This window comes from Christiangramia fulva, from assembly GCF_003024155.1.
Taxonomy (GTDB): domain Bacteria; phylum Bacteroidota; class Bacteroidia; order Flavobacteriales; family Flavobacteriaceae; genus Christiangramia; species Christiangramia fulva.
Genome location: NZ_CP028136.1, coordinates 3,860,955 through 3,976,297, shown reverse-complemented (window position 1 = coordinate 3,976,297; position 115,343 = coordinate 3,860,955). Strand labels below are relative to the sequence as shown.

93 protein-coding genes (2 of these 93 cut by a window edge) are annotated in these 115,343 nt (G+C 38.3%); 71 read left to right on the top strand and 22 right to left on the bottom strand.

Features of this window, described 5'->3' with window-relative positions; all coding sequences use genetic code 11:
- Positions 1-101, bottom strand: the beginning of a protein-coding gene (locus C7S20_RS17740) for an Nramp family divalent metal transporter (protein WP_107013719.1). The gene continues 1,159 nt to the left of window position 1, outside the view; the window shows 101 of its 1,260 coding nt (coding positions 1-101); the start codon lies at positions 99-101; the stop codon falls past the left edge of the window.
- Positions 102-216: 115 nt separating this feature from the next.
- Positions 217-852 (bottom strand): alpha/beta hydrolase, encoded by a 636-nt coding sequence (locus C7S20_RS17735; RefSeq protein ID WP_107013718.1) that lies wholly within the window; start codon positions 850-852, stop codon positions 217-219.
- A 129-nt stretch (positions 853-981) separates the two neighbouring features.
- Here C7S20_RS17735 and C7S20_RS17730 point away from each other — a divergent pair, with 129 nt between their 5' ends.
- From C7S20_RS17730 to C7S20_RS17710, 5 genes are all read left to right on the top strand, one after another.
- Complete coding sequence (locus tag C7S20_RS17730) at positions 982-1,404, top strand: PaaI family thioesterase (protein WP_107013717.1); 423 nt, start codon at positions 982-984, stop codon at positions 1,402-1,404.
- The gene (locus tag C7S20_RS17725) at positions 1,404-2,558 is read left to right on the top strand and encodes a chorismate-binding protein (protein WP_227009046.1); all 1,155 of its coding nucleotides are present in this window, start codon (positions 1,404-1,406) and stop codon (positions 2,556-2,558) included. The genes C7S20_RS17730 and C7S20_RS17725 overlap by 1 nt, the downstream gene beginning before the upstream one ends.
- Positions 2,559-2,665: 107 nt before the next feature.
- Positions 2,666-4,399, top strand: a complete 1,734-nt coding sequence (menD, locus tag C7S20_RS17720; RefSeq protein ID WP_107013715.1) for a 2-succinyl-5-enolpyruvyl-6-hydroxy-3-cyclohexene-1-carboxylic-acid synthase — start codon at positions 2,666-2,668, stop codon at positions 4,397-4,399.
- Between the two features lie 63 nt (positions 4,400-4,462).
- On the top strand, positions 4,463-4,807 hold the full coding sequence (locus tag C7S20_RS17715) for a DUF2853 family protein (protein WP_107013714.1): 345 nt from the start codon (positions 4,463-4,465) through the stop codon (positions 4,805-4,807).
- Between the two features lie 93 nt (positions 4,808-4,900).
- Positions 4,901-5,734 carry a CvfB family protein gene (locus C7S20_RS17710; RefSeq protein ID WP_107014303.1) on the top strand — a complete coding sequence of 278 codons (834 nt, stop codon included), beginning with the start codon at positions 4,901-4,903 and terminating at the stop codon, positions 5,732-5,734.
- On the opposite strand, the gene C7S20_RS17705 is transcribed toward C7S20_RS17710, so the two are convergent.
- On the bottom strand, positions 5,728-6,180 hold the full coding sequence (locus C7S20_RS17705) for a hypothetical protein (protein ID WP_107013713.1): 453 nt from the start codon (positions 6,178-6,180) through the stop codon (positions 5,728-5,730). The genes C7S20_RS17710 and C7S20_RS17705 overlap by 7 nt on opposite strands.
- Before the next feature lie 249 nt (positions 6,181-6,429).
- On the opposite strand from C7S20_RS17705, the gene C7S20_RS17700 reads away from it, so the two are divergent.
- From C7S20_RS17700 to C7S20_RS17690, 3 genes are all read left to right on the top strand, one after another.
- Positions 6,430-9,564: a SusC/RagA family TonB-linked outer membrane protein gene (locus tag C7S20_RS17700; protein WP_107014302.1), complete on the top strand. Its 3,135-nt coding sequence runs from the start codon at positions 6,430-6,432 to the stop codon at positions 9,562-9,564.
- Between the two features lie 11 nt (positions 9,565-9,575).
- On the top strand, positions 9,576-11,057 hold the full coding sequence (locus C7S20_RS17695; protein WP_107013712.1) for a SusD/RagB family nutrient-binding outer membrane lipoprotein: 1,482 nt from the start codon (positions 9,576-9,578) through the stop codon (positions 11,055-11,057).
- 119 nt (positions 11,058-11,176) lie between these two features.
- Positions 11,177-12,016: a 1,4-dihydroxy-2-naphthoyl-CoA synthase gene (locus tag C7S20_RS17690; protein WP_107013711.1), complete on the top strand. Its 840-nt coding sequence runs from the start codon at positions 11,177-11,179 to the stop codon at positions 12,014-12,016.
- A gap of 26 nt (positions 12,017-12,042) precedes the next feature.
- Here C7S20_RS17690 and C7S20_RS17685 read toward each other — a convergent pair whose 3' ends face one another.
- The 5 genes from C7S20_RS17685 to uvrA form a co-directional block, all read right to left on the bottom strand.
- Complete coding sequence (locus tag C7S20_RS17685; RefSeq protein WP_236994921.1) at positions 12,043-12,795, bottom strand: alpha/beta hydrolase; 753 nt, start codon at positions 12,793-12,795, stop codon at positions 12,043-12,045.
- A gap of 190 nt (positions 12,796-12,985) precedes the next feature.
- Complete coding sequence (locus tag C7S20_RS17680; RefSeq protein ID WP_107013710.1) at positions 12,986-15,385, bottom strand: alpha-ketoacid dehydrogenase subunit alpha/beta; 2,400 nt, start codon at positions 15,383-15,385, stop codon at positions 12,986-12,988.
- Positions 15,386-15,568: 183 nt separating this feature from the next.
- Positions 15,569-18,379, bottom strand: a complete 2,811-nt coding sequence (locus C7S20_RS17675; RefSeq protein WP_227009044.1) for a gluzincin family metallopeptidase — start codon at positions 18,377-18,379, stop codon at positions 15,569-15,571.
- A 75-nt stretch (positions 18,380-18,454) separates the two neighbouring features.
- Positions 18,455-19,144: an LOG family protein gene (locus C7S20_RS17670; RefSeq protein ID WP_107013709.1), complete on the bottom strand. Its 690-nt coding sequence runs from the start codon at positions 19,142-19,144 to the stop codon at positions 18,455-18,457.
- 19 nt (positions 19,145-19,163) lie between these two features.
- A complete protein-coding gene (gene uvrA / locus C7S20_RS17665; protein WP_107014300.1) occupies positions 19,164-21,992 on the bottom strand; it encodes an excinuclease ABC subunit UvrA in 2,829 nt (942 codons plus the stop codon).
- A 397-nt stretch (positions 21,993-22,389) separates the two neighbouring features.
- Between uvrA and C7S20_RS17660 the strand changes: the two genes are divergently transcribed.
- The 5 genes from C7S20_RS17660 (at position 22,390) to C7S20_RS17640 (ending at position 30,278) form a co-directional block, all read left to right on the top strand.
- Positions 22,390-23,403, top strand: a complete 1,014-nt coding sequence (locus C7S20_RS17660) for a helix-turn-helix transcriptional regulator (protein ID WP_107013708.1) — start codon at positions 22,390-22,392, stop codon at positions 23,401-23,403.
- A gap of 614 nt (positions 23,404-24,017) precedes the next feature.
- On the top strand, positions 24,018-25,724 hold the full coding sequence (locus tag C7S20_RS17655) for a hypothetical protein (RefSeq protein WP_107013707.1): 1,707 nt from the start codon (positions 24,018-24,020) through the stop codon (positions 25,722-25,724).
- A gap of 76 nt (positions 25,725-25,800) precedes the next feature.
- Positions 25,801-27,432, top strand: coding sequence for a hypothetical protein (locus C7S20_RS17650; protein ID WP_107013706.1), 1,632 nt, complete (start codon positions 25,801-25,803; stop codon positions 27,430-27,432).
- 451 nt (positions 27,433-27,883) lie between these two features.
- The gene (locus C7S20_RS17645) at positions 27,884-28,915 is read left to right on the top strand and encodes a M12 family metallopeptidase (RefSeq protein WP_107014299.1); all 1,032 of its coding nucleotides are present in this window, start codon (positions 27,884-27,886) and stop codon (positions 28,913-28,915) included.
- Between the two features lie 238 nt (positions 28,916-29,153).
- Complete coding sequence (locus C7S20_RS17640; protein WP_107013705.1) at positions 29,154-30,278, top strand: M12 family metallopeptidase; 1,125 nt, start codon at positions 29,154-29,156, stop codon at positions 30,276-30,278.
- A gap of 36 nt (positions 30,279-30,314) precedes the next feature.
- On the opposite strand, the gene C7S20_RS17635 is transcribed toward C7S20_RS17640, so the two are convergent.
- Positions 30,315-30,917 carry an acyl carrier protein phosphodiesterase gene (locus tag C7S20_RS17635; RefSeq protein ID WP_107013704.1) on the bottom strand — a complete coding sequence of 201 codons (603 nt, stop codon included), beginning with the start codon at positions 30,915-30,917 and terminating at the stop codon, positions 30,315-30,317.
- A gap of 96 nt (positions 30,918-31,013) precedes the next feature.
- On the opposite strand from C7S20_RS17635, the gene glmM reads away from it, so the two are divergent.
- Complete coding sequence (gene glmM / locus C7S20_RS17630) at positions 31,014-32,399, top strand: phosphoglucosamine mutase (protein WP_107014298.1); 1,386 nt, start codon at positions 31,014-31,016, stop codon at positions 32,397-32,399.
- Here the strand turns inward: glmM and C7S20_RS17625 are convergent.
- On the bottom strand, positions 32,396-33,301 hold the full coding sequence (locus tag C7S20_RS17625; RefSeq protein ID WP_107013703.1) for a lysophospholipid acyltransferase family protein: 906 nt from the start codon (positions 33,299-33,301) through the stop codon (positions 32,396-32,398). The genes glmM and C7S20_RS17625 overlap by 4 nt on opposite strands.
- 52 nt (positions 33,302-33,353) lie before the next feature.
- On the opposite strand from C7S20_RS17625, the gene C7S20_RS17620 reads away from it, so the two are divergent.
- Together C7S20_RS17620 and C7S20_RS17615 are read left to right on the top strand one after the other, a co-directional pair.
- Positions 33,354-34,001: a rhomboid family intramembrane serine protease gene (locus C7S20_RS17620; RefSeq protein WP_107013702.1), complete on the top strand. Its 648-nt coding sequence runs from the start codon at positions 33,354-33,356 to the stop codon at positions 33,999-34,001.
- A gap of 47 nt (positions 34,002-34,048) precedes the next feature.
- Entirely contained in the window at positions 34,049-34,738 is a 690-nt protein-coding gene (locus C7S20_RS17615; protein ID WP_107013701.1) for an SIMPL domain-containing protein, read from the top strand.
- A gap of 91 nt (positions 34,739-34,829) precedes the next feature.
- On the opposite strand, the gene C7S20_RS17610 is transcribed toward C7S20_RS17615, so the two are convergent.
- Complete coding sequence (locus C7S20_RS17610; protein WP_107013700.1) at positions 34,830-35,957, bottom strand: TlpA disulfide reductase family protein; 1,128 nt, start codon at positions 35,955-35,957, stop codon at positions 34,830-34,832.
- Positions 35,958-36,093: 136 nt separating this feature from the next.
- Between C7S20_RS17610 and C7S20_RS17605 the strand changes: the two genes are divergently transcribed.
- Entirely contained in the window at positions 36,094-38,460 is a 2,367-nt protein-coding gene (locus C7S20_RS17605; protein ID WP_107013699.1) for a GAF domain-containing protein, read from the top strand.
- On the opposite strand, the gene C7S20_RS17600 is transcribed toward C7S20_RS17605, so the two are convergent.
- On the bottom strand, positions 38,452-39,636 hold the full coding sequence (locus tag C7S20_RS17600; RefSeq protein ID WP_107013698.1) for a Pycsar system effector family protein: 1,185 nt from the start codon (positions 39,634-39,636) through the stop codon (positions 38,452-38,454). The two genes, C7S20_RS17605 and C7S20_RS17600, sit on opposite strands and share 9 nt — an antisense overlap.
- Before the next feature lie 56 nt (positions 39,637-39,692).
- Between C7S20_RS17600 and C7S20_RS17595 the strand changes: the two genes are divergently transcribed.
- Complete coding sequence (locus tag C7S20_RS17595) at positions 39,693-43,418, top strand: metallophosphoesterase (protein ID WP_107013697.1); 3,726 nt, start codon at positions 39,693-39,695, stop codon at positions 43,416-43,418.
- A 122-nt stretch (positions 43,419-43,540) separates the two neighbouring features.
- On the opposite strand, the gene C7S20_RS17590 is transcribed toward C7S20_RS17595, so the two are convergent.
- The 5 genes from C7S20_RS17590 to C7S20_RS17575 all read right to left on the bottom strand — a co-directional run bounded on the left by C7S20_RS17590 (position 43,541) and on the right by C7S20_RS17575 (position 46,051).
- Positions 43,541-44,419 carry a mechanosensitive ion channel family protein gene (locus C7S20_RS17590; RefSeq protein ID WP_107013696.1) on the bottom strand — a complete coding sequence of 293 codons (879 nt, stop codon included), beginning with the start codon at positions 44,417-44,419 and terminating at the stop codon, positions 43,541-43,543.
- A gap of 28 nt (positions 44,420-44,447) precedes the next feature.
- Positions 44,448-44,939 carry a Dps family protein gene (locus C7S20_RS17585; RefSeq protein WP_107013695.1) on the bottom strand — a complete coding sequence of 164 codons (492 nt, stop codon included), beginning with the start codon at positions 44,937-44,939 and terminating at the stop codon, positions 44,448-44,450.
- A gap of 78 nt (positions 44,940-45,017) precedes the next feature.
- A complete protein-coding gene (locus C7S20_RS17580) occupies positions 45,018-45,338 on the bottom strand; it encodes a phosphoribosylpyrophosphate synthetase (protein WP_107013694.1) in 321 nt (106 codons plus the stop codon).
- A gap of 105 nt (positions 45,339-45,443) precedes the next feature.
- The gene (locus C7S20_RS19685; protein WP_193510777.1) at positions 45,444-45,590 is read right to left on the bottom strand and encodes a hypothetical protein; all 147 of its coding nucleotides are present in this window, start codon (positions 45,588-45,590) and stop codon (positions 45,444-45,446) included.
- The gene (locus tag C7S20_RS17575) at positions 45,587-46,051 is read right to left on the bottom strand and encodes a thiol-disulfide oxidoreductase DCC family protein (protein WP_107013693.1); all 465 of its coding nucleotides are present in this window, start codon (positions 46,049-46,051) and stop codon (positions 45,587-45,589) included. The genes C7S20_RS19685 and C7S20_RS17575 overlap by 4 nt, the downstream gene beginning before the upstream one ends.
- A gap of 122 nt (positions 46,052-46,173) precedes the next feature.
- Here C7S20_RS17575 and C7S20_RS17570 point away from each other — a divergent pair, with 122 nt between their 5' ends.
- The 45 genes from C7S20_RS17570 (at position 46,174) to C7S20_RS17350 (ending at position 97,237) form a co-directional block, all read left to right on the top strand.
- Entirely contained in the window at positions 46,174-47,181 is a 1,008-nt protein-coding gene (locus C7S20_RS17570; RefSeq protein WP_107013692.1) for a LacI family DNA-binding transcriptional regulator, read from the top strand.
- Positions 47,182-47,196: 15 nt separating this feature from the next.
- Entirely contained in the window at positions 47,197-48,252 is a 1,056-nt protein-coding gene (gene rfbB, locus C7S20_RS17565; RefSeq protein WP_107013691.1) for a dTDP-glucose 4,6-dehydratase, read from the top strand.
- Positions 48,249-49,118, top strand: a complete 870-nt coding sequence (rfbA, locus tag C7S20_RS17560; protein WP_107013690.1) for a glucose-1-phosphate thymidylyltransferase RfbA — start codon at positions 48,249-48,251, stop codon at positions 49,116-49,118. The genes rfbB and rfbA overlap by 4 nt, the downstream gene beginning before the upstream one ends.
- Before the next feature lie 106 nt (positions 49,119-49,224).
- On the top strand, positions 49,225-50,223 hold the full coding sequence (locus C7S20_RS17555; RefSeq protein WP_423738322.1) for an SDR family oxidoreductase: 999 nt from the start codon (positions 49,225-49,227) through the stop codon (positions 50,221-50,223).
- A 239-nt stretch (positions 50,224-50,462) separates the two neighbouring features.
- Complete coding sequence (locus C7S20_RS17550) at positions 50,463-50,837, top strand: four helix bundle protein (RefSeq protein WP_257791341.1); 375 nt, start codon at positions 50,463-50,465, stop codon at positions 50,835-50,837.
- Between the two features lie 342 nt (positions 50,838-51,179).
- The gene (locus C7S20_RS17545; protein ID WP_107013689.1) at positions 51,180-52,511 is read left to right on the top strand and encodes a nucleotide sugar dehydrogenase; all 1,332 of its coding nucleotides are present in this window, start codon (positions 51,180-51,182) and stop codon (positions 52,509-52,511) included.
- Positions 52,512-52,744: 233 nt separating this feature from the next.
- Complete coding sequence (locus tag C7S20_RS17540) at positions 52,745-53,122, top strand: four helix bundle protein (protein ID WP_107013688.1); 378 nt, start codon at positions 52,745-52,747, stop codon at positions 53,120-53,122.
- A 67-nt stretch (positions 53,123-53,189) separates the two neighbouring features.
- Positions 53,190-54,584, top strand: coding sequence for a nucleotide sugar dehydrogenase (locus tag C7S20_RS17535; RefSeq protein ID WP_107013687.1), 1,395 nt, complete (start codon positions 53,190-53,192; stop codon positions 54,582-54,584).
- Between the two features lie 212 nt (positions 54,585-54,796).
- The gene (locus C7S20_RS17530; RefSeq protein WP_227009043.1) at positions 54,797-55,096 is read left to right on the top strand and encodes a four helix bundle protein; all 300 of its coding nucleotides are present in this window, start codon (positions 54,797-54,799) and stop codon (positions 55,094-55,096) included.
- Positions 55,097-55,265: 169 nt separating this feature from the next.
- Positions 55,266-56,057: a 3'(2'),5'-bisphosphate nucleotidase CysQ gene (cysQ, locus tag C7S20_RS17525; protein ID WP_107013686.1), complete on the top strand. Its 792-nt coding sequence runs from the start codon at positions 55,266-55,268 to the stop codon at positions 56,055-56,057.
- The gene (locus C7S20_RS17520) at positions 56,050-56,505 is read left to right on the top strand and encodes a DUF2061 domain-containing protein (RefSeq protein ID WP_107013685.1); all 456 of its coding nucleotides are present in this window, start codon (positions 56,050-56,052) and stop codon (positions 56,503-56,505) included. The genes cysQ and C7S20_RS17520 overlap by 8 nt, the downstream gene beginning before the upstream one ends.
- Positions 56,486-57,076, top strand: a complete 591-nt coding sequence (gene cysC, locus C7S20_RS17515; RefSeq protein WP_107013684.1) for an adenylyl-sulfate kinase — start codon at positions 56,486-56,488, stop codon at positions 57,074-57,076. Before C7S20_RS17520 ends, cysC begins: the two co-directional genes overlap by 20 nt.
- 1 nt (position 57,077) lies before the next feature.
- Complete coding sequence (gene cysD / locus C7S20_RS17510) at positions 57,078-57,983, top strand: sulfate adenylyltransferase subunit CysD (RefSeq protein ID WP_107013683.1); 906 nt, start codon at positions 57,078-57,080, stop codon at positions 57,981-57,983.
- 32 nt (positions 57,984-58,015) lie between these two features.
- Positions 58,016-58,408, top strand: a complete 393-nt coding sequence (locus tag C7S20_RS17505) for a GxxExxY protein (protein ID WP_107013682.1) — start codon at positions 58,016-58,018, stop codon at positions 58,406-58,408.
- 64 nt (positions 58,409-58,472) lie between these two features.
- Positions 58,473-59,729, top strand: coding sequence for a sulfate adenylyltransferase subunit 1 (locus C7S20_RS17500; protein ID WP_107013681.1), 1,257 nt, complete (start codon positions 58,473-58,475; stop codon positions 59,727-59,729).
- A 51-nt stretch (positions 59,730-59,780) separates the two neighbouring features.
- Complete coding sequence (locus C7S20_RS17495; protein ID WP_107013680.1) at positions 59,781-61,217, top strand: MBOAT family O-acyltransferase; 1,437 nt, start codon at positions 59,781-59,783, stop codon at positions 61,215-61,217.
- A 95-nt stretch (positions 61,218-61,312) separates the two neighbouring features.
- Entirely contained in the window at positions 61,313-62,227 is a 915-nt protein-coding gene (locus C7S20_RS17490) for a hypothetical protein (RefSeq protein WP_107013679.1), read from the top strand.
- A gap of 6 nt (positions 62,228-62,233) precedes the next feature.
- On the top strand, positions 62,234-63,100 hold the full coding sequence (locus C7S20_RS17485; protein ID WP_159039975.1) for a hypothetical protein: 867 nt from the start codon (positions 62,234-62,236) through the stop codon (positions 63,098-63,100).
- Between the two features lie 492 nt (positions 63,101-63,592).
- Entirely contained in the window at positions 63,593-64,585 is a 993-nt protein-coding gene (locus tag C7S20_RS17480) for a sulfotransferase family protein (protein ID WP_107013677.1), read from the top strand.
- A gap of 21 nt (positions 64,586-64,606) precedes the next feature.
- The gene (locus C7S20_RS17475; protein ID WP_107013676.1) at positions 64,607-65,890 is read left to right on the top strand and encodes a glycosyltransferase; all 1,284 of its coding nucleotides are present in this window, start codon (positions 64,607-64,609) and stop codon (positions 65,888-65,890) included.
- Positions 65,890-67,353: a lipopolysaccharide biosynthesis protein gene (locus C7S20_RS17470; RefSeq protein ID WP_107013675.1), complete on the top strand. Its 1,464-nt coding sequence runs from the start codon at positions 65,890-65,892 to the stop codon at positions 67,351-67,353. Before C7S20_RS17475 ends, C7S20_RS17470 begins: the two co-directional genes overlap by 1 nt.
- 9 nt (positions 67,354-67,362) lie before the next feature.
- Positions 67,363-68,220 (top strand): glycosyltransferase family 2 protein, encoded by an 858-nt coding sequence (locus C7S20_RS17465; protein WP_107013674.1) that lies wholly within the window; start codon positions 67,363-67,365, stop codon positions 68,218-68,220.
- Positions 68,221-68,237: 17 nt separating this feature from the next.
- Complete coding sequence (wecB, locus tag C7S20_RS17460; RefSeq protein ID WP_107013673.1) at positions 68,238-69,368, top strand: non-hydrolyzing UDP-N-acetylglucosamine 2-epimerase; 1,131 nt, start codon at positions 68,238-68,240, stop codon at positions 69,366-69,368.
- Positions 69,365-70,453, top strand: a complete 1,089-nt coding sequence (locus C7S20_RS17455) for a glycosyltransferase (RefSeq protein WP_107013672.1) — start codon at positions 69,365-69,367, stop codon at positions 70,451-70,453. The genes wecB and C7S20_RS17455 overlap by 4 nt, the downstream gene beginning before the upstream one ends.
- A gap of 48 nt (positions 70,454-70,501) precedes the next feature.
- A complete protein-coding gene (locus C7S20_RS17450) occupies positions 70,502-71,617 on the top strand; it encodes a glycosyltransferase (RefSeq protein WP_107013671.1) in 1,116 nt (371 codons plus the stop codon).
- A 3-nt stretch (positions 71,618-71,620) separates the two neighbouring features.
- Positions 71,621-73,846 (top strand): glycosyltransferase, encoded by a 2,226-nt coding sequence (locus C7S20_RS17445; RefSeq protein WP_107013670.1) that lies wholly within the window; start codon positions 71,621-71,623, stop codon positions 73,844-73,846.
- An 11-nt stretch (positions 73,847-73,857) separates the two neighbouring features.
- Positions 73,858-74,970 carry a glycosyltransferase gene (locus tag C7S20_RS17440; RefSeq protein WP_107013669.1) on the top strand — a complete coding sequence of 371 codons (1,113 nt, stop codon included), beginning with the start codon at positions 73,858-73,860 and terminating at the stop codon, positions 74,968-74,970.
- A 320-nt stretch (positions 74,971-75,290) separates the two neighbouring features.
- Positions 75,291-76,241, top strand: coding sequence for a GNAT family N-acetyltransferase (locus C7S20_RS17435; protein ID WP_107013668.1), 951 nt, complete (start codon positions 75,291-75,293; stop codon positions 76,239-76,241).
- Positions 76,242-76,243: 2 nt separating this feature from the next.
- Positions 76,244-77,446, top strand: coding sequence for a hypothetical protein (locus C7S20_RS17430; protein ID WP_107013667.1), 1,203 nt, complete (start codon positions 76,244-76,246; stop codon positions 77,444-77,446).
- A 628-nt stretch (positions 77,447-78,074) separates the two neighbouring features.
- The gene (locus C7S20_RS17425; RefSeq protein ID WP_107013666.1) at positions 78,075-79,049 is read left to right on the top strand and encodes a polysaccharide deacetylase family protein; all 975 of its coding nucleotides are present in this window, start codon (positions 78,075-78,077) and stop codon (positions 79,047-79,049) included.
- A 3-nt stretch (positions 79,050-79,052) separates the two neighbouring features.
- Positions 79,053-80,948: an asparagine synthase (glutamine-hydrolyzing) gene (asnB, locus tag C7S20_RS17420; RefSeq protein WP_107013665.1), complete on the top strand. Its 1,896-nt coding sequence runs from the start codon at positions 79,053-79,055 to the stop codon at positions 80,946-80,948.
- An 83-nt stretch (positions 80,949-81,031) separates the two neighbouring features.
- Positions 81,032-82,816, top strand: coding sequence for an ABC transporter ATP-binding protein (locus C7S20_RS17415; protein ID WP_107013664.1), 1,785 nt, complete (start codon positions 81,032-81,034; stop codon positions 82,814-82,816).
- Between the two features lies 1 nt (position 82,817).
- A complete protein-coding gene (locus tag C7S20_RS17410; protein WP_107013663.1) occupies positions 82,818-83,735 on the top strand; it encodes a glycosyltransferase in 918 nt (305 codons plus the stop codon).
- Positions 83,736-83,779: 44 nt separating this feature from the next.
- The gene (locus C7S20_RS17405; RefSeq protein WP_107013662.1) at positions 83,780-85,306 is read left to right on the top strand and encodes a beta/alpha barrel domain-containing protein; all 1,527 of its coding nucleotides are present in this window, start codon (positions 83,780-83,782) and stop codon (positions 85,304-85,306) included.
- Positions 85,306-85,986, top strand: coding sequence for an acylneuraminate cytidylyltransferase family protein (locus tag C7S20_RS17400; protein WP_107013661.1), 681 nt, complete (start codon positions 85,306-85,308; stop codon positions 85,984-85,986). Before C7S20_RS17405 ends, C7S20_RS17400 begins: the two co-directional genes overlap by 1 nt.
- A complete protein-coding gene (locus C7S20_RS17395; RefSeq protein ID WP_107013660.1) occupies positions 85,967-86,590 on the top strand; it encodes an HAD family hydrolase in 624 nt (207 codons plus the stop codon). Before C7S20_RS17400 ends, C7S20_RS17395 begins: the two co-directional genes overlap by 20 nt.
- Positions 86,583-87,317, top strand: a complete 735-nt coding sequence (locus C7S20_RS17390; protein WP_159039974.1) for a glycosyltransferase family 29 protein — start codon at positions 86,583-86,585, stop codon at positions 87,315-87,317. Before C7S20_RS17395 ends, C7S20_RS17390 begins: the two co-directional genes overlap by 8 nt.
- Before the next feature lies 1 nt (position 87,318).
- Positions 87,319-88,494 carry a glycosyltransferase family 4 protein gene (locus tag C7S20_RS17385; protein WP_107013658.1) on the top strand — a complete coding sequence of 392 codons (1,176 nt, stop codon included), beginning with the start codon at positions 87,319-87,321 and terminating at the stop codon, positions 88,492-88,494.
- Positions 88,494-89,657: a glycosyltransferase family 4 protein gene (locus tag C7S20_RS17380; RefSeq protein ID WP_107013657.1), complete on the top strand. Its 1,164-nt coding sequence runs from the start codon at positions 88,494-88,496 to the stop codon at positions 89,655-89,657. Before C7S20_RS17385 ends, C7S20_RS17380 begins: the two co-directional genes overlap by 1 nt.
- A 41-nt stretch (positions 89,658-89,698) precedes the next feature.
- Positions 89,699-90,304: a sugar transferase gene (locus C7S20_RS17375; protein ID WP_107013656.1), complete on the top strand. Its 606-nt coding sequence runs from the start codon at positions 89,699-89,701 to the stop codon at positions 90,302-90,304.
- On the top strand, positions 90,304-90,918 hold the full coding sequence (locus tag C7S20_RS17370; RefSeq protein WP_107013655.1) for an acetyltransferase: 615 nt from the start codon (positions 90,304-90,306) through the stop codon (positions 90,916-90,918). Before C7S20_RS17375 ends, C7S20_RS17370 begins: the two co-directional genes overlap by 1 nt.
- Positions 90,911-92,062 carry a DegT/DnrJ/EryC1/StrS family aminotransferase gene (locus C7S20_RS17365; RefSeq protein ID WP_107013654.1) on the top strand — a complete coding sequence of 384 codons (1,152 nt, stop codon included), beginning with the start codon at positions 90,911-90,913 and terminating at the stop codon, positions 92,060-92,062. The genes C7S20_RS17370 and C7S20_RS17365 overlap by 8 nt, the downstream gene beginning before the upstream one ends.
- Before the next feature lie 7 nt (positions 92,063-92,069).
- On the top strand, positions 92,070-94,037 hold the full coding sequence (locus tag C7S20_RS17360) for a polysaccharide biosynthesis protein (protein WP_107013653.1): 1,968 nt from the start codon (positions 92,070-92,072) through the stop codon (positions 94,035-94,037).
- Positions 94,038-94,049: 12 nt separating this feature from the next.
- Positions 94,050-94,820 (top strand): polysaccharide biosynthesis/export family protein, encoded by a 771-nt coding sequence (locus C7S20_RS17355; protein ID WP_107013652.1) that lies wholly within the window; start codon positions 94,050-94,052, stop codon positions 94,818-94,820.
- 8 nt (positions 94,821-94,828) lie between these two features.
- Positions 94,829-97,237, top strand: coding sequence for a GumC family protein (locus tag C7S20_RS17350; protein WP_107013651.1), 2,409 nt, complete (start codon positions 94,829-94,831; stop codon positions 97,235-97,237).
- Between the two features lies 1 nt (position 97,238).
- On the opposite strand, the gene C7S20_RS17345 is transcribed toward C7S20_RS17350, so the two are convergent.
- On the bottom strand, positions 97,239-97,964 hold the full coding sequence (locus C7S20_RS17345) for a tyrosine-protein phosphatase (RefSeq protein WP_107013650.1): 726 nt from the start codon (positions 97,962-97,964) through the stop codon (positions 97,239-97,241).
- A 76-nt stretch (positions 97,965-98,040) separates the two neighbouring features.
- Here C7S20_RS17345 and C7S20_RS17340 point away from each other — a divergent pair, with 76 nt between their 5' ends.
- The 3 genes from C7S20_RS17340 to C7S20_RS17330 are packed head-to-tail and all read left to right on the top strand — an operon-like array spanning position 98,041 to position 101,976.
- A complete protein-coding gene (locus C7S20_RS17340) occupies positions 98,041-99,399 on the top strand; it encodes a capsule assembly Wzi family protein (protein WP_107013649.1) in 1,359 nt (452 codons plus the stop codon).
- Between the two features lie 56 nt (positions 99,400-99,455).
- Positions 99,456-101,558: a PAS domain S-box protein gene (locus C7S20_RS17335; RefSeq protein WP_107013648.1), complete on the top strand. Its 2,103-nt coding sequence runs from the start codon at positions 99,456-99,458 to the stop codon at positions 101,556-101,558.
- 22 nt (positions 101,559-101,580) lie between these two features.
- Positions 101,581-101,976: a response regulator gene (locus C7S20_RS17330; protein WP_107013647.1), complete on the top strand. Its 396-nt coding sequence runs from the start codon at positions 101,581-101,583 to the stop codon at positions 101,974-101,976.
- On the opposite strand, the gene C7S20_RS17325 is transcribed toward C7S20_RS17330, so the two are convergent.
- Positions 101,973-103,064: an endonuclease/exonuclease/phosphatase family protein gene (locus C7S20_RS17325; protein ID WP_107013646.1), complete on the bottom strand. Its 1,092-nt coding sequence runs from the start codon at positions 103,062-103,064 to the stop codon at positions 101,973-101,975. The genes C7S20_RS17330 and C7S20_RS17325 overlap by 4 nt on opposite strands.
- A gap of 11 nt (positions 103,065-103,075) precedes the next feature.
- On the bottom strand, positions 103,076-103,897 hold the full coding sequence (locus C7S20_RS17320; RefSeq protein WP_107014295.1) for a phosphatase PAP2 family protein: 822 nt from the start codon (positions 103,895-103,897) through the stop codon (positions 103,076-103,078).
- 166 nt (positions 103,898-104,063) lie between these two features.
- On the opposite strand from C7S20_RS17320, the gene C7S20_RS17315 reads away from it, so the two are divergent.
- From C7S20_RS17315 to thrC, 5 genes are all read left to right on the top strand, one after another.
- On the top strand, positions 104,064-105,194 hold the full coding sequence (locus tag C7S20_RS17315) for a vWA domain-containing protein (protein WP_107013645.1): 1,131 nt from the start codon (positions 104,064-104,066) through the stop codon (positions 105,192-105,194).
- Positions 105,195-105,196: 2 nt separating this feature from the next.
- Entirely contained in the window at positions 105,197-106,660 is a 1,464-nt protein-coding gene (locus C7S20_RS17310) for a magnesium chelatase (RefSeq protein ID WP_107013644.1), read from the top strand.
- A 335-nt stretch (positions 106,661-106,995) separates the two neighbouring features.
- Entirely contained in the window at positions 106,996-109,443 is a 2,448-nt protein-coding gene (thrA, locus tag C7S20_RS17305) for a bifunctional aspartate kinase/homoserine dehydrogenase I (protein ID WP_107013643.1), read from the top strand.
- Between the two features lie 94 nt (positions 109,444-109,537).
- Complete coding sequence (locus C7S20_RS17300; protein ID WP_107014294.1) at positions 109,538-110,458, top strand: homoserine kinase; 921 nt, start codon at positions 109,538-109,540, stop codon at positions 110,456-110,458.
- Positions 110,459-110,467: 9 nt separating this feature from the next.
- The gene (thrC, locus tag C7S20_RS17295) at positions 110,468-111,763 is read left to right on the top strand and encodes a threonine synthase (protein ID WP_107013642.1); all 1,296 of its coding nucleotides are present in this window, start codon (positions 110,468-110,470) and stop codon (positions 111,761-111,763) included.
- A gap of 127 nt (positions 111,764-111,890) precedes the next feature.
- Here thrC and C7S20_RS17290 read toward each other — a convergent pair whose 3' ends face one another.
- Positions 111,891-113,576, bottom strand: a complete 1,686-nt coding sequence (locus C7S20_RS17290) for an ABC1 kinase family protein (RefSeq protein ID WP_107013641.1) — start codon at positions 113,574-113,576, stop codon at positions 111,891-111,893.
- A gap of 47 nt (positions 113,577-113,623) precedes the next feature.
- Positions 113,624-115,343: the 3' portion of a monovalent cation:proton antiporter family protein gene (locus C7S20_RS17285; RefSeq protein ID WP_107013640.1), read on the bottom strand. The gene runs 287 nt beyond the window's last position; the window shows 1,720 of its 2,007 coding nt (coding positions 288-2,007); its start codon lies off the right edge, out of view; its stop codon occupies positions 113,624-113,626.

Below are 115,343 nucleotides of genomic sequence, written 5' to 3'. Positions count from 1 at the left end.
GCCTGCACGAGATGGGAAACGCCAATGGCAGCGCCGGCAAGTAATAATCCGGGTCCGAGGCCTTTGAAAATAGATGTTTTTTGGGAGGTGTTTTGTTTCATCTAACCTTGTTATCGGGCATTACGAGCGCCTGCCCGTAGGCAGCGAAGTAATCTCTAACTTCAGATTGTTTCTAAGTCTCCGACGGCTCGCAATAACATTAAATTTTACATGAAATTAAGCAAATTTTGAGATCATTTCAGTATTTACTTCATGACCACCTTGGAAAGTCAGAATTTCCAGGTCTTTTGGAAATAATTTTTGCAGCCGTTCTTCTTCTACTTTTACAATACCTGATTTCAAATACTCATCTTTTAGACCATAGATAAATCTGAACCTGGTATTTTTCAGGAAAGCAAAATCTTCGGTTTTCAGCTCTTCCGGGACTTTTCCGGAGTGCATGATCAAATTTTTACATTGAATTTTTCGTCTTGCGACAAATCTTGTAGCTACCGAAACTCCCTGGGAATAGCCGAAAATATTCAGATTTTCAACTTCAGATAAATTCTCGGCTTCATAAACGGCATCGAGATAATTCAGCATATTTTCAATGCCTTCTTCCAGATTTTCCCGGGTAAGCCAGGAGGCGCCTACATGTTTATATTCGCCATTCAAATAATATTTAGACTGGGCCTGGGGAGCGATGATATAATTTTCAATTTTATCGAGGTGCTTGAAGTATTTCAGGAAATACCGACTTAAATAGCCAATTCCGTGGAAAACCAGCCAGACCTGTTTAGTTTTTGGAGTAAATTCATTTAAGGTGGAATAAGTATTCTTAATCTGGTAAGAAACGCTTTTTTCGCTGCTCATCTGTTTGCTGTTTTGTATTTTTACTTTCCAATTGGAATTTCTCTTTCGGTTAAATTTTGAAGAAATGATCTTTAATTTAATGACCGTAAGAATTCAAAAAGTTGTTGAAAAATAACCAATCTCTGAAAGATGACGAAACAGGAAATTATATCACTTGCCAAAAAAGCCTGTAAAAATACACTTATGGAAACCCTCGAAATTGAGTTTGTAGATGCCGGGGAAGATTATATGATCGCCAAAATGCCGGTGACGCCCAGAGTCCATCAGCCGGATGGAGTTCTTCATGGCGGCGCCAGTGTGGCTTTGGCTGAAAGCGTGGGAAGCATGGCAAGCTATGTTTTTTTGAATACGGAGGATTTTTTTATTCGGGGGATAGAAATTTCAGCAAATCATCTTAAATCTGTTAAAGAAGGTTACGTTTTTGCCAGGGCCTCTTTTATTCATAAAGGCCGCACGACACAGCTATGGGAAATCAGGATCACCGATGAAGCTGAAAACCTAATTTCTCTGGTAAAATTAACGACCATTTCCCTTCCAAAAGAAAGAAAATAATGGAGGAAGCAAAGTTTTTTTCTAAGCTCAGAGATCATATTAAAAGTAAAAATGCTTTTGTGGTTTACCGGTTTCCAAATGAGGAAAATCAAAGGGTCCATGCTCTACTTCAAAATAATTTCCAAAGTTTTACCTGTTCAGATTTCTCGGAAAGCGGATTTGTTTTTGCTCCTTTTTCAGATAAAGAAAAAATATATTTGATCCCTTCGACGGAAGCTGAAAAAATTGAATTTCAACATTATCCAGAAAGTAAAGTAGACGAAGATCAGGCCGAAGTAATCTTCCAGGAAGGGAATTTTCCGCAAAGGGAAAAAGATCAGAAAGATCATGAAAACCTCGTGCAGAAAGCTGTTGATACTATCAAAAATGGCCATTTAAAGAAGGTGGTTTTGTCACGAAAGGAAACGGTGCAGGTTCATGATCCAGATCCAGTTAGGATCTATAAGAATCTTCTCGACAAGTATTCATCTGCTTTTGCCTATTTGTGGTTCCATCCAGAAACGGGTTTCTGGCTGGGAGCAACTCCTGAAACACTACTGAAAACCGAGCGTAACCGATTTAAAACTATGGCTCTTGCTGGAACGCAGCTATTCAGGAATCAGTCGGTGGTTAAATGGGAGCAGAAAGAAATTGAAGAGCAAAAACTTGTGACTGATTATATTCTGGAAACCCTGGCAGATAATGGCATTGAACGTATCGAAAAATCTGATCCCTATACTTTGAAAGCCGGAAACCTGCTTCATATTTGTACCGATATCACCGGCACTTTTCAGAAAAATGAAAACGGAATTGCTCCGCTAATCAATTCTCTTCATCCAACCCCAGCGGTATGTGGTCTTCCAAAAGAGAAAGCCAAAGAATTCATCCTTGAAAATGAAGGATACAACCGCAAATTTTATACTGGTTTTCTGGGTGAACTCAACCTGAAAACACAGGTACAGCGCAGCAGCCGAAGTAGAAACCAGGAAAATCAGCAATTTTCAGCAATTTTTGAATCAACACGTTTGTTTGTAAATCTTAGATGTCTGGAGTTAAAAGGAGGTGATGCCAGCCTCTTTGTTGGCGGCGGAATCACAAAAGATTCCATCGCGACCAGCGAATGGATGGAGACGGTAAACAAGGCCCAGACCATGAAGGCCATACTTGTTAAATAAGCTCCAAATCTTAAGAGCAAGTTAGTTGTAAATTGTAATTTTGAATGATCGGCAGATCAAAAGTGCAAAAAAGAAGCACTTCAAATTAAAAATAGAAAAAAGATTCTGTGAAGTACTCCAAAATACCAGTGGCACGTTCTATCGTAGCCTTATGTGTTGCAAAAGATATCAAACATGTTGTTATTTCTCCAGGCTCGCGAAATGCGCCACTTACCATAGGTTTTACACATCATTCCAATATAAAAGCTTACAGTATCGTAGATGAACGCTGTGCGGCTTTTTTTGCCCTTGGAATGGCGCAGCAACTTAAAAAACCGGTCGCCGTTGTTTGCACCTCGGGATCAGCGTTGCTGAATTATTACCCGGCGATTTCTGAAGCATTTTACAGCGATATTCCGCTGGTGGTGATTTCGGCAGACAGGCCTGTGGAAAGGATAGATATCGGCGACGGACAAACAATTCGTCAGAAAAACGTTTTTGAGAACCATATTCTCTATTCGGCTAATTTATATTCTGAACTTGTGCTGGAAGCCGAAACTAAAGACGAAAAACTTAAGCAGAAGCAATTCGAAGCTCAAAAGCATAACGAAAGGGAAATTAATCTGGCCCTGAACAAAGCGATAGAAGAGAAGGGGCCGGTGCATATAAATGTGCCTTTTTATGAGCCTTTATATGATACCGTTGAAGATGTAAATGCACAGCCTTTGCAGATTTTCCCTGAAATCAAAGAGAGGTTTTACACGGCGAAACAGCTGGATCCTTACGTGAAAGTATGGAATAGCGCGCGACGAAAAATGGTGATTGTAGGTGTCGAACAGCCTAATGCCGTAGAACAGGAATTTCTGGATAAGCTGGCCAAAGACCCGAGCGTGATCGTTTTTACTGAAACAACGTCTAATCTGCACCAGGATGAATTTTTTACAAGAATTGATACGCTGATCGGTCCTATTGAGAAGGACATGAACCGGGATGATCTCTTTTTAAAACTTCAGCCAGATATCCTGCTCACCTTTGGAGGAATGATTGTTTCTAAAAAGATCAAGGCTTTTCTCCGCAATTTCAATCCTAAAAATCACTGGCATATCGATCCGAAGAAAGCTTATAATACCTTCTTCTGCCTGAATAAACATTTTGAGACTGAAGTGAATTCCTTTTTCAGTGAATTCTTTCCGTTAACTGAAGATATTGAAAGCGATTACGCCGCATTCTGGAAAGATGTGCGCAAAAAACGGCAAAAGCGGCATGAAGAATATATGGCTGAAATTGAATATTCAGATCTAAAGGCGATGCAGCTCATAGTTCCTGAAGTTCCTGAGGGGAATATTATTCATTTCGGCAACAGTTCCACCATCAGGTACGCGCAACTTTTCCAGTGGGATAAAAGTTTGAAAATATATTGTAACCGCGGAACCAGCGGTATTGATGGCAGTGTTTCAACAGCTGTGGGTGCAGCGGTGAGTCTGGGGGAACCTGTACTTTTGGTCACCGGTGATCTTAGCTTTTTTTATGACAGTAATGCCCTGTGGAATAATTACATTCCTCCAAACTTAAGGATCATCGTGTTGAATAACCGCGGAGGCGGGATATTCAGGATTTTGCCCGGAAATAAGAATTCTGAAAATTTTGATACTTTCTTTGAAACGGTACATAATCTGAAAGCCAGGCCACTTTGTGAGATGTATGATTTTGAATATAGAAGCGCCGATTCTGAAGATACTTTGAAAAATGCTCTAAATGGATTTTTTGAAAAATCTGAAAAACCGCGTTTGCTTGAAATCTTTACTCCGCGTAAAACCAATGATGAGGTCTTGCTTGAATATTTCAATTTTATGAAATCTTAAGAATCGTCTAAGCCCTACTTTCCTTGTAATTGCTTATATTCTATTGAATAGAAAAAATTAAATATGAGCAAATTAGATGAAAAAGTAGGAAAATATCTGGATGATTTGAAATCGAAAGTAGGAGAGAGCGATCCTGATATTGATCTCCTCCGAAAAATCACAGAAGCAGCCGGGCCGGTCATCTATAAAGCCGATGCTGAGACGGTTTCGGCTTCAAGTAAAGAGGAGCTTGAAACTGTAAAAAATAACTTTCTGAAGAAAAAACTGGGTGTAACTGATGATGCTAAAGCGAATGAAGCTTTAAACCAGGTTCTGGAAAAATATGGCAAATCAAACCGAAGTAAATATAGGGTAGTAGTGTATTACCTGCTTACCAGGCATTTTAAAAAGGAAGATATTTTCAAATAAAAAAATAAAGAAGCAGCAGAAAATCCGTCTGAATTTTTCAGGCGGATTTTTTATATTAATTTAAACCTATCTTTGTCGGTTAAAAAAAAGGAAATGCAAATAGGCGAATATCATGAATTGAAAATGGAAAGGGCCACCGATCATGGTGTTTACCTTGAAAATGAAGAAGGAGAGGAAGTGTTGCTTCCTAATAAATATGTACCAGCGAAATGGAAGCAGGGAGATATTTTAAAGGTATTCGTATATCTCGATCATGAAGAAAGGCCCGTGGCAACTACTCTTGAACCAAAGATCAAACTCGATAAGTTCGAGGTTTTGGAATGCGCTGAAGTGAGCAAATTTGGAGCTTTTTTAGATTGGGGGCTTGAAAAACATCTTTTCGTCCCCTTTAAAGAGCAGGTAGTGCCAATGCAAAAAGGTGAATCTTATCTTGTTTTTTGTTATCTGGACCTCGAAACCGGTCGTTTGGCAGCTTCCTCGAAAGTTCATGCCTTTCTGGACAATTCGGAACTTACTGTAGAGCCATTTGAGCAGGTAGATCTACTGGTAAGCAACCAGACCGATCTTGGCTATAATGTGATCATCAATCAATTGCATTTAGGGCTGGTTTATAAAGATGAAGTTTTTAAACGACTTCAACCGGGAGATGCGCTGAAAGGTTATATCAAAAAAATAAGGGAAGATCATAAAATTGATGTAACACTACAAAGACCCGGTTACCGCAGTATTGAACCCAATGCTGACAGAATTATGGAAAAACTTCAAAAATCTGGAGGTTTTCTTCCTTTAACCGATAAATCGGCACCCGAAAAGATCAAAGATCAGCTGCAAATGAGTAAGAAAAGTTTTAAAAGAGCTGCCGGTAATCTTTACAAGCAACGATTAATAGACATAAAAGAAGATGGTCTTTATCTTAAAGATCAGTAGTTATATCGGTAAAGGGAGTTCGATCTCAGCTGGTAATAAGCACGGTTATAAGGATCTAAGATAGGGGCCACGAACGGATTTATATAAGTGTCCATTTTTCCAGGATCAGCATTACCTGTCAACTCAAAAAATCTCTTTTTCTTCTCCTTTGGTTCACCAAGTGGTGAGCCAAGATTGATCTCTCTTTGTGGCTCTTTTTCGGCATTAATACGATCGATGGCCGCAATCATGTCTATTTGCTTGCTCTGGGTCGCACCGGAAATATTTAAAAAAGTACCATCAGGCAGGTCAAAGTGTGAATTTGATTTTTGCCAGTTAAAGGCCAGGGCTTTCCAGGAAGCATCTATATTCCGGTCACTAATTTCAAAATCCTTACGGTTCCAGTACTCCTGGGCGCTTACAGAAACGGAAACGAATAACACAAATACGAAAAGAAATCTTTTCATCGGAAGTTTTCTATTACAGATCAAAGACTATGCAAAAATAAAACAAATTTGAAAGTAAATTTTTTTTGCCTACTTCCAGGATAAAAGAAGGCAAATTCCCCTTTTTAACTTAATAGCAATAAAAATCTGAAATTTTAAAATTACGGATTAAACGAAAAGAAATTTGAAAAGGCTATTCCTTTTAATTGAAAAGGAAATTAAAATATGTTTTATATATATTTACCGAAACAGTTTAACCAATTTAGTATTATGACAAGAAAAATTACTTTATTTTTTGTCTTCTTTTCAACCTTTTTCAGTCTGGTTTTGAGTGCCCAGGAAACCACTGTAAAGGGTAAAGTTACAGACGAAAACGGAGCACCTATGTTAGGTGTCACCGTCCTAATCAAGGGGACAAACACTGGAACGACAACCGATTTTGACGGTATGTATTCAATTAAAGCAGATCAGGGAAGTACTCTGGTTTTTTCTTTTGTGGGGTATAAGAAAAAGGAAGTACCTGTCACGAGTTCGACAATTAATGTTACGATGACTCCTGACCAGAACTCCCTTGAAGAAGTAGTAGTAACTGCTTTTGGCATCGAAAGAGAGACCCGGTCGCTGGGATATTCTGTATCTAAGGTAGATGCAGATGAGGTAAATCTTAAAGGTAATACCAACGCGATCCAGGGACTTCAGGGAAGGGTAGCTGGTGTTCAAATTAACCAGAGCTCCGGGACTGCTGGTGGTGGAGTTGATATTCTTATTAGGGGGATTACTTCAATTAACCCACAGCGAAGTAACCAGCCATTAATTGTCATTGATGGATTGGCAATGGATAACTCAACCTTTTCCGGAGACGTACGTCCAAGTGCAGGTTCAAACTCTCCCAATAGTGCGGAACAGTTTTCATTTACTAATCGGGCTGCCGATCTAAATCCTGAAGACATCGAGTCTTACAACGTCTTAAAGGGTGCCGCTGCGACAGCTTTGTATGGAGTTCGCGCTGCCAACGGAGCTATAATAATTACCACAAAAAAAGGGAAATTAGGAAAAGCAAAAATAAATTTATCAGCTTCAACCAGTTATAAGAAAATTACTCAGACTCCTGATCTACAGAAAACATATCGGGAAGGATATAGCGGTGCACCAAGAACGCTTTATACTCCAGAAACTGAAACTGGTTTCACTCGTTTAGGGGGTACTTCTTTCTATTCCTGGGGGCCCAGGTATAGTGAGGATTCTTATACTATGGATGATGGCAGTGTAGTAGACCTGACCGGTGATAGATTTTATGATCCTTATGATCTTTTCCGAACTGGTGTTTTAACACAGGTTGATCTTAGTGTAAGTGGGGCGACAGAAAAGATGAATTATTATTTTTCTGTCGGGAATGATAGTGAAGAGGGAGTTCTTCCGAATACCTACTATGATAAAACGAATTTAAGATTAAAAGCAGGTTATAAAATTAACGATAACCTTAATATAAATACATCGGTCACTTATGCTAACAGTGGAGGAGCCCGCGGTAATGGTGGAGATAAATCGGTATTTAGCTCGCTTTCCTACTATTCAGCTACTTTTCCGATCAATGATTATCTAAATCCGGATGGAACGCAAAGAAACTATTCTTTTGGCATTATTGACAATCCGCGGTATTTACTGGAAAAGAGTCCTTTAATAGATGATGTAAATCGTTGGATCGGGAATGTTATGATAAACTGGAATCCGAAAGAATGGATGAATGTCACTTATTCTGCCCAGGTAGATAATTACTCTGACAATAGGAACAGATTTGTACCACCTGATCTTGATGTCGGGTCTCAGGTAGGAGGTTTTGTGCTCGATCAGGTAAATAATTTTTTAGGTTTGGAATCTAATTTACTGGTTAATTTCACAAAAGACTGGACCGATAAATTCCATTCCTCATTGACTCTTGGTAACCAGATCTCTGATACTAAGCATGATTATGCTTATATAAGGGGAGAGGGACTTAATGTTCCTGGAATTAATGATATTTCTAATACGACTAATATTTTTGGAAATAAAACCGAGGATCAGATTCGCAACGTTGGTGTTTTTGGGGAACTGAAACTCGATTATAATAACGATCTATTCCTTACCGTTACTGGGAGAAATGACTGGGTTTCCACCCTTCCAAAAGAGAACCGATCATTCTTCTATCCTTCGGTAAGTTTAGCTTACGATTTTCATAAGTTGATAGATGACAATAGTGATTTCCTTTCTTTTAGTAAACTTCGTGCCTCCTGGGCTGAAGTTGGTAAAGGACCTCTATTTGGGCAGGTTGGAAGCTATTTTGTTACCGATGGTAATTTTCCTTTTGGTGGAACTGGTGGATATAGAGCAGATACTTCAATAGGAGATCCATTGTTACTTCCTGAAAAAAACAGATCTTTTGAGGTGGGAGGTGATTTCCGATTTTTCAGAAACCGTCTTCGCTTAGATTATTCCTATTATAGAACTACTGTGAATAATCAAATTTTTACTGTAGGCACAGCTTATTCCACAGGCTTATCAGGAATCGTGAGAAACGCCGGAAAATTTAGATCCTGGGGCCATGAATTGATGATTTCTTATGATCTTCTTAATGAGGGAGATTTCACATGGAACACTTTTTTAACTTTCTCAACAAACACAGGGAAAGTAGTTGAATTACCAGATGATATAGAGGCCCTGATTTTTGCCGATTCCGGTTTCGCGGGAATTACTTCAGAGATTCGGGAGGGAGATAAACTGGGCTCATTATACGGGTACACCTGGCGATATGAAAATGGTCGCCGATATATAGGTGAAGATGGACTTCCGGAAATAAATTTTGACGAAAGGGTGAAGGTGGGGAATGCTTTTCCCGACTTTACTACTTCTTTTGGGAACAGGTTAAGTTATAAGGGTATAAACTTTGATTTCCTGGTTGAATGGAAAAAAGGAGGAGATCTTTATGACTCGGGAAGAAGAAATTCTTTAAGAAACGGAATTCTGAAAGTTACCGAATTCAGGGACCAAACAACAGTACTCAATGGAGTTATGGATGATGGAAACGGGGGTTATACTGAAAATAACCAGGAAGTTTTAATAGATCAGAATTACTATAGAAGTTCGACCGCTTATAATCGCGCTGCAGAGATTTTAGTGCAGGACGCATCCTGGGTAAAATTACGCAATATCTCATTAGGTTATGAATTTAAAGGAAACATCCTAAAAACTCTACATGCAGATAAATTTTCGATTTCGGGAAGTGCACAAAATATAATAATCTGGACGCCTTATGATGGCTATGATCCGGAAGGAAACCAATACAGTGCAGGAAGCAACGTATATGGTTTTGCTGGTTTGAGCACACCACTTGCAGAAATCTATTCTGTTGGACTTACATTAGGATTTTAAAAAAATTGAATATGAAGACTTATTACAAATTAATCTGTTTAATCTTACTATTGGGAAGTATTTCTTGTAGTGAAGAATATTTCGATGTCAATACCCCTTCCGGGACGGCAACAAAAGATCAGCTAAGAATTAATGATCTATTGGCTCCGGCGATTTTTCATACCGTGGAAGGGCAATATTCAGCCGAATTAACTTTTGGAAACTACACTCAATATTTCGTCGGTCAGGGTGGCACCGCGGCAGACGAAACCACAGCATCCGGTTTATGGACAAATATTTATTTGTATGTACTTCCGAATCTTGAAGTGATCAAGCAAAAGGCTGAAGCTGCCGGTGCCACTCATTATGGAGCAGTAGCTGATATTCTGAAAGCTATCAATATTGGTATTGCTACAGATACCTGGGATTATATTCCTTTGTCTGAAGCATCTATGGGTGATGATAACCTTTTCCCGGCTTTTGACAGTCAGGAAGAAGCTTACAATACCATTATATCACTTTTGGATGGCGCTATCGCGGCATTACAGGAGCCTGATGATTCACCAATAACTTTGGGAAGTGAAGATTTGATTTATCACGGTGATCTTGATAAATGGTTGAAGGCTGCTTATTCTTTTAAAGCGAGATACCAGTTGCATTTAGTTAACAAAGGGGTTGTTTCTCCTCAGGAGGTATTAGCCAGTGCCGAAAATGGGTTTACTTCTAATGCCGATGATTTCCAGATGTTCTATAACGATAGAAATATCAATCCAAGATATTCTCTGGAAATTTTATCCAGAAATACCGGAAATTATCATAATGATTTAGCCAGCCAGATTGTAAGCATGATGAATGGTGACTATTATCCCTTTCAAAGTACTGATTTAGAAATCGATCCGCGTTTACCAGTTTTTGGGGTGATTGATAACCCCGATGATACCGAGTGGAAAGGATATGTTAGCGGCGGTGGAGGTGTGGCTCCTGATGGTACTCCTGCAAACGTTCAGTTTGTAGATGGAGGATATTATACCAGAGTTGATGCTCCAATAGTCGTTATGACCTATGCTGAATTGGAATTTATTAAAGCAGAAGCTGAATTTTTAGCGAATGGAGGGACCACTACCAGTTCAGGTACGACTCCTGAAGGCTATGCTGATTATATAGAAGGAATTCAGGCAAGTATGGAAAAATATGGTGTAGATGGTTCAGCTTATCTTAGTGATCCTTCAATAGATGTTGGAGTTGATAATTTGATGCTTAATTATATTATGAAGGAGAAATACATTCATAACTTTCTTAATCCTGAAACATTTGTAGATTTCCGAAGATATGATTTTTCAGACGATGTCTTTACAGGACTTAGCGTTGCTAAGGAAGAAGGAAGAAGTGGAGATTATGCGGGAATGTGGTTCAGAAGAGCGACTTATCCGTCCTCCGAAATCAATCGAAATGGAGATGTGGTGTCACAATATCAAGAGACACCGGTTACACCCGTATGGTGGGATGCGGAGTAAATAATTGTATCTAAATATTAAAAAAAACCGATCTGATTCAAGATCGGTTTTTTTATGAAAATATATCTTCAGGTTAAGCATTTTAATCTTATTCGTATTTTAGTCCAAAATTAACGACTATGGCTAAAATTGAGTGGAAAACAGTAAAAGAATACGAAGATATCACCTATAAAAAAGCTAACGGAGTAGCCAGGATTGCTTTCAATCGTCCTGAAGTCCGAAATGCTTTTAGACCAAAGACTACTTCAGAACTTTTGGATGCTTTTCATGATGCCCATGAAGATATTTCGGTGGGAGCGATATTATTATCGGCAGAAGGTCCTTCACCCAAAGACGGAAAGTGGGCATTTTGTAGCGGCGGTGATCAGAAGGCACGAGGGCACCAGGGCTATGTGGGGGAAGACGGATATCATCGGTTGAATATTCTGGAAGTACAGCGTCTTATTCGTTTTATGCCCAAAGCAGTGATAGCCGTTGTTCCCGGATGGGCTGTTGGCGGGGGACACAGTCTTCATGTGGTTTGTGATTTAACGCTTGCCAGTAAAGAAAATGCGATCTTCAAACAAACCGATGCCGATGTGACCAGTTTTGATGCCGGTTATGGTTCAGCATATCTTGCCAAAATGGTAGGACAAAAGCGGGCCAGGGAAATATTCTTTTTAGGCAGAAATTATTCCGCGCAGGAAGCTTATGAAATGGGTATGGTAAATGCCGTGATCCCGCATGATGAATTAGAAGATACGGCTTATGAATGGGCCCAGGAAATAATGGCCAAATCACCAACATCCATTAAAATGCTGAAATTCGCCATGAATCTTACCGATGACGGAATGGTTGGGCAGCAGGTTTTTGCCGGTGAAGCTACGCGCCTCGCCTATATGACCGATGAGGCGAAGGAAGGAAGAGATGCTTTTCTTGAAAAAAGAAAGCCGAATTTTGATAAAAAATGGATTCCTTAGTCCTGAAAAGTCGGAAGAAGGGAGCTCTAAATTTGTGCTAATTCATAAATGCTTCGGGCAATTTCATTGTAAACTTCTTCCTGCAGGAGATGCCTGGATGGCAGCTTTATAGTTTTATCTACACTTCCAAATTTCTGAAATTCAGGGATATATTTTTCAGCTTTTAGGGCCGGGTCTTTTGCTCCCCAAATAAGCTGTACGGGATATGGAGTGTTTTGAATGGCAGGAATACATGAATTTCGGAAATTTGCGGAATCATCATAATTTCTCATGAATTTAAGAAATGCGTTTCCCTTATCCTTTCTTTTCAGCAAATCTACGTAAACGGCGATTTCTTCATTAGAAATTTGACGGGAGCTTAAAACCCCAATTTTAGAAAACATGATGTACCACGAGTAATAATTGATGCTTTTTAATTCAATTTCACCCAGTAGATCAAATTCCAAAGGTTTCATCATCCAGGGTTTCTTAAAATTTACGACATCAATCCAGGTATTGAGAATACTGAGGGATTTTATTTTTTCACGGTGTGCTGCAGCGAAATGAAATCCGGGCGGCCCACCGGCGTCATGGACCACCAGGTGAAATTTATCTAATTTAAGAATTTTGACTGCCCTGGCTATAAATTCCGAAAATCCTTGAAAGCTATAGTTAAAATCGGCTGGCCTGTCGGAAAGTCCGAAGCCCGGAAAATCAATCGCGATTCCACGGAATCCTTTTTCGTCTAAAGACTTCAGAAGCTTGCGATAAAGAAAAGAGGATGTGGGTACTCCGTGCAAACACAACACAGGCTCTCCCTGGCCACGGTCCAGCCTGAAAAATATTCAATCCGCCTACTTTAAAAAAAGTACCGGACTGCTCATGATCTTCTATAAGTTTCGATATTTTTTCCTTTTCAAAATTCAGCATCTATTAAAAATAAAAAAGCCATGAAAAAATCATGGCCCAAATTTGAAAATTTTAGAAGAATTATTTCAATTTCGGATATTTTCGAGGATCGCTTTCATGCATCATCGCATAGATTTTTTCAAAAATATCTTCAGCTGAAGGCTTTGAGAAATAATCACCATCACTACCGTAGGCAGGTCGATGTTGTTTAGCGGTTAAAGTTTGAGGTTTGCTGTCTAAATACCTGTACGCATTTTGAACCTCGAGTATTTGTTGCATGATATGCGCCGATGCTCCTCCCGGCACATCTTCATCGATCACTAACAACCGACTGGTTTTCTCCACGCTTTTCACGATGTCATGAGCAGTATCGAAAGGTAGGAGAGACTGAACGTCTATAATCTCTGCATCTATATCAACTTCGGCAAGTTCAAGAGCTACCTCCTCCACAATACGTATGGTAGAACCATAAGAAACAAGTGTTATATCGCTGCCTTCTCTCAGGGTTTCCACTACCCCGATAGGTGTTTTGAATTCGCCCAGATTTTCCGGCAATTTTTCTTTTAACCTGTATCCATTCAGGCATTCCACAATAAGTGCCGGGGTATCGAGGTCGAGTAACTGGTTGTAAAAACCTGCTGCTTTGGTCATATTTCGGGGAACCAGGAAATACATTCCTTTTAAGAGATTTAATAATCCTCCCATTTGGGAGCCGCTGTGCCAGATCCCTTCCAGCCTGTGACCACGGGTTCTTACAATAAGCGGTGCTTTTTGTTTTCCGTTTGTGCGATAATGCAGGGTAGCCAGATCGTCACTCATGGTTTGCAGACAATACATCACATAATCCAGATACTGGATCTCGGCTATTGGCCTTAAACCTCGCATTGCCATTCCTATTCCCTGGCCGAGAATAGTAGATTCCCGTATTCCCGTATCGGAAACCCTGAACTTTCCAAATTTTTTCTGAAGACCTTCCAGACCCTGGTTTACATCACCGATTTCTCCGGAATCTTCACCAAAAATAAGAGTGTTCGGCCTGTTGCTGAAAATACTCTCAAAATTATCCCTTAGGACGATGCGGGCATCCACTTCCTGTGCGTTTTCATCATAAGTGGGAAGGATCTCAGTGGTAATATTCTCTTCCTTATAAAGATTGGAATGATATTCTAAATTGGTTTGAGTCGCAAAATCATCTAGCCAGTTTATCAATTTTGGTTTCGCCACATTTTCTTCACCTAACACGTATCTCAGCGATCTTCGAGCAACAGAAACGAGGTCTTTCTTTAAAGGCTCCCGATTGTATGCAAGCTCTTTTTTGTTGGAATTGATGAAATTGCCATTTGGACTATTAGCTGCAAGTTCCTCCAGTATCTTAAGAAGTTCTTTTTGTTTTTGAACCGTTGGCTGGAGGTAAGAATTCCAGGCACGCTGTTTTGCACCACGGATCTCTTTTTTAATATCCTTTTCCAGTTTATCGAGTTCTTCAGAAGAAGCAACATCATTTTCGATTATCCAGTTTCGAAATTTCAAGTTACAGTCATGTTCTTTTTCCCAGGCTAACCGCTCTTCGCTTTTATAGCGTTCATGAGAACCTGAGGTGGAATGTCCCTGTGGTTGTGTAAGTTCCACAACATGAATGAGTACGGGACAATGTTCATTTCTTGAAATTTCAGAAGCTCTTTCGTAGGTTTCTACCAAAGCAGGATAATCCCAGCCGTTTACGACCATGATTTCATATCCATTTTCATCTTCATTTCTTTGGAAACCTTTTAAAACTTCAGAAATGCTCTCTTTAGTGGTCTGGTGTTTCGCATGTACCGAAATGCCGTATTCGTCATCCCAAACACTTATCACCATTGGCACCTGCAGTACACCCGCCGCGTTGACGGTTTCCCAGAAATGGCCTTCACTGGTACTGGCGTTTCCGATGGTTCCCCAGGCTATTTCATTGCCGTTATCTGAAAAATTTTCAGAAGGAATTGACGGAACATTTCTGTATATTTTGGAAGCAAGGGCAAGTCCCAGTAATCTTGGCATTTGTCCAGCCGTAGGAGAAATATCGGCACTTGAATTCTTTTGTTCGAGAAGGTTTTTCCATTCGCCATTTTCATCCAGGCTGAAGGTCATAAAATGACCTCCCATTTGCCGTCCTGCAGACATGGGTTCGTTTTCCATGTTAGTATCGGCATAAAGTCCGGCGAAGAATTGTTCAGGAGTGAGTGCGCCGATCGCCATCATAAAAGTCTGGTCGCGGTAATAACCTGAACGGAAATCGCCATTCCTGAAAGATTTTGCCATTGCAAGCTGAGGTAATTCTTTGCCATCACCGAAAATGCCGAATTTCGCTTTTCCGGTTAAGACTTCGCGTCTTCCCAAAAGGCTACATTCCCTGCTTGTCACGGCTATGCGATAATCTTCGAGTACCTGTGACTTGAATTCGTCGAATGATATTGAATGTTCAGTTTGCGCTTCGCTTTGCATGCAATAGTTTTTGAATCGTAACAAATGTAACGAAATCTATGATTAAATACAATTCATTAATTCGCTCATTTATTGATAATAATTTAATTTTAACCTTTATTTATTATTTATAATAAAAATTAACTCATTATTATTACATAAATCTTGAAGATAATTAAATACCTCCAAAGATTATGAAAATTGCTAATACCAGCGGCGTGTAAAAAGCCTTATAAGAGTATTTAGATCCAGGGACACGATAAAACGTATTTTCTGATCGTAATTTGGATCGGCTATTTCCCAGCCCAGGTTAGAATAAACAGGAAAGAAAAATTCAAAATAATCCTGAACAAGGCTTATTCTTACCCCTGAATCATACATAAGTTCACCGTTGAATCCTGTATTTTTAACAATTCCAACATCGCCATATATAAAGATCCACTTCCAAAGATTAGTGTTCGCGTTTAGGCTCATCATCCATTCATTGGCATATTTAGGCTGTAATTTAGATTTGAATCCACCTTCAGCCATAATGATTTGCTGACTAAATAGCCCGCTTCCCTGGCTTCTTCCGTAGTAATTATAATCGAATAAGTAATCTGTGGGACGGTCAAGAGCAAAACTAAAATAATCATTGGCCTTAGCGTCATTAAAAAGAAAAGCACCGGTGAAAAAACGAATATTTAACTGCCGGTTATTTTTAAAAAGATTCCTGTATTCGGCCGTAAAAGACATTTTACTGAATTTATCGGATAGCTGATAATCCAGGGAAGTGGTAAAATATTTGATAAAATTAGGATTGCTGTAGCGATAATTAACATTAAAAACATTGTAATCGGGTTGTTGAAGCGGTGCATCAGGATTTTGATCCCGTTGCACATTCACATTCCTTATAAGTAATTGTTGTCTCTCATTACTTCTTAAATAGGAAGTTCTGAAATTGAATTTAAGAAAAGGGGAATATCTTTTATAAAAAAGCCCATACCCGTAAGAAAAGCGGTTACCACTAATCCCATAAGTAATGGCATACAGGTTCTTGTTCTTGAACTGGTTTGTGTTGACAAAAGCAGCTGACCCTACCACCGTATTGCTGTTAAACCCATATTTTGGCGCAATCATAAAATTAAAGGTCTTGCTGAGAATTGTTTTATTGTACAGTTTCGGACCAATGGCAATTCCGTCATAAAGGTTGTATTCAAACTCAGGCATCATAAAAACCTGATGATACCGAGGATCTTCGACATCCTGTAAAAGGCGTATTTGCAGTGGTTTATCTAAAAGACTTGTAACGGCTTTATAATTATTTCGCTGGTTATATTCAGGAATCTTCTGTTCGTAATTAAGAGCCAGACGTTGGATATTATCAGAAGGGATCATTACCTCTTTTGAGTGAGTTACATCTTTGATCCAGGTTTTAAAGACAATACTATCTTTGTTAAGTCCATACAGGCTGATAGGCATGTGATTATTAGAAAGGTTCTTTACGGTTACGAGCAAAGAATCTTCCATTTTCTTTACATGCGTTATTTTAAAATCAATCTTTTTATTAGTTTCTACATAATCATTAAAAAACCAGGAAATATCTTTGTCGGCATTTTTCCGAAGTATACGTTCAAAATCTTCATCGCTCACCGGTTTTAGCTTATATTTTGAATAGAATTCTGAAATAGATTTCTTTACAACTTCATCATCAAGAAAATCCTCTAAATACTTCATTCCCACCCCGGCCTTATAGGCATTCGCAATATTTTTATTGAATTTTACCAGGGAATCCTGGGAAGTGGAAAGCGGCTGGTCCAGGTTGAGGCGTGCCATGTTCATATATAGAAACGGGTACTGGTCGTTGAATTCCAGATCGGCGGCGTGAAACCACCGGATGCCAATCACTTTGCTAAGATTTCCCAAAAGTTTCATGTTTGGGTAGTATTCATCCACATAATCCATTATGAGGGAAATAGCAATGGCATCGATCACCCATTTTTCGGTACGAGGATTCAATAAAAGGCTGTTTTGAAGGTAATAATAGACCAGGGTTTTGAAAACTTTGAGATCATATTGAAAACCATCAGGGAAAGGTCTTATAAAAGCAGGTAGCTGGACTAGCCCGTAAATAGGATTATTAAGATAATCTTCCTGGGTAATAAAAAGATTCTGATGAGGATATTCCCCGAGTCTTTGTTCAAGGAAATTTAGCTCTCTTCTTAAAATAGATTTCTTGGTATTGAATTCTATGCCTTCATCTTCAATATTGGTAATGAAATTGTTATTTCCGGCAGAAATAGATTCAAAAATGAAAGATTTCGTGATGTACAGTTTGCTGTCCATCCGGTCATCTCCTTCAAATTTTATAGTTTTAAAACCTTTCCTGGTAATTGTACGGGTAAGGTTTAAACCGGAAACGGCATAGAATTGTGTGGGAATATTAAGCTCAATATTTATGTCATAGGGCTGTACAAATTCCAGTCCCAGATCCTGATGGCTATATAATTTCCAGCCATTTTGTAGCGGTGCAGGCACCAGATACCAGTAGCGAAGTTTATAATTTCCTTCTTCATCTACTCCATAGCGCGTAAACTTGTTTAAAGGAAAAAATAAAGTGTAATCAAAATGAAGCTTTATCGAATCTCCCGGTGCTAAAGGCTGCTTCAGGTTTACCCGAAGAAGGTCAGGAACATTTCCCGGCCGGTCCCATTTTAAGGTGTCGCCATGAAGATTTTTGATCTCATGAATAGCTGTATGTCCTCGTTCTTCATCCCTGGCAAAATGGAAGCGGCGTTTGTAATCTTCAGCAAATCTTCTTGCGAGGGCTGATGTTTTGGTACTGAACGCATTATTCCAATCGTTAAAATACAGGGTTTCAAGCGGCCTGTTTTCAGTATTGACGAAAGTGATATCCTGACTCACTTCAAGACTTCGCAAACTGTCTAAAAGACGCGCATTTATACTGATGGTACTTTGCGCAGAAAGCCCACCATATAAAAGGAAGAAAATTAGGAATAACCGAAGGTGTCTCAAGGATTATGCGATTAGGCTGCTTATCAATCAGCGCTAAATATAATCAAAGTTTCAAACCTTCGATAAAGGTCTTAACTAGAAATTAGGACTTAGGTTATATTCGTCGTAGAATTTATCAAGGATTTCCAGGACTTCATCTTCTGTATCTACGACCTGGACAAGATCGATATCTGCTTCGCTAATGTTTTTGAAACTGTCGCAAAGCGTGGTCCTGATCCAGTCCACAAGTCCGCCCCAGAATTCGCTTCCCACAAGAATAATAGGAAATTTATCAATTTTATGGGTTTGAATAAGGGTGATCGCTTCAAATAATTCATCCAGTGTACCGAAGCCGCCGGGCATCACCACAAAACCCTGAGAGTACTTTACGAACATTACCTTTCGCACAAAAAAGTAATCGAAATCAAGGCTTTTATCACTGTCTATATACGGATTATCATGTTGCTCGAATGGAAGCTCGATGTTCAGTCCCACCGAAGTTCCTCCGGCAAGGTGAGCTCCCTTGTTTCCTGCTTCCATAATACCGGGGCCACCGCCGGTGATCACACCATAACCGTGGTCTACAATTTTCTTGGCCACTTTTTCGGCTAGCTTGTAATATTTCATATCGGGCTTGGTCCTTGCCGATCCAAAAATCGACACACAGGGACCAATCTGGCTAAGTTTCTCATAGCCATTTACAAATTCCCCCATTATTTTAAAAATAGCCCAGGAATCATTGGTTTTGATCTCATTCCAGGCTTTATTACTTTGATGTGCTCTCATATTTTTTAAACAGTAAAAGCTATAATTCCTTTTTCAGGAACTGAGCTGTGTAACTTTTTTTATGATTAATAATTTCTTCGGGAGTTCCGGTAGCCACTATTTTTCCGCCGCCTTTTCCGCCTTCATAACCAATATCAATAATATGGTCGGCCATTTTTATCACATCCATATTATGCTCTATGATCAGGACGGTATTCCCTTTATTGGTTAATTTATTTAAAACCTCCATCAACACACGGATATCCTCAAAATGAAGACCTGTTGTAGGCTCGTCTAAGATATAAAAAGTATTCCCGGTATCGCGTTTGGAAAGTTCTGTTGCCAGTTTTATGCGCTGGGCTTCGCCACCAGACAATGTGGTACTTTGCTGACCAAGACTGATGTAACCCAGGCCCACATCCTGGATCGTCTTCAGCTTACGATGAATTTTAGGGATATTTTCAAAAAATTCAGTAGCTTCGTTGATGGTCATTTCCAGCACGTCGGCAATAGATTTACCTTTATACCTTATCTCCAGCGTTTCCCGATTAAAACGTTTTCCCTGGCAGGTTTCACATTCAACATACACATCGGGCAGAAAGTTCATTTCTATAACACGCAAACCGCCGCCTTTACAGGTTTCACAGCGACCTCCCTTTACATTGAAACTAAAGCGACCGGGTTTATAACCACGTATTAGGGCTTCAGGAGTTTTCGCAAACAGGCTGCGAATTTCTGAAAACACGCCGGTATATGTTGCAGGATTTGATCTTGGTGTCCTGCCAATAGGAGATTGATTGATGTCAATTACCTTATCTATATATTCAAGGCCTTTGATCTTTTTAAATGGTTTGGGTTTTTTAACGCCATTGAAATAATGGGCATTCATGATGGGGTAGAGTGTCTCGTTGATCAGCGTGGATTTTCCACTTCCCGAAACGCCGGTGACGGCGATCATTTTTCCCAAAGGAATGCTGACGCTTACATTTTTAAGATTGTTACCGGTCGCACCGCTTAGTTCTATGGTTTTACCATTTCCTTTTCTTCTTTTCTTCGGAACAGGAATTTCTTTCTGGCCGTTCAGATATTGTGCGGTAAGGGTGCCATGTTGCTTCAATTCTGCGGGAGAACCTTCGCTGATAATTTCCCCGCCATGCTTTCCTGCCCGCGGTCCAATATCGATCACATGGTCAGCACGTTCTATCATGTCTTTGTCGTGTTCAACAACGATGACTGTATTGCCTATATCCCGAAGGGATTCAAGTGAATTTATAAGTTTTTCATTATCCCGCTGGTGCAGGCCAATACTTGGTTCATCGAGGATATACAGCACGCCAACAAGTTGGGAACCTATTTGCGTCGCCAGCCGGATTCGCTGAGCTTCACCACCAGAAAGCGATTTAGAACCCCGGTTGAGGTTAAGATAAGTAAGTCCCACATCTATTAGAAACTGAAGACGCGTTCTTATTTCCTTGATCACTTCAGAAGCGATCTTTAACTGTTTTTCGCTGAGGTGTTTTTCAATATTATCGAACCAAACATTAAGATCGGTAATATCGAGGGAGGAAAGTTCAGCGATATTCTTATCGTAAATTCTGAAATAAAGCGCTTCTTTTTTGAGCCGTGCACCCTGGCAATCGGGGCAGGTAACTTTATCCATGTATTCTTTTGCCCATCTTCTTAGGGACGTGGAATCATTATTTTTATAAGTGGTTTCAATAAAACTGGCAACTCCTTCAAAATCTATTTTGTAATCACGGGTAATGCCCAGCGCTTTTGATTCTCGGGAGAATTTTTCCTTTCCGCCATATAAAATCATCTGCAGCGCTTCTTCCGGAATTTTTTTAATGGGATCACTCAAACTGAACTCAAATCTTTCAGCTATCAATTCTAATTGCGAGAAGATCCAGTTTTTTTTCTGAGGACCATGAGGCGCGATACCTCCGCTTTTAATAGATTTAGACCGGTCTGGAAGAATTTTATCCACATTCACCTGGTACAAGGTTCCAATCCCGTTACAGGTAGGACAGGCTCCTTTTGGAGAATTAAAAGAAAAGGTATTGGGTTCAGGGTTCGGGTAACTGATCCCTGTCGTGGGGCACATTAAATTTCGACTAAAATACCGAAGTTTGCCGGAATCCTGTTCCAGGATCATCAGGGCATCGTCACCATGGTACATGGCGGTTTTGATACTTTCTTCCAGGCGTTTGTCGGAGTCTATTTTATCTTCAATTTTAAGTCGGTCCACAACGATTTCGATATCGTGGGTTTTATAGCGGTCCAGCTTCATTCCTTTTTCGATATCCATCACCTCACCATCTACACGGACTTTTAAAAATCCCTGTTTTGCAATCTGCTCAAAAAGTTCGCGATAATGACCTTTCCGGCTTCTAATAACCGGTGCCAGAATATTCACCCGCTGATTGTTGAAATTCTCCAGGATGAGTTCCCTGATCTGAGAATCGGAATAACTTACCATTTTTTCGCCGGTATTATAGCTGTAGGCGTCAGCAGCCCGGGCGAAAAGAAGTCTTAAAAAATCATAGATTTCAGTAATGGTTCCAACGGTACTTCGCGGGTTCTTACTGGTTGTTTTCTGCTCGATGGCAATTACCGGCGAGAGGCCTTCAATTTTATCTACATCAGGCCTTTCCAGGCTTCCTAAAAATTGTCTCGCGTAAGCCGAAAAAGTTTCAATATACCTTCGTTGTCCTTCCGCATAAATAGTATCAAAAGCGAGGGAAGATTTACCTGAACCGCTAAGGCCGGTGATCACCACCAGCTTCTCTCGGGGAATTTTTACATCTATATTTTTCAGGTTATGAACTCGGGCTCCTAATACTTCTATTGAATCTTCAGATTTCGTCATAAATTTCATCAAGAGGGCAAAGGTACTTATTGTAATGAAAATTAGAAAGTATCTTAAAAGTCATCAGTGTTAAGATCTCTGTAAATTTTTCTTTCTAAAGTTGCTGTGAAATGTGAAAGTTAATTTAATGAAGTATTAAATCATTGCCAAAGCGCGAATGATACCTCATAAAAAAGGTAACTCATCAGTTTTATAACTACTTGAATGTGAGTATTATATTACATTAATTTCTAATCACATATCAGTGAAAACACCTATATTTGATTTCCCTACCATTCCCCTGAATCTTCTTTATTCACCCCCAAATCTTTAAAAATAGACATTAGCCTGCTGCGGTATCGCGGCTTTATTATGTGTTGATGGAATATTATTTACTAATTACTAATGATTTGTGACAATGGAAAGGAAACAGCTTTTAATCATAAGCAGGAATGTTGATCTGGTCGAATCGATCAAAGAGAAAACAATTACCCAATATGAAATAACCTGGGAAAAATCGGTACACGTTGGTTATTCCCTGGCTCTTAATTTACTTCCCGATGTGATCTTTTTTGATAAGACCTGTTATAATCGAACTTCAGATTTTAAAAATTTGAGAAATTTTAAAGCCACTCATTTCCTTACAAAATCATACCTGATCGTCTATGCAGGTAAAGAAGAAATAGCTGTTCTAAAAAGGAAATATCAAAATGTAATAGACGCAATAATCCAAGAGAAAACAGGCACTGAAGTAATTGCGGATATCCTTAGAAAAGCCATTAAAACAAGGCCACAAAACCTTAATTACTGGTATGAATGTTTTATGGGTTTGTTTAACATCATTGGCAAACCAGTGGTTTTGTTACAACAGGATAAAATCATCGCCATGAATGACAACTTCAGGCAGACCTTTAAAATTGATGGAGAATCCAGTTTAAGGCTTACCGATTTGGTAAATATTGAGAATAAGGCAAAAGTTAAGAGCAGCCTGCGCAATTTTGCCCGTGGAAAACATATGAAAGCGGTAACTTCAACTTCTCTGCTTATTCAGAATGAAAAAATTCGCGATGCCCGGATTAGTTTTTCCAAACTCAGTAGAGATATACATGATCAATTTATCATGCTCATCGATTTTATGGGAGAGGAGCAGGTAATAACCGAAAAAGTGGGATCAAATTCCCGGGAGGTACAAAAGTGCTTTGAAGAGAATAGTGAAATGACCGATTTCAGCTTTACAAAAAGAGAAAAAGAAATTATAGGTCTTCTTTGCAAAGGCTATAAAACCAGGGAAATTTCGAAGGCGCTATGCATCTCGCCAAAAACAATTGAGAAGCATCGCTCAAATATTATTAAAAGAACAAATTCTGAGACCATATTAGAAAGCGTTGTGTATGCTATTCACCATAATATGTTAGATACTTCGCCGTCATAAAGGGGTGTTAATTAGAGCACAAAATATTGTTAAACAAGGGGTTAAAACAAAATCTACGGGTTTTCCCCCATTCGAGTTAAAGAAGTTGTTTCTTACATTTACATTGGAATTAAAAAGAGAAGTCACCCCTTAACTTCTTAATGATTGCCCCCTTAAATTCCCCCCAAATCTCAAAACCATATTGTAACAGAAATTGAACTTCCTTTTTGGAAGTAGTATATATTATTTATTAACCATTCTAAATATTTTTTAACCAAAACTTTGTCATTATGAAGAAAACACGACTTGCAAAATGTAGAAAGAAAGATGATACGGCTGATTTAGATCCGTAAGTCGGTCACTTTCTAAGATTTCCAAAATTTCAGGTTCCTTTTTATTATTTCTATTCTTTATAGAATAAGGCATCCTGTTACAAATAATTCTCAAATACGCACTTGTATTCTGAAAATTAGATGATCCTCATATGGCCGTTCCTGGCTATAAACAGCAAATAAAAAACCGGTTGAGTAGAATTATGCATCTCGGTAATTCGTATTCCATGTTTTACTCAACCCGGTTTTCAAAGCAATTAATTTCAAAAACCATTCTAAATATTTTAATCAAAAACCTTAATTATGAAAAATTTTAAATTATGGATGGGCATGATCGCTATGGCAGCGATGCTCATGACTTCGTGTAGCAAAGAAGACACCCCAACGGGAGATCTTAGCGATACACAAAACCAGTCAGTCTCGTTAAAATTCGCGACTATTTTAAATGATTTGAGCAACAGGTCAATGTCAAAAGCATCTTTTGATGAAATACCTGATTGTTCTGAAGCAACACCAGCAACAGCTGAAATTGGTTTTTCTTATGGCGGAACCGAGTATAACACTACAGTTGCCATACTTCATGATGATGACGGTTATTTTACCGATTATTCTGAAGATCTTAAAATTCCTATAAGCGATGGAGGAAGCGTTACAGTTACATTAAATGAATTTTTAGTATATGATGCTTCACATAACCTTATCTGGGCAGCACCTGTCGCTTCAGAAGGTGCTGATTTTGCAGGTTACGTAGACCAGGCTCTACCTATGACCTTTGATGTTAGGGACGGTACAAAGCCATATATTAATGTAGATGTTTTATGCTTTGACCGAAGACTGGTAAATGAATATGGTTATCCTTTCTTTGATATTATGCCTAATAAAGGTACGACACTTTGTTTCTTCGCGAATTACTGTACAGGAGAAGGAAGACACTATGTTGCTAATTATGACCTTGATATACAATACTGGACAGGAACTGAATGGATAGACCTTTATACTAATGAGGCTGCGCCGGTAAATACTAATAACAATTCAGCTGATCCATTATGCGTATTGATTCCAGATTCTCCATTTGAAGATGCAGAAATGAATTATTTACGTTATAGGGTTACTCCACTAAGCTGGTCTGGCTATTACGGTACGATAGACGAAACTCCAACAGCTTGGGTTGAACTAGATTGGAGTGATATTGAAAGTACTTTTAACGACGATGGTTCTTCTGAATATATCCACATATTTTTAGGTTGTGATATTCCTAGTGATGACTGTCAGGGAATTCCAGTTCCCGGTGATCGTGATGGAGACTGTGTTCCTGATGAAAATGATGACTGTCCAGATACTTATGGTACAGAACCTAATGGATGTATGCCTAATGATGATTGTATAGGTGCAGATCCTGACGGAGATGGCGTGCTTGGAGATTGTGATGCATGTCCAGAGGTCGCAGGACCTGTTGAAAATGGAGGATGTCCATTTAATGATTGTTCTACCGATACAGATGGTGATGGAGTAATGGATTGTGATGATGAATGTGTTGATGTAGTTGGAACCGTTGATAATAACGGTTGTCCAGAAAATGAAAACGAAGACACCTGTGAAACCGCCTTTATGTGGGGAGACCATACTATTAACTCTATAAATGGTGTAACCCGTTGGGGTTGGGTAGAACAATTTGCTGAAGGTCAGGAAGAAACTACCCTTGATATTTATGCCGGTGCCGGTCAAAATAATATAGATAAAGGTACCTTAGTGGGAACTGCTACCATATCGGTAGATGGTGAAGGAGATATTCATTTAATGATAACTATGAATAGCGGTTATACACTGGATGAACTTCATGTAAATATTACCGATAGTATGCCAGGAATTGAAGCAAAAGCTCCTGGTCAGTATAATATGAACAGTGAAGTTGATGCCGGAACTACCACCTATGAATTCACAGATGTGGATTATACAGGTGATTTCTGGATCATTGTTCATACCGTAACCTGCGGAATTGATAGTGAATAGATAATATAGCCTGTCCCGGTTTCTGGGACAGGCTTTTTATTCTTACCACAATTATTCAAAATTTAAATAAGATATTATGAAAAATATAAAAAATTACTTTCTGTATATAGGAGTTTTAGTGCTTCTCTTAGCAGGATGTAGTAAAGAAGAATCCGGAGTGATGGACGATCCTCAGCAGAATGCTAAATCTGTAGATTTAACATTCAGCGCTGTGTTGAACGATCTTGCAAACCGGTCGATGAGTAAAGCAGCTTTTGATGAAATTCCAAATTGTTCTGCCACCACTCCTGCAACAGCAGAGATAAGTTTCTCTTATGGCGGAAATGATTACAACACAACTGTAGCCATTCTTCATGATAGTGATGGATACTTTACAGATTATTCTGAAGATTTGAAAATTCCTGTTCCAAATGAAGGAAGTGTGAATGTGACCTTAAACGAGTTTAAAGTTTTTGATTCAGCTCATGAATTAATTTGGGCTGCACCAGTAGCAACACCTGAAGCAGATTTTGCCGGCTACGTAGATCAGGCACTTCCAATTTCTTTTGATGTGCAGGATGGCAGTAAGCCTTATATTGAGGTAGATGTTTTGTGTTTTGACCGTCGTATGGCTAACGAATACGGCTATGTATTCTTTGATATTATGCCTAAAAAGGTTTATCCATTATGTTTATTCTTAAACTACTGTAATGCAGACGGAAGACATTATGTTGCAAATTATTCGGTAGATTTATTCTATGCGTATGGAACTCCAGATGAAGTAAAACTTTACAACCATTTGGAAGATAATGCAATGCCTACAGTTGGCGATTATAACAATGATCCACAAAATCCACTTTATTACGCCGATCCACTATGTTTGGTAGTACCAGGAAAACCTGATAATCTTCCTGCAGATTCACCTTACCTGACTTTATTCATTTATCCTGAAGACTGGACCGGTAACTATGGTGACATTGATAATACGCCAATTGAGTATCCGGTTAGCTGGGAGATGATCCAAAACCATTTGAATGGTGATGGCGAAACGGCAGAGTATCTGCATTTACTAATTGGTGAATGCGAAGATGCACTTGCCGGTGGAGGTGGAGGTCCAACCTGTAACCTTTCTGATCCTAATGCTAATTGTGATAATGACGATCTGTTAAATAAATGTGATCCAGATAATCCAAATTATGCTACCTTTGACTGTGATGGTGATCAAATTGCAAATAAATGTGATCCAGATGCAGCAGGATATGCAGGATTAGATTGCGATGGTGATGGTATAATTAATAGTGAGGATGATTGTCCTGATGATGCGACCAATACCTGTAATTCAGTAACCGCTTGTAATCTTTCCATTTCTGATCCCGATCAGGCATGTGAATTTAGAGCAGCGACTCCTGGAGATCCAAGTTTAGATTATTCCTTTAATGGTGATTTCCTGGAGGTAAATACAGATACAGGTATTCCTTTATTGGAGGATACCGGAACTGGTTATGGTCCTAACTCAGGTACATTTGGAATCACCTTAACAGGAAGTGGAGTTGAATATTCTTTTAACACGGGAACAGCAACCGTAAACGAATATTTGATTGAAATTTCTGATTCAAATGGAGGAGATGTATATTGCACCGATCAAAGTGATGATAACATGACCGTTGAGGGTTCATTTACTTATCCAATCTATGTAAGGGTAAAAGTAAATATATGTGATCCTCAATAGAGGAAACCGATCAAACATTAACCCGACTGAATTATTTGACCGGGGGGTGACTAATTTTGCGGGTTAATTTAATCATCCTCTTGGATGATGTAATGAGCTGTCTGGAGCTTTCCGGACAGCTTTTTTATTTGTTAAAGTTTAAAATGTTGCGTTAAATATTAAAAATATCCTATGTTAGTACCTGAACATCAGTTTGATGTAAAGTTGAAGTGAATGTTTAAATCTTTGAAAAGCATTGAAAAATAAGTGCTTTTCAGAACTAATAAGAATAAAAAGAATTATAAGTATTCGGGAACCCAAACCTCGAAAAAACTATTTCAAAAAGGTATTTGTAAGAATTTAACTGTTAAATATTTAACTATAGAAAAAGTTAAAAATTTTGGAATAACCTTTGCTTTTTAAAGTTCGAAAACAAAAGGAAATATTAAAATACAAAAAGAGAAACCTACTTATGAGAAAATTAAAATTGTTTTTTTTGCTATCGGTAGTAATACTGGCTTCCTGTAGCAAAGATCCGATTGAAGATCAAACTGTAACCCCAGATCAGACTTCAAATTCTAAATTACTCGATGCAAACACAGAAGTTGCTTTTCCGGGTTCAAAGGGAGAGGTAATGAACATTTATTATGCAGGAAGAAAAATGCCTGTTAAACGCACCAGTACCCATTTTATTTACCAGGGCGACATCCTTCTTCCTTCTAATGGCATTTCCAAAAGCCAGGAGAAACTGGTTTATGAGAAAGGGGAGACCCCAGCCAGTAAAAGTGTTGCGAGAACTTCCGGTTATTGGCCAAACAATACCGTTTATTACGAGATTGATAGTAAACTTCCAGACCAGTCCAGGGTTTATGATGCCATAAGCCACTGGGAAGCGAATACGAATATCAACTTTGTAGAACGCTCTTCCGAATCTAATTATATTTATTTCACGCCTGGATCTGGCTGTTCATCTTATATAGGAATGGTGGGCGGAAAACAGGATCTTATCCTGGCAGATGCCTGTTCCACTGGAAATGCAATTCATGAGATTGGCCATGCCCTTGGACTATGGCATGAGCAGAGCAGGGTAGATAGAGATAAATACATTACCATTCATTTTGACAATATTGAAAGTGGAAAGGAATATAATTTTCAAACCTACCAGGAAAGCGGTTTTGACGGAAAAGAGCTTACCACACAATTAGATTTTGGCTCTATTATGATGTATAGCCCCTATTCTTTCAGCAGTAATGGTCAGCCTACAATAACTAAAGTAGATGGTTCTTTATATACCGCACAGAGGAACGCTCTTTCTAATGGAGATATAAATGGGATTAATTCCATTTATCCTTCTCCGGGTACAACTGCCACCTATATTGACGGTGAATATTATACAATTGCAGGCCTGACTGTTTTGAGAAACTGGGGAATGTGGTGGTATTATTCCAGCCGGGGATGGAGACAGGTAGAACTAATAGATAATTATTGGCATTATATGTTTTAATAAATAGAAAATTTTCCTGGTGAAGGTTCTTTCACCAGGAAAATTTATGTGTAAATAAAATGTTAAAATCTCAGTTTTTGTAGAATAATTACACACCATAAATTTTAAGAAATAGGACTAATACAAATTTTAACTATCGATAAAAAGCAAAAATTACCCGATTAAATGAATTGAAAACTGATCTCAAGTTTATTCCCAAATCTGCTTTAGATCTCAAGTTTAACTTAATTACCTACTTATGAAAAGTGCAAAATTACTTTTGGGCGTGGCCGTATTCGGTCTTTTCGCCTGTAGCCAGGAACCTCTGGAGACCTCTCAGGACAACAGTGTAAATGCCTCTTTTAAAGATGACTTTACCGAAATGGCTTTTCCAGACCAATTTGGAGATCCAGTAGACGTGTACTTCGGGGAACGAAAACTTCCCGTTGAATCTATTAATGGAAAATATGTGTACCAGGGTGATATCCTTCTTCCTGAAAATCGAACTTCCTTTAAGCCATTAGGCCTTATTCTGGATCCCGGTATTCTGCCTCAGCCTGTTACTAGAAGTGTTGGAAGAACTCAGTTCATTTGGCCAAACAATACGGTTTTTTATGAAATTGACCCTTCCCTTCCTAATCAGGCGCGTGTACTAGACGCGATGAGACATTGGGAAGCAAATACCGCAGTAAGGTTTGTACAACACACCTCAGAATCCAATTATATCTATTTTACTCCGGGTTCAGGATGTTCTTCTTACGTGGGAATGGTAGGCGGACGCCAGAATATCACGCTCGCCGATGCCTGCTCAACCGGAAACGCGATTCACGAGATTGGCCATGCTGTTGGTTTATGGCATGAACAGAGCCGTGTAGATAGAGATAATGCGATCATTATTAATTATGATAATATCGTTTCTGGCAGGGAATATAATTTCTATACTTACCAGGAAGCCGGATGGGATGGAGCTGAATATACTTCAAATCTTGATTTTGGCTCTATAATGTTATATAGTTCCTATTCTTTTTCCGCAAATGGATTGCCCACTATTACCAAATTAGATGGATCGACTTTTTATGCGCAGAGAAGCGGACTTTCAGCCGGTGATATCGAGGGAATTAATGTTTTATATCCCGGACCTGTTGATACAAGTAGTTCTTCCACAACTACCGACACTTCCTTAGGAACTACTGATACTTCAGGGACAACCACCACCACTACTGGGGGAACAACCACCACTACCACTACTAATTATATAAATGGAGAAACCTATACCATTGAAGGTGTTACCGTTCTTCGTAAAGATGATAAATGGTGGGTTTTTAAAGGAAAACAATGGCGCGAAGTTGAGCTTATAAGCGGTCATTGGAGATACGTTAGATAAAAAATTTGTATAGAAATATCTAGGAAAGACTGGTTTTTACCGGTCTTTCTTTTTATCTATCTGTGTTATTTTAATTCTGCTGAAATCCTGAAGTTCTTCAAAAAATAAGCGGAATTCGTTTTCAAAAGATGGATAGGATCCTTCAAGTTCTTTTACTGCCATATTCATTCCTGATTTCCTGCCTGTTCGGCGGTTCATTCCGTTCAGGACTTTTTGTATGCCGTCAATTTTCCGATAGCTGTAAAGCCAGTTCTCTTCAATCATATAGGGCATGAAATTCAATACTTTTATAGGCAGTAATTCCTGATTTTCATCAAGAAGCCTGTAAAAATTTTCTGAATAATCTTTTAGTGGAGTATCAGAATAATCTTCCCAGTTTGCCGCAAGAAAATGATCATAAAAAATATCCACGATAATTCCGCTATAATGCCTGTAAGCAGGAAAAAGCCTCTGCACACTTTTTCTGAAGACGGGGTGGGTATCGGTAAAATAATCGATGGCCCTGTGCAGAATGATGCCGTCCTGAATTCTTGGAGGATATTTCAGGTATTTTTTGCCTTTTATGGAATCTGCAATGAAATTGCCAATTTTCAGCAGATCGTCATCACCGGAAAGATAGATATGCGCAAGGAAATTCATGTGGTTCAAGGTACAAATATCAGGGGTAAATTTATGTTAAGTTTTGGCGCTTCACTTTACGTACATGTATATTTGTCAAAAATTAGAAAATCAGTAATGAGCTTAATAAAATCTATTTCAGGAATTCGTGGAACCATTGGGGGAAGGGAAAAAGACAATTTAACTCCTATAGATACTGTAAAATTTGCCGCCGCTTATGGTACCTGGCTGAAACAGGAACTTCAAAAAGATAAAATTACGGTCGTGGTTGGAAGGGATGCCAGGATCTCCGGTGAAATGATACAAAATCTTACGATGAACACTCTCGTTGGTCTTGGAATAGATGTCATTGATATAGGTCTTTCCACCACTCCTACCGTTGAAGTTGCCGTACCTCTTGAAAAAGCCGATGGAGGGATCATCCTTACCGCCAGCCATAACCCTAAGCAATGGAACGCTTTAAAACTTCTGAATAATAAAGGGGAATTTCTGAATGCCGAGGCAGGGGCTAAAATACTAAAGATAGCAGAAGCCGAAACCCTTGAATTTGCTGAAGTGGATGATCTCGGCAAGATTTCGGTGAAGGAGAACTATATCGATCTTCATATTGAAGAAGTGCTTAAACTGAAAATGGTAGCTATTGATAAAGTTAAAAATGCCGGATTTAAAGTCGTTGTAGATGCGGTAAATTCTTCAGGCGGAATTGCAATTCCGGCCCTTCTTAAAAAAATGGGCGTTGAGGTCGTGGAACTTTATTGTGAACCTAATGGTCATTTTCCGCATAACCCGGAGCCTCTAAAAGAGCATCTAACCGATATCTGCAATCTGGTGAAAAAAGAAAAGGCCGATCTCGGGATCGTGGTAGATCCGGATGTTGACCGCCTGGCATTTATTGATGAAACCGGTGAAATGTTTGGAGAAGAATACACCCTTGTTGCCTGTGCAGATTACATTCTTTCCAAGGAGAAAGGAAATACCGTAAGCAATCTTTCGTCCTCAAGGGCCTTGCGTGACATTACTCAAAAACATCATGGTAATTACAAGGCAAGTGCCGTTGGTGAGGTAAATGTTGTAAAATTGATGAAAGATACCAATGCAATTATAGGTGGAGAAGGGAATGGGGGCATCATTTATCCGCAGGCGCATTATGGCCGCGATAGCCTTGTAGGAACGGCATTGTTCCTTACCTATCTCGCCGAAAAAGGAAAGAAAGTTTCTGAAATAAGAAAAGAATATCCTTCTTACTTTATGAGTAAAAACAAGATCGAATTGACTCCCGATCTCGATGTGGATGGAATTCTTAGGGCTGTTGAAAAACGCCATTCGAACCAGGAGATTTCAACGGTTGATGGAGTGAAAATCGATTTTCCCGAAAACTGGGTTCATTTGCGTAAATCGAATACCGAACCAATTATTCGAATTTATACCGAAGCCAAATCACAACAGGAAGCCGACGAACTTGCGCAGAAAATGATTAAAGAAATAGAAGATATTATCGCCTAATCGATAACTTCAGCGTGAGAAGAAATAGGTTGATCTTTGTGTTTCCAGCGTTTATGGGTCCATAGATAATATTCCGGAGCTTTTTTGATCTGTTCTTCCAGAAGTTGGATGAATTTTTTGGTAATAAAATGTGGAGGCTCTTTTGGGGCGTTGCTTGTAATTGGAATAAAAGTAGCCTCGTAATACCCCCTTTTGAATTTTTCGACGTGAAGGTAAACAACGGCCATATCTAATTTTCGTGCAAAACGGTCAGAACCCTCAAAAACCGGCGCCTTAATTCCCATAAAATCGATCCAGTGTTTTGCCCGTTCGAGTTTCGGAGATTGATCGGCAATCATTGCATAAGTCCCTAATTGGCCACTTTCCTGGTTAAACCTGATAAATTCTGAAGCTTTATAAGTGCTTATAAGTTCGGCATTAAAGCGGCTTCTAATCGATTTCACAAGCCGGTCAAAATACCTGTTTCTAATGCTTTTGTAAATTCCGAAGGATTTATGTTTGAGTCCGTATAACTGCAGGGAAAGCATCCATTCATAACTGGCGTAATGCCCACACATGATGATAATGCTTTTATCAAGTTTTTCCATCTCGCGCAATGCCTCAAGATTGGTAAAAGTGAAACGCTTTTTCAATTCTTTTTTTGAAATATTTATGCTTTTGATCATTTCCAGGAACATATCGCACATATGCCGGTAGAATTTTTTACGGATTGTGGCGATCTCTTCCGAAGATTTTTCAGGAAAAACAAGGCGAAGATTAGCGGTTACGGTTTTGCGCCTGTACCTAATAAGGTGATAAACCAGCACAAAAACCATATCAGAAAAAAAATAAAAAACGGGAAAAGGGAGTATGGAAATAAACCAGAGTAGCGGGTAAATTAACCAGAAAACTATTCCTTGCATAAAAATTCTTTACGCAAATATATGGTATATTTGACACTAAACTTCAGTAAACATGGGAGAATTGAACCTGGTAACCCTTGCGATTATTGGTATTACTGCTGTAATTTCTTTCAAGGGATTCAATGATGAAAACTTCTTTAATAAATACAAATTCAATATTGCCAATATAAAATCCGGCGCCTATCATCAAATTTTTACTTCCGGATTCCTGCATGTGGATATCAGCCATTTGCTGGTGAACATGTTAACCCTCTATTTTTTTGCCAATGTGGTGATCTATGGCCTTGGCACTACTGCTTTTGTGGTGGTTTACCTGGGTAGTTTGTTGCTGGGTAATTTTCTATCCTATTATTTTCATAAGAACGATTATAGCTACACAGCCGTGGGAGCGAGCGGCGCGGTAATGGGCATTTTATATTCGGCTATTTTACTGCAACCGGATATGATGCTTGGTTTGTTCTTTTTTATTCCTATTCCGGCCTATATTTTTGGGATAGGTTATCTTTTTTATACCATTTACGGAATGAAACGCCGGCGGGACAATATTGGCCACGATGCTCATTTTGGCGGGGCCATGGGCGGTTATTTTATTACAATGATCTTTGCGCCCTGGGTTTTTACGGAGCATCTTCTAATGGTCGTTCTCCTCGCGCTGCCTATCCTCATTCTTTTTTATCTGCAACGTACAGGTAAGATCTAGTTTGGTATCTTTCTTGGATTATCTTTACTCAACTAAAACAATATACTATGAAAAAATTAGTCATTCTATTGCTATTGATCACTGCGCCTCTTATGGCCCAGGAAAATTGCCAGTCTACCGTAAATGTGGTAGGGGAAGGAGTTGTAAAGGTAAAACCCGATGAAGTGGTGATTAAATCACGCATTGAACATGAGGGGGAATCGGCGGCTGCGGTAAAAGCTGAAAATGATAAAGTGGTAAATGCGATTATAAAATACCTCAAATCCCAGGGAATTGCCGAAAAGGATATTGAAACCGATTATCTAAATCTGAATAAAAGGTATATCTATAACAATAACGGGCAGGATCGCACTGAAAAATTCGTCGCCAATCAGGCGATTTCCATCACGCTTCATGATATCACAAAATACGAGAAGATCATGAAAGGATTGCTTGATAACGGCATGAACCGCATTGATGGAATCCAGTTTAAGTCTTCTGAAATTGAAGAATATGAAAAGGAAGCCCGTAAAATAGCTGTTTTGAATGCCAAAGAAATTGCTGGGGAACTGGCAAATCCACTGGAGCAGGAAGTGGGGAAAGCAGTTTCTATAAACCAGGTTGATTACAACCAGGTTCAGCCTATGTACAGAATGGACGAAGCTATGGAGATGAAGGCAACCGGTGAACAGCAAACTATTGCCCCCGGTGAACTGGAAGTGAAAATAAGGGTGAATATCAGTTTCGAACTGAAATAAAAAAGCTGTCTGAATAGTTCCAATTTCAGGCTGAATATTGCCTTAGAAACTTTTCAGACAGCTCTTTTTTAAAGAGTTGGTAGTTGGTCTTTTAAGACTTGCTCAATAACTCTCCAATCTTATTCGAAAGATCGTCTCCGCGAAGATTTTTCGCTACGATCACACCCTGATCGTCAAGAATATAAGTAGCCGGGATAGCCGTAACTCCATACTTCCTTGCTATAGGCTCTTTCCAGAATTCAAGGTGAGAAACATGGTTCCAGGCTCCAAGATTATCTTCTTTAATAGCTTCAACCCATTTGTCTTTCTGGCCGGGTCGATCTAAAGAAACACTTATGATATTTAGACCCTGATCTTTGTATTTATTGTAGACTTTTACAAGATTCGGACTTTCGGCACGACAGGGTTTACACCAGGCGGCCCAGAAATCGACTATGGTCACTTTTCCCATATTTTCGGAAAGGCTGATCTCTTTTCCTTCAGGATTTGGACCCGAAAATTCCGGAGCTTTATTACCAACATCAGTGGCACTCATTTGATCCAGGTTTTCCTTAAGCTTTTTAGCCAGAGGTGTTTGTTTTATCCGGTCTGAAAGTTCTTCATACATTTTCTTCACTTCAGTAGCTGAATGAGTTTTCATGTTCAGCATATCGGTAAGCACCATAAGGCCTACAAAAGAATCTTTATTATTCTTGAATATCTCTTCTTTTTTTACCTTATCGTTGTCGCGCAATTCCATTTGCGTGGCCTGCATATTTTCCAGGGCTGCGGTATCCTGCTTCATCATAGCCTCTCTTGAATCGGCCTGTAACTTCATATATTTCTGGTTGAGATCTTTTAAATGCCCCATATATTCATTGAGAGCGGCATTCTCTTTTCCGCCAGAAACCTTAGCATTTTGAATACTGTCTTTATTAATATCAAAGCTTATTTTTTGATTTTCCTCGATAAATAAGACGCTGCCATTTGAGCCTTCGAATCTTAGGAAACCAAGGTTTGGAACATCGGTATCTTCAAGATCAACTTCAAAATGTCCATTTTTAATTACGGCTGTGTCAACAACCTTGGGAGCACGGGTGTCTTCACCAAGTTCTGAAATATACACCTTGGTGCCGTCTTCAAATCCTTCAGTATTTCCTGAGAGATAATATCCTTTATCCTTTTCACAGGCGGCAAAAACCATCGTAATTGCAGAAACTATTATTACTAATTTTTTCATTCTTAAAATTTATTTTTCACAAAAGTAAAGAACTCCTTTTTCATAGTCATGCCGATTTAATAAAATATTGTTAATTTCTTTGTTACAGCCACTTTAGGCCTTTATTTAAATTTATTTTTATCTAAATTATCGGGTTATGAAGCAAAAGTTGAAAGATTTTCCTTTCGATATCCAGATAAGTTTTCACAAGGTCCTGGAGCAATACGAAAAGGAAATAGGTAATATAAAAAGCGACATTTCCAGAGAATATACAGAGAAAGTGCTTGAACATGTTTCTCAATTTCCGGAGCTAAAAGAAGGTTTCACAGATCTAAAACTGTTAAAAAAATATAAGGAACCCATAAAGGTGCTGCTGAATGATCTTTTCCCATGTATTCTTACCAAGAATGAGATCAAAGCCGCTTCTGTGCCTTTTCATAATATTATTTTCAATTCTTCAAGGCGTTTCAGGCAGATCCTGAAAACCGCCGGTGACGATTTTGAACTTGATTTGCGTAATATTGATGATGATAATATCTACATTTTTGCCTGCATTCAAATACTTAAGCAATATTATGGCTATGAATTTGATATTTCCCGTCCTCTTTATTACGATATTCCAGATGAGGACGGAATTATCAAACATTATCGTATTGCCATAAACGCAGATTTTGTAGAAATTATTCCGGCAGATGATGCTCCAAAAATCACTCAACAAGATGTGGACCTTCTTGTGCAAAATGTGAACGAAGTAGAAATTTGGAAAGAAAAAATTCCGCCAAAAAGCTACACTTTCAAAGGTTTTACAGTTCTCAATTTAACCGATGTCACTATAGATGATGCCATTTCCGAATTAAAAACAACGCTCCTTTTTGAAGAGGTGAATGAAGCCGAAGAATTGCATAAACTGGAAGAAATATTCCGGTCTATTTATAAAATTTCTGATCTGCGTGTAGGTTTTACTGTTTTTAATCCTCGCGATATGATCTTTGAAAGGATGAATAATGAAGAGGCCAACAGTTTTATTTTGGATGACGAACTCGTGAATGATTGCAGTACGGGAATCTGTGAAGAGGGTTTTCAAAAGCTTATCAATAAGAACACTTTTTTCACAATTTCAAATGTAGATTCTTACGTAAAGAACAATGATAATCTGCTGGCAAAGAACCTGAAAAAAAATAATGTGAAAAGCTGTCTCCTGGCCCCGGTTGCGAAAAATGGAAAGTTGCTTGGTGTTTTGGAGCTGGTTTCTGAGCGAAAAAATGAGCTGAATTCTATTAATGCCATTAAATTAAATGATATCCTTCCGTATATCGTCTCGACGGTAGAGCGTAACCGAAATGATTTTGAAAACCGTATAAAAGCGGTAATACAGAGCGAGTGTACCTCAATACATCCCAGTGTTCTCTGGGTTTTTGAAAGAGAGGCGAAAAAGTTCATTAAGGACATGGATAAAGACGGACTGGCTTCTTTTAAAGATATCAGTTTTAAAGATGTGTATCCGCTGTATGGGCAGATCGATATTGTAGCCTCTTCAGAAGCTCGTAATGACGCGATCCAGAAAGACCTGCTCGACCAGCTGCAATTAATTTTGAACATCATTGATGAAGCCTATAAAATAGAAGAGTTACCTATTTATGATCAGGTAAAATACCGCATTTCCGAATTTAAGGAAGAACTTGAGCAAAAACTCAATGCCAGTAGTGAACAGAAGGTTTTTAACCTGCTTCAGAAAGAAGTCAATCCTTTAATGAGCCATTTAAAGCAGCAGTCTGATGAGATCAGGAAAATGGTCAAGGAATATAAGGAAAAACTAAACCCTGAAACGGGCATTGTCTATAATCACCGAAAAAAATACGATGAGACCGTTCAGCAGATCAATCGTACCATGTCGCGGTATATTGATAAAAAACAGGTTCAGGCTCAAAAAATATATCCGCATTATTTTGAAAGATACAAAACTGACGGAGTTGACCATAATATTTATATAGGAGCTTCTATGGTCAATAAGAAACCTTTCAATAAGGTCTATCTTTTTAATTTGAGGTTATGGCAGTTAAGTACCATGTGTGAAATGGAAAATCGTTTTTATGAATTACAGGAAAGTACTCCTATTCAGTTAGATGCCGCCTCGCTTATTTTGGTCTATAACAGTACTATGAGCATTCGTTATCGCATGGACGAGAAAAAATTTGATGTGGACGGCACCTATAACGCGAGGTACGAGATCATTAAGAAAAGAATAGATAAAGCTTTTGTGAAGGGGACCGAAGAGCGGGTGACCCAAAAGGGGAAAATGACCATTGTCTATTCACAGCCGAGCGATGAAGGGGAATATCTTCAATATATAAAATACCTCCAGGCCAAAAATTACCTGGGGGATGAAGTGGAATTACTGGAACTAGAAGATGTCCAGGGAGTGGTTGGGTTAAAAGCGATACGCGTTAATATTCTCTATTCCCCGCATTCCGGAGAAAGCAATGAAACCATCACCTATGAAGATCTTATGGAAGAACTACATTAGGTAAAAAGCGAGGATAAAAGCAATTACCGAAATAATTATTCCTACCATAAATACGGTATAAGTAAGCCTTAGCAGCAGGTATTTTTTATGGAGGACTTTCCCAAGAAGATGAAGGTCCAGCATTAGCATTTCATATACATAATCTTTGTCTTCCATCAATTCATTTATGGCCCATTTGAACTGATCAAAAGGCATTTTATGATAATTTCCGAAAAAAAGCAGGTTTACTTCCCTGTTTTTAACCTGATCCCTGGTGAATTCGCCACTCGTTACATTGGGCCGTGTAGACATAATGGAAAGGATCACAGAGGCAACGCTGAAAAGGATTAAGATCAGGGATGGAATAAGAAGGTGTTTATTTGATGCCGCTTCAAGTTTTGGAATGAGGTTCGCAATGGCCAGCGAAATAATGATGGCATTCACCGAGAGTAGAATATTCGCTTTGGTATCAGCTATATCACTTAATTTAATATGGTTTCTTAGGGTAATACGAAAGAGGGTTTGAATACTTCTTTCTGGATTGTCATTTTTAAATTTGGCCTTCATACGGGCCTTATGCTCTTCCTTTTTTAACTTTTTTTCGCGTTTATGTTTACTTTCGATAAGCTCGAGAAGATTTTCTTCCTTTTTTGGCTGCCATTCTTTTATGGCATAATCAGTATAATACTGATGTTTTTCGGTCAATACCCTTATGTTTTCCTGTAACCATTCGCTATTGGTGAAATTTTTAATATTATGCATTTCCAGTTCCTGCCGCAAAAGCTCACTGGTTTCTTCAAAATAATCCTTTCCAAAATGTGAAGAGTCGGCATCCCTGATGATCTCTTCTTCCAGACCTTTTGGTTGGGAGTTGAAGTTAGTAGCCATTATATACTGTTTTACCTTTTCTATTAGTTCTGGTGTGGCATTATTTTTTTTCAGAAAGGATTCGGCAATTTCAGCGCTCTTTTTTTCATGACCTCGATATGCCTGTGTATAACCGGTGTCATGCAGCCATGCGGCCAGTAATAACGGCTCTTCCTCTTTAACATTAATTTCAGAATTATCGATAATTTCTTTAGTACTTTTAACTACTCTCAGGGTATGTTGATAATTATGATAAATAAAGGTATTGGGCAGCTTTTCCTTAAATAGATCTTCTACAAATTTATCGGCTTTCTCAATAAGGTTGTTCATATTAGGCTTCGTTAGAATGATTACCAAAATACAAAAAATTTCAACCAAACTTCTTTATGAAAAGATTTAACCTTTTAGCTGCTTTCGCAGTACTAATAGTCGTTTTTTCCTGTTCTACAGTACATCCGCAATATCGTGAAGGTGAGCCACATTCAAATTTTGGTTATCCTCAAAATAAAGAAATAGAAAAGTCATTCTACCTGGTGGGCGACGCCGGATATTCTCCTCCGGGTGGAACTTCCCTTGGCTTACTGGCTTTAAAGAGCTTCCTGGATTCGGTTCATAAACCTGAAAATTATACCATTTTTCTTGGTGATAATATTTATCCCGCCGGAATGCCCGTAAAAAATGCTCCCGGTCGTGAGGCTTCAGAATACCGGTTGGACGCTCAACTGGATGCTATTGAAAATTATGAAGGTCATGTTATTTTTATTCCTGGAAATCACGGCTGGTACAATAAAAAACTCGCAGGTTTACGAAGACAGAAAAATTATTTGAAAGAAACTTACGGCGATTCCCTGCAATGGATACCAGAAGTTGGTTGCGGTTTTCAATCGGTAGATATTTCTGATAACATCCAGTTGCTCGTAATAGATTCCCAGTGGTATTTGGAAGACTGGGATCGCAATCCCACTATTAACGATGGCTGTCAGTTAAAAACCAGGGAAGCCATGTTTTTGGAATTACAATCAGAGATCAAAAAAAATCAGAATAAAACCATCATTATTGCGCTCCACCATCCGCTATATACCAATGGGGTTCATGGGGGACAATATAACTTTGACCGGCACCTTTATCCGTCGCAGAAAAAAATCCCAATTCCCATTTTGGGATCCCTGGCCACACTTATTCGTACTACCGGCGGGGTCTCTATACAGGATGCGCAGAATAACCGCTATAAATCCCTGGCAAACCGCCTTGAAGCCATAGCCAGCAGCGGAAGTAAAGAACGTATCATCTTTGTTTCTGGTCATGAGCATACCCTGCAGTATATTGAACATGACAGCATTCACCAGGTTGTTTCTGGCGCGGGCTCAAAGGCCACCTATGTTTCACTTAGCAATGACGGCCTTTTTGCATATAACGGTCAGGGCTTTGCCGTTTTGGATGTTTTTAAAGATGGCTCTTCATGGATAAGTTACTACGGTAACGAAGACAATAAAGCAAAACTTTTGTACCGGAAAGAAATTTTTAAAACACCCATTCCATACAAGGTTAAAGATTATCCTGATCATTTTCCTAAAACAATGACGGCTTCTATTTATTCTGAAGAAGAAGCGGGTTCGGGAAAAGGCGCAGTTCATCATACGGTGTGGGGAGAACGTTATCGAAAACTCTATGCCACCAATGTCACCTTGCCGGTTGCCGATCTTGATACTCTTCACGGAGGCCTTGAAGTCGTGAGGGAAGGCGGTGGTCACCAAACTGTTTCGCTGAGATTAAAAGACAGTCTTGGTAGGGAATACAATATGAGAAGGGTGAGAAAAGATGCCTTGAGATTTCTACAAAGTGTGGCTTTTAAAAATCAAAGTGTGGAGAATAAACTGGATAACACTGTCGCTGAGAACCTGGTGAGAGATTTTTATACGGCCGCACATCCTTACGGTTTTCTCACCATTCCTACTTTAAGTGATGCGGCACATGTTTATCACACGAACCCTGAATTATATTATTTGCCAAAACAGGATGCCCTTGGAAAATATAATGCAGTACAGGGGGATGATATTTATATGCTGGTTGAAAGGCCTGAAGAAGGCTGGATAAATTATAAAAGTTTTGGGGCCCCGGGCCATGATATTGTAAGTACTTCCGGAATGCTTGAAAGATTACGGCGGGATGAGAAATATACCTTAGATGAACCCGCTTATGTGCGTGCGCGGATTTTCGATATGCTCATTGGTGATTGGGACCGTCATCAGGATCAGTGGCGCTGGGCAGAAATTGAAAAAGATAATGGGAAACATATTTTTGAACCTATTCCCAGGGATAGAGACCAGGTTTTTTCAAATTTTGATGGTGCCTTTTTTGGAACCCTTCGCGCGATTAGCGGTTTCGCGAACCAGTTTTCAGTCTATGGAAAGGATATAAAAAATGTGGAATGGTTCAATATTGCTTCCCTGGGACTTGACCGTCAGCTCATTCAGAATACGGGAAAAGCAGCCTGGATAGAGCAGGCAAAGTTCATCAAAGAGCATGTGACCGATGAAGTAATTGAAAAAGCCTTTGAACAATTGCCTAAAGAAACGCGGGGAGAGGCCACACAGGAGCTCATAGAAAACGTTAAAGGCAGGCGCGATAATATCGTCGAAATTGCCGAAAGATATTATAAACACCTGGCGAAACTTGCCATTGTAACCGGCACCGATAAAGATGATTTTGTAGATGTGCAAAGACTTCCAGATGGTACAACAAAAGTTACCATCTCCCGCAAGAAAGATGGAAAACGAGCAGAAATCCTCAGCGAAAAGATATATAAACCAAAGGAAACAAAAGAGATCTGGATCTATGCTCTTGACGATGATGATAAAATAAGTGTAACCGGGAAGGGCCCGGGTAAAATCTTTGTTCGGATTATTGGCGGCCACGATAATGACATTTATTCAATTGAGAACAATCAAAAACTCAAGTTATACGATTATAAATCCCTGCCAAACACAATAGAAAAGGCCGGTAATGCCAAATTTCGATTTACCGATGATTACGAAATAAATACCTACGATAAAGATAAAAAGACCTATGCTTCGGGAAGTATTTTGCCTGATTTTGGTTTTAATCCTGATGAAGATTTTGTTGCCAGCCTTGAGTTTATAAAAACCATCAATAAGTTCAAACGAAATCCTTTTACCTCACAGCATACTCTTGGAGTGGAATATCATTCCGCAACGAATGGTTTAAAAGCCGATTATAAGGGAGAATTCGCCACGATTCTGGGAAATTATAACCTGCTTATTGGGGCGCATCTCACCAACAACAACTGGAGCGACAATTTCTTTGGCTTCGGAAATGAAACTAACTATCCGGAAGATGTAGGTTTTGATTACAACAGGGTAGGAATGAATAGAATAGGGGTAGAGGGAGGATTTATCAATAAAACGCCTTTTGGCAGTCTATTCAGATATATGGCAAATTTTGAAAGTATTAAAGTGGCTGATGAGCCTAACCGCTTTATTTCTGAAGAATATGCTACTTCAAATTCTGATGTTTTTGACCGGAAATATTTTGCCGGTCTTGACGCGCTTTATCGATACGAATCTTATGATCATGTTCTGAATCCCACACGGGGAATGCGCTTCGAACTTAATATTGGCGGAAAAATAAATACCGCCGATCCCAGCAGGTTTTACGGTTATTTTAAACCTTATATCGGTTTTTATAACGCGCTGACACGAAACCGGAAACTGGTATTAAAAACAAGGCTGGATGCACACATCAATTTAGGAGATGATTTTGAATTTTACCAGGCTGCGACCATGGGCGCTTCTTCCGGGTTGCGCGGATACCGGTTTGAAAGATTCAGCGGGAAAAGTTCTTTAGGAACGGGTGCGGATCTCAGGTATAGCTTCAATACCATTAAAACCAATTTTCTTCCGTTGCAGATAGGAATTTTTGGAGGTTATGACCTTGGCCGCGTGTATGTTGAAGGAGAAGACAGCAATAGCTGGCACGACAGCTACGGCGGAGGTTTTTGGATAAACGGAACTGAAGCGATCCAGGGGAAATTCAGTCTTTTCGGCGGTGGTGATCAGCCGCGTTTTTCCTTTAGCCTCGGATTAAAATTTTAGGAAAATTCCATTTTTAAATTTTCAGGCAAAACCTGTTTCAAGATCTGAAGTGATCAGAAAAGGAAACAGGTTTTGCCTGATTAAAATATTCTTTTCAGCTTAAAATTTTACTGGAAAGTCTTTTATCCTTTATTATCAAGATTAAGCGAATTTTTAAAATCGATAGTTCTGATTGGGAATGGAATATTGACACCATTCGCATCGTAAGCTTTCTTGATTGCTATAATAGCTTTGTGCTGTGCGATTAAAATATCACGGTTTTTAGTGACATCGGCCCAAAATCTCACCACGTAATTGATCGAACTGTCTCCAAATCCCTGGTACATGAATTCAACTTCTTCATTTCCGCGTTGTGGAAAATTATCCTGAATGGTTTTGGTGGTAAGGTCCCTTACCATTTCAAGATCTGAACTATAGCCCACACCACAATTTACAAATATCCTTGACCGCGGCGTGCGGGAAAAATTTTTAAAGGGTTCTTCCACGATCTTGGAATTAGGGATGACCACATAATTATTGTCCGATTGTTTGATCACGATATTACGAAGATTGATCTCAGTCACAGAGCCGGCAAACCCGTTGGTTTCTACCCAGTCGCCAATCTGGATTTCGGGCAGAAAACTCAGAATAACCCCTGAGAAAGTATTATTTAAAGTTCCCTGTAAGGCCAGACCTATCGCCAGACCAACAACTCCGGCACCAGCCAGTACAGAAGTAAGAACTTTATCGAGGTTCAGTAAGCCTAAAGCAACAAAAAATCCCACCATGATAATGATGGCTTTTATTACTTTAATAGCCATCATCCTGATGGAATTCTGTTTTATCTGGTTTCTAAAGATGCGGTCAAAAATTTTCCCCACATACTTCGCGATGAAGATAAAAATGATGAAAACTATTACCGCCAAAAAGAAATTAGGCAGATTTATTATTATTGAGTCCAGCCATCCGCCTAATTTGTCCCAGATGCCTTTTACTGAATCCTGAATGTCAAATTCCTGCATATAATTTTATAAAGTTGAAAACCGGAAATTAAGCCGGTTCATGATGTTCGGAAGTTTTCATTTTCCAGGCATCTAACATCCAGCTGGTTTTTTCCAGTTCCCTGATGTAGCCACCAATAAGATCAATAGTTCCCTCATCACCAGCTGCATCTGCAGTTTTCACTACTTTTCTCATTTGTTTCAGTAAAAGACCGTGATCCTGAAGTAATCTTTCTATCATTTCACTGTCGGTAATATCACTCTCAGACTCCTCTAAATTAGAATGTTTCAGGTAATCACTGAGATTACTCATAGGTTCATGGCGAAGTGTAAGAATTCGTTCCGCTATTTCATCCACCTTCAGTTTTGCATCGTCATATAATTCTTCGAATTTCTCATGAAGGTCAAAGAAATTTTTTCCGATTACATTCCAGTGAAAATTCCTTAATTTTTGATAATATAAGTGATAATCAGATAATAATACGTTTAATTCTTCAACTGTATTTTTAGTTTTGGTTGAATCTAAACCTAAATAATTCATAGTTTTTTTTATTTTTTTTTGAATTTGTCATTTAAAGTTAGGGCGATTGTTACTTCTTTAAAAGAAGGAATAATAAGATTAACTTATCGGCCTATTTTTTCGAAGGTCAAGTTTCTTGAGAATTTCTTCGGAAACCTGTCCGGAAGTGTAATCATAACCATCCACAAGAATTCCTTTTCTGCCCGATGAAGTGCTAATGGCATATAAAATAGCCTCGTCGCCGGGGTTTGAAGCACCTTCGAAGCGGTAAACTTCATCAACCACAAAATCATCAGATAAGAACTTTTCTTTTTCAGATTTCGATTTCAGTTTTTCATCCAGTAAATTGAAATCTTCTTCATATCCTTCTTCCAGTCTCAGCATGTTTATGGTCTGCGATAATGTACCTTTTCGTTTCATTAGTTGGTAATTTTGAACATTCGAATTTAAAATACGTCTGTATCGCGGCAATCACAAACTCTCACGCGGGTTTAGGATAAGTTTAACTCTGGTTGAGCTTCTTCTTTAAGTTTCATTATCATTTCCTTTATTTCGGCTGAATAATCCTAAAGGAAAAATGATGAGGAGAAAGAAATACCATCCCGTTACCAGGCCAATAATGGTAATAAGCGCGGCAATGATATAGAACCAGTAAGATTTGGGAAATCTCATAATAAAATGATAATTAAAACGAGTATGCCAAGATAGAAAAGCCAGTAGAATTTGAAGTTTAAAGGATCTTTGCCTACCAAAAATTTCGTAAGCCTGAAGTAAAAGTGGCGGTTTTTAGCGATATGATTATAGCCAAGATTACTGATCTTTCTGAACCAACTATAAGAAAAATACCAATTATGCCATTTTTGATCCCCCTGGTGCCATAAAATTCGATAGGCGGAATCGGGGCCGCTGTAAACTTTTCCATCAGGTTCGATAAGGCGGCTGGCTTTTTTAAATTCTTTCAGCGGAATGTCGGGGAATTCTTCGGCGCAATCCTGAAAGGTGCAAAATCTGATGGTAGTAGGCGAATGTGCCTGCCAGCGGGTTTTCCAGAATTTGCAGAAACCGCATTTCCCATCCCACACCAACACCGGCTGAGTAGGTAAAGAACTGGTTTTATGGATCTTTCCGAACAAAATTTATCTAATTTGAATATAAAGTACAGAAAATAATTTACGTGATGCAAACCTGAAATTCGTATTTTAATTGCCGCTGAACAGAAAATTTTTAATCTTTATGAATTAATTTCGCGGCGTCTATGAAAACCAAAATCACTTTAAAGGAGCTCTCAAAATTGCTGAATGTCTCGGTTTCAACCGTTTCAAAAGCCCTGAACGACAGTCCCGAGATTAGTCCTAAAACTGCTGAAAGAGTAAAAGAGCTGGCTGCTCTCCATAATTATAAACCAAATCCGGTAGCCGTAAATCTTAAAAAAAGTAAAACAGGGACTATAGGAGTTGTTATTCCTAATATTTCAAACAGCTTTTTTGCACGAGTGCTTTCGGGAATGGAAGCCGAGGCTCAAAAACATGATCTGCAGGTGATCACTTATATTTCAAATGAATCGCTGGATAGGGAAAAGCAAATTTGTGAGCTTTTGACTTCCGGGTTTGTTGACGGGGTTTTAATAGCTGTTTCTGAAGAAACTCAAAGAAAAAAAGAGTACGATCATTTATTTAACCTGGTAGAATATGAGATCCCCGTGGTGCTTTATGATCGCATTAATGTGCCACTTCCTGCCGATAAAGTTGGCGTAGATGACGAAAACAGCTTTTATGACGCTACCAAATTTTTCCGCGCGAAAGGGATACATGATATAGGAGTGGTTTCGGCCATACATCATCTGGGAGTTGGAAAATCCCGAATTAAAGGTCACGAAAGGGCGATGCCGGATGGAGAAGAACTAAAGCTGGCGGTAAGTTCAAAAGCCGATGTATTAAAACAGAAGATCAAAGATTTAATATCCACAAAAAAGATAGAGGCCTTATTGTGCACCGATTTTGAAAGCGCTATTATGTCGGCAAGAATCGCTTATGAAGAGAATATTAAAATTCCCGAACAACTTAAGATCATTGGTTATATAAGTAAGGAAGTGGCAGAATTTTTAACCCCGTCTATAAGTTATGTGGAGCAGCACCCGCAGGAAGTTGGAGAAAAAGCGATGCAGCTATTGAGCGACAGGCTGGAAGGGAAGGCCACCGCAGGTCGGTATAGCGAAAAGGTAATTGCTACCAATTTGGTACATTTGGAATCTACTTCTTTTTAAAAATAAAAATCAGTAATGTTAGATACTACTATTTTAATCACCGGTGGAGCCGGATTTATTGGTTCCCACCTCGTTCGTCATTTTGTAAATAAATATCCCGATTATCAAATCTTTAATCTTGACGCGCTTACCTATGCGGGTAATCTCGAGAATTTAAGGGATATTGAAGATAAGGAGAATTATCATTTTATTAAAGCTGATATTACCGATGCAGAAGTTATAGAAGACCTTTTTCAAAAATATCAGTTTCAGAACGTGATACATTGCGCGGCAGAGTCGCATGTTGACCGTTCGATAAAAGATCCGCTGGCTTTTGTAAGAACGAATATTATCGGAACCCTTAATTTGCTGAATTCCTTTCGTGACCTATGGAAGGATGATTTCGAAGGAAAATTATTTTATCACATCAGTACCGATGAGGTATATGGAACTTTGGGCGAAACGGGATATTTCACCGAAACTACGGCCTACGATCCGAATTCTCCCTATTCAGCTTCCAAGGCAGGTTCAGATCATTTCGTTAGGGCTTACGGTGAAACTTACGGACTTCCTTATGTCATTTCTAATTGCTCCAATAATTACGGACCGTATCAGTTTCCGGAAAAATTAATTCCGCTGATGATCAATAATATTATTGAAAATAAGGATCTTCCAATTTATGGTGATGGGGCTTATACCCGCGACTGGCTTTTTGTGCAGGATCATGTGGAGGCAATCGATCTTATTTTTCATAAAGGAAAGAATAAGGAAACCTATAACATAGGCGGTAATAACGAAAAGAAAAACCTCGAAGTGGTGAAGCTCCTTTGTGAAAAACTGGATGAGAAATTAGGCCGCGAAAAAGGAACTTCAGAAAAACTGATGAAATTCATTAAAGATCGTCCGGGTCATGACAGAAGGTACGCCATTGATTCTTCAAAACTTCAAAAAGAATTGAACTGGCTGCCGGCTCATAATTTTGAACAGGGGATTGAACAAACCATTGACTGGTATTTGAACAATGAAAAATGGCTGAAGCATGTGATTTCCGGCACCTATCGGGAATATTATGAAAAACAATATTCAGAATGAAAGGAATTGTACTGGCAGGCGGAACAGGAAGCAGGTTATATCCCATAACCAAAGGCGTTTCCAAACAATTGTTATCGGTTTATGACAAACCGATGATCTATTATCCCATTTCTGTTTTGATGCTGGCCGGGATCAGGGAGATCTTAGTGATCTCCACTCCCGAGGATCTCCCGAATTTCAAAAAATTGCTTTCCGATGGTTCCCATTTGGGATTGAATATCCAGTATGCCGAACAACCTGAACCTAACGGACTTGCTGAAGCTTTTATTATTGGGGAAGAATTCATTGGCGACGGGAGTGTTTGCCTTGTGCTTGGGGATAACATTTTCTATGGTCAGGGAATGAGCGCTTTATTGGGGGCTGCTGCTAAAAATTGCGAGCTTGGCCAGAAAGCTACTGTTTTTGGGTATTATGTAAATGAACCACAACGCTACGGGGTGGTAAATTTTGATTCTCAGGGGAAGGCTTTGAGTATTGAGGAAAAACCTTCCAAACCGAAAAGTAATTACGCGGTTACCGGACTTTATTTCTACCCGAATTCTGTAATTGAAATAGCCAAACAAATTAAGCCGAGTGATAGGGGAGAGCTGGAAATTTCCACGGTAAATGAACATTATCTTCAAAAAGATCAGTTAAATGTGGAATTAATGGGAAGGGGTTTCGCCTGGCTGGACACGGGAACGCATGATTCCTTATTGGAAGCAGCTAATTTCATTCAGACTATAGAAAAGCGGCAGGGCTTAAAAATTGCCTGTCTCGAGGAAATCGCCTTTCGGAAAAATTTTATTACCAGGGAACAGTTGAAAGTACTTGCCGAAAATCTCAAAGCAAGTGACTACGGTAAATATCTTCTTGAGCTCAGATAATCAGGTAAAAATTGACTCATTTTTGGCAATTCTTTAAGAGCGTCTTTAACAATTCTTAAATGAGATATTTTATATTTGCGAACTGCAATTGTTAAAATTCAATCTCTTGATTTCTGAAGAACAGAAAAAAATAATTTCTTCCTCTAAAATTTTAGTAACCGGCGGAGCCGGATTCATTGGTTCTAATCTCTGCGAAACATTGTTAGAACTGGGATCTGAGGTGCGATGTCTTGATAATTTTGCTACGGGACACCGTAAAAATATCGAGGCTTTAACCGGTAATTCTTCCTTTGAATTAATGGAAGGTGATATACGTGATCTGGAAACCTGTAAAAAAGCCTGTGGAGGAGTAGATTTTGTACTCCACGAAGCCGCTTTAGGTTCCGTGCCGCGCTCCCTGAAAGATCCGATAACCAGCAATGAGGTTAACGTGACCGGATTTCTGAATATGTTGGTAGCCAGTCGTGATGCCGGTGTTAAGCGATTTGTTTACGCCGCCAGCTCGTCTACCTATGGTGATTCAGAAAATCTTCCTAAGGTTGAAGACATCATAGGAAAGCCTTTATCGCCCTATGCGATTACAAAGTACGTCAATGAATTATATGCTGATATTTTCAGCTCAACCTATGGTTTGGACAGTATAGGTTTGCGCTATTTTAATGTCTTCGGAAGGAAACAGGATCCTAATGGTGCTTATGCCGCGGTAATTCCAAAATTCGTGATGCAGTTCATGAAGCATGAGAGTCCGGTGATCAATGGCGACGGAACTTATTCGCGTGATTTCACTTATATAGACAATGTTATTCAGATGAATCTGCTTGCCTTGACTACGAAAAATGAGGAAGCTGTCAATGAAGTTTATAATACAGCGGTGGGTGACCGTACCAATTTGAAGGAATTAACACAGCTCTTGAAAAAATACCTTTCAGAATATGATGCGGAAATTAAAAATGTGGAGGTCAAACATGGGCCAAATCGTCCTGGAGATATTCCGCATTCTTTAGCTTCGGTAGAAAAAGCGAAAAAGTTATTGGGATATGATCCGCAGTACAACATAGAAGCAGGATTAAAGGAGGCTGTGAAGTGGTATTGGGAGAATTTGTGAAGAAAAAATTGAAGACTTGGAGACTGGGGGACTAGGGGAAGAGGAGACTGGGATAACAGGAGACTTGGAGACTTGGGGAAGAGGAGACTTGGGGAAGAGGAGACTTGGGGAAGAGGAGAATTTCTGACAACGAGACTGGGAGACTGGGAGAAAAGGAGAGAGGGAGAATAGTATAGTAATAAAAAAGGTTTAGAGAAATTATAAGCAAAGGGATCTTAAAAAGTGAGTAGTTAAGGAAATTGGAAAAAATTAATACGCATAAAGATCTAAGGGTATATCAGCTTTCTTTTGAAGCTGGAATGGAAATTTATAATCTGTCCAAAACCTTTCCAAAAGATGAAACATATTCACTTACTGATCAGATACGAAGGTCCTCGAGATCGGTTTCCGGTAATTTAGCCGAAGCATGGCGCAAACGCAGGTACGAAAAGGCTTTTGTCGCTAAACTTTCAGATTCTGAAGGTGAAGCCGCAGAAACTCAGGTTTGGCTTGATTATGCCCTGGCTTGTAAATATATAGCTGAAAATGAACATTCTGACATTTATACAAAATATAACAGCATTTTAGGAATGATAGTAAAGATGATTATTAATCCGAATAAATGGACGCTTTAAGATTTGGACAGGGGGAAAATGAGAAGAGGAGACTTGGAGAAGGGGAGACAAGGAGAAAAAGGGGACTGGGAGACTAGGAGACTTGGGGAAGAGGAGAGTGCTTAACTAAAATTATTTAGTTTAAAATTCAGAAAAAATGAATAGAAAAAATTATAGAAATATTGAACAAATTAATAAATATTCTCCCGGTTCTCAAGTCACCCTAGTCGCCATGTCAAATAAAAATTGAAAGAAAGCTCTCAATAAAAATATGAATACTAAAACTAATAAAAAATTCCCCCCGTCCCACAGTCTCCCTGTCGCCAGGTTAAATAAATCAATATAAAAAAGATCTATATATAAATGAATACTATACCAAATAAAAAAGAATCACCCAGTCCCCAGAACACTGGCTCCCCAAGTCCTAAATTAGCCGTCATTGGTCTTGGATACGTAGGTCTTCCGCTGGCCAGATTATTTGCTGTTAAATATCCGGTTGTGGGTTTCGATATCAACCAGGCGCGGGTGAATGAATTGATGAAAGGAAAAGATTCCACGCTGGAAGTGGAAGATGATTTACTTCAGTCAGTTCTTAAAAAGGATAAGTCCGTTGAAAATGGTTTGTTTTGTACTACAGATCTCAGCCAAATTGAAGACTGCAATTATTATATCATTACCGTGCCTACTCCGGTAGATAAAAATAACCGTCCTGATCTTACTCCGCTTTATAAAAGTAGTGAAACGGTTGGGAAAGTTCTGAAAAAAGGAGATGTCGTGGTTTATGAATCTACCGTATATCCCGGTGTGACCGAAGATGAATGTGTTCCGGTTTTGGAAAAATTCAGCGGACTCCAATTCAACGAGGATTTCTTTGTAGGCTATTCACCTGAGAGGATAAATCCCGGCGACAAGGAGCATACTGTTGAGAAAATTCTAAAAGTTACCGCGGGTTCTACTCCGGAAACCGGCCGGAAAGTAAATGAACTTTACGCATCTGTGATCACTGCCGGCACCCATCTCGCGCCCACTATCAAAGTGGCTGAGGCCGCCAAGGTCATTGAAAACTCGCAGCGCGATATTAATATCGCTTTCGTCAATGAGCTGGCGAAGATCTTTAATATGATGGGTATCGACACTCAGCATGTCCTGGAAGCAGCAGGTACCAAGTGGAATTTTTTACCATTTAAACCCGGATTGGTGGGTGGCCATTGTATAGGTGTAGATCCGTATTACCTGGCTCAAAAAGCACAGGAGATCGGTTATCATCCCGAGATCATCCTTGCTGGACGAAGAATGAATGATAGTATGGGGCAATATGTGGCCGGGGAAGTTGTAAAACTAATGCTTCAGAATGATCTTAAAGTGAAAGGAGCCAATATTCTGATTTTGGGTATCACCTTTAAAGAAAACTGCCCCGACGTCCGCAATACCAAAGTGGTTGATGTGGTAAGGAATCTTAAGGAGTATGGAGTGAATCTGACTATTTACGATCCGCTTGCCAATCCGGAGGAAGTGAAACATGAATACGGCCTTAATACCACCAGTAAATTACCTCAGCAAAAATTTGACGCTATAGTGCTCACAGTCGCTCATAAAGAATTCCTTGATCTCGAATTAGATGCTTTAAAGACTGAAAGTGCTGTGGTTTATGATGTCAAGGGAGTTTTAGGGGATAGGTGTGATAGGAAGCTGTGATTGGTGATTGGGGAATGGTTAATCGGGGATTGGAGATTGGTGATTGGTGATTGGTGATTGGTGATTGGGAAATGGTTAATCGGGGAATGGTGATTAGTGATTTGGAATTTGTGAATCGTTTGTTTTTACTTAGCAATACTTAAAAGTTGAAAACTTAAACCTAATGCCAAAAACAAAAATGTTTGACGAGTTAACCAGTTAACCAATTAACTAACTAACCAATTAACGAAACCATGGCTGAAAATTTTGAAAAGCTTGAGTGTTGGAAAAAGTGTTTTGAGTTGAAGAAAGTAATTAAAGAACAGATTTTGTCTAATTTGCCTGATTCTGAAAAATATGATCTTCATTCACAGCTTTTAAGGTCTTCCCGTTCAGCAACTGCAAATATTGCCGAAGGCTGGGGAAGGTATCATTATAAAGAAAACATCAGGTTTCTTTTAAACGCCCGAGGTTCGGTAGCTGAAGTACTTGATCATTCTATAGAAGCTAATGACTGTGGATATATAAAAAATGAAGTTTTAGAAAAAATAAGAGAGATAACCGACTCGTGCATAAGATTGATTAATGGTTACATAAAGTATTTAAGAAATCAAAATGAATTAAAAAGTTGATATGGAGATAAACTGTTTGGACTTTCCAATTAACCAGTTAACCATTTAACTAATTAACTTTTAGGAAATGAATATAAAAAACATCTGTTGCATCGGTGCAGGATACGTGGGAGGTCCAACAATGGCCGTTATCGCGCAAAAATGTCCTGAGATCAATGTAACTGTAGTTGATATCAACGAAAAACGAATTGCAGCCTGGAATGATGAAAATGTGGAGAATATTCCCATTTATGAACCGGGACTTTCAGATATTGTAAAAGAGGCAAGAGGTAGAAATTTATTCTTTTCTACCGATATCGATGCTGCGATCGATAGGGCAGAAATGATCTTTATTTCGGTGAATACTCCTACCAAGACCTATGGAATTGGAAAGGGTATGGCTGCCGATTTAAAATATATCGAGCTTTGTGCACGCCAAATCGCACGTGTTTCAACGACAGATAAGATTGTAGTTGAAAAATCGACTTTGCCTGTAAGAACTGCCGAAACCTTAAAAAATATTTTAACCAATACAGGAAACGGAGTTAATTATCAAATACTTTCCAACCCTGAATTCCTTGCTGAAGGTACCGCGGTAGAAGATCTGCTGGATCCTGATCGCGTGCTTATTGGCGGAGATATTGATACCGAGGCGGGTAAAGATGCAGTCCAGTCCCTTGTCGATGTCTATGCTCACTGGGTAGAGAAAGATCATATTTTAACCACAAATGTCTGGTCTTCTGAATTGTCAAAATTAACTGCCAATGCCTTTTTGGCACAACGAGTTTCAAGCATCAACGCGATGAGTGAACTCTGTGAAAAGACGGGCGCCGATGTAAATGAAGTAGCGAAAGCCGTGGGAATGGACTCACGAATAGGTTCTAAATTCTTAAAAGCTTCGGTAGGTTTTGGTGGAAGTTGTTTTCAGAAAGATATTCTGAATCTGGTTTACATTGCTAAAAGTTTCGGTCTGAATGAAGTGGCAAATTACTGGGAACAGGTCATCCTTATGAATGATCATCAGAAGCGAAGATTTGCGGCCAATATGGTTCGAACGCTTTTCAATACTGTTTCCGGCAAGAAAATAGGCTTCCTGGGCTGGGCATTTAAAAAAGATACCAACGATACCCGTGAATCGGCAGCTATTTATGTAGCCGATTATCTGCTGAATGAACAGGCTGAAATTGTAGTTTACGATCCAAAAGTAAAAGAAGAACAGGTTTATGCCGACCTGGATTATTTGAATACCCGTTCCGAAGAAGAAAACAGGAAGAGGGTAAAAGTGGTTAAAGATCCTTACGAAGTGACCAAAGAAGCTCATGCGGTGGCAGTTCTTACCGAATGGGATGAGTTTAAAGATTATGACTGGCAAAAGATATATGATGAAATGCTGAAACCGGCATTCCTTTTTGACGGACGCAGAATGCTGGAAAGAAAATCGAAAGAAAAGATAGGTTTTGAATTTTACGCGATAGGGAGTTAGTGAAGATGTGAAGATGTGAAGAAGTGAAGAAGTGAAGAAGTGAAAAAGTGAAAAAGTGAAGGGGTGAAGAGGTGATGGAGTGATGAAGTAAAGGGGTGATGAAGTGATGGAGTGATGAAGTGATGGAGTGATGGAGTGATGGAGTGAAGGAGTGATGGAGTAATGAAGTGATCTTGTGATGTAAAATAGGGAGAGAAATTTGAATTTTTGAAATGAAATCACATAAAGATTTAACAGTTTATAAAAAAAGTATTGATTTCGTTGTTGCGGTTTACGAGGTGACCAGACGTTTTCCTGCAGATGAAAAATTTGGATTGATAAGTCAGTTGAGGAGAGCGACCGTTCCTATTCCTTCAAATATTGGTGAAGGTGCTGCAAGAAAAGGAAGTAAAGAATTTAGTAGGTTTCTTTATATTTCTTTGGGTTCATTAGCAGAAGTAGAAACTCAACTGGAAATCCCATTAAGACTGGGATTTATAAAGGAAAATAAAGAATTGGAAGAACAATATTAGAAGAATGTTGTTAAAATTGATAAATAGTTTAAAGTGAGTTGTAATGGATCAAGTAATGCAATGATCAGTAACAGATGCTAAGAAGAGATGCAGAAAATAGGTAAATTCAAGGTCATAGCGTTACATGATCACTCGGTCACAACATTACAGCGTCACAATATAAAAGACAATGGATAAAAATTTAGGAATCGCCATCAAAGCTGCTCTTGATGCAGGAAAAGAAATTATGAGCATTTATAATTCCGGGGAATTTAACGTGGAGGAAAAAGGAGATAATTCTCCCCTTACAACTGCTGATACCGCTTCAAACGTAGCGATAAATGAGTATCTCAAATCTACTGATATTCCAATCATCAGTGAAGAAAATAAACAAACCGACTATAAAGAACGAAAAAACTGGAAAAAATGCTGGATTGTGGATCCTTTGGATGGTACTAAAGAATTTTTAAAACGCAATGGTGAATTTACCGTCAATATTGCTTTGATTGAAGACAAACTGCCGGTAATGGGGGTGATCTATGTGCCGGCGCAAAATCTTTTATATTATGCCGATAAAGAAAACGCATACCGGCAAAAAGTAGAAGCCGATTTTAATTCTTTCGATCATTCAAATTCTGAAAAAATTGGGCCTAAAAAGGTTACTGATAAAATTCAGGTGGTTGGAAGTCGCTCCCATATGAATGAAGAAACAAGGAATTACATTTCTATACTTGAGAAAAAATATGAAAAAGAAACTGAGGTTGTTTCCAAGGGAAGTTCTTTAAAATTTTGTCTTGTTGCCGAAGGGAAAGCCGATGTTTATCCACGTTTCGCTCCTACTATGGAGTGGGATACAGCTGCCGGACAGGCAATATGTAAAGCGGTTGGCTTAAAGGTGATCGATCAAAAGACGGGTGAAGAAATGCTTTATAATCGTGAGAAGCTCTTAAATAATTATTTTTTGGTTTCCGCAATTGGCTAAAACTTATAAAAGACATATCGCTAAATCGGTTACCTGGAGAATAGTGGGAACACTCGATACCATTACCCTCTCATGGGTCATTACTGGAAATCCCTGGATGGGCTTGAAGATTGGATTTACCGAGGTGATCACTAAAATGGTACTGTATTATCTTCACGAGAGAGTATGGTTCAATATCAAGGCCGGAGTTACTCAAAATGGAGATAGCAGAAAGCGTCATATCGCCAAAACGGTGACCTGGAGAATTGTAGGCACTTTAGACACCATGACTTTAGCATGGATTTTAACCGGAAATCCTGTTACAGGACTTAAAATTGGAGTTGTAGAGGTATTTACAAAAATGTTGTTGTATTATTTGCATGAACGCGTTTGGTATCATTCCGATTATGGACTTGAACAGCGAAGTAGTCACGAAATAAAATCAAAAGATGAATATAGTTCCACATGATTTCCATATATGCCGTAAAGATCGGCAGGATTTAAAAAAACACCGATCTTTCGTTGTATGGTTCACCGGACTTTCCGGTTCGGGAAAATCGACTCTGGCCAATATGGTTGAAAAAAAACTTTTTGAAGCCGGTATTCATACCTTTTCCCTGGATGGTGATAACATCCGGAAAGGACTCAATAGTAACCTGGGGTTCAATGCGGAAGACAGGAGAGAAAACCTTAGAAGAATTTCTGAAGTTGCCAAACTTTTTGTAAACTCCGGCACTGTTGTGATCGCCTCTTTTATTTCCCCGCTAAAGGCCGACAGGCAGGTAGTAAAAGATATCATAGGGGACGATGATTTTATTGAAATCTATGTAAATACACCTATGGAAGTTTGTGAGGCCAGGGATGTAAAAGGCCTGTATAAAAAGGCGAGAGCAGGAGAGATCAGGAATTTTACAGGAATTGACGCGCCTTATGAGGCTCCTAAAAATCCTGATATTGAAATAAATACCAAAGAAGAAGAGGCCGGGAAATCGGCTGAAAGAATAATTGTATTTTTGCAAAAAAAACTCGAAATCAAATAAAATGAGTAAATATTATCTGAATTATCTGGATGAACTTGAATCGGAAGCGATTTTTATACTTCGTGAGGTTTGGGCGCAGTTCGAGAATCCTGTAATTCTGTTTTCAGGAGGTAAGGACTCTATTGTAGTCACGCACCTGGCCAAAAAGGCTTTTTATCCAAGTAAAATTCCGTTTCCTCTGATGCATGTGGATACCGGGCATAACTTTCCTGAAACGATAAAATTCAGGGATGACCTTATAGAAAACCTGGGGGCGAAATTAATTGTTGGTTCTGTCCAGGAATCTATTGATAAAGGAAGAGTCGCTGAGGAAAAAGGTAAGAATGCTACACGTAATGCACTTCAAATCACCACACTTCTTGATGCGATCGAAGAAAATAAGGTTGATTGCGCGATAGGAGGCGGACGTAGGGATGAAGAAAAAGCACGTGCGAAGGAGAGGTTCTTTTCCCACCGAAACGATTTCGGGGAATGGGATCCTAAAAATCAGCGTCCGGAACTGTGGAATTTATTGAACGGAAAACATTTCGAAGGTGAGCATTTCAGAGCATTTCCTATAAGCAACTGGACCGAAATGGATGTCTGGAACTATATAAAACGGGAAAACATCAGTATTCCTTCGCTTTATTTTGCCCATGAAAGGGAAGTTGTATTCAGGAACAATTCCTGGATCCCGGTTTCGGAATATCTGAACCTGGAAGAAGGAGAAAAAATCGAGAAAAAGAAGATCCGTTTTAGGACCCTGGGAGATATCACCATTACCGGCGGCATAGAATCGGATGCAGACAGCCTTGAAAAAATTGTTGAAGAAGTTTCTGCAATGAGAAAAACCGAACGGGGAGATCGTTCCGATGATAAAAGGAGTGAGACTGCGATGGAGGATAGGAAGCGCCAAGGATACTTCTGATTGCACTGATTAATACGGATTGCACGGATTGGATGGGAGACAATAAATTACTTTTCGAGGAAGAAACCTACAAGATCATTGGTGCGTGCATGAAGGTGCATCGAAATCTTGGAGCGGGTTTTTTAGAATCAGTTTATCAGGAGGCTTTGGAAAAGGAATTTAATTCACAGAAAATTAATTTTCAGAAACAATTAAAATTGAAACTAATGTATGACGGACAGCCGATGAAGAAATTTTTTGTTGCTGATTTTGTGTGTTTTGAAAAGATCCTTATTGAAATAAAAGCTGCTTCATTTCTGATTAAAGATGCCGAAGCTCAGGTTATAAATTATTTAAGGTCCACTGAACTGCCCTTGGGTTTATTAGTGAACTTCGGACAAAAAAGCCTCGTTTGGAAAAGATTCATCAATACAAAATCGGCGTAATCCGCCAAAATCCGTGAAATAATTGAGCCTGATATTTAGATTAGATTAAAAAATATGTTTACCTATGATAATTGATAACAACCAACTACTAAGATTTACAACAGCAGGAAGCGTAGACGACGGTAAAAGTACCTTAATTGGTCGCCTGCTATACGATTCTAAATCTATTTTTGAAGATCAGCTGGAGTCGGTGAGTGCGACAAGTGCAAAGAAAGGCCATGAAGGAGTGGACCTGGCGCTTTTTACCGATGGACTTCGGGATGAGCGCGAGCAGGGGATCACTATAGATGTGGCCTACAGGTATTTTACAACGCCTAAGAGAAAGTTCATTATCGCCGATACCCCAGGGCATATTCAATATACCAGAAATATGGTAACTGGTGCTTCCACTGCAAATGCTGCTGTGATCCTAATCGATGCCAGGCATGGAGTGATAGAGCAGACAAAACGACACTCTTTTATTGCATCATTGCTGAATATTCCTCATTTGATCGTATGTGTGAACAAAATGGATCTTGTTGATTTTTCTGAGGATAGATTCAATGAGATCATTGGAGAGTTTGAAGAATTTTCCTCGAAACTTTTAATGAAAGATGTGCGTTTTATTCCTATTAGCGCCCTTTTGGGAGATAATGTGGTAAACAGGTCTGAAAATATGAACTGGTATGGAGGCGGTACCCTTTTAAATATTTTGGAAACCCTTCATATTAGTAGTGATATAAATAAAATTGATGCTCGCTTTCCCGTTCAGACAGTATTGAGGCCACAAAGTGAGGAGCACAGGGATTATAGAGGTTACGCCGGCCGGGTTGCCAGTGGTATTTATAGAACGGGAGATGAAGTTGCCGTATTACCTTCAGGCTTTACCTCTAAGATCAAATCTATGAATGCCGGGGAAAAAGAAGTTGACGAAGCCTATGCTCCCATGTCAATAGCAATGACTTTGGAAGATGATATAGATGTAAGTCGGGGTGATATGATTGTAAAGAAAAATAACCAGCCGGAAGGTGAGCAGGAATTTGATGTGATGCTCTGCTGGCTAAATAATGATCCAGCCAAACCCAGGGCTAAATACACTGTTATGCATACCTCCAAAGAGCAACGTGCCATGATCAAAGAGGTGGTGTATAAGATAGATATCAATTCTTATAATCGAAATATGGAGAAAAAGGATCTTGGAATGAATGATATCGCTCGTGTAAAGATCAGGACAACTAATAGGCTGATGCTCGACTCCTATCGCGATAACCGCATTACGGGCAGTATTATTTTAATTGATGAAAATACTAATGAAACCGTTGCGGCGGGGATGATAGTTTAAGAAATAATGTTCATAAAAAAGATACCGACAAACTTAAAACCGTAAGTATCAGTGTTATTTAACTCCATAACCTTTGCAGTTTTTCTTCCAGTAGTTTTTCTCCTCTACTGGTTTGTTTTCAATAAAAACCTTAAGTGGCAGAACCTTTTTGTAGCTATTGCAAGCTACGTTTTTTATGGCTGGTGGGACTGGAGATTTCTGTCTCTAATCTTGTTCAGTACCCTTGTTGATTTTTCCATCGGCAGAGCTTTAGAAAAGGAAGAAGTTCCAAGTAAAAGAAAAATGCTCTTATGGTCGAGTTTAATAATAAATCTTGGATTGTTAGGGGTGTTTAAATATTATAATTTCTTTCTGGGTTCATTATATGACGTTATTCCAGGACTTAAGGCGACATTAGGATTTAACACTTTGCAAATTATTTTACCGGTTGGAATAAGTTTTTACACTTTTCAGACTCTCAGTTATACCATTGATGTCTATAGAAAACAATTAAAGCCCACCCGGGATTTTATATCCTTTGCGGCTTTCGTTAGTTTCTTCCCGCAGTTAGTAGCTGGCCCTATTGAGCGCGCCTCGAATCTTTTACCCCAATTTTCTAAAAAGAGAGAGTTCAACTATGCTTTGGCTGTAGACGGACTAAGACAAATACTATGGGGGCTTTTTAAAAAGATAGTGATAGCAGATAATTGTGCAGAATATGCTAACATGATTTTTAACCATTCTGGAGAATACAATGGAAGTACCTTATTTCTGGGAGCCGTGTTTTTTGCTTTTCAAATCTATGGGGATTTCTCCGGATATTCTGATATCGCAATTGGAACCGCCAGATTATTCGGTTTTAACCTTATGCAAAACTTTGCCTTCCCTTATTTTTCACGAGATATAGCAGAATTTTGGAGAAGATGGCATATTTCTTTGTCAACCTGGTTCAGGGATTATTTATACATTCCTTTAGGTGGTAGTAGAGGAGGTACAGCTAAGAAGGTGCGAAATACCTTTATCATATTTGTTGTCAGTGGATTTTGGCATGGGGCGAACTGGACTTTTATTATTTGGGGGTTTTTAAATGCTCTTTATTTTCTTCCGTTGTTGTTATCTGGTAAGAATAGAACACATCTGGGTATTGTGGCAGAAAATCGAACCTTACCTAATCTAAAGGAGTTTTTTCAAATTGGGTTGACTTTTTTCTTAACAGTAATAGCCTGGATTTTCTTTCGAGCTGAAAACTTGTCACATGCCTTTAACTATCTAAAAAGTATGTTTTCGTCCTCTTTATTTTCTTTTCCCTCGGTATTTCCCCGTATGATTATTTCTTTGGTTCTATTCTTTATAATTGTGGAATGGAATGGGAGAAACAATGAATATGCCATAGAACGTTTAGGCTTTAATCGTAAAAGGGTTTTCAGATGGAGTTTTTATTTTCTTATTTCAATTTTGATATTTCTTTTTGATGGTAAGGAACAAGCCTTTATTTATTTTCAATTTTAGGAAAAAGTCTTGGAGAAATTCAGATTACATATTTAACCTTTAACCTTGGCTATTTTTCAATATTCCACGAATATTAAAAATTAGAATTTGTATTTATGAAATTATTTATTGAAAAGATTTTGTTATTTCTTTTATTCTTAGCTATCGGTGGCTACTTTATTTTCACTTTGGCAGATGGAAACTCAGATCCTTTCTATACGAGGTTTACCAGTCCCAGGCAATCATCCCTGGTTCTGGGAACTTCCAAGGCAGCTCAGGGAGTGCAACCGGCAGTTCTTAATGAGGTATTAGGTAGGAATGATATATACAATTACGCGTTCACAGTAGCTCACAGTCCCTACGGTCCTGTCTATCTTAGAAGCATAAAAAACAAGTTGGATCCTGGTACTAAAGATGGAGTATTTATAGTTACTGTCGACCCCTATAGTATTGCTAGCCGGGCGGAGAACCCGGAAGATTCTTCGAACTACAGAGAAAATAATCTTGCATTAGCTTCTGTTGAGGATGTTAATCAGGATCCCAACATTAAATATCTTTTATACGAATATCCTTATAAATATATCTATCTTATCACCAAAAAACTCAATTATGTAAGCAATGAAAAATTACATGCAAACGGTTGGTATGAGGTGAATATATCAATGAAGGACAAGGACCATCGGGATAGGGTAGAACGGAAACTTCAGAGTTACAGTAAAAAACTGAAGGATTATAAAAAATCGAAACTTCGTCTAAGATATCTTGAAAAAACTATTAGATTCTTAAAGCAGCACGGGAAGGTATATTTAGTTAGATTACCAGTTTCGGCACCTTTTCTTGAATTGGAAGATCAATTAGATCCCAACTTTGACACGAAGATGAGAAACCTTTCCAAGAAATTTGATATTCCATACCTGGTTATAAAAGATAGCCTATATGACTTTACCGATGGGAATCATTTATACAAGAAATCGGGGTATAAAGTTTCTCAAAAGATAGCGGAATGGATCAAAGATATTCAAAATAGGTAGGTTATAATGATTAAATTTCTAAAAACTTTATCTCTCTATGGTTTGTTATTCCTTTCTTACATGGGAGTTATGTACGGTTATAATAAACTGGATTTGATTGATGCCTTTGGTACGGATAGCAATACGCTCATCTTGGGGGATTCTCACCTTCAGAAAGCTTTGGACCCCAAATATTTTTATAAAGCAAGAAATATTTCTCAAACTTCAGAGCCTTACGTTATTACTTTTTTAAAGCTCAAACGTTTTTTCAATCGGCATCCCAAGGTAGATACCGTTCTTCTAGGTTTTTCCTATAACAATTTATCAAGCTATAATGACTACAAATTATCGAATAGTAGATGGTCCCATGAAATGTTCAAAAGATATTATTCTCTTATAAAATATCCGGAGCTATCGAAGATGGTACCGGTGGATTACCATGGGCTCATTAAAACAAAATTCAAGGAACTATGTTTGTTTCCCCATTTCAAAGAAAATTGGGAGGGGGATTATACAAATTTTGAATATTCTAATGTTAAAAATGCAGAAAGACAAATTAGAATCCACTTTTTTCATAATAAGAAACAGGCGGATATTTCAAAAGTTTCTTTGAAGTATCTTGACTCTATAGTTAATTTTACAATTAAAAATCGAATAAAATTATTTCTAGTAAGTACTCCATTGCATCCTTCCTATTTGAAAAGAGTCCCTAAGGAATTCAAAAATGCATTTTTAAAAGAAAAGTCAAAATTAGCCAAAAGAGGGATTATTACTTTGGATTATTCCCAAATGCAATATGATGATTCACTTTTTTTGGATTCGCATCATTTGAACGAGTACGGCTCATCTAGGTTTTCACTTCAATTATCCAATGACTTGAAAAATCTACAGTAGGAAATAGCTAGTTTTCATATAATCTATTAAGGACTGAAACTTATGCAATGGATTTTGGTAAGCTATGAGTTCTAATTTAGTTTGAAGAATAGTAAAATATTTTTAAAGGTTTAGAGCTTAATAAGTGCAATCTAAATTAAAAAAGGAAATTAGAAAGAATTGATGAAGTATAAAAAAATAAAAAATGCAAAAGGAATCATTTCAAGATTAGAACCCTGCCCCGTTTGATACACGATTCCTAAAAGGACAACCGTATTACCGGCAGGCCCATATAATAGATGCAAATACTAACGAAACTGTCTTAGTGGAGATGGTTATATAATAAACCCAATAAATTAATATTATAGACTATTCTTTCTACTCTATTCTTAATTTTAAGAAAATAGTCGGGGAGATTTATTACAATATGCCAGAAAAAATAAAGTATGAAAATTTGGTAAATAGTAACTAAAGCTATGTCATTTATATACATCTTCAAAAATCAAAAAAATCATGAGACCAGACCCTATTTTTTTATTGGGAGCTCACAAATCGGGAACTAGCTTAATTAGGGCTCTATTTGATGGGATTTCCAGATATGCCGTTCTTCCAATTGAAACTCATCCATTTCAAATTCTAGATTATGGTATAAGATATCCCTACAGGAAGCAAAATCCAAAATCTTTGCACTTTGGCGAGGCACAAAAAAAAGGACTTGCTTGGATCAGAAAAAGCAATATAAATGTTGACAAATATTCAGATAGCTTAACTATTGATATGTTTGATGAAGATCGGTTTCAAAAAGAAATCGAGAAGAATCAATCATGTATGAATGAAAAGAGATTTCTGGAAGATTATTTCTCAGCCGTTTTTATATCTTATAAGGGTAATCATTCCTTAAGGGATACTCAAAGGTTTGTTGAGAAATCTGTTGAAAATATGGAGTTTGCTGCAGATCTAAAAAAAATTTATCCTGAAGCCAAATTTATCCACATAATCCGTAATCCTTACTCTAATTTGGTATCACTAAGAAAATATAAAGGGAAGAAAAAGTATCCTTTTTTGGATAAACCTATTAAGGCCCTATATGAGTCTTATTATTATTTGGACCGGAATGAGAGACTTATTGATAATTATGAAATCATAAAATATGAAGATCTAATTAGCCGACCAGAAAATACTCTTAGGCGCATGTGTGAAAACTTGAATATAACCTTTAATTCAAAGATGCTAGTACCCACCATAAATAATGGTAATAGCTGGAAGGGTAATAGCACAACGGATATGAAATTTTCAGGAATATCAGATGAAAAATTATATAATTGGAAAAAGGAGATATGCCCACTAGAGATAGCATTTGTAAATAAATTGTTTCCACATGTTCTTGACCGCTTCAAGTATGAAAAATTAGATACTAAAAAGAAATTAAGAAGAAACAGTTATGAGAGCTTAAGAACTTATTGTTATAATAGGATCTATCTTTCTCGTGCAGTAGCCTTGTTTTAATAGTTTGAAAAATAAAGATCTATGTCTCCACAGTGCAAAACAGAAGAGGTCAATGATACCAAAAAATTAAAAATATTATTTATTGTTAGAAATTTTCCTACTATTTCTGAGACTTTCATTTTGAACCAAATAATTTATTTGATTAATCAAGGGCATTACTTAAGAATTCTTGCAATCAATTATAAAAAAACCCCACTCCAAAATCAAATAGAGGAATATGATTTGATGAATAGGGTAGAATTCATAAATATGCCACCAAATCTAGGGAAACGATTTATAAAATTTTTAAAGCTCCTAAGGAGTCATAATTTTAAGAAAAAAATAACCCTATTGAATCTTTTAAATCCATTTAAATATGGTAAAGAGTCTCTTAATCTAGCAGCTTTTTACAAGGGGTCGTGGATTAATCGATTCCAAGATGATTTTGATATTGCACATGCTCATTTTGGTTTCACAAGTGATATCTTTTTCAAGGCCAAAGAGGTGGGTTTCTTTAAAAAAACCAAATTAATAACAAGCTTTCATGGTCATGACATGGTGGTTTCCGAAATAAAAAAGAATAGGAAGAGATATAAAGAGTTATTTAGTAGTAACAGCATTCTTACCACGAATAATTTATATGCCAAGAGTTTACTTTTAAAAATCGAACCAGGTTATGAGCCTATTCATTTGTTGCCTGTTTCATTAGATACCAATCTATTTGATGGTCGTTGTATAAATGATTCTAGGAATGTGAAAATTGTTTTCTGTGGTAGATTGGTCTTTTGGAAAGGTCCACACTTATTTGTTGAAATAGCAAATTTTTTAATAAATACAAAAAAGATCAAGAATATTGAGTTTGAAATGATAGGAGAAGGAAAAGAAAGAAGCCATATTGAGAGTTTAATAAGAGAATATAATTTACAATCATATTTAAAAGTAAGAGGAAGCTTAAAACAGAATGAAATAATTAAAATTTTTAGGCGTAGTCAAATTTTTGTTTCTCCGGGACTAACAGATAAGAATAAAAGAGCAGAAACACAGGGGCTGGTCATTCAAGAAGCTCAGGCTATGCAGATGCCAGTATTGGTTAGCACAGCCGGAGGAATGAGATTTGGTATTTTAGAGCAGGAATCGGGTTTTGTACTTCCAGAAGGTGATATTAAAGGCTTTTGTGATAAAATAGATTTTTTGATTAACAATCCAACGATAAGGGAGGAGATGGGGGCAAAAGGAAGAGAGTATGTTGTCAAGAACTTTGACATAATCCATCTTGGCAAAAGATTGGAAGGAATTTATTATGAGGCTTTAAAAAATGATGCTTGATGAGAAATCATCTGCAAAAAACAAAGGTTGGGGTTATCTGGAGCTTTTTTAATCAGGGGGGTACCCAGGTATTAAACCTTTTGGTGACCTTTGTATTAGCTCGTTTAATTACGCCTGAGGAATTTGGTATTATTGGGATGATAGCCGTTTTTACGGGTTTTGCTAAAATTTTTGTCGATCTGGGCTTTAGTAATGCCCTAATACAAAAGAAATCAATATCTAAAAAAGATATTGACACAGTATTTACATTCAATATCATTTCAGGTTTAGTTCTCACGGGTATTTTTTTCTTTTTTTCCAGTCTTATAGCCGATTTCTATGGAGAAGCAATTTTAAGTAAAATAACAAAGGTCTATTCTCCTATTTTCTTGATTATGGCTTTTGGGGGTGTCAACCAGGCGATGATCATAAAAGCTATGGAGTTCAAAAAAAATACAATAGCGTCAATAGTATCTACAATAGTCAGTTCTACGATTGCGATTGCCATGGCCTACTTAGGCTTTGGAGTTTGGAGTATTTTGTCAAAAATATTATCCGAACAGATTATTACTACTTTATTAGTAATGGTATTATTTCCCGTTCGGCAACAACCCAAATTTTATTATTCATCGTTCCGTGCTTTGGCAAAAAATGGTTTTAATATGGCTGGTGATTCTGTGATCAATTACTGGAGTAGAAATGCTGATAATTTAATCATAGGGAAGTTTTTAGGAGACGGGCCTTTGGGCATATATTCAAAAGCGTATGCCATTATGATGCTTCCTCTTAGGAATATTTCCAGAGTAATAGGAAAGGTTATGTTTCCTTCATTTTCACTTCTTCAGAACGAAGTTGAAAAAATAAAGAGCATTTACCTTAAGGCCACTCGGCTCATAGCTTTTGTAACTTTTCCCTTAATGATGGGATTAGCAATATTGGCAGAACCATTTGTTTTAGTCACGTTTGGCGAAAATTGGGTTCAAATGATACCGATTATTAGAATTTTAGCAGCTATAGGGGCGATACAGTCTGTTTTTACTCTCAACGGTGTGATATTCAATTCTCTTGGAAAACCTGAAATTTCGTTGAGGATATCCATAATACGAAGCATTACAAATATAGGAGCATTCATAATGGGGCTTAAATTAGGAGGATTAAACGGTTTGGCAATGGCATATGCCATTGTAACCTTGTTGAGTGTCTTACCCAGCTTTTATTTTGCGGGCAAACAGATCAATGTATCCATATTAGAGATGTTTAAAAATCTTTTTAATGCTACTGGGAGTACTATCATCATGGGCCTGAGTATTTTTTATATTCAAAAAACTATTGAAAGTTTTTTTTCGACTGCCATTTTGAGGTTGCTAATTCCTACATTGTGCGGTATAATGATCTATTACCTTATAGGCTATTTGTTGGGCTTAGAAGAGTTGAAGTTGGCAAAAAAAATTTTTATCCAAAAAAAGAAGCCCAAAGTGATTTAAAGTATTTTTATGAGTAAAACAGTAACCCAAAGTATCGTAATACCTTCATATAATAGAGGCTCTTTATTAAAAAGGGCAATTGAGAGTGTAATGCAGCAAACACATTTCGACTGGGAGCTTATAATCGTTGATGATGGTTCTGAAGATGGTACTGAGGAGGTTGTTGAGAGTTTTCTTCAGGATAGACGAATAAGCTTTATCAAAAAGAATAATACAGGAGCAGGTGATTCGAGAAATGTGGGAGCAGAAGCGGCTATAGGTGAATACCTGGTTTTTTTGGACAGTGATGATGAAATGAAGCCGGATTTACTGAAAAAGTTTGCGGATGAAATTGAGAATGATGATACTGGTATTGTTTGCTGTGGTTTTGAACAATGGCAGGAAAATAAATTAATTACATCAAAAATGCCCTCAGATTTAGGTCCTGTGTTTTCCAATATCACTGGTTCATTTGTTGCTGGAAGTTTCATGATAAGGAAAGAATGCTTTAGACGCGTTGGTGGTTATGACATAGATCTTGCTTCAGGTCAGCATACGGAGTTATTTATGAGACTTGTTCCTTTTTGTATGGAACACAATTTTCTGTCTAAACACATTTCTGAAGCTTTACTAAAAATACACCTGCATACAGGTGAAAGGATCAGAACTAACCATCGGGCTATCTATCAGGGCACTAAAGGAATTCTCGATAAGCATTTCTCTCTTCTGAATAGAAGTAAAGAGGATTTATTTAATTACTATAACATTGCGGCGTATCATGCGAACGCCATAGGGGAAAAGAAGGAGGCCTACAGCTATTATCGGAAAGCCTTTTTAATGGCTCCCGCATTAAAACCTTTACTCAAATTAATAAGAACGAAATTTTAAAAAATTCAGGAAAAACTATGAAAGTAGCAGTTATATTTGGTACAAGACCAGAGGCGATAAAGTTGGCGCCAATAATAAAGGAATTGGAGAAGAATGGGTTCTTAGATGTTACTGTTATTTCAACTGGTCAACATAAGGAAATGCTGGAGCCAATTCTTGAATGGTTTGAGATATCCCCGGATTATGATCTGGAATTAATGAAACCTAATCAAACTTTGTCTTCTCTTTCTGCCTTATGCATAGAAAGGCTTGAGGTTGTTCTTAATAAAATATCCCCAGATCTTTTAATTACTCAGGGAGACACAACAACAGCCTTCATCTCTTCGTTGGTCGCCTTCTATAATAAAATAAAGGTAGCTCATGTAGAAGCCGGATTGCGTACTTATAACAATCTTTCTCCATGGCCGGAGGAAGTGAACAGGAATTTGATCTCAAAGATTGCAGATTTTCATTTTGCTCCTACGGATAACAATAAAAATAATTTACTGCAGGAAAATGTCACTAAAGAAAAGGTGTTTGTTACAGGAAATACAGTTATAGACGCCTTATTATTTTCAGCGGAGAAGGTAACCAAAGAGAATATATATCCTGAAGAACTTGAGGCTTTCTTTACCGGGGGTCTAAAAGAAAAAAAACTAGTCCTAATTACAGGACATAGAAGAGAAAATTTTGGGAAAGGATTTATTGGAATCAGTGAGGCAATTAGAGCCCTTGCCAATTCCAATCCTAACGTATATTTTATATACCCATTGCATTTAAATCCTAATGTACAGGAAACGGTGAGAGAATATTTGTCTGATCTTGAAAATGTTAAATTAATAAAACCTTTAGGCTATCCAGAATTTATTAGTGCAATGAAAAGGAGCACACTTATTCTTACTGACTCGGGTGGAGTACAGGAAGAAGGTCCCGGTTTGGGGAAACCTATTTTGGTTATGAGGGATAATACAGAGCGGCCGGAAGCTCTTAAACATGGAACAGTGAAATTGGTAGGGACCAACAAATCAAATATTATTAATGCGGTGCAGGAATTATTGTCTAATAAGGAAATTTATGATAAAATGGCAAATGCTGTTAATCCCTATGGAGATGGAACCGCTGCGAAACAGATAGTTTCAATACTTCAGGAAAAGAAAAATTTGGTATGAATCTAATCATTTACAGAGGACCTCTGGAAAGAGCACGACTTGCATTTTTATTTGAGACCCTAAAAGAAAGATATACTGAAATTAACTTTATTTGGATATCTCCACGGGTTAATGAGGGAGATAGAAAATATTATTCCGATTTATTTATTTCGGAATATTCTTTCAATAAGACTTTGATTCTAGAGCATAGATATCAGCATTTTTTTTTAACAAACCGTGCTATCAAAAATTTTATTGGAAATTCTGACCTGAGTTTTCTAGGACTAATTGGATTTTCTTCTCTGGAATTTGGTTACAGTTTGGAAGCTGAGAAAACTGTTTGGTTTATAAATGGTGTTCCAGAAGAGAAAACATTTTCTGAAAACTCTTTTATCCAGAATAAAAAAGTTGATTTATTATGGTTTATAAAGAAAACGATGATAAAAAATATTGATCTCGTAGTAACTGTTTCACACAGGATGAATAGTCTAGTAAAATCTCGATTACAAATAGAGAAAGTATTTGCTGCACCTACCTGTGTTGATACCACTGTTTTTGGAGACTATGATGTTCAAAAGGCTATCGATTTTTGTTATTTAGGTTCCGGGGCAGTGTGGCAGGCCTTGGACCTTGTATCCGAAATTTGGGACGAACTGTACAAAAGGGATTCATCACTGAAATTTAGAGTAATCAGTAGAGATGAGCGGACGGAAATTTTAGCAAAGAACATACCTAGCTCTAATATAGAATTTGTTTCCAGCCATAAATTCGAGGAGGTAGCCAAATACATAGCTGAGTGTAAGGCAGGATTCTTAATTAGAAAAGATCATATTGTAAATAGAGTTTGTTTCCCAACAAAATTAGCCGAATATCTTGCAAGTAACTGTTATGTTGTTTCAACTGAGATCGATTGGGATATCAAAGATTATTTTGATCGGTATAATATAGGTTTATTGGTTTGTTTAAATGAAAGTCCCGAAGCTATGGCAAAGAGAATTTTTGAATTTCACAGGGAATTCAAAAATTCTTCTCTTGATATAGAAGAGTGCACTAAACAACTTGATAGGGATATTTGGAAAAAGAAATTGAAACTGCAACTAAACTGATTTTTAAAGGTAGATCATTTATTAATATTAAAAAGGCTTTTTTGGCATATGAAAATAATGATAGTAATAGATTCTCTTGGGACAGGCGGGGCAGAGAAATCGATGGTGGTATATGCCAAATTTTTAAAAAAGGAGAGTCATGATGTGATTTTTATCTGCAGGGATAAAAGGGAAGTAAGTTATGAGGAAGAAGTAAGAAAATTTGGCATCAATATAAGATTTCTTCAGAATAAGGGTCTTTTTAGTAAGGTGCATGAATTATCCACTCACATTGAAGAATTTAAGCCCGAAATTATACACTCGGTATTAGTTAGTTCAAATATCCTAGTCCGGCTTTCCCGGAGTTTTACCAAGAAAGGAAAAGTGATTCAAAGCTTGGTTAATACTCCATATTCACAGGAGCGAAAAAAAGATAGCAGATTATCATGGCAAAAGTTTCTCCTGGCCAAACAATTTGATTTATGGACTGCAAGGTTATATCCAAGTTTCTACCATTCGATTACTGAAACAGTATTGGATCACTATAGACCGATCTATAGAATTAAGAATAATTATCAAATCATCTTCAGAGGGCGTAATGAAAATAAGAATCTGAAAATGGATAAAGGCAATCATAGATTTACCCTTATAAATGTAGGAAGACAAGAGTTTGCTAAAGGTCAAATAATTCTTTTGAAGGCCTTAAAGTATTTGGAAACAGAATATGGTATTACAGAGATTTACTTGAAAATCTTAGGTTTTGAAGGCAAGTGCAGTAAAAATCTGCAGGATTTTGTATTAAAAGCCGAACTTCAGGATCGGGTTCAGATCCCTGGTTTTGTCAAGAATGTAGAGGAAGAACTTTCCAAATCTTCTGTATTTGTATTTCCTTCTTACTACGAAGGCCTCGGTGGGGCCCTAATCGAAGCTTTTGCGGCCCAACTTCCCTGCATTTGTTCAGATCTTCCAGTCTTGCGGGAAGTGGTAGGTGACGAAAAAGGTGCCTTGTTTTGTGCACCAGGAGATTTCAAATGTTTAGCTGAACAAATCCTGAAATTATACAATAATAAAGATCTTAGAGATTCATTAAGTCAGTATTCTTATTCCAGATTTAAAAAAGCATTTCAATTAAATGCAATAAATAAACAAATGTTTGGTATGTATAAAAGAGTCCTAAAGGCCTAAGTAATGAAAATTCTTCAACTGGTAACAAAACGACAATACAGGGGAGCAGAAGTCTTTGCCGCTAATTTAAGCAAAGAACTTATTGGTTTTGGGCATACCATTATATTTGCGGGAATTTATAAAAATGATGAGAATATCCTTGAAGTAGAAGGAGCGATCAATCTTGATCTTTCAAAAAAAAAGGATGGGAAATTTAATATCAACCTACTAAAACGACTAGTAGAACTTATTAAGGAAACAAACCCCGATGTCATACAGTGCAATGGAAGTGACACCTTGAAATATATGGTGGCTGCAAATTATTTTCTCGATAGAAAACCATTGGTTTATCGAAATATTAGCACAATTAGTCAATGGCTGGATTCTTCATTTAAGCTTTCTTTGTACAGGAAAATTTTTAAAAAGGTTGACCATGTTACTTCAGTGGGCTCTGAATCTATTGAAGACTTGATAAGGACTCTTAATTATCCGGAAGAAAAGACTTCGGTGATAAGGCGGGGAATTCCTACAGAAAAAGTTGATGTTAATTTCAATACGACAAAACTCAAAAGCCAACTTGGCATTCCTTCACAAGCAAAAATTGTAATGCATGTTGGAAATTTTAGCCCGGAGAAAAATCATATCTTTCTTGTAGAAACCTTTCAAGAAATAAGGAAAAAGGATAACCTGGTAAAACTGATATGTGTAGGAGATGGTGTAACTTATAGATTCATTGAAGAAGAGGTAAAAAAGAGAAACCTGGGAGATACTATTTTCTTGCTGGGATTTAGAAAGGAAATTCCGGAATTACTTGCAGCTTCAGATTTTATAGTTCTTTCGAGTCTTGTGGAAGGAGTGCCAGGAGTAATATTAGAAGCAGCGGTTCAAAATAAACCTGCAATAGCTTCAAATGTTGGCGGTGTGAAAGAGGTGTTAATAGATGGAAAAACAGGTTACATTATTGATGAATTTAAGATAGAACTTTTTGTTGATAAAATTTTAAACCTATGTAATAATGATTCGCTAAGAAAAATTATGGGGGATAATGCCGAAAGACTGGTAATTGATGAATTTAATCCTGAAAAAAATGCAAAGAAATTTGAAACCTTATATACCCGCTTATCAGAGAAAAGAACCATTTCTTCTTTGGGTAAAGATAAAAAACTAAAAATCCTTCAGATAATCCAGAAGAAACAATACCGGGGAGCAGAAATTTTTAGTTGTCAATTATCCTCTCAATTAGAAAAGTCAGGTCATGAAGTAGAGATCTATAGCATATATGAGGGTAAAGCAAATCTTTCCTATTCTAAACCGATAAAATCTTTAAAAAGAAAAGAAAATTATCGCTATATAGATTTTCAGGGATGGAAAGCTATTGCCGAAATTGTTAAAAATTTTCAACCGGATATTATACAGGCGAATGCTTCTGACACCTTAAAATATACTGTTTTTTCAAAAAAGATATTTGGTTGGGAGGTCCCAATCATTTTTCGAAATGCAAGTGTAATCAGTTATTACATAAATAGTAGAATTTCAAAGGAACTGAATAGGATGTTACTTAAGAATGTTGATAAGATAGTTTCGGTTTCAGAATCTTCAAGAAAAGATTTAAATGAGGTATATCCTTTTACTACCTTAAAAAGCAGGGTAATAACCAACGGTATCGGCCCCCGTGAAGAGCAACAATTTAAAAATCCGTTTAATGAAAAATGTATTAATATTGTCCATGTAGGATCATTAACACCCGAAAAAAATCATTTTGAATTATTAAAGATCTTTTCCGAATTTTTAAAAATTAAACCCAATGCCCATTTACATATTATCGGAGAGGGCAGGTTGTTTGAAAAAGTTCAATCAAAAATTAAAGTTGAAAGGTTAGATCAAGTTGTAACCATGTATGGGGAAAAGTTACAACCAGATGCATATATTAGCTTTGCGGATATGCTTGTATTACCGAGTTTGATTGAGGGTTTGCCTGGAGTTATTCTGGAAGCCATGTATTTATCTACCCCGGTTATCGCTTATGACGTAGGAGGAATTTCTGAAATTCTCACAGATGAAACTGGCTATCTTATTCCTAAAAATAATATTAAATCTTTCGTGGAAGCCATGTGCAATGTATATGATTCTCAGGATTCTTCTAAAATAGAAAATGCAAAAAAAATCGTTGATGGTGATTTTTGTATTAAAAATTTATCCGATTCTTTTCTTCAAGTGTATTACGAAACGATTGATGAACATAAGTTTTAGACAGTTTATAAATGTCAAAAATTAAGATACTTCACATCATAAAATCCCTCGGCCGCGGAGGTGCTGAAATGTTGTTACCGGAGACCCTGAGTTTGCACAACCGGGATCACTTCGAATTTCACTATATTTATTTTCTGCCCTGGAAAAATCAGATGGTCGGGGAGATCAAAGCACAAGGGGGAACTGTTACCTGTTTCCTGGCAAAAAATAATATTGAGCTTATTTTAAAGCAATCGGAAGTCGTCAGGTATTGCGATAAAAATCAGATCCAATTAATCCATGCTCATTTGCCCTGGTCCGGTTTTCTGGCAAGGCTGATCTATAAAAAAACCGGAATCCCGGTTGTTTATACCGAACACAACATTCAGGAGCGATACCACAAAGCAACAAAACTTCTGAACAAATTCAGCTTTAACCGGCAGAGTATGGCCCTTGGGGTTTCTGAAGATGCAACCAGATCTATAAGAGAGAATATCAAACCTCAAATCCCGGTTCAAACTCTTTTGAACGGAGTGAATACAAGTAAATTTAAACGAGACCTTCAAAAAGGTCTGGCTATCCGCAAGAAATATAATATTCCTGCAAATGCTGTGGTTATAGGAAATATCGCGGTTTTTCGGGAACAAAAGAACCTGACCGCCTGGATAAAGGCCTTTAAAAGAATAAGTGAAAGCAGGGATGCTTATGGTATCCTGGTGGGTGCGGGGCCTCAGGAAGAACAGCTAAAATCTCATGCAAACGAATATGGCCTGGAAGGCAGACTCGTTTTCCCGGGATTGCAGACTGATACGATCTCTTTCTTTTCTGCTATGGATATTTTTATGATGAGTTCCTCTTTTGAAGGCCTTCCTATAGCTTTATTGGAAGGCATGAGTATGGAGTGTGCCATTGTGTCAACTGCTGCCGGTGGAGTTAAGGAGGTGATCAGGAATGGGCAGGATGGCCTGATCTGCGAAGTTGAAGATTGGGAAAAACTTTCTGATCTTTGTCTCAGTCTTATGAACGATCCTGAAAAACTTAAAACCTTCCAAAAAGCGGCCCGGGAACGGGTGGTGAAGAATTTTAGTTTGAAGAGGATGGTTGAGGAGTTGGAGGGGATTTATGGTGAGATTGTGAAGGAGTGATGCTGTGAAGTAGTGATCTTGGGAGGAAGTGATCTTGTGAGGAAGTGATGAAATCTCGACTCCGCTCGATGGGACAATTCATTTAGGACGAGGGGACATAGAGAAGGGGGAGACTTGGAGACTCGGGGAAGAGGAGACCTTGGGACGAGGAGACTTGGGGACGAGGAGAAAAGGGGACACGGCGAAACTGCGAGACTTGGGGGACGAGGAGAAAAGGGGGCTTGGAGACGAGGAGATTTGGAGAGGTTGAAATAAATACCTGGTTTGCTTCACTGAATCCATGAAATCCGTTTAAATCCGTGAAATCAAAATTTGAATAAATGATCATCAGAGAAGCAACAGAAAATGATATTCCCGACATTGTAAAGGTTTTAAAGTCCAGCCTTGGGGAGGATCAATTGCTGCTCTCAGAAAAGGTTTGGAGATATAAGCATATAGACAATCCTTTTGGAAAGTCATTGGTTTTGGTTGCCGAAGAAGATGGAGAAATTATTGGGATAAGGGCTTTTATGAGATGGGACTGGCAGCAGGCAGAGCAGTTATATCATTGTTTTCGGGCGGTAGATACGGCTACTCATCCTGCTCACCAGGGGAAAGGTATATTCAAGAAGCTTACCTTAAAGGCTGTCGAGATAGCGAAGGGGAATGGTGAAGATTTTATTTTCAATACTCCCAACGAAAAGAGCCGTCCCGGTTATTTAAAAATGGGATGGCAAGCCGTCGGTAAAATAAAAGTAGGCCTAAAACCTTCAGTTCATGGTATATTTGGTTTCCAAAAGAAAATAGACTATAATATCACCAGGAGTGGTTCCGGAGAAGATATAGAAAACCTGTGTGAGAAATGGAATTCCGATAAAATGTCGGCGAATAAATTATTTACCCCCAAATCTCCTAAGTTCCTTTACTGGAGATATGAAAATAATCCCCTGCAAAGCTATGAGGTAATGAGTAATAGGAAATTCTATTTGGCAGCTTATGTGAAAAAGAGAAAAAGATTAAAGGAATTGCGCATAGCCGAATGCATCTATGATAAAAGCAGTGTAGAAGCGCAAAAAGAGGTGGACCGTGCGATTAGCAAGCTGGAGAAGAAATTTGGAGCTCAATTTCTGAGTTTTGCTCCGGCTTTTCTGAAAACTGGTTTCCTAAAGATCAAGGGTAATTACGGACCTATCCTGACCCTTCGGAATCTGAATTTATTAGAACAAAAAGAAAAACAATTTCTTCAAATACAGGAGTGGCATAACAGCCTTGGAGATCTGGAATTATTTTAAAGATGTTGGGAGTATTTTTTTTAATCATATTATTTTATCTTCTGAACCAGGTCATCTTTGCGGCCTACACCAAAAGGCATCCTTTTTTTGATAAAAAGAAGATGAACCTTTTATACCTGTATCATCTTGTCTTCTATGGGATCTACTCAGCTTACGCATATTTTAATTTATCTGATTCAAAATCCTATTTTAAATTTTTCGAACAAAATCGTCTTTCCTGGTTTGGATTATTTGGAACAGATACTGCTTTCATTCATTTTTTAGCCTATCCGTTTTATGAACTGGGATTTTCGTATGATATGCTTATGTGTACCTTTTCCTGGTTTGGATATTTAGGCTTTGTTTATGCTTATTTATTCTTCCGGGAAAAAATACCAGTAAAGGTGCAGGTTTTTAAGCGTTTTGATCTAATGACCCTGATCCTGTTCTTTCCCAATATGCATTTCTGGACCGCCTCTCTGGGAAAAGGAGCTCCAATTTTTTTGGGATTGATGATGTTTACCTATGCGATCGCTGAACCAAAATCTCGCCTTCCCATTCTTTTTCTGGGTTCTGCCATTATCTTTTATATCCGACCCCATGTGTTTCTATTTGTAGCTTTGGGAGCTGTAATGGGATATATGAGCGGAAGGGAAAAAATCGCATTATGGAAAAAGATACTCGTATATATTTGTATGATTGGAGCCGTTTATATTGCTCAGGACAAGATCCTGGGAGTAATGGGATTGCAAAATTCAGAGGACATTGTTACAGATTTTGAACAGGCTGCGGAAAAAAATGCCGAAGATTTAAGTAAAGCCGGCTCGGGAGTAGATATGAGCTCTTACCCATTGCCTTTAAAACTGTTTACCTTTTGGTTTCGTCCCCTTTTTATTGATGCTCCCAATTTCCTTGGAATTATTACCTCTGTTGAAAACCTGCTTTATTTATTGTTATTTGTAAAAATTCTCAAAAAAGATTTTATCAAATTTCTTCGAAAGTCTCCTTCCATGGTTAAAATGAGTTTCGTGATATTTTTATCGGCTTCGGTTGCCATGACCTTTGTAATGTCGAATTTGGGAATCATCATGCGGCAAAAGACGATGGTTATGTATTATTTGTTTTTCGTGATCTACTATTATCTCGCTGAAAAAAAGTTTATCAGGATCAAAAAACTGCAGAAATTGAGAGAACGAAGGATAAAGGAAATTGAAGTGGCCGTTTAGGAGTGAAGAAGTTGTGATCAGGAGGAAAGGGGAAGCAGGAGATTTGAGGATGAAGTTGTGAGTGTTCACTGTTCAGTATTGAGTAAAAAATAAATTATAAAGTATTAGTAGAGTAATAGGATTTTTGTACGGAATGATAATAGAAAGAAAAAAGGAGACGCGGAGAAAGGGAGACTGGGAGACGGGGAAAGGATAGATAAACTTGTGAAGTAGTAATGAAGTGATGCTTTGAAAGTGTGATCTTGTGATGAAGTGACAGGTGGAGCAGGAGATTTGAGGATGAAGTTGTAAGTGTTCACTGTTCAGTATTGAGTGAAAATTAATTTACAAAGTATATTAAGAGTGGGATTTTTTAAGGAATGACAAGAGAAAAAAAAAGAAGACAAAGAGAAAGGGAGACTGGGAGACAAAAAAAGACGCGGAGAAAAGGAGACTATTAGACAGGAGAGATTTTTTGGTGAATAAAGGATCCAGAATTTGTATCCGTTGTGGTTTAACCTTATCACTTAGCGCTGATGCAGTTAGACCTTTAGAGTCGAAGTATTCAATCCCGAATTAACAAATTAACCAATTAACCCATCCCATTAACCGATTAACCAATCCCTAATTAACCGATTAAGCTTTCAAAATGAACCAAAAAAAGTATGGCATCTTTACAATTTCCCTGGATTTTGAACTTCTTTGGGGGGTGTTTGATCATACGGAGCCTTCTAATGTTTTTGAATATTTTTCAAATACAAAGAAACTTATTCCGGAACTTTTAAAGGAATTCTCACAACATAATATTCATGTAACCTGGGCTGTTGTAGGCATGCTTTTCAATAAAGGCTGGGATGAATGGAAGCGTAATATTCCGGTGGTGCAATCTGTCTACGAGAATTCAAAACTTTCAGCCTATAACTTTGGAATGGAATTCAAGGCGGATCCAGATTCCGAAATATTTTGTTTCGCACCAGAACTTATAGATACTATTAAGAAAACACCGGGTCAGGAAATAGGAACCCATACCTATAGCCATTATTACTGTGGAGAAAAAGGGCAGGATGTTAAACAATTCGAAGCCGATCTGGAAACCGCTGTGAAATTGGCGACGGAACAGGGAATTTCCTTAAAATCCCTTGTTTTCCCCAGAAATCAACTAAATGAGGATTATCTCAAAGTTTGTTACCAATATGGAATTGAAAATGTTCGTTCTAATCCCTCCAGCTGGTATTGGAAAAACCCTTTAGACTCCAACCTGCCAACTAAAATTGCCCGTACAGGAGATGCCTACGTCAATTTCGGAAAGAAGACCTATCCTCTTTCGAATCTTCAACGCCAGGAAGGCATGCCGCTTCAGCAGCCGGCTAGTCGCTTCTTCAGGCCTTATGAAGAAAATTTTTTTCTTCATAATGTGAAGATGAGAAGGATTCTCAACGAAATGGAAAATGCTGCGAAAAATGCGGAAATTTATCACCTTTGGTGGCATCCTCATAATTTTGGAAACCATCCTCAGGAAAGTTTAAAGGACTTAAAATCGATATTAGATCATTTTTCAAAACTAAAAGAAAAATATAATTTCCAATCGCTAAATATGCAGGAGATTGGAGCTAAGATAAGCTAAGGTATGTGTGGAATAAACGGCGTTTTGACCCTGAATTCTTCGAGATCTGTTCGATCAATTCTTGCGGATATGAATCAAAAAATTATTCATCGCGGCCCCGATGAAGACGGATTTTTCGAAAATGAAAATTCTTCTTTCAGAATCGGTATGGCAATGCGTCGTTTATCTATTATTGATCTTGCAACCGGAAAACAGCCTTTTTATTCTGAAGATGGTAAGATCGCCCTGGTCTTTAACGGTGAAATCTATAATTTCCAGAAACTAAGGCGGCAATTGGAAGCTAAAGGTGTTGTTTTCAATACTACTTCAGATACTGAAGTTATCCTGCGACTATATGAAAAATATGGAACAGATTCTTTCAGAATGCTTGACGGAATGTTTGCCTTCAGTATTTATGATGATAATTTGAAAAAGATTTTTATAGCCCGTGATTTTTTTGGTGAAAAACCTCTTTATTATACCCGAAATGGGAATTCATTTTTTTGGGCATCAGAACTAAAATCAATTGTACCCCATCTTGAAAATAAGCCTTCAATTTCTGTTGAAGGACTCGACCTTTTCTTCCGCTTAACCTATATTCCAGCTCCTTTTAGCATCTATGAGAATATTTTTAAACTGGAAGCTAATTCCTATCTCGAAATTAATTGTGAGGATCTTTCATTTTCTCTAAATAAAATTGTGAAGGAGGAACATATTGAAAAGGATTCTCAAATAAGTTATGAGGAGGCAAAAAAGAAAACTTATGATCTTGTAAATGAAAGTGTGGAAAGCCGATCTTATGCCGATGTGCCTTTGGGAACCTTTCTTTCTGGAGGAGTTGATTCTTCTATCGTTTCTCTTGCCCTGGCTCAACAGAAGGATTATAGAATCGATACATTCTCGATAGGCTTTGAAAAGAAATCTTTTGATGAATCTGATAAAGCAAGAACGGTAGCGAAGCTGATCAATAGTAAACACCATGAATTTATAATTTCCATCAAAGATCTTAGGGATAATATTGACAGTATTTTGTTGAATTTTGATGAACCCTTTGCTGATTCTTCATCGCTTCCTACCTATCTGGTTGCGCATAAAACACGGCAATTTGTAAAGGTTGCGCTTACCGGTGATGGTGGTGATGAGGTCTTTGGAGGTTATAATAAATATTATATGGGAAAAATGAACAGAAAATATACCTCTGTTATTCCCGAACAAGGACACGAAGTCCTTTCTTCTGTATTAAATCCGCTTCTTTCCAGTAAGGATGATAAGAGAGGTTTGAGGTTCAAGGTAAAAAAAACCCTGGCCTCTGTGAATTATGATGGGAACTTCTATTTCAATATCATTTCACTTGCTAATCAGGCCCAGGAATTAAGAGAGCTTTTAAGACCGAAATATTATAATGGTAATATTTGGAGTCACTGGAAAAAGATTTTTCCTTCAAGGATCGAAACTTTAGGTGATTTCAGGCTTGTTGACAAACATATAAGCCTGGAAGGTGATATGCTTGTAAAAGTTGACCGCACCAGCATGCTCACCTCCCTGGAAAGCAGGGCGCCATTCTTAAATAAAAAACTATGGGATTATACCAATTCCCTGCCTGACGATTATTTAATGAAAGGTTGGGACAAAAAGCATATTTTAAAAGATGCCTATCGCAAAGAATTCCCCGACAAATTTTTAGATAAATCTAAAAAAGGATTTGGGGTTCCGGTGGGCGATTGGTTGCGTGAACATCTTTCTGCCGAACTGAAATCTTACTCCAATTATGATTTTTTAGAAAAACAGGGCATCTTCAATACTACCCGCGTAAATACTTTGGTAGAAAGGCATCTAAATTCTAAAGAGGATAATACCTTTAAGGTATGGGCCTTTTACTGTTTTCAGAAGTGGTATAAAAACACCTTTTTGTCCATTTAGTTTTCATTTCAAAAGGAAAAGGAAAACAGCTTTCTATTCCCTTTCCAAAAAAATAGTAGATTTGAGTTAAGTAACCGGCCGGCATGATCAACAAGCAAACTTTTAAGAAGAATTTCTTTTATTTCAATTTCTTCTATGATTATCTGGGTTTAAGGCTCTTTATTGATGTTTTTCTCAGCATTATTTTAGGTCTACTTGATGGTTTGGGAATAGCGATGTTCATTCCGCTTATCCAACTCTCTTTGGGAATAGAATCGGGCGTCGAGGTGAATAATTATCTGGACCGTTTTTTAAATTTTATTTCGATTGAGCTTTCCCTGAAGAATGTATTTTTTTTAATTCTGATCATTTTTTCTTTAAAAGGAATTCTTCGTTTTATGGAGATCACTTACCGCGTTTATCTCCAGCAGTTTTTTATGCGGAAATTAAGATTCGAACATTTGGATCTTTTCAATACTTACGATTATCAGAAATTTTCCGTAGCCGATACCGGGAGAATTCAGAACAGTTTTACCGGGGAAATTAACCGAATCAATGGTGCTTACAAACAGTATTTTAAATCTTTGCATTATTTCGCACTTGTGGTGGTTTATGTGCTTTTAGCCATAAGGACTGCCTGGATCTTTTCCCTGTTGGTGCTCCTCGGGGGCCTTTTGATGAACTTTGTTTTCTCCTATATTTATAAAAGAACGAAATATTTCTCCAAAAAATATACACAGGAAAGCCATCATTTCCAGGGATTGCTGATGCAGGCGATCAATCATTTTCAGTATTTAAAAGCCACGGGACTGAATAGAACCTTCGGCAAACGGATAAAGGACAGGGTAAAAATTCTGGAGAAATACCAGAAAAAACTGGGGATCTCTGAAGCGATTTTAAGTGGGCTAAGGGAACCATTGATAATTATTATTGTCTTTGGTGCTATTTTCACATTTATTCATTTTTCCGAAAGGCCGGTGGCTACCATTATGTTGAGTCTGATCCTTCTTTACCGAGCAATCACTTTTTTTATGGCCATGCAGGAACAATGGAATTTTTTCCTGGGAAATTCAGGAAGTATTTCAAATATTATCCACTTCAGAAAAGAATTAAAGAATAATCAGGAATCCTCAGGAGATATTGTTTTTAAAAGTTTTGACGATAAAATTGAATTAAAAGCAGTTTCCTTTTCCTATGAAAAAAAACGGCCGGTGTTGAAGGATATCGATCTGGTAATCAGCAAAAATGAAATTGTTGCGATCGTTGGGGAGAGTGGTGCCGGTAAAACTACATTAATGAATATCCTTTCAGGAATTATAACTCCCGATAGTGGCCGTTTTATTGTTGATGGAGAACCGATGAAAAATCTGGACCTGATCTCTTTTAGGAAAAAGACCGGGTATATAGTTCAGGACCCCGTTATTTTTAATGATTCGGTATTTAATAACATCAGTTTCTGGAAAGAAAAAAATAATGCAAGTCTTGATAGATTCTGGAAAGCCGCAGAAAAAGCGGCAATCGATTCATATATTAAAAGCTTACCATATAAGGAAGAAACTCTGCTGGGTTATAACGGAATAAACATCAGTGGAGGTCAAAAACAGCGATTTTCTATTGCCAGGGAACTATTTAAGGAAACTGAAATTCTTTTTATGGATGAGGCGACTTCTTCCCTGGATAGTGAAACAGAGAATGAAATTCAGAATAACCTGATCAGCCTTAAAGGAAAATACACGATGATTATCATTGCCCATCGCCTTTCAACGGTGAAATTTGCAGATAAGATCATTGTTTTAAAAGACGGTCGCATCGAATCCAGTGGTACCTATGCCGAACTGATGTCGAAAAGTAAAGAATTCCAGCGGATGGTCCGCTACCAGAGCCTTTAAAATGACTGAAAAAAGAGTATCTATAAGATTTGCGGCTTTCGTTATCACCTATAACCGGGTTCAGGTTCTTCCTGATACTATAAAAAAAATACTGTCTCAGTCCTTGCCTCCTGAAGAACTTTTAATTGTTGATAATAGTGATAATGATACTACCGAAAAATTGGTGGAATCCTTGTCAAATCCTAAAATCTCCTATTATAAGGTTGGATATAATTCAGGACCAGCAGGAGCTTCGAAAATAGGGCTGGAGCAATTGGCTAAGGAAGGGTTTGAATGGATCTACTGGGGAGATGATAATAATCCGCCGCGGGATGATAGCGTTTTTAAAAGAATGCTGGAGTGCATAAACCGCTTAGAAAAAGAAAGCCGAAAACCCGGTTTAATGGCCGGCACCGGAGCTTCTTTTAATAGCCTCACTGGAAGAATAAGATCTCATTCCAATGCTGAATTAAGAGGAAAAGAAATATTGGAGACCGATGTTGTGCCGGGAGGACATACCTTATTTGTGAATTCGGAATTAGTTCGAAGAAAAATTCTTCCCGATCCCAATCTTTTTTTTGCCTTTGAAGACCTTGATCTAAGTTTAAAATCGAAAAACGCCGGTTTCCATAATTTCGTGGATGCCAGGACCTGGCTTCAGGTTCGTTATAAATACGGCGATTCAGCCGAAGACTATCGTCCGAATCTTAAAAAGAAAGAAGTTAACAGGAATCGTGAATTTTATTCTGCACGAAATCTTTTACATATATTCTACCAGCAAAGGTATTATTCAGCTTTTGCTTTTACCTTCCTGAAAATTCTGATAAAAATACCTTTGGGTTATTTTAAAAAAAGTGGATCTAAAAGTTCAAAAATTTATACCAGGGCTTTGAAACAATTCTTAACAGGAAAGTATCAAAATAATCTTAAGGTTGATTGAGTTTACGGAAATCCTTTTAAATTGCCGCTAATAAAGATCGTTTCATGAATTTCAAAGAAGACAGGCTTTTACTTCTGGATTGTACGCTGCGGGATGGCGGATACTATACAAACTGGGATTTTCCTGAGGATCTTCTAATTTCATATTTCGAATTGACCAATCAACTGCCTTTGGATTATATTGAAATAGGTTATTTTTCAATTCAAAAAGAAGATTACCACGGAGCTTTTTACTACCTGCCGCAAAAAGTGCTCGAAAAGTGCTGCGACCGCTCCATTCATAAACTGGCGGTAATGATCAATGAAAAGGAAGTTAGTGAAAATGATTGTTCTTCCTTACTGGAAAATGCAAAAGGTTATATCGATTTGGTTCGGCTCGCAGTAAAACCGGAAAATCTTGAACGATCTTTAAAACTTGGCAAAAGAATAAAGGAAGAAGGTTTTGAGGTGGCTCTAAATCTTATGTACGCAAGTGAATGGCAGGATAATTATCCGGGAAAAGAAATTTTGCAGCAGATAAATGAAGGTTTTGATTTCTTTTATCTGGTGGATTCTTATGGAGGAATGTTTCCCGATTCTGTACAAAAATGTCTTGCCTATTTGAAATCTGAATTAACTATCCTAATTGGATTTCATGGCCATAATAATCTGGAACTTGCTCTGGCGAATTCTTTAGCTGCGCGCAATTCCGGTGCAGGAATTATTGATTCCACTGTTCTAGGAATGGGTAGAGGTGCCGGGAATTTAAGAACGGAACTTTTACTGAGTGTCCTTTTTAAAGAGCAGATTATCGAGCTGGATCTGGATGTGCTGAATTCGATCAGCGATATTTTTGAAGAATTTCGGGGGAAATATCACTGGGGCACTAATTTGCCTTATATGGTTTCGGGTATCAGATCCCTTCCACAAGATGCCGTTATGTCACAAGTGAAAAAGCGATTTTTTTCGTTGAATTCCTTTAAAAAAGATATCTCGACGAAAAAAGAGCCCGTTTCAGAAAATTATAAATTTCCCAAATTTGAAAAAGCCATTCTAATAGGTGGTGGGGATTCAGTGAAATCCCATTGTGAAGCCATAAACGAATTTGCCGAAAATGAGAAAAATATTCTTATCATTTTTGCCAGTTCTAAAAATGTTACCTGCTTTTCAGAGAGTTCTAATTTTCAACTTCACTTTTTAGCCGGAAACGAAGGAAAACGCTTGCAATCTCAAAAAGAAATCAAAGATTTTTCAAATAGAATTGCCATTTTAGCACCCGATTTCTTTTCAACTTTGACATATATCCCGGAAAATCTTGAAAAGCAGTCAATAAAACTGAAAAGCAAAGATTTTGACCAGAAGTACCAGCGCTCCATGACTGCCTTGATATTACAGTTTTGTCTGAAACATTCTATAAAAGAGCTTTTTGTTACCGGTTATGATGGTTATGGAGGAACTATGACCAAGGAAGAACTTGAACTTTTCGAGGAAAACTCAAGGATTTTTGAAGATTTTAAAGATGAACTTAAAATCTGGAGTTTAACCCCAACCGAATATTCATTAGATTCCAGATCAATTTATACCTTAATTTAGTGAGCCTCGCATTATTCATACCTGTAAGAAAAGGGAGTGAACGTGTAAAAGAAAAGAACACGAGAAAATTCTCTGATATCCCCGGCGGATTACTTGAGTTGAAACTTAACCAGTTACTTAAAATTACTTCTTTTACCGAGATAATAATTTCAACCAATGATCCCCAATGTATCGAGATTGCTGAAGGTTTTAAGGAGAAGTTAAGTTCCTTAAAGATAGTCCAACGTCCTGAAGAACTTTCTTCTTCAGAAACAAAGCTTACCGACCTTATTAAATATATTCCTCAAATTACCCAATGCGAACATATTTTATGGAGCCATGTGACCTCGCCATTCTGCCAGGCAGAAAATTATCGGGATGCCATTGAGAAATTCAGGAATCTTGAAAATCATGATTCATTGATGTCGGTAGAATGTAAAAAAGAATTTTTTTGGGACCGAAAGAAGAAAAGATTGGCCAACGCCAAGGGAAATCAGGTATGGCCGCGTTCACAGGATCTGGAAGAAATTTATCAGGTGAATAGTGCCATTTTCCTGGCCAGTAGGAAGTTTTACGAAAATGGAAACAGAATTGGTAAAGATCCTTTTTTATATGAAATGAATAAATTGGACTCCTGGGATATTGATACCGATCTTGATTTTAAATTAGCCGAAGCGATTTATGAAAAATTTTATCGATAAAAATGTAATATTCTGGGATTTTGACGGTGTGATTATCGATTCGGAAAAGGTGCGGACCTATGGATTCGAAAAAGTACTGGAAGATTATCCAAAAGACCAGGTACAACAATTGGTTAAATACCATCATCAAAACGGCGGGATCTCGCGGTATGTAAAATTTCGTTATTTCTTTGAAGAGATCCGTCACGAAGAGGTCAGTGATGAGAGAGTAGAGGAGCTGGCTTCACGTTTTTCAGATATCATGGTAAAAAAACTGGTCGATAAAAAAGTGCTGATACCGGAAACGCTTCAATTTATTCAAAAAAATAAAGATAATTATCGAATGCTGATTGTTTCCGGTTCCGATGGAGAAGAACTGAGGTTTTTATGTAAAGAACTGGAAATCGCCCATCTTTTTGAAGAAATAGAAGGTTCCCCAACGCCGAAGCCACAACTTGTAAAGCAGCTACTTGAAAAAAAGAAAATTGAGCCTTCTGAAAGTGTTCTCATTGGAGATTCGGTAAACGACTATGAGGCAGCTGAAAAAAATAATGTTCAGTTTTTTGGCTTCAATAACCCGGCCTTAAAAGAAAAAGACCTTAACTATATTGAATCCTTTGAATAAAGTTATACGACACCTGTACGGGAAATACCTTTTCCATATTTCTGTAGCCGAATTTGATCCCGTAGCCGAATTCAGTCAAAAGAAAATTGCGGTCATAGGAGCGGCAGACACAGCCCTTATTAAATCAAACAGGGAAATAATTGAAGCTTCTGATATTGTTATTCGCGTAAATAAAGCTCCGCATGCGTGGGAGCCTTCCCTGGATAAATATATGGGGAAGCGGATCGACATTTTATACCATAGTTTTTTTGAAAATGAGCAGAGTGGAGGCGGGGAAATAGATTTGGACCTTTATACCAAATTTGGAATTCAAAAAATTATCAATCCTAATAATAATTCATTAGGAAGAAAAGCCCAATTGAATTTTTATAAAAGGAAAAAACAAAGAATTCCCACCTATTTGTTAAATAAAGAAATTTCTGAAAATATCTCTTCGAGATTTGGTTCTCATTTACCAACTATCGGTTTTTATGCGCTTGCTTCTTCCCTTATTCCTCAAACCGAACAGGTCTTTATCGCCGGCTTTAGTTTTTTTAAAACTGCGTATTATAAAGGCTATCGCGATCATCTCGAAGATCAAAGAGATAACGAAAATCATATCGCTGCGCAGGGCTTACATTCACCCGATAAAGAATTTCAGGTTTTTAAAGATTTTCTTAGGACTTCACCCTCAAAAAAAATTATCTTGGACGATTATTTAGAAAAAATTATCGAGCCTGAAACTTAATATGAAGATTCTTTATTATACTACTTCTTATCACGCCAGTCACGGCGGGAGTATTCAATCTATTGAATTTTTTCGGCATCTTGATAAAGATAAATCGGTTGAGAAATATTTGTTTCCTGAAACAGGTAAGGATTCCATAAAAAAGCCGCGAAAAGATAATGGAATAAAGTCCTTTTTAAAAAAGTTCGGTCTTTTTCAGGCAGTTTCCTTTTTCAGAAGGAATAGATTTTATTTTTCTGGCCTGATTAAAAGGATAAGAGAGGTAAAACCCGATGTGCTCATTTTACAAATGGATTCAAATTTTCTTCAAATTGACAAGCTGCGAAAGCTTTTTCCGGATCTTTTAATTTGTGCGCAGATAAATGGTTCTCCATTTGATGAATTTTACAGGAATATAACTTTCAGAAATTTATTTATAAAAAAACAAAGGCATTCCTATACAAAAAGTGATCTGAATTTCTTTATTTCCGACTTTTCCCGTCAGCGTATTATGGGAAGTGATCTTGACGAGAGCCGGGATAAAGTGATTTATAACGGTACTGATATCAGTAAATTTTTTCCACTGCCCGATAAAAAGGAAATTCGAGAAAAGCTTGGTTATCCGGAAGATAAAATAATAATCGGTTATATTGGAACCCTTGATTTTCATAAAAAATTACTTCGATTAACCGAAGCCTTCAGAGAAATCGAAAAAGAACTACCTGATACGGCTCTTGTTATTATTGGCGATGGACCGGCGTATTCAAAAATTCATCATTTTATAAAACATTATTCTTTAGAAAATAAAATTATTCTCAAAGGTTGGATAAAGCATGAACAGGTGAATGAGCATCTCAACTGTTTTGATATAGCGGTACATCATTATGCCAACCATTACATGAATCCGCTGAAGATTTTTGAATATCTCGCCGCAGGGTTACCTGTAATTGCACCGGATATAGATTCAGTAAAGAAAATTTTTCGAAATAATGAAGATTTGATTATTTCTTCAGAAGATAATCGCTTCTTAAAAGAAGACCTGTTGAGATTAATTGAAAACAAGGATTTCAGGGAAGGTTTGAGGAATAATCATCAAACTATTGAAAGGATCGCCAAAAAATATACCTGGGATTGTTATTCTCAAACAATTATTCAGGAAATAAACCAGAAATTAAATAAGTCTTTAGAGGAAGATTAATGGAAAAATTAGTGCGAATAACTACCATTCCTTTATCTCTGGAAAAACTTCTGGAAGGTCAGCTTACTTTTATGAATCAGTATTATGAAGTTACGGCTGTTTCCGCGGAAGAAGAACGATTGAAGAGGTATGGAGAGAATAATGGCGTCAGAACCTATTGTGTTGATATGACCCGTGCTATCACTCCATGGAAAGATTTAAAAGCACTCACTAAACTATACAATTTCTTCAGAAAAGAAAAACCTTTGATCGTCCATACCCACACTCCCAAAGCCGGAATTATAGGAATGCTGGCGGCTAAAATAGCTGGAGTTCCAATACGGCTGCATACCGTTGCCGGATTACCTTTGCTGGAAGCACAGGGGAATAAGCGTAAGCTCCTCGATTTTGTTGAAAAGCTCACTTACCAGTGTGCGACCAGGGTTTATCCTAATTCTAAAGAATTAAAAAAAATTATTTTAAACCTTGGTTATACTTCTGAAAATAAACTCAAAGTTTTAGGCAAGGGAAGCTCCAATGGCATTGACACGGAATATTTTAATCCTGATAAATATAAAGATTCCGATAAAGTAGAATTGAGGAAGAATCTAAAGATTCCTTCAGAAGATTTCGTTTTTATTTTCGTTGGCAGGCTGGTGAAGGAAAAAGGAATAAACGAACTTGTTCGGAGCTTTGTAAGGCTACAAAACGAAATTGAAGATATTTCCCTACTTTTAGTGGGGCCGTTGGAGCAGGACCTGGATCCTTTAGATGAGGAGGTGCTGAAAATTATTCAAGATCATGCTAAAATTTTCACCACGGGTTACCAGGTAGATGTAAGACCTTATTTTGCAATTTCCAATGCTCTTGCTTTCCCCAGTTACCGGGAAGGTTTTCCTAATGTGGTCATGCAGGCAAATGCCATGGATCTTCCGGCAATAGTGACCGATATAAATGGCTGTAATGAAATAATTGAGGAGGGCGAAAACGGATTTATCATTCCGGTAAAAAACCCGGAAGTTTTGAAAGAGAAGATGAAAATATTGGTTTCAGAGCCCGAAAAATATCAGAGTCTGAGAAAAAACACCCGGAAACAGATAATTGAAAATTATAACCGAAAAGATTTCTGGGAAATTTTGTTAAAAGAATATAAAGAATTAGAAGCCCTTCATAAACATTTTTAAATTCGTTCACTGATTATGTTGGCCGACTGACTACAACTAAAATGTATAGAAAAGTAGTGAAACCTTTATCAGATTTTGTAATAGCCTTTGTGGGATTGCTGCTTTTAAGTCCGTTATTACTGGTAGTAATCATTTTACTTTTTATTGTCAATAATGGAAAGCCGTTCTTTTTTCAGAAAAGGCCGGGAAAAAATGGAAAGATTTTCAACATAGTGAAGTTCAGGACTATGAATGACAGAACTGATAAGGAGGGAAAACTTCTGCCTGATGCTGAACGCTTAACATTTATCGGTAAGATAGTAAGGAAAACTTCCATTGATGAAATCCCTCAGCTGTGGAATGTGCTGAAAGGAGATATGAGCCTAATTGGGCCGCGGCCCTTATTGCCGGAATATTTAGAGATATATTCACCTTTTCAGAAAAGGAGGCATGAGGTAAAACCGGGAATTACAGGCTGGGCGCAAGTGAATGGAAGAAATGCCATTAGCTGGACCAGGAAATTTGAATATGATGTGTGGTATGTTGATCATTTATCCTTTTTACTGGATTTGAAAATTTTTTTCAGAACTATTCAAAAAGTTTTCCTTTCAGAAGGAATTAATACGGCGAATATGGCAACTACAGAACCTTTTAACGGAAATAACTAATGCTAATAATTGGAGCAAGCGGTCATGCCCGGGTAATTATCGATATAATTCACAAACTGAACTTATCTATAAAATACATAGTAGATGCAGACCCTGATATAATGGAGATTGAAAACTATGAAGTCCTGCATAAAGTTTCCGATGCTATGAAAAAGCATACTGCTGTTATCGGAATAGGCAATAATCATACCCGCTATAAAATAGTGAGGGAGAAAACTATTGAAAATTTTGCGAAACCCATTGTTCATCCTGATGCCGTAGTTGCTGAAAATTTAAAAATGGGAGAAGGCTCTGTGGTGATGGCGGGAGCTGTGATCAACCCCGCTGCGGTAATAGGAAAACATTGTATAATTAATACATCCTCGATTGTGGAACATGAGGTGGTTTTAGAAGATTTCGTGCATGTTTCTCCTGGAACGGTTCTTACAGGGAATGTCAAGGTAGGTGAAGGTGCACATATTGGAGCCGGAGCTGTTATTATTCCCGGGATCACCGTGGGGAAATGGGCAACAGTGGGAGCCGGTGCTGTGGTAATTGATGATGTGCCCGATTTTGCCGTGGTCGTAGGAAACCCGGGCAGGATCATCAAGTATAATAAATGCGAAAATGAATAAAGATAAAATATGGCTTTCTTCCCCTCATATGGGCGGGAACGAATTAAAATATATCAATAAGGCTTTTGAAGAAAATTGGATCGCGCCTTTAGGTCCAAACGTTAATGAGTTTGAAAAGGATATTCAAAAGTACCTCGATGGAGAGCAAAATCAGGGTATTGAAGTAGCAGCATTGAGTTCCGGAACGGCAGCTCTACATCTCGCTTTAATTTTAGCCGGGGTAAGAAGGGATGATGAGGTTATTTGTCAGAGCATGACCTTTGCCGCCTCGGCTAATCCAATTGTATACCAGGGAGCTACCCCTGTTTTTATAGATAGTGAAAAGAAAACGCTAAATCTTTGCCCTGTTCAGCTGGAAAAAGCAATAAAAGATCGTATTGCCAAAGGAAAAAAGCCGAAAGCCATTATTGCGGTGCATTTATACGGGATGCCTTATCAGGTAGATGAAATCCATAGAATTGCCAGTGAATATGAAATTCCGGTTATTGAAGACAGTGCGGAAGCTTTAGGTAGTACCTATAAAAACAGGAAATGTGGCAGCTTTGGAGACTTTGCGGTATTATCTTTTAACGGTAACAAGATTATTACCACCTCCGGTGGGGGCGCTTTGATTACCCGAAACCTTTCAGATAAGAAAAAAGCAGTTTTTTTAGCGACACAGGCCAGGGATGAGGCACCACATTATCAACACAGCGAAATTGGATACAATTACAGGCTTAGTAATATATCTGCAGGAATTGGACGCGGACAAATGGAAGTAATAGATAAAAGGGTTTCGCAAAGAAGGGAAATGTTTCAATTTTACGTAAATTTGTTCCGCGGAATTGACGGCATAAGTGTATTTGACGAACCTGATGTGGAATTTTTCAGCAATCATTGGCTAAGCATTATCTTTATTGATAAGCAAAAATTAGGGATCGACAGAGAAACCTTAAGGAAGCACCTGGAGGCTGAAAACATTGAGTGTAGGCCACTCTGGAAACCCATGCATCTGCAACCAGTTTTTATGAATTGCCCGTTCTATGGTACGGATGTTGCCGAAGATTTGTTCAAAAATGGCTTATGTTTGCCAAGTGGTTCTAATCTCGCTCCTAAAGATCGGGATAGGATTAAGGATGCGATTTTAAGCTGCCTGAAAAATTAAATTTATTATGGGTAAATTAAATAAGGCCCTAAAAAATATTCTTACTGGCCCCGATAATGCTCTTGATATTAGAAATATCAAGTATTTACCCAGATGGGCTGTTCTTTTGATCGATTTAGGACTGGTTACTGTTTCGGTAATGGTCACCATCCTTATTTTGTTGGATCTGTCACCGGTGCAGTATAGCCTCCTCAGCTATTTCGATAAAACCGCTATAGTTGTAGGAACCAACCTTTTTTACTTTTATGTTTTTAAAACTTATGCGGGGATTATAAGATATTCTTCTAATATTGATGCGATCAAGTTGTTACTGGCAACTTTCAGCACTTTTCTTACGCTTCTTTTTATTAATTACCTAAGCTTGTTTTTCCTGGGTGAGAAAATATTTCTCATTGGAGGCCTCCTTATAAATCTTTGGATATCATTTTCATTATTGTTTCTTTTCAGGTTAGGAGTAAAGCAGGTTTATGAATATTTTAAATATTTTCAGAAAAACGAATCCTTGATCCACGCGGTGATCCTGGGAGTTGATGAAAATGCCATTTCTATTGCGGGTGCACTGGATATTGAACATCCAAAACGCTTTAAAATTGAAGGATTTTTAACCCAGAATTCCCACCGCAGTCTGCGAATTTTAGATAAGCCTGTTCTTCAGCATAAAGGAAAAATCCATAAAGAAGTAAAAGCTTTGGGAGCTGAAGCTATTATATTTTCAGAAAATACTTTTTCATCTGAAGAAAAATTCAAACTGGTTGATGAATGTCTGGAGCATAATATTGCCGTGTATAATGCCCCGCTGGTATCTTCTTGGGAAGAGAATCAGCCTATAGCTCAAAAAATCAAGACCCTGGAAATAGAGGATCTCCTGGAGAGGGAGCCCATTAAGCTCGATCCCGAAAACAAGATCGCTCAGCTTACCGGGAAAACAATATTGGTTACAGGTGCCGCGGGATCTATAGGTAGTGAGATCGTAAGGCAGGTAGCCGAATATAAACCAAAGCGACTGATAATCCTTGATCAGGCTGAAACTCCTTTGCATAACCTGCAACTTGAAGTGGAGGCAAAGTTCCCCGATCAGGATTTTAAAGTGATTGTGTGTGATGTAAGTAATATTCGCAGGCTTGAGCTAATGTTCAAATATCAGAATATTGATGTGGTTTATCATGCAGCCGCTTATAAGCACGTTCCACTCATGGAAAGTAATCCGCACGAAGCAATTTTTGTGAATATCCATGGAACTAAAAATCTTGCCGATTTGGCGGTGAAATATTCTGTAGGGCATTTTGTGATGGTTTCGACCGATAAAGCCGTGAATCCCAGCAATGTGATGGGAGCTTCAAAGAGAGCTGCGGAAATGTATGTGCAATCACTGTATCATCACAACACCAATAATGGAATAAAATCAACAAAATTTATAACTACCCGCTTTGGGAATGTTTTAGGCTCAAATGGATCTGTCGTGCCTTTATTCAAAAAGCAGATAGAGAATGGAGGTCCTGTCACCATCACTCATCCCGATATTATAAGGTATTTTATGACCATTCCCGAGGCTTGCCAACTGGTGCTGGAAGCGGGTGCTATGGGTAAAGGCGGTGAGATCTTTGTTTTTGATATGGGAGAACCGGTAAAAATAATGGATCTGGCCATTAAAATGATCAAACTTGCAGGCTACCAACCAAATAAGAATATCAAAGTGCGGATAACAGGCTTAAGGCCGGGGGAAAAACTTTACGAAGAGTTGCTGAATGATGAATGTAAAACCCTGCCTACACATCATAAGAAAATTATGATAGGCCAGGATGTTGTTCGAGATTATGATCTAATTAATAATAAAGTGGAACGAATTATTAATTCGGCGTATAAATTCAGGAATGATAAAGTGGTGGCTAAGCTTAAAGATCTAATTCCTGAGTTTAAAAGCAATAATTCGTCTTATGAACGTTTAGATAATCCGGTTCAACTCCAACAAAAATAAATCAGAATTTTTATGAAGAAGTTATCTGGCCTGCTCCTTACAAGTATTCTTTTAGTAAGTCTATTTAGCTGCGCGACCAGAGACGAGGTCGTTTATTTTCAGAAAGCAGAAGATATTAACGGAATGAAAAACCTGCTGGATTACGAACCGGTTATTGAAAAAAATGACGTTCTTCGTATAAATGTATCTTCACGAAATGAAGAGGTGGTAAAGCCTTTTCAAATGAATTTGGGAAATCAACAAAGTGGTGGTGGCGGTGGACAAAATCTGTCTCTAACGGGCTACCTTGTCGATCCCAAAGGCTATATTCAATTTCCGGTATTAGGCCAGGTAAAAGTAGCGGGAAAGACCCGTACAGAACTTGAGCAGGATCTGCAGGAACAAATTCGCAGCATGGTCACTGACGCCGTGGTAAGTGTACGAATTGTTAATTTTAAGATAACTGTCCTTGGAGAAGTAGGAAGCCCGGGCAGGATATCGGTAGATGACGGTAGGATGACCCTTCCGCAACTTATTGCAGAGGCTGGCGATATTTCCTATAGCGGAAAAAGAGAAAATATCCTGGTCATTAGGGAAGTTGATGGGGTTAAATCTATGGGACGGGTTGATATTACCAGTTCTGATGTTTTTAACAATCCCTATTATTACTTAAGACAAAATGATATCGTGTATGTGGAACCTACTTATAAAAAGATAAAATCAGCTGGATTTATTACCAGTTATACCGGGATCTTTTCACTTATAGGCTCTATTACAGGATTAATATTTCTATTTAGCAGATAAAGAGATTAATGGAAGAAATTTTCGACTATACCGAAAAGCAGGAAGAATCTAATTTTGATCTAAAAGCAGAATTATTTAAATATTTAATTTACTGGAAATGGCTTTTGCTTGGGATGATTGTTGGAGGAGCTCTGGCCTATCTTTATAACAGGTATACTATTCCGAAATATCTTTCAGAAGCAAGTATGATGATCACAAAATCTGAGGATAATGCCTCCTCAAGTATTTTGCCTTCCAGTGGTTCTTCGGCTTCGATCATAAAACTTGCAGATAACAGCCTGGAAAACCAGATCGTCACCTTGCGATCAAAAAGTCTGATCAAGGAAGTGGTTGATGAACTTAATCATAATATAAGCTACTATATTGAAGGAAAGGTAATTACCACAGAAGCTTATAAAACAAGTCCCGTTATAATTAATTTTATTTCACCCGATTCGGTGGTAAATAAAGTATCCAAAACATTTTTGGTAACACCTATTAATAAAAACAGGTTTAAGCTTAAGGAAGAATCTACACTTTACGAGCGTGAACATGAATTTGGTGAGATTATTAATTTTAATGGATTGGAATTCACCATTCTTCCACGGCCTAATAATGAAGACCAGTTAAAAAGTTCGAACACCACAATTATAAGTATCAGGCCCGTTGAGGATGTTGCCGGTTCCTATCTTTCCCGCCTGGAAATAGGTCCCAAGGGCAAAGCACAGGATATCCTTGCGCTTTCTTTGGTTGATACTGAGAGTAGGAGGGCGGAAGATTTTCTGGATCAGCTTATGATTCAGTTTAACAAAAATGGAGTAAAAGATAAGCAGCAGGTAGCTTTAAAAACCACACAATTTATTCAGGATCGACTTCAAATACTTAATTCTGAATTAGATTCGGTGGAAACTGATATCGCCGATTTTAAAAGATCCAACCAGTTTATGGATGTAGGTTCAGGAGCTTCTGAATTTATTAGTAAAAAAAGTTCTGCGGAAGAACAAATACTAAATCTGGAAACCCAGCTTAACGTTATTCAATCGGTTAAAAAGTTATTGGCGAAATCCGATCCTTTTGAGCTTTTACCGGCAAATCTTGGAATAAGTGAAGGAAATATTGAATCTTTGATCGCCAGTTATAATCAGTTGCTTCTTCAAAGGAAAGCTTTGCTTCAGAATTCTACGAAAAAAAATCCGGTTATCGAGGATTTGGATGAACAATTGAAATCTTTAAGGGCTAATCTAATGGAGACTGTCAATTCAACCATTAACTCTCTTCAATTGCGCCTTGATGAATATCAAAATCGGGAACAAAAGGCACAAACCCGATTTAGTATGTTTCCGGGAATGGAAAAGGGGATGAGAGGGATCGAACGTCAGCAGCAAATAAAAGAACAGCTCTATCTTTTTCTTCTGCAAAGAAGGGAAGAAGCAGCTATCGCTTTTGCCGTGACTTCAGATGTTGCTAAAATTGTCGATCCGGCATTTACTCATGGAGCGCCGGTAACTCCGCAACCCCTATTGATTTTGATAGGGGGCATCTTAGTTGGATTGATCATTCCTATCATTGTGATTTTTGTTAAAAACCTGCTGGATACCAAAGTTCATCATAAAGGAGATCTTCAATCTTTATTAAAATCAGTGCCTTTTATCGGAGAAGTTCCCAGGATAGGCACTGAACAGAACGATATTATCCAAATAAATGATCGTTCCCCTCTGGCTGAATCCTTTAGAATATTAAGAACAAACCTCGCGTATTTAATTCAGAAAAAAGAGAAGGATATTGCAGATATTATTTTTGTCACTTCAACGGTAAAAGGCGAAGGAAAAACCTTTATTTCCTATAATTTGTCCCGTACCCTTTCAAGCACTGGCAAAAAAGTTCTGTTGATAGGAGCTGATATCCGAAACCCGAAATTGCACCGATATACTCATTTAACAAAAGGTGCCCGGGAAAAAGGCTTTTCTGATTATCTTTATGATTATGGGGTGAAACCTGAAGAGATTATTTCTAAAACCAATGATGAGGGAATTGCAGTTGATGTGATCCTTACAGGTCCGATTCCTCCCAATCCCGCAGAACTCCTTATGAACGAACGTATGGAAGAACTTATTGGTGAAGTCAAGCCTTTATATGATTATATAATCGTGGATACGGCTCCCACTATGATAGTTACCGATACCTTGTTAATTAGTCAGTTGGCCGATTATACCTTATATGTTACCAGGGCTGATTTTACAGAGAAAAATCTTCTGGAGTTTCCAAAAGACCTCAAAAAACAGGGTAAACTCAAAGGCGTTGCGGTTATTTTAAATGATATTGATTACTCCAAATTCTCTTATGGAGCCCAATATGGTTATTCCTACGGATATGGCTACGGCTATGGTGTCGATAAAGAATCGCGTTGGGAACGCCTGAAGAAAAAACTATTCGGATAAATTAAAGGAATAAATTTTTACTATTCTCTATCACACCTTCCAGGATTGGGAGGTGTTTCTTTTTAATACTGATGGTTTTGATCTTTTCAATATGCTCAAGCCTGTGGGCATCACTGCTTATAAAATCGATCATTCCGGCTTCCAGTAACTTAAATGCTTTATGTTGAATGTTTGTTCCGTAATGCCCTATCAATGAGAGCATATTCAACTGAAAAGCACAACCCCGGGTTTTAAAGTCTTTATATTTTTCCATGGAAGAGGAATGAAAATAAACATAACGTTCCGGGTGGGCCAGGATAGGTGAGTAGGAATGGTTTTGAAGTTTGAAAAGAATTTCATTAAGATTAATGGGAGCCTGAAAATAAGACATTTCAACAAGAACTTTTGTTTCGACTATCGGGAGTATTTCGCCTTTTTCTATAATTTCAGAAAATTGCTGATCCATCATATATTCTCCTGATGCACTTAATTTTACTGAAGTATTGGATTTTAAATTATCCAGTGCCTTTTTGATGCTTTCTGGAGTGTTAGGGTAATATTCTCCCATTACATGAGGTGTGCAAACAAAATTTTCAACTCCGATTTTCGAAAATTCTTCTATCAGTTCTATAGATTCCTCCACATCTTTTGCCCCGTCATCGATACCAGGCAAAATATGATTATGAAAATCTGTAAATCCGCCTAAAAGATCAACCAGATACCTCTTTTTCTGAAAAAATGAAAACATTTCGATTATTTTACCGTTCAAAATTACATAAATTAAATTCTTATTAATAATATTTGCAGCGATCTAACCGGCATGCATGCGTAGCATTATAGCATTTTCTCTACTTTTTCTTACCTCAGTTTCTCTTTTGGCCCAAACTGTAGATTTCAAAGGTGTACTTGAAGGTTATGGAAGCTTATATACTGGAGAAACTTCACCTTTCTGGCTGCATACAAATACGCTGGGAAGAGTTGATGAAAAAACTCATTTATCATCGGTTTTTACAATGAAAGCAAATATAGCGCTATCTGATGTTTCTTCCTTTGAAATAGGAGCAGGTGTTCTGGCTAAAGATGGCTTTGATGACAAAATAGGGCTCGATCAGGCGTATTTTTCGTATTTAGGTCGCAACATTGGAGTGGTTGTCGGGAAAAAGCATTATCCCGATCTGTATCAGGGATTATCTGCTTCTAATGAAACTATTCTTCATTCTCAAAATGCAGCCGCGATTCCCGGCATACGATTTTTTATTCACGATCCCGTATTTTTTCTGGGCGATCACGGCCTGGGATTTAAATTTGCTTTTGAAGAATATCTGATGGATGACGACCGGTATATTGAATCGGCACGTCTTCACCATAAAAGTTTTCGCCTGGTGTATAGGTCTCTTTCTAATTTCCAAATTGCACTGGGGGCCGATCATTATGTACAATGGGGAGGAATATCTGATGAATTCGGGAAATTGCCTTCAGAATTTAGCGATTATCTCAAAGCAATAACCGGGAGGGCGAGCGATGATGCGGTAGGCGGCCAGGAAGTAAACGCGCTCGGAAATCAGTTAGGCACGTATGTCATTAACGTGAATACCAAAATCAACGATCTTGATGTGGAATTCATTTACAATCATATTTTCGAAGATGGGTCGGGAATGAAAATGGGGAATTTTCCCGATGGCCGTTACGGAATTTATATTGAGGATAATCGTGATACTTTCTGGGGAACGCCCTGGGTTCGGGCATTTATGTATGAGATTTATTATACCAAAAATCAGAGCAGGGACAGGCAGAGTTCCCGGCGTGATGGTGCTGACAATTACTTCAATAATAATCTTTATCGTTCGGGATGGACCTATCAAAATCAGGTGATCGGCACTCCTTTTATTCTTTTAAATGATAATAGGTTTCGTATTGGGACCAATATAATAATGGTTCACCATATTGGAATAAAAGGGGAAGCCTTCTCTAATATTCCGTATCGTTTTCTGTTTAGTTACCGCCAGAATTACGGAATTAAAGATTCTTTTTATCCTCAAAAAAGAGTTATTTATTCTTCTCTTCTCGAACTTTCTCTTCTGGAAAATGAAAATAAGCTGAAACTCCAATTAGGGGCTGATATAAAGTCTTATGAAAACTCCGTTTTTGGAGTTGGACTCAAATACTCAAGGGATCTTTTTTAGGTTCAGTTGTTATTTTTTTTGTATTTTCCTACCGCCAAATCTATTTTAACCCTACTTTGAGTACAGAGAATTATAATTCCGGTGCTTTTGTTACGCCTGTTTTAAAGCTGGATGCAGATCATTCTGTTACAGCTTTTAATGAGGCTGCGCGTTATTTTTTCGATTTTCATTTTCAGATAAAGATCTGCCCAAACCTTAAATTTTCTGATCTTTTAAAATCTGATAAAGAAATTATCGCAAAAAAGGTAGAACTTGCTCTAAGTGGTTCTTTTCAAAGACATGGTTTCCCAATTAATAATCAGCTTTATGAATTTCAGTTCACGCCACTTTTAAAAGAAAAGGGGGAGCCAGAAATTTCTATTTCCATAACTCCTGTTAAGAATTCTTCTTCGAATTTTTTAGGTTTTCTTGAAGGGCAGAATGGTTTTTTTCGCAGCCTGGAATACGACAGGCAGCTCTATCGCAATCTGTTCGAGTATAATCCCGATGCTGTTTATTCTTTCGATTTGGAAGGAAATTTTGTGGATGTTAATGCAAGTTCAGCAGATCTCGCGGGAACTTCCATAGAAAATCTCCTCAGCATGAATTTTCTTCCTCTTATTCCGCCTGAAGATCAGGAGAGGGTGCTCAAAAATTTTGAGAAGGCTAAACAGGGGGAATTCATTAAATACAGAACTGGTTTTATTAATCTGAAAAACCAGCGTAAGATACTTTCGGTTACCAATTTTCCTATTGTTTATCAGGATAAGATTGTGGGCGTATATGGAATTGCGAAAGACATTACCTCGAGTGTACAGGCACAGGAACAAATCAGGCTTTCTGAAGAAAAATATCGAAGTCTTTTTGATTACAATCCTTTACCCCTTTGGGTGGTTGACCGGGATGAATTAAAATTTTTAAGCGTCAATAAAGCAGCGATCGAACTCTATGGATATTCCGAAGCTGAATTTTTAAAAATGTCGGTAAAAGACCTTTGGGCTCCAAATCAGGAAAATGAAATTCAGAAGGTGGTTAGGGAAAATCAGGACAGCTACTTTAAATTAGAGGTCAGACATCTTAAAAAAGACGGCAGTCTTATTTATGTAGAGGTCAAGAGCAATCCCATTAACCTTAACGGAATGTTAGCAAGGGTTTCCCTGGTTAAAGATATAACTGCTAAAGTAGAAGCGGAAAGAAAGTTAATGGAAAGTGAGAAACGTTTCAAATCACTTATTCAGGAAGGTTCTGATGTTATTTCTATTCTTGATACGAATCTGAAATATTCTTTCATAAGTCCTGCCTCTTTGAATGTTTTTGGAATGGCGCCGGAAGAGATGATAGGTACCAGTTTTAAAGAACATATTACTCCGGAAGATCTTCCTGAACTGGTAGATCTGCTTTCCAGGATGGACAGGGAGAAAAGAATTCAATTACCTCCATATCGTATCATTGATAAAAAAGGAAAATTTCGCTGGCTTGAAACTATTGTGACCAATTTAAATGAAGATCCTACCATCCATGGCCTTGTTCTGAACTCGAGGGATATTACCCCATTTATGGAGCAGAAAGAAAAACTGCTGGAAAGTCTGGAACGCTATAATATAGTGGCTAAGGCTACAAGTGATTTGATCACCGATTATGATATCAGGACCCATTCCATGAAATTTAGTGATACGATCTATGAAATGTTCGGTTATTCCCGCGATGAGGTGCAAGAAAACGGTTGCTGGTGGCAGGAAAAAATACATCCTGATGATTTAAAAGAAATTCGCCCTCTTATTGATGAAATGCATCAAAACCGTAAGAAAAAACTTACGATTGAATATCGGTTTAAATGTGCTGACGGAACTTATAAGCATATACAGGATCGAAGTTTTCTAATCCTGAATGACAAAGGAGAACCTCAACGGATCATTGCTTCGATGCAAGATATAACTGAGAGAAAACGGCATTTAATTGCCATTGAGGAACATAATGAACGCTTGAAGGAAATCGCCTGGACGCAATCTCATGTGGTAAGAGCTCCACTCGCTAAAGTGATGGGTTTAGTCGATCTATTGAAAAATTATAAAAATGATTTAGAAAATGTTGATGAAATATTGGAAAATATTTTAACTTCATCATATGAGCTCGATAAAATAATAAGAAAAATCGCTGTAAAGACAGAAAAGGAGCTTTGAGAAAACCCCAAATCTTAATGCTATGCTTCGAACAATTATTGTAGATGACGATAAAATCGTCACCTTTTTGCAAAAGAAGATGGTCGCGAAAAGCGATCTTGATCCTCAACCTTATGTTTTTGAAAAAGGCAGAGATGCGTTGAATTTTCTTACAGAAGAAAGTGATCCGGATACTGAGTACCTTATTTTGCTAGATATAAATATGCCCAATATGAACGGCTGGGAATTTCTGGATGAGCTTGAAAAAATTCGGAATAAGGAAAATTGTCACGTGGTAATGGTAACTTCTTCTATAGATCGTAAGGATAAATTAAAGGCAGCGAATAATAATCTGGTTGTAGATTATATCGAAAAACCTGTTTCGGCTAGACACTGTGCTAAATTAAAAGGCATTACCAAACTTTCCGTTCACTTTTAAGAAGAAAAATCTATTTTTTGTACCAGCGGATTGGCCCTGTCAATTTTTTCCTGTGCCCATTCTTTTTCTTCGTGATCAGCTTCATCGGTATCTTCATTTGCCATTCCTGCATTTTGCTGATGATGTAGTTTTATAAAAATAGGAAAATGATCAGAGCCTATTGGTCTTTCCCTTTTGATTTTTACAAGGGAAAAATCTTTGGTATGGAACATATGGTCCAGGGGCCAGCGCAAAAGAAAATAATTGGCATTGTAGGTATTAAAGAAACCTCTTCCTCGCCGGGGATCCATTAGCCCGCTCATTTTTTGAAAAAGCCTTGTGGTTCGCGACCAGGCGACATCATTTAAATCCCCAATTACCAGAGTGCTTCTTTTTACCGGATTTATATCCCGCCCCAGCATTAATAATTCGGCATCCCGATTGGTAGAGGTATCGCTTTCTGTAGGACTGGGAGGCATAGGATGCAGGCAATGCAGCCTGATTTTTTTCCCATTCCGAAGAATAACATAACCGTGAATAGAGGGAATATCCTTCTGAACGATATTCTGCACCTTAATATCTTCCAGTTTTAACCGGGAATATAAATGCATCCCGTAAAGATTATCCTGCGGAATTTTCACCGTATTGGGATAATCTTTCTCTATTACTGAAAGTTCTTTTTCCCATTTCTTGTCGCTTTCGAGGGTGAGAATTAAATCAGGTTCTACTTCCTGTATTAGCCCTATTAGCTTTCCATAGTGCTCGTTTGGTGTAAGCACATTGCTTACCAGAACTGAAATATTCGCATCTGGATCATTTCCTTTAAATTTAACCACCTGTTTGCTGGCAAGGTAAGTATATGGGAAAATTTTTTCAAACTGATATAACAGACTTAACCCAAGGCCAATGGTCGCAACATAGTGCCAGGTTTCCGAAAAATCAAAAATCCAGACATCCACCAGGATCATTACAATGATCAAAAAACTTATCTGTATCCGCGGAAAATCAAAACCGCGAATCCACCACTGATCGAATTTGGTAATGGAAGCTAAAGTGGGGATAAAGGCCAGCACCGAGAAAATGAGCGCGAATATTTCGGTAATATTCATAAAAAGCTTAATTATAGAACAAAATTAATTCCAATTCCCTGAGAATTTATACCGGTTCCTCTGATATTTGTATTCACCGCAGGATAAACCTCCACCTTCTCATTCCCGATTTTATGTAATTGTGGTATTAAGATACCACTTATTGCACCAATTCCAAAGCCTATTATATTGTCGGTTAAAAAATGTTTCCCAGCTTCCATTCTCATATATCCAACAAGGGCTGGAACAGCCACCGCACCGGCCCAAACATAAGGAACTGCTGGTGAATCGGGATTAAAATCCTGGCATATTTTGGCAGTAAAAAACGTTGCCGCAGCAGTGGCAGCAGTATGTCCCGCAAAAAAAGAGCGTTGGGCTCCCGCTTCGGTCCTCTCTTCCAAAGGCAGATTTTCATTATAGACCAGTGGCCGGCTTTTTTCTACCAAACCCGCGGTATTTGTAAATAAAGCCCCGGTAGTAGCCATTGTTTCAATAAACATCACTGCAATTTGTCCATAATTTTCTCTTTCCTCTTTTTCAAAGAGAAAAAGTAATGGAGTCGCGAAGGAAGCGTAAAAAGGAATATAACTGAGCTTATCGGCCCTGTGGGAAAAATTTCCGGCTGCAGGCCTGTTAATACCCCACAAATCATCTTTATCGAGCGCATTTAATTCCTCTTGAGTTAAAGCATCTTTATTTTGAATAAGATAAAAGCCCAGAGCATTTAAGGCCAATTCTCCGGTTATGATACTTCCATCTTTTAGAAAATCGGTTTTATAAGGGGATGAATTTTTTTGTGAAAATCCTGATGTAAGTGTAAGAAATAAAACTATCGTCGAAATGATCCTTTTCATTCTCTTTTTTTTCAAATCTCCCAAAACTTAGGAATATTGCTGGTTTTATTAAGAAAAGAATAACAATAAAAGCCTTACCTGGCTTAGAAGTGCATTAACAAAAGTTTAAATCCTGTTTGAGGCACTTCCTTTCCAATTTCCTTCAAAAAGACTTACATTTAGGGATATGAAAAAGAAAGATAATACTGCTGTAAGAGGTTTTGTCTTCAAAAAATATGATGAACCGGAAAAATCTCCTTTTGACAAATTGTTCGATATCTTTAAGGAGATCATTACCCACACTTCTGGAGATTTAGACGAAGCTTTAGACTGGATGAAACAGTTAGATGATGAATATCAATTAACTGATGAAGATTATACGCTGGATGATTTTGTTGAAGACCTTAAGAAAAAAGGATATATCCGCGAAGAAATTGATCAAAATGGCCCCGGCGGAATGAAGATCACCGCAAAAACTGAAAGAGCTATTCGCCAACAGGCCTTGGAGCAGATCTTCGGAAAGCTCAAAAAAGGATCTTCAGGTAACCACCGAAGTAACCGAATTGGAAGGGGAGATGAACATACCGGTGATTTCCGGGCTTATCAGTTTGGCGATTCCCTTAGTCGGATTTCTATGACTGAAAGTCTGCGGAATGCGCAGATCAACCACGGGATTGGTGAGTTCAACATGAGCGAAGACGATCTGGTAGTAGAAGAAACTCATTATAAAGCTCAAATGAGTACGGTGCTTATGATCGATATCAGCCATAGCATGATCCTCTATGGCGAAGACCGGATCACACCGGCCAAAAAAGTTGCCATGGCACTTTCTGAACTTATTACCACCCGGTATCCAAAAGATACGCTGGATATACTTGTTTTCGGGAATGATGCCTGGCCAATTTCCATTTCAGAATTGCCGTATCTCAAAGTTGGTCCCTACCATACCAATACGGTTGCAGGGCTGGAATTGGCGATGGATATTCTGCGAAGAAAAAGGAATACCAATAAACAGATCTTCATGATCACCGATGGTAAACCCAGTTGTATCAGGGAGCGAAACGGCAATTATTACAAAAACAGTATGGGCCTGGACCCGTATATTGTGGATAAATGTTATAATATGGCACGGCAGGCCAGAAAACTGCGCATTCCCATCACGACTTTTATGATCGCTCAGGATCCATATCTTACAAGTTTTGTTCAGGAGTTTACTGAGGCTAACCAGGGAAAGGCATTTTATACCGGCTTAAAAGGACTGGGTGAAATGATTTTTGAAGACTATGAAATTAACAGAAAAAAAAGAATTCGAGGATAAATATGGAAAAGGAAAATATTAAAACGCTCGGAGAACTAAAAAAAGCGGGTTATATATCCAAAAGCATAAAGGAGGAACTTCGGGATAATTTGAAAGAGAAAATCCGGAATAATGAAGCTTCTTTTAAGGGAATCCATGGGTACGATTATACGGTGATCCCTGAGCTTGAAAGGGCCATTCTTTCACGGCATAACATCAATTTGCTCGGCCTCCGCGGACAGGCGAAAACACGGCTGGCACGACTGATGGTCGGTTTGCTGGATGAGTGGATGCCGGTAGTAGAGGGTTCTGAGGTAAATGACGATCCTCTGAAGCCTATCAGCCGTTATGCCAAAGAACTAATTAAAGAAAAAGCAGATGATACGCCTGTCTCATGGGTGCATCGCGACGAACGTTTTTTTGAAAAACTCGCGACACCTGATGTGACCGTTGCCGACCTTATCGGGGATGTTGACCCGATAAAAGCTGCCAATTTGCGGTTGAGCTATGCTGATGATCGTGTTATACACTTTGGAATGATCCCAAGGGCGAACAGGAGTATTTTTGTGATCAATGAATTGCCCGACCTGCAGGCCCGTATTCAGGTGGCACTTTTTAATATTCTTCAGGAAGGAGATATTCAAATTCGTGGTTTTAAGCTGCGTCTTCCATTGGATATGCAGTTCGTTTTTACGGCAAACCCTGAGGATTATACCAACCGGGGAAGCATCGTGACTCCGCTTAAAGACCGCATTGGTTCACAAATCCTGACGCATTATCCTGAAAGTATTGAAGTGGCAAAAACCATAACAGCCCAGGAGGCGCAGCTGGATGAGCGACAAAAAGAGTTGGTTTATGTACCGGAGGTCGCAAAAGATCTTTTGGAACAGATAAGCTTTGAAGCCCGTGACAGTGAATTTATCGATCATAAAAGTGGGGTAAGCGCCAGGATGAGTATCACAGCTTATGAGAATCTTTTAAGTGCCGCGGAAAGACGGGCTTTGAAGAATAAGGAAGAGGAAACTTTATTAAGATTCAGTGATTTTTTAGGAGTGATACCTGCTATAACGGGAAAGGTCGAACTGGTCTATGAAGGAGAGCAGGAGGGAGCCGCTTTTGTGGCACTTCAGCTTATTGGGGATGCGACCAAATCTTTATTCCCAAATTATTTTCCGAAGATTGAAAAGCTGCAACGTCCCGATGAAACCACTCCTTATGACAATTTGATAGAATGGTTTTTCGAGAGCAGCGGATTTGAGCTGCCAGATGATATTTCAGAAAAAGAATATAAAGAAAAGCTCGATTCCATAACGCCACTTGAAAACCTGATTAAGAAATACCAGTCGGATCTTCCTGAAAAAGACAGGTATTTTATGAAAGAATTTCTTCTTTGGGCGCTGGTTGAACACAAAAAACTGAGTAAACAACGATTTTCTAAAGGCTTGCAATTCAAAGATCTTTACGGAAGTTACATCAGCGGCTTGTAAATATTTTAAAATATGCTTGAAAACCGCCTTTGATTTTGTCATTAAGGGCAGTTTTTTATTTTCAAATTATCGAAATCATAAAAATTTCACTCTTTTTAAAGAAGAGTTTTGCCCACAAATAATTTTGTATACCTTTATCACTCATTTAAAGGACACCTGTGAATAGACTTCAGTCAAATATCATTATTAGCAACGGAAACATTTCTGCTTCTGCGGTTATGACAATGATTATTACAGGCATTATTACCCCTTTTGGGGTTCTAGCTATATAACTTTCCGTCCTGTACACCTGTATTTTAATCTATACTAATTAATCTTTTTAAATAATTTCAGCTATGCAAGTCCTGAAATTTGGAGGTTCTTCGTTAGCCTCACCAGACCGGGTAAAACTGGTTGCAAAAACTGTTCAGCAACACCTCGAAAATGATTCTGTCATCAGTATATTTTCGGCTTTTGGTGGTGTTACCAACGATCTTTTACTAATGGCCGAATTGGCTGCGCGAGAAGATCAGGCCTATAAAGAAATCCTTGAAAAAAATGAGAAAAGGCACCTTGAAGCGGTGAGGGAACTGATTCCCGTAACTTCTCAGAGCGCGATCCTCAGCAAGGTAAAAAATGAATTTAATCGTCTTGAGACTTTATTTGAAGGAGTTTTTCTTCTGAATGAGCTTTCAGATAAGACCCGGCATGTCATTTCCGGTTTTGGGGAAATTTTAAGCTCTTTGATTATCGCCGAATATTTTAAAAGCCAGGGAGTGGATAGTCAGTTTGTGGATTCCCGTGAACTTATTGTATGTAAAAATACCAATGAAAAGGTGCAGGTCAATTATGAAAAGACCTACGCTAATCTTCAGGCATTTTTTAAAAATAACCGCACGGGTCTATTTGTAGCTCCCGGTTTTGTAGCTCGCAATGAACAGGGAGTTCCGAGTACATTGGGCCGCGGAGGATCAGATTTTACCGCTGCGATTTTTGCCGGCGCTCTTGATACTGATAAAGTTATAATTTACACCGATGTAAATGGAATGTTCACCGCAAATCCGAGCCTTGTGCCGCATGCGTATTCGCTGCATGACATTTCTTACGAAGAAGCCATGGAACTCTCTCATTTTGGTGCTAAAGTGCTTTATCCACCAACGCTTCAGCCTTTATTAGATAAGAATATTGAAATTCATATCAAGAATACTTTTGCCCCCGATCAACCGGGAACGGTCATTTCGAAATCCAGCAAGAAGAATTTTCGCTGGGTTACCGGAATAACTCATATAGATTCTATTAAATTGCTTAACATCGAAGGCAGCGGGATGGTTGGTATTCCCGGATTTTCAAAACGGTTTTTCGAGATTCTTTTTCAGGAAAACGTAAATGTGGTGCTGATCACTCAGGCTTCTTCTGAACACAGTATTTGTATTGCCGTGAAAGCTGATGAGGCTGAAATTGCCAAAACGGCCCTCGATGAAGCCTTTGAAGCTGAAATAAAATTGAATAAGATCAAACCCGTAGAAATTGAAGATAATGTTGCGATCATCGCTTTGGTGGGCGATCGCATGAAAAGCCACCATGGTTTAAGCGGAAAAATGTTCAGCGCCCTCGGGAACAATAACATCAATATTCGCGCAATTGCACAGGGTTCTTCAGAAAGGAATATTTCAGCAGTGATCGCTAAGAAAGACGTGGTAAAAGCACTAAACACGCTTCATGAGCAGTTTTTTGAAGTTCCTTCCAAAGAGCTCAACCTGTTCATAACCGGCGTTGGTAATGTTGGAAGTAAACTTATCGATCAGCTGAAAAAACAGGAAGATTATCTGCTTGAAAAACTGAGATTAAAAGTGCGAGTGCTGGGATTATCGAATTCCCGAAAAATGATATTTGATGAAGATGGTCTTGATCTCGAAAACTGGCAGAAATTACTTGAAAAGGGTGAGAAAGCCAATAAACAGGAATTCTTCAACCAGGTTAAACAGTTGAACCTGCGTAACAGTATTTTTGTTGATAATACCGCCAGTCCCGAAATTTCAGAATGGTATAAGCATTATCTCGCCAATTCTATTTCGGTAGTGACCTGTAATAAGATCGCCTGTGCCGATTCTTATGAAAATTACGCCAACCTGCAGAACCTCGCCAGGGAATATGGAGCTTCATTTCAATATGAAACCAATGTGGGCGCGGGATTACCTATTATCGATACGCTGCAAAACCTGGTAGCTTCAGGTGACAGGATCAGGAAGATACAGGCGGTACTTTCGGGAAGTCTGAACTTTGTTTTTAATAATTACGATACTTCTGAGCCCTTTTATAAAGTTGTGGAGCAGGCGATGAAGGAAGGTTATACTGAACCAGACCCAAAGATAGATCTAAGCGGTGTGGATGTAGCGCGTAAAATTCTGATTCTTGCCCGCGAAAGCGGATTAAAACTGGAACTTGAAGATATTGAAAGCGAAGATTTCCTTTCCCAGGAGAGTCTTAATTCTGAAAATAACGAAGAGTTCTTCCGAATTTTAAAAGAAGATGAGCCTAAATTTAAAGAGATCTATCAGCATGCGATAGATAAAGATGCCGAGCTGAAATATGTCGCGCAATTGGAAGACGGAAAAGCAAAAGTCGGACTCCAGGAAGTGGGACCTCAGCATCCCTTTGCCAATCTTAGCGGAAGCGATAATATCGTGCTGTTTTTTACCGATCGTTATCCGCAGCAGCCGCTCATTGTAAAAGGAGCCGGGGCGGGAGCTGAGGTGACTGCATCTGGAATTTTTGCAGATATCATTAGAATAGGAAAGAAATAATTTTGAAGTGAGCCAAATCAGGAATTTTGAAACGAAAACAAAAATTATTGCCGATTTGCATCAAATCCATGGAAAAACGAATAAAAAGCAACAGATGAAAGAAATTAAAGTTTTCGCTCCGGCCACGGTGGCTAATCTTTCCTGCGGATTTGATGTTTTGGGCTGCTGTCTTGACAATGTGGGTGACGAGATGATCATTCGCGAGAATGATCTAAATGAGGTGAGAATTACCAAAATTACTGGTCAGGATTTACCTATGGAAGCCGATAAAAATGTGGCTGGAGTAGCGGTTAAATCATTGCTGACAAGATTAGGCTCTGATAAAGGTTTCGATATCGAGATCGATAAAAAGATCCTTCCCGGCAGCGGCATCGGTAGTAGCGCGGCAAGTTCTGCTGGAGCTGTTTATGCGGTGAACTATTTATTGGGTGAACCTTATACTTTAAAAGAATTAATTCCTTTTGCCATGGCCGGGGAAATGCTTGCCAGTGGCAATGCTCATGCCGATAATGTTGCGCCGGCTTTGTTGGGTGGTTTTAGCCTTATCAGAAGTTATGAACCTCTTGAGGTAATCAGCCTTCCGGTGCCGCCAGATTTGAAAATGGTGATTTTGCACCCGCTTATTGAGATCAAAACCCGCGATTCCCGTTCGATCATCAAACAAAATGTTAGCCTGAGGAATGCCATTTCCCAGTGGGGAAATTTGGGTGCTTTTGTCAGCGCTTTATATTCAAATGATTATGAGCTTTTGGGCCGCAGTCTGAAAGATGAGATCGTTGAACCGGTTCGCTCTATTCTTATTCCTTATTTTTCAGAACTTCAGAAATTATCTAAAGAAGAAGGTGCTTTGGGTTTTGGAATTTCAGGTTCCGGACCTTCGGTTTTTGCGCTTTGTAAAGGAGAAAAGGTCGCGGAAAAGGTTCGGGATTCTATTCAAAATTTCTACTGCAAAAAAGGAATAGATTTCAATTTACATCTTTCCGGAATTAGTAATGAAGGAGTGAAAATTCTATAAACAAGTTACATGAAGTATTTCAGTTTAAATAACAATCAGCATAAAAGTAATTTTGAAGATGCCGTTATCAGAGGAATTGCCCCTGATAAAGGACTTTATTTTCCGGAAAGGATTCCTACCCTCAGCAAAGATTTTATCGATAGTTTGTTAGATCTTGGGAGACATGAGATCGCTTTTCAGGTTATTAAAGAATTTGTGGGCGGAGAAATTCCGGATGAGGAACTAAAAAAGATCATTTTTGAAACTCTTGATTTTAATTTTCCGGTGGTTCCTGTGGAAGATAATATTTCAAGTCTTGAGTTATATCATGGTCCAACGCTGGCTTTTAAAGATGTTGGCGCGCGATTTATGGCTGGCTGCCTTGGATATTTTATCAAAAAAGGGAATCATGGAAAAGCTACCGTTCTCGTTGCGACCTCTGGTGATACCGGTGGGGCCGTGGCAAATGGTTTTCTGGGGGTTGAAGGCATCGATGTAGTGATCCTATATCCGAAAGGAAAAGTTAGTGAAATTCAGGAAAGACAGCTTACCACCCTGGGCCAGAATATCACGGCTTTAGAAGTAGATGGCGTTTTTGACGATTGCCAGAGAATGGTAAAACAGGCGTTTCTTGATGATGAAATTCAGAAAAAAAGAATGCTTACTTCGGCAAATTCCATCAATCTTGCGCGCTGGCTGCCACAAATGTTCTATTATTTCTTTGCTTTTCAACAACTGCAACCGAAGAAGAAAAAACTTGTTTTTTCGGTTCCCAGCGGCAATTTCGGAAATATTTGTGCAGGCTTACTGGCCAGGCAAATGGGTCTGCCAATCGATCATTTTGTGGCTTCAACGAATGTAAATGATACGGTAACAGAGTATTTGAAAACTTCAGAATATAAGGCAAAGCCCAGTAAAGCAACGATTTCGAACGCGATGGATGTAGGTGATCCCAGCAACTTTGTGCGTATCCTGCAGCTTTTTGAAAACAGGTATGAGAATGTGAAAAATGCACTTTCATCCTACAGTTTTGATGACGAGGCCACGAAAAAGGCAATTTCAGAAGTTTATCAGAAAAGCGGTTATTTAATGGATCCTCACGGTGCCGTGGGTTACCTTGGATTAAAGCAGTTTTTAAAAGAAAATATTGATTTTGAAGGAGTTTTTCTGGAAACCGCTCATCCGGTGAAATTTTTGGAAACTGTGGAAGGAGTGATCAATGAAAAAGTTGAAATTCCGGAGCCGATCAGGAAACTGGAAAATAAACAAAAAAAATCCCTCCAGATCAGCAATTACGAAGACCTGAAAGGATTTCTTTTAGACTAAAATTAATATTTTACAATAATCACCTAATGATATTGATGTGTTTTTGTTCATTTTGGACTTTTTCAAAATATACCTAAAATTGGTAATTTTTTCAAGTTGAAAAATTACATCTAAATATGAATGAAGCTTAAATTTTCTTATTATCATCCAGATTTTCATCCCGGAAAATAATTACATAAGTAAGCATTATTCCGCCGGCAGCTGCGAGCAGAAAAAAGATCATCGCTAAGCCCGGATAGCCGAAAATAGTAAAATCTGAAGGAACCTGCATCAGCATTGAAGCCCCAATAATGGTCGCGGCAATGATAAGCCCCAGGGTAATGCGGTTCGCCACTTTTTGAAACCCGTCGGTAACCCGCTTTTCATCAATGGCATCGATCTCGATCTTCAGCTCATTATTGGCAAGGTTTTCTGAAATTCTGTTCATTCGCCCCGGCATTTTTTCCAGAAAATTTTTCGTCTCAAGGATCAATTCGAAGAAGTTTTCAGGTTTTAACTCGCTCAGCATTTTCTTGCGCATGATCCCGGTAACATTGTCATGGATCGCCATTCTAAGATCATAATCGGGATCAAGCATGGCTATTATCTGGTCAAGATTAAGAAGTATCTTCCCAAGAATATTTATTTCTACAGGAAGTTTAATATGCGTATTTACGGCCAGACGATTAAGCTGAATAAGAATTCTACCGGTTTCAAGATCTTTGGCCCGGCTGTCTTTACTTTCCATGATCACCTGCGTGACTGTCTTGGTAAACTTATGTTTATCTGACCATTCATTCTGTTCGCTCATCTTCAGCAGAACATCGGCAGCCTTTTCTCCATTGCTCTTGCTCATTGCCAGAAGAAGGGCAATTAATTGATCCTGTAAATGAGGGCTAAATCTCGCTACCATTCCCAGGTCTATCAGCGCGATCTTATTCTCCGCGGTGAACTTTATGTTTCCGGGATGGGGATCGGCATGTGCAAATCCGTCATTGATAATTTGTTGAAGGTAGGCTTCCACAAGCTCTTCGACCAGTTCAGAAAAATCACTTTCTATCTGGCGCAAAGGTGAAAGAGAAGTGATCTTCTTACCGGAAACAAATTCCATGGTGAGGACCCTCGTTGAGCTGTAGTCGTTAATGGGAGCCGGTACGATTATATGCTCATAATCCCGGAGATTTCTTTTTAAAGTTTTAAGATTCTGAGCTTCCTTTTTATAGTCGAGTTCATTAAGAAGTACATGCCTCAATTCGGCAAAAACCTCGTCCAGGGCATAAGTTTTGGCTTTTTCCAGGTGCTTTACGGCCATTTTGGTCATTTCATCAAGCGTTTCCAGGTCCTTGAGAAACTGATCTTTAATTCCCGGCCTCTGTACCTTTACTGCCACTGGTTGCCCTGAAAGTAATTCTGCGCGGTGTACCTGGCCAATAGAAGCGCTGGCAATGGGTTTTTCTTCAAAAAAATTAAAAGCTTTTGAAATTTTCGTTCCCAGTTCTTCTTCCACAATTTCTCTAACATCTTCAAAAGGAACCGGCGAAATATTATCCTGTAAATTTGCGAGTGCATCCAGATATTCGTCTGGCAGTAGATCGGGACGGGTAGATAGTAGTTGGCCCAGCTTGATATAAGTTGGCCCCATGTCTTTTAGATCTTCTACGAGTTCCTGCGGAGATTGCTCGAATTTATGTTCATTCCTTTCATCATCGTCATCATCGTAACCTTCGTCCATGGCAATGGCACTGGTTTTTCGAAAAATATCACTGTTCCAGTACTTTAGCATGAACCGGATGAATTTGTAATAACGCCTGATTTTTTCTGGTTTATGGCTCATTGGTTGTTCTGAATTTATATTGAATTTAAATTTAGGAAAATATTGCGCTATCGAAAAGTAAGCATGCTATTGAGATCGTTAATATTATTGGGATGTCCGAATAAATATAGGAGGTCACCCTGCTGGATTATTGTTTGAGGAGAAATTTCGGTAAGGTATTTCCTGTCGCGATGTATGGCCAGGACCGTAACCTGGTAATTTTTACCAATCCCGGCTTCCTCAATACTTTTTCCTACGATTTTGCGGGTATCCCTTTGCACTTTTATAGTTACAATCTCTTTATTGGGAATATTAAGATGCTGAAGGGCAGGCGCGTAAGGTTCTTTTTTTAAAGAAGTAAGCATCTCATAATCTGAAGATCTTACCTGGTTGATAAAATCCTGTATCTCATCAAAGGGCACAAGATATTTTTTGAGCACGCGGGTAAAGATCTCTATGGAAGTCTCAAATTCTTCCGGAATTACCTCATCAGCGCCCAGTTTGATGATCTCTTCAATTTCCCTTACATACCTGGTTCGCACGATCACGGTTGCTGTTTGGGTAAACTGGCGGATGTTCGTGAGAATTTTTTTCGTTGCATTGGCATCTGAAATGGCAATAACCACCACCCTGGCCTCCTGCACATGCGCGTGTTTAAGAATGGTGGGATTGGTGGCATCACCAAAGATGATGGGTTCTTTTCCGTTTTTTGCTTTTCTGAAGGTATCCGGATTTATATCGAGGATCACATAAGGAATTTTGGCATTTTTCGCTGCTTTTGAGATATTCTGACCATTAATTCCGTAGCCGATAACGATAAGGTGGTCGTGAAGGTTTTCTTCAGAAAATTCCTCTTCAGCTTTTGCATTTTTTTTGATGTTTTCGAGTCTTTTTCTAACCGCTGAAGAGATCGGAGCTTTTAAAATCGCATAGGTCCATTTTTCCGCATTGGAAATAAAAAAGGGCGTAATTCCCATACTGATGATCGAAATTGCCAGGAAATACTGATAGATATTTTCAGGAATAATATCACTTTCCCTACCCACACTGGATAATAAAAGCGAAAATTCACCCACCTGGAAAAGGCTGAAAGCTGCCATTAAAGTAGTTCGGAAGGGGTAACGCAATATTAAAACCGTTAGGCCAACTATCAGCATTTTCATGAGCACAACGCCAATTATCAGCATTAAAATGATAAAAAAATGCTCACCAAAAAACTGAAGATTCAGAAGTGAACCTACCGAAATAAAGAAAAAACTGATAAAGATCTCCCGGAACGGAAGGACATTTGCCGTAGCCTGATGACTGTAATCAGATTCTGAAATGATGAGTCCGGCGAAAAAAGCTCCTAAAGCTAAAGAAAGTCCTACTGTAGAAGTTAGCCAGGCAACCCCGAAGCACAAAACTACTACGGTTAGGATGAAAAGTTCCTGGTTTTTAGTTTTCACCACCCAGCCTAAAACTCTCGGGACAATATATTGCGCGAGTAGGTAAACAATGATCAGTACTGCGATGATCTTGATGGCCATTATGGCAACGGTACTCAGAATATTTGGTGTTTCTCCGGCCAGCAACGGCGTGAAAAGCATCATGGGGACCACGATAATATCCTGAAAAATTAAAATTCCCAGGCCTATTCGTCCATGTGGGGCACTTACTTCGCCTTTTTCCTGTAAAAGCTTAAGCACGATAGCCGTACTGCTTAAACTAAAAAGAAATCCGAGGAAAATTGCCGTATGCCAGTGTAATCCTGTAAAGTAGGAGATAAGAAAAGTGATGAGAATGGTG

What these genes read in the sequence shown, in the direction of transcription:
- C7S20_RS17660 (WP_107013708.1), top strand. Translation starts at nt 22,390, where the DNA reads ATGGAAAGGAAACAGCTTTTAATCATAAGCAGGAATGTTGATCTGGTC.
- C7S20_RS17450 (WP_107013671.1), top strand. Translation starts at nt 70,502, where the DNA reads ATGAAAATAATGATAGTAATAGATTCTCTTGGGACAGGCGGGGCAGAG.
- C7S20_RS17650 (WP_107013706.1), top strand. Translation starts at nt 25,801, where the DNA reads ATGAAAAATATAAAAAATTACTTTCTGTATATAGGAGTTTTAGTGCTT.
- C7S20_RS17600 (WP_107013698.1), bottom strand. Translation starts at nt 39,636, where the DNA reads ATGAACAACCTTATTGAGAAAGCCGATAAATTTGTAGAAGATCTATTT.
- C7S20_RS17635 (WP_107013704.1), bottom strand. Translation starts at nt 30,917, where the DNA reads ATGAATTTCCTTGCGCATATCTATCTTTCCGGTGATGACGATCTGCTG.
- C7S20_RS17350 (WP_107013651.1), top strand. Translation starts at nt 94,829, where the DNA reads ATGGAAGAAATTTTCGACTATACCGAAAAGCAGGAAGAATCTAATTTT.
- C7S20_RS17605 (WP_107013699.1), top strand. Translation starts at nt 36,094, where the DNA reads ATGAAGCAAAAGTTGAAAGATTTTCCTTTCGATATCCAGATAAGTTTT.
- C7S20_RS17315 (WP_107013645.1), top strand. Translation starts at nt 104,064, where the DNA reads ATGAAAAAGAAAGATAATACTGCTGTAAGAGGTTTTGTCTTCAAAAAA.
- C7S20_RS17585 (WP_107013695.1), bottom strand. Translation starts at nt 44,939, where the DNA reads ATGAATTATTTAGGTTTAGATTCAACCAAAACTAAAAATACAGTTGAA.
- C7S20_RS17535 (WP_107013687.1), top strand. Translation starts at nt 53,190, where the DNA reads ATGAATATAAAAAACATCTGTTGCATCGGTGCAGGATACGTGGGAGGT.
- C7S20_RS17595 (WP_107013697.1), top strand. Translation starts at nt 39,693, where the DNA reads ATGAAAAGATTTAACCTTTTAGCTGCTTTCGCAGTACTAATAGTCGTT.
- C7S20_RS17715 (WP_107013714.1), top strand. Translation starts at nt 4,463, where the DNA reads ATGAGCAAATTAGATGAAAAAGTAGGAAAATATCTGGATGATTTGAAA.
- C7S20_RS17340 (WP_107013649.1), top strand. Translation starts at nt 98,041, where the DNA reads ATGCGTAGCATTATAGCATTTTCTCTACTTTTTCTTACCTCAGTTTCT.
- C7S20_RS17290 (WP_107013641.1), bottom strand. Translation starts at nt 113,576, where the DNA reads ATGAGCCATAAACCAGAAAAAATCAGGCGTTATTACAAATTCATCCGG.
- C7S20_RS17505 (WP_107013682.1), top strand. Translation starts at nt 58,016, where the DNA reads ATGGGAGACAATAAATTACTTTTCGAGGAAGAAACCTACAAGATCATT.
- thrC (WP_107013642.1), top strand. Translation starts at nt 110,468, where the DNA reads ATGAAGTATTTCAGTTTAAATAACAATCAGCATAAAAGTAATTTTGAA.
- C7S20_RS17425 (WP_107013666.1), top strand. Translation starts at nt 78,075, where the DNA reads ATGAACCAAAAAAAGTATGGCATCTTTACAATTTCCCTGGATTTTGAA.
- cysD (WP_107013683.1), top strand. Translation starts at nt 57,078, where the DNA reads ATGAGTAAATATTATCTGAATTATCTGGATGAACTTGAATCGGAAGCG.
- C7S20_RS17300 (WP_107014294.1), top strand. Translation starts at nt 109,538, where the DNA reads ATGAAAGAAATTAAAGTTTTCGCTCCGGCCACGGTGGCTAATCTTTCC.
- C7S20_RS17590 (WP_107013696.1), bottom strand. Translation starts at nt 44,419, where the DNA reads ATGCAGGAATTTGACATTCAGGATTCAGTAAAAGGCATCTGGGACAAA.
- C7S20_RS17620 (WP_107013702.1), top strand. Translation starts at nt 33,354, where the DNA reads ATGGGAGAATTGAACCTGGTAACCCTTGCGATTATTGGTATTACTGCT.
- C7S20_RS17545 (WP_107013689.1), top strand. Translation starts at nt 51,180, where the DNA reads ATGAATACTATACCAAATAAAAAAGAATCACCCAGTCCCCAGAACACT.
- C7S20_RS17440 (WP_107013669.1), top strand. Translation starts at nt 73,858, where the DNA reads ATGTCAAAAATTAAGATACTTCACATCATAAAATCCCTCGGCCGCGGA.
- C7S20_RS17730 (WP_107013717.1), top strand. Translation starts at nt 982, where the DNA reads ATGACGAAACAGGAAATTATATCACTTGCCAAAAAAGCCTGTAAAAAT.
- C7S20_RS17500 (WP_107013681.1), top strand. Translation starts at nt 58,473, where the DNA reads ATGATAATTGATAACAACCAACTACTAAGATTTACAACAGCAGGAAGC.
- C7S20_RS17415 (WP_107013664.1), top strand. Translation starts at nt 81,032, where the DNA reads ATGATCAACAAGCAAACTTTTAAGAAGAATTTCTTTTATTTCAATTTC.
- C7S20_RS17615 (WP_107013701.1), top strand. Translation starts at nt 34,049, where the DNA reads ATGAAAAAATTAGTCATTCTATTGCTATTGATCACTGCGCCTCTTATG.
- C7S20_RS17360 (WP_107013653.1), top strand. Translation starts at nt 92,070, where the DNA reads ATGGGTAAATTAAATAAGGCCCTAAAAAATATTCTTACTGGCCCCGAT.
- C7S20_RS17385 (WP_107013658.1), top strand. Translation starts at nt 87,319, where the DNA reads ATGAAGATTCTTTATTATACTACTTCTTATCACGCCAGTCACGGCGGG.
- C7S20_RS17310 (WP_107013644.1), top strand. Translation starts at nt 105,197, where the DNA reads ATGGAAAAGGAAAATATTAAAACGCTCGGAGAACTAAAAAAAGCGGGT.
- cysC (WP_107013684.1), top strand. Translation starts at nt 56,486, where the DNA reads ATGAATATAGTTCCACATGATTTCCATATATGCCGTAAAGATCGGCAG.
- C7S20_RS17490 (WP_107013679.1), top strand. Translation starts at nt 61,313, where the DNA reads ATGAAATTATTTATTGAAAAGATTTTGTTATTTCTTTTATTCTTAGCT.
- C7S20_RS17640 (WP_107013705.1), top strand. Translation starts at nt 29,154, where the DNA reads ATGAAAAGTGCAAAATTACTTTTGGGCGTGGCCGTATTCGGTCTTTTC.
- C7S20_RS17370 (WP_107013655.1), top strand. Translation starts at nt 90,304, where the DNA reads ATGCTAATAATTGGAGCAAGCGGTCATGCCCGGGTAATTATCGATATA.
- C7S20_RS17475 (WP_107013676.1), top strand. Translation starts at nt 64,607, where the DNA reads ATGTCTCCACAGTGCAAAACAGAAGAGGTCAATGATACCAAAAAATTA.
- thrA (WP_107013643.1), top strand. Translation starts at nt 106,996, where the DNA reads ATGCAAGTCCTGAAATTTGGAGGTTCTTCGTTAGCCTCACCAGACCGG.
- asnB (WP_107013665.1), top strand. Translation starts at nt 79,053, where the DNA reads ATGTGTGGAATAAACGGCGTTTTGACCCTGAATTCTTCGAGATCTGTT.
- C7S20_RS17470 (WP_107013675.1), top strand. Translation starts at nt 65,890, where the DNA reads ATGAGAAATCATCTGCAAAAAACAAAGGTTGGGGTTATCTGGAGCTTT.
- C7S20_RS17540 (WP_107013688.1), top strand. Translation starts at nt 52,745, where the DNA reads ATGGCTGAAAATTTTGAAAAGCTTGAGTGTTGGAAAAAGTGTTTTGAG.
- C7S20_RS17570 (WP_107013692.1), top strand. Translation starts at nt 46,174, where the DNA reads ATGAAAACCAAAATCACTTTAAAGGAGCTCTCAAAATTGCTGAATGTC.
- C7S20_RS17410 (WP_107013663.1), top strand. Translation starts at nt 82,818, where the DNA reads ATGACTGAAAAAAGAGTATCTATAAGATTTGCGGCTTTCGTTATCACC.
- C7S20_RS17655 (WP_107013707.1), top strand. Translation starts at nt 24,018, where the DNA reads ATGAAAAATTTTAAATTATGGATGGGCATGATCGCTATGGCAGCGATG.
- C7S20_RS17485 (WP_159039975.1), top strand. Translation starts at nt 62,234, where the DNA reads ATGATTAAATTTCTAAAAACTTTATCTCTCTATGGTTTGTTATTCCTT.
- C7S20_RS17345 (WP_107013650.1), bottom strand. Translation starts at nt 97,964, where the DNA reads ATGTTTTCATTTTTTCAGAAAAAGAGGTATCTGGTTGATCTTTTAGGC.
- C7S20_RS17330 (WP_107013647.1), top strand. Translation starts at nt 101,581, where the DNA reads ATGCTTCGAACAATTATTGTAGATGACGATAAAATCGTCACCTTTTTG.
- C7S20_RS17375 (WP_107013656.1), top strand. Translation starts at nt 89,699, where the DNA reads ATGTATAGAAAAGTAGTGAAACCTTTATCAGATTTTGTAATAGCCTTT.
- C7S20_RS17480 (WP_107013677.1), top strand. Translation starts at nt 63,593, where the DNA reads ATGAGACCAGACCCTATTTTTTTATTGGGAGCTCACAAATCGGGAACT.
- rfbB (WP_107013691.1), top strand. Translation starts at nt 47,197, where the DNA reads ATGTTAGATACTACTATTTTAATCACCGGTGGAGCCGGATTTATTGGT.
- C7S20_RS17700 (WP_107014302.1), top strand. Translation starts at nt 6,430, where the DNA reads ATGACAAGAAAAATTACTTTATTTTTTGTCTTCTTTTCAACCTTTTTC.
- cysQ (WP_107013686.1), top strand. Translation starts at nt 55,266, where the DNA reads ATGGATAAAAATTTAGGAATCGCCATCAAAGCTGCTCTTGATGCAGGA.
- C7S20_RS17365 (WP_107013654.1), top strand. Translation starts at nt 90,911, where the DNA reads ATGAATAAAGATAAAATATGGCTTTCTTCCCCTCATATGGGCGGGAAC.
- C7S20_RS17690 (WP_107013711.1), top strand. Translation starts at nt 11,177, where the DNA reads ATGGCTAAAATTGAGTGGAAAACAGTAAAAGAATACGAAGATATCACC.
- C7S20_RS17625 (WP_107013703.1), bottom strand. Translation starts at nt 33,301, where the DNA reads ATGCAAGGAATAGTTTTCTGGTTAATTTACCCGCTACTCTGGTTTATT.
- C7S20_RS17405 (WP_107013662.1), top strand. Translation starts at nt 83,780, where the DNA reads ATGAATTTCAAAGAAGACAGGCTTTTACTTCTGGATTGTACGCTGCGG.
- C7S20_RS17445 (WP_107013670.1), top strand. Translation starts at nt 71,621, where the DNA reads ATGAAAATTCTTCAACTGGTAACAAAACGACAATACAGGGGAGCAGAA.
- C7S20_RS17735 (WP_107013718.1), bottom strand. Translation starts at nt 852, where the DNA reads ATGAGCAGCGAAAAAAGCGTTTCTTACCAGATTAAGAATACTTATTCC.
- C7S20_RS17610 (WP_107013700.1), bottom strand. Translation starts at nt 35,957, where the DNA reads ATGAAAAAATTAGTAATAATAGTTTCTGCAATTACGATGGTTTTTGCC.
- C7S20_RS17710 (WP_107014303.1), top strand. Translation starts at nt 4,901, where the DNA reads ATGCAAATAGGCGAATATCATGAATTGAAAATGGAAAGGGCCACCGAT.
- C7S20_RS17320 (WP_107014295.1), bottom strand. Translation starts at nt 103,897, where the DNA reads ATGAAAAGGATCATTTCGACGATAGTTTTATTTCTTACACTTACATCA.
- C7S20_RS17380 (WP_107013657.1), top strand. Translation starts at nt 88,494, where the DNA reads ATGGAAAAATTAGTGCGAATAACTACCATTCCTTTATCTCTGGAAAAA.
- C7S20_RS17465 (WP_107013674.1), top strand. Translation starts at nt 67,363, where the DNA reads ATGAGTAAAACAGTAACCCAAAGTATCGTAATACCTTCATATAATAGA.
- rfbA (WP_107013690.1), top strand. Translation starts at nt 48,249, where the DNA reads ATGAAAGGAATTGTACTGGCAGGCGGAACAGGAAGCAGGTTATATCCC.
- C7S20_RS17430 (WP_107013667.1), top strand. Translation starts at nt 76,244, where the DNA reads ATGTTGGGAGTATTTTTTTTAATCATATTATTTTATCTTCTGAACCAG.
- C7S20_RS17680 (WP_107013710.1), bottom strand. Translation starts at nt 15,385, where the DNA reads ATGCAAAGCGAAGCGCAAACTGAACATTCAATATCATTCGACGAATTC.
- wecB (WP_107013673.1), top strand. Translation starts at nt 68,238, where the DNA reads ATGAAAGTAGCAGTTATATTTGGTACAAGACCAGAGGCGATAAAGTTG.
- C7S20_RS17580 (WP_107013694.1), bottom strand. Translation starts at nt 45,338, where the DNA reads ATGAAACGAAAAGGTACATTATCGCAGACCATAAACATGCTGAGACTG.
- C7S20_RS17435 (WP_107013668.1), top strand. Translation starts at nt 75,291, where the DNA reads ATGATCATCAGAGAAGCAACAGAAAATGATATTCCCGACATTGTAAAG.
- C7S20_RS17645 (WP_107014299.1), top strand. Translation starts at nt 27,884, where the DNA reads ATGAGAAAATTAAAATTGTTTTTTTTGCTATCGGTAGTAATACTGGCT.
- uvrA (WP_107014300.1), bottom strand. Translation starts at nt 21,992, where the DNA reads ATGACGAAATCTGAAGATTCAATAGAAGTATTAGGAGCCCGAGTTCAT.
- C7S20_RS17705 (WP_107013713.1), bottom strand. Translation starts at nt 6,180, where the DNA reads ATGAAAAGATTTCTTTTCGTATTTGTGTTATTCGTTTCCGTTTCTGTA.
- C7S20_RS17530 (WP_227009043.1), top strand. Translation starts at nt 54,797, where the DNA reads ATGAAATCACATAAAGATTTAACAGTTTATAAAAAAAGTATTGATTTC.
- C7S20_RS17695 (WP_107013712.1), top strand. Translation starts at nt 9,576, where the DNA reads ATGAAGACTTATTACAAATTAATCTGTTTAATCTTACTATTGGGAAGT.
- C7S20_RS17395 (WP_107013660.1), top strand. Translation starts at nt 85,967, where the DNA reads ATGAAAAATTTTATCGATAAAAATGTAATATTCTGGGATTTTGACGGT.
- glmM (WP_107014298.1), top strand. Translation starts at nt 31,014, where the DNA reads ATGAGCTTAATAAAATCTATTTCAGGAATTCGTGGAACCATTGGGGGA.
- C7S20_RS17325 (WP_107013646.1), bottom strand. Translation starts at nt 103,064, where the DNA reads ATGAATATTACCGAAATATTCGCGCTCATTTTCTCGGTGCTGGCCTTT.
- C7S20_RS17455 (WP_107013672.1), top strand. Translation starts at nt 69,365, where the DNA reads ATGAATCTAATCATTTACAGAGGACCTCTGGAAAGAGCACGACTTGCA.
- C7S20_RS17670 (WP_107013709.1), bottom strand. Translation starts at nt 19,144, where the DNA reads ATGAGAGCACATCAAAGTAATAAAGCCTGGAATGAGATCAAAACCAAT.
- C7S20_RS17725 (WP_227009046.1), top strand. Translation starts at nt 1,404, where the DNA reads ATGGAGGAAGCAAAGTTTTTTTCTAAGCTCAGAGATCATATTAAAAGT.
- C7S20_RS17355 (WP_107013652.1), top strand. Translation starts at nt 94,050, where the DNA reads ATGAAGAAGTTATCTGGCCTGCTCCTTACAAGTATTCTTTTAGTAAGT.
- C7S20_RS19685 (WP_193510777.1), bottom strand. Translation starts at nt 45,590, where the DNA reads ATGAGATTTCCCAAATCTTACTGGTTCTATATCATTGCCGCGCTTATT.